Here is a 112756-nt window from a genome sequence, read left to right as displayed (position 1 = left end):
CCGCCGCCATCGCCGCCGCCAAGGCGCTGAACTCCGACCGCACCGCGCTCGTCCACCTCGGGGTCTACCTCTACAACGCCAACGGCGCGCTGACGCTGTACCCGGCCTATGTCGCCGCCGCGATGATCGCCGCCGGCTTCGCCGGGCAGAACCCCGGCCAGGCCATGACCAACCGCGCCCTGAATGTCGAGGGCGTGGAGCGCAAGCTGCGCGTGCCCACCGATACCGACCCGCTCATCCGGGGCGGCGTCATCCCGCTGGAAAACCGCCCCACCGGCTACTTCGTCTGCAAGTCGATCAGCGCCTGGCTCGTCAACGACAACTACGACAAGGTGGAAATCTCGGTCGGCGCGGGCTACGACTTCCTGGCCCGCAACCTGCGCGAAGCCTTGCAGCCCATCATCGGCCGCACCGGGAGCCCGTTCCGCATGGCCGACGCCCGCACACGCTGCGCGGCGGTGCTGGACGAACTCTCGAAGCCCGAGCCGAACGGTATCGGCCTCCTGGTGGGCGATGCGGAAAACCCGCCCTGGAAGAACCTGCGGCTGGACCTTTCCGGCGATGTGCTGGCGATCCAGGTCGATGCGGCGGTCGGCATCCCGATCAACTACATCACCATCGTCGTCCACGCACGGGCCTATAGCGGCACGCTGGCCGCCTGAAGGGGGCAATCATCACCATGGCACAGACCAACCGCATTTTCCGCCACGCCAATACCCACCAGATTTTGCTGGACGGCAAACTCGTGGGCGGCTTCCGCTCCGTCACGCTGGACACCAATTTCGGCGTCGAGGGGCAATACCAGATCGGCGACATCGATCCCGTGGAGAACATCCCGAACCGCGCCGAATACCGGGTCAGCGTCGAGCAGATGGTCCTGCGCCGGACCAGCCTGAAGGACCAGGGGCTGCAACCCGAGAACGGGGCGGCGGCGCTGCAAGGGGTGGTGTTCGACATCGTGGTCTTGGATAAGGAGACCGGGGAACCGTTGCTTGTCCATCGCGGTGCCACTTTCGAATCCGGCAGCGTCGATGTCCGGGCAAGCAGCGTCATATCGAGCCGGGCCAGTTTCCGCTGCCTCACGACCGCGGGCACCGGCCTCTAGCCCATGATGGATATGGAAGGCGTCAACAGCGTCCTGGGCGTCAAGTATGGGGTTGCCATCGCCGCCTTCTTGGGCGCGGCGGTGGCCCTCACGCTATCGCCGTTCCAGGGCCGGTGGGGCTGGGTGCCCAGCATCTCGTCCGGGTATCTCAGCGCCTGCTATTTCACGCCGCTGGTGACGGCCAACCTGGAAAGGCTGGTGGGTACCCATATCGTCGTCCCGCCGCATTCGGACCTGGGCGTGGCCTTCTTGATCGGCTTGGTCGGGCACAACCTCGCCCGGCGCATCGTGGCCGGTTCGGCGGCCTGGAGACCGCCGTCCAAGGCGGAGGGGCACCGTGGGCGCTGATTGGCTGCACATCGCCCTGGCCGAGATCGTCGGCCTGCCGCTGATGCTCCGGGCCTTGGCCCAGCTCAACCGGGCCGATGGGGGAACCAGCCCCATGATCCGCATGGCTGGCCTCTTGATGGCCGTGGGCGCGTTCATCGTGGCCGCCTCGCCCTGTTTCGACGGTTTCGCCCGGATTCCCTGGCACGTCTATCCACTCCTGCTCGGCGCGGTGCTCCACGGCCTCGTGGACCGCCGCCGGGCCAATTCCCACCCTTCACGTCCGTACCCCGCATGGCCCCACAGCACGCGCAACTCTCCGAAAACCAGTTCCTAGTCGCCCTGCCCGGCGTGGGCGACTTCATCTTCCGGCGACCGGGGTGGGGCGATCAGGCCCAGATGGAAACGCTCGTCAACAACCTCGTGGGCTACAGGGTGCCCTCGGTCGGGCATGGCCGCATGGCCCAGGTCGCCGCCTGGATCGAGGTGTGCGCGGTGAAGACGCCGAAGGGCTGGGAGGGCCATGAGCGGTTCCCGCGCCGGGACAGCCGGTTCAACGCCAAGGTGTTGGAACTCTGGGCGTTGATCGAGGCGCAGGAAGCCTTTTTTCCGCCGGAGGCAGGACGCCCAGGCGAAGCGGAAAGCCCTGAAGCTGGCGGGCACGGCTGAGGTTTGGTTCCGGGCGTTCTACCGCATCCCGCCCAACGATCCGCGTTTCCTGGCCCTTACGCCGGAAGAAATCCTCACCGAGTTCTACGCCCACCAATTCACCGGAAGGCTCGATGCCGGGCAGGGCATCGAGATCCATGAGGACGAGGAGTTCGACGCGGATGCGCTGGAAGCGGAATTCGCGGAAATGGACCGCGAGGAAGGGGAAGCCTCCGGCGGGGAAGAGGAAATGCCGGATGATTTCGAGGAGGTTTGAGCGTGGATTGGCCTGTCCGCAGACATCGGATACCCCCGGATCGGCGGTATCCCAGGGAACAAATCCGTATCCTGGGCGCCAGCGCCGGATAGGTGCTTGACGCATGCTGGAACCCCGGCGGTTTGGCATCGCTGGCCCGGTGCGCCAGCGCCCTCGCCGACGCCCGCTATTGGTCGCGCATTGCGGCTATTCCCTACAGTGATATGAGAGCCGCTCTAATCGTGGCGAGAAAAAGCCGAAGTTCTGCGCCCGATGAGGTATAGAACGAAGGGCCAAAATGAAGTGTTGACGACGTCGTGTAGGCTCGCGCTCCACCGCCAATACCCCAGGCTGCTAATGTCGTCGCGCATGTCCAGCACTTCACCGGCACAGGCGATGAACACGACGATCAGAAGAGGGTGGAACGCGCGTGCATGCTTGCCAAGCGCCAGTGTAGTAACCCAATACACCGTCAGGCCGACGTAGATATGGAGCGCGTCTTTCGAGAGCCCGGTTGCGCTAACAATGGCAAGCTTGGCGGCTTGGACGAGGGATGTTTCCATGTGTCTAACGACCGAGTTCAGGGGGGAGCGATAGCGGGGTCCCCTGGAACGGCCCGTGAGGCGAGGCCGATACCCCATGAGGAAAATCCAGGCTCCAGGCCTGCCATCCACCGGCATCCTGTTGATTACCCGATTGGGAAAAAGCATAACGTGAGTAAAAACAATCCAAACCAGAAACCAATCTCATAGGTTTCAAGAGCTGGCTGGATTTGCTTAATGGCTCCATAAATATGGAGTATGACCATTGAAGCCCAGATTGTAAGTAAGAGTTTAAAATAGAACGGCTGCACCAATGGGTTGTTCGCAGCCAAAATGCTAAATAACGCAACGGCGCCTCCCACGCAACCCAAACATCGCCCGAAGTATAGGGCTAAATCGGTTTGATTCGGAATCTCCCATCCCACCACTTTTGCCCACTGAAATGGCCAGAGGGTGATAGGTATGGCAAAAGCCACCATAATCAACCAGCCCACGATTGATAAAAATTGGCCAGAATGGTCTCCAAAAATACCTATCATATTTTTTCCTTTCGGTAATTTTTAATGGGTATTGCTCTTGAGCGTGGATCGAAAAATAACCACAGCCCCTTTGCCAAAGCCATAGCTGGTCGTGATGAGACTGGCAAAGAGGTAGACTTCGAACACCTGCGACCAGATGCCGATCGAAGGCACTTGAGCGGCCATTGTAGGATCAAGTGCGGGGAAAATGGCTTGCAACAGAAACAGGCTGGAATTGGTGAATCCACCTACCACCATGGCCCAGCACACATGCCAGGGCAGTGGCACTTTAGCGGCATAAAACCCCAGAATTAGAGCGCTCATCAGCAGAAAATCGATGTGCGCCTGCAATAGCCTCATGAATTTACCAGCGAATATCACATCAAGGTAGGGTGCTTGGTGATATAGCCCCACCATGCACCACGCCAGCAATAAAGCCATCAATATCCATAATGTAGCGCCCCGGAGTAATACGACATTTCCAGCATGTTTTCCATCCTGCATGTTGATCCCTTCAATGTGAAAACAAGTCTTCAAAACCGCTGACGGGTGGCGAAACCTTGCTCATGACAGGAAAGGCTAAAAAAAACTGAGCCGCCTAGCCTCGCCTCCAATGCCACATAATCAAGCCCGCCAAGCGGTATCGGTGTAATAGCAACGGACCGGCGATAACGACGCACAGGAAAAATGCGTCCCCCATATCGGCCTATGTCCAGTCAGACACTGGCTGGCAAAGTTTCGTCGAATTGCTCCGCTTCCATACGACGACGCCTTTCATCAAGCAATTCGCCATCGAATATCCAATAATCCGAACCACTTGCGGAAGGTGTTTTGTAACCCAGACTATGGAGCGCCTTAAGGGCCGCCGCTGAAAGACTAAGGGTTTCCCCTTGGAAGTCTACTTTTCCGCCATCGACCACCGTGGCAGTAAGCATTTCATCCCGCGAGCAGGTAAGGACATCCCCAGGTTTGATGCCCAAAGCGTCGAGCTTGAGCCGGGGGCGACGCGCCTTTGCCTTTTCAAGGGCGGCTTGTTCTTCCTTATCGAATTCGGCCACTCCGGGGGTGACTTCCGTAAAATCCCCGATGCTTATGGCAAGCACCACTTTTTCCGGGTCGATTTTGAAAAACTCCCTCTTTGGATTGACACGGTTTTCCGAGAAAAGCTGATGGAGGGTTTTTTCCAGTTTGACGCAGTCATTGACTTCAGCGGCGAAATAACACTCAAACGGCAACGGAACACCTGAATGCGAGCTGAGTTGAGCAATTCGTGTTTCCACGCTGTCATTGGTTAACCCAATTTTAACCATATTCGGCATGGCTTCATTGGTAAGTACATAGATTATATTTGGCATGGGTTATGTGATGTGTTCGGAGCAGGGGGCCGGAAGGGAGGCCAGCGCCTCGTTCACCCAGCGCTTGAGGTCTGCGGTTTTCATGGGGGTATGCGGATTCGGTGGATTCTGGCTTGGCGAGGCAATCGTGCGGCGGAATACGCCAGGATACCGGCGATCCCGCTATTTGCACCCTTCAAGTTCGATGCTGGTTTTGCCCATGACGGTAACGCCCTTGCTGCTCGAATTCGAGCCCAGCACCGTCACGCCATCCGTGGCCGATGCGATATGGGCCTTGCAGTGGGCTTTGATGGTTACGCCGCCCATGACGTTCACGTTGGCCCGCAGGCAGTACCAGCCATTCGGGTTCAACAGTTTGATGGTCGATCCTCCCATGATATTAACCCCCGGATCAACCATGATTAATGCCGGGGTTTCGGTGGCTGTGGTATCCTCGGCATCCTGCCCGATACCGAATAATTTGACCGTGGCTCCCAGCGTTCGGTAAGTGGGATTTTTCCCGAATGGATGGGTGCCCCAGGCTTTCAGGCAAGCATTGATGGCGTCGTCGTCCTCATCGGCGACCACCGCCATCGGGGCGATCAAGAGGAAGCCGGCCAAACAGCTATTGGCGATGCACGAGCGCAATTTATTCATACTCTGATCCCGTGTTCAGTGAGCATGGGCGGAACTGGCGGGTCCGATGTCCGGCCCCATATCGATGCGGCTTCTTCAAAGGCCGTCCACCAAGTTTAGCCGGGTAATCCAAGGGCGGAAGAGCGCGGCGCATTCCGCCGGATGGCGGTTTAGCCCGATGGGACATAGTGGGAGCGGGTCGGCTTTATGCCCTTTTCATCGCAGCAAAGTAAGCGCCCAAAACCGATGCCGGGATGATGGTGATAAACCCTATAATGTTGAACCAAAAAGGATAATTTCCAGCGAGCATTAGGCCAAGAATCGCACCGATCGAGCCGTAAATCACCGCGTTTTTATAAGGGGCCGACTTGCCATACTTTGCGACTATATGACCGCCTAAAACAGTTGTTAATAGCCCTATCGCCAGCGAATACAACAGAAAGTCCGTTTGTTCGTCCATAGCCCATAAACCTTCTTCGGTTATAGACTCGGCAAATAGTGGGACACCCACTACTCCTCCAAGCGTATCCAGCGCCAAGGAAACAATAACTGCAATGAAAATCCCCTTCATGGAAATATCTTTCATCTATATATTCTCCGATGGGTTGAATAACTGGATTTAGACGCCACCATGACGTATAACAAAACCCCCGGCAAGCGCGAAGGCATCGTGCGCCGACATGCCTTCCACGATCAGTTGGATGATCCGGTCGCGCTGCGCCCGGATACTGGCGGTTAGCTCCGACTTGTGCGCTTGGTAGTACGCGGCCATCAGTTCCCGCGCTTCCGCTTCGGTGGGCTTGCGCGGCGGGAAGTCGGTGTCGAGGATGGAATAGGAACCGATGAGCGTGCTCTTCCTGGCCGGGACTTGACGCTGGCCGCATTTCCCCAGTTTGTTCCCTATCCAATGGCCGCCCCAGGTATTGGCGACCGCCGTGCCCAAGTCCTGGCGGATGCGCTCGTATTCCTGCCGCCAGGGGGCGTGGGTTTCGATGGCGTGGAACACCTCGTCGATGATGTGTTCGGAGTGGGGGGTCGGAAGGGAGGCCAGCGCCTCGTCCACCAAGCGCTTGAGGTCTGCGGTTTTCATGGGAGGATGAGTGGGTTGGATTATTTAGGGCCGGTGTCAATTTTGAAGCTTGTGGACGGATGTTGGCCGCCTGTGTGGTGGAATAGGCCCATGGTATAATGTATTTCTATATGCGTTCTTAAATATCTTTTGAGTAAACCTTATTTTCACGGATTTCAAATCTCTCTGCCACTTCTGGTCCTATTTGCCCAGGCCTCATGTAGAAAACGATATGATTAATAATATTTCCTAACCGCTCTGCGTCATCTGCAACACTTAATATCTCATCCAGTCCATAGTCTACTGAATCGTATTCAACACCACCTCCATGAGCTCGGATACGAACCAGACTCATTGAGTGCGGGCCAGGATTGCCGCCTACTATTTTGCTCATCCATGCATCATGCATAATTCTATTTCTTGTTTGGATAAGCGCATCTATTTCTTTTCGTAAGCATTTAATTATTTTGGAATCTTCATTTGTAGCTTTTCCTTTCCAATGCTCAAAAAAAACAGAAAAAAATGCAGAGGAGATTGGAGATGCGGTTCTATCCGCGAGAGCGGCTTTGATTAGCATCATACGCTTCCCATCAGGGCCAATTCCAAATAAAAAAATGGTAGATTCCTCAAGCGAGTTAAGCAAATATGAGAAGCAAACAACAAATTTTCCAAGCCCTGTATAGATTTTTTGATTTAATTCAGCTTGTTGTTCAGATAGCATAATTTCAGCCGCTAATAAAATTATAAATTCATAAAAAATCTTCGTTTTTAACAAAAAAAGCATCTTTTAACTTTAAAAAAGCTTTTCTTTGCCCATCAAGACTAAAATTAATGCTAGAGCCAAGCAAAGCAACAATTGAAGCACCAGAGATGCTTCTATTAAATTTATTTTGGTGAGCATCCTCTGGATCGGAGGATATGATTCCAAATGGCTTAATTGGCTCGCCTTCTCTACCAAGTTTAGCAACCGGTCCTCCGCTCATTCCAGGAAAAACTGGTATTGATGTTTCTATGCATGGACCTCTGCATAAAATATGTCCTTCATTGTATATATTTTTTATTATTCCGCATCTAAGAATTAACTGCCTTTTAAACTTAAAATCTATCAAATTTTGATTTGAATATTTTTCAATTTTTATATCCATATCATAATAGCCAAAAAGGCCAACTTCATCCCCAACTTTTGGAATGCAATCATCAAGAAGTAATTCGTTCCGAAAAAAAGATGAATTAGCTTTATCTTGATGATGAAGGGAAAAAATCGCGATGTCTGATTTTTTATTCCATGCTGCCCAACCTATAATACATGCTTCTACCTCTTCCCTATTTGTACAGAAAACCCTTAATGATTTTTTATCGATATTAATTACTTCTAAATTTGGAATAAACTCTGATAATGCGCTTGAGTGGTAGCGTAGTCTTGGATTCTGAATGTTCTTAACTTCCTCAAAGTTATGAGCTGCTGTTATAGCAATCGAGAACCCGCCATAAGCCCCCACTATAAAACCAGTGCCAATTGGTTTTAATATATTTTCTTTAGAAGAAATTATTGAAACCAAGTTATCATTAAGAGGGTGAAATTCTTCAAGTTCTGCTTGATTCCATTTGAATCCATTAAGAGACATATTGTAACCCCCCCTGGTTCGCGTAGCCCCGTTGGCGCAGCATAATCTAAAGGCATGAACCATGCCATTTTGCGCTAATTACATTTATGGTCATAGGCTAAATAAACCCATTCTGGCTTGCTTGATTTAAAAGAGTTCTAACAGCGCGCTTATAGCGAAAAATATCTTCATAACTTAAAGCTACAGGGTCTCCAATTTGAGCAAGGACACCACTATTACATAAATCATTAATTTCATTAAATGCCCCATCATTCCATCGAGCTTCATTATGAACTATACAATTTCTCAAGGCATTTAGTTCAAGTACGCCCTTTTGGGCCCATTTAGTGTCATTGCTGCATGAAACCAATTTAACTTTATCTCTTAAGTATCTATAGTCTTCAGGCAATTTACCATGAATACTAAGAATTTCACACAGCAATTCGTCTGTTAGAGAGGCTAAATCAACAATTAGCAGTTCAAGCAACCTTTTTTTTAAATTTTCAGAAATGCCTTCAACATCGTTGTCATCCATTCTGATTCTTTGATCATTTAGATTTCGCTCTTCAACATTTGAGCTAAATTGCTTCGCATCAGTACACCATTGAAGCGACTCATTGATGCTTTCATTAATACGGTTTATGTTGCCCATATTTATATCTGAACTCAATTTAACAGAATGGATCAATCCATACATAGTTTGAGTCCACTGTCTTAATGTATTTATCCACATATAAGGCAAACCTCTCACTTTGAGCGACTTCTGTATCAGAACCAAAATCAGCGATCTAAGCTGTTACTCAACCCGCCAATCCTTCAACACCTCACAGCCCCCCGTCAATGTAAATATTCACATTGACACCGATCTAAAAATCCGCCTACGCTACCCCCGCCCCACAGTGCTGGGGCCGGGACTTATCACCCCCGGTATGATCAAGGCGCACAGCCCCAATTCTCGCGCCCCTGGGCTTTTTCTTTGCCCGTGGCGTCCCTAACAAGTTATGGCGGGCTGCGTGGGGCCGTCTTCGGACGGGCCGGTTCCTTGACCCGGTGGTGATAACCTCGCGCAACCCGTCTCCAATTTGCTGATTATCACCCAGTTTGGAGACGGTTTCCAACCTCAGTCAAGGAGTCCGTCCCATGAACGCACATGCCCAAGTCGCGCCTAGCGTCCCCGCGACCGTCAATTTTCACGGTCAACCTCTGATCACTTTTCTCTACAACGGCGAACCTTATGCCGCCATGAAGCCTATTGTTGAAGGCATGGGCCTTCAATGGGCGGCACAAGAAAAGCGCATCAAGCGCAATCCGATTCTTTCGACCTGCATGTCCATGATGGACATTCAGATGCCCGGCGACGACCAGCGCCGCGAAGTCATCGCCCTCCCACTCAAGCTCCTGAACGGCTGGCTGTTCGGCGTGGACGTGAACCGCGTCAAGCCGGCATTGCGGGAAACCATCCTCGCCTACCAGTGCGAATGCTACGACGTGCTGTACCGGCACTGGCACCGCGAACCCGCCGCGCCCAGCCCCAAGCCCACCCACCCCGAACAAGTGGAAATCCCATTCTCACTACCCAACACCCGGTTGTTGGTGACTATCGAAAGCGGGCGCGTCGTTCACGTCGAGGTGGTCGGCGAGGGCGCGGTGGTGGTCGATACGGCCAACGAGGATGAAATCACGCGCTTCCTCGACAAGCACGTCGCCCCCGACCTCCTCCCCTTCGCCGCCATCCATTGCATAGCCAGGATGGGGAAGATGATCAACAGAATAGAGGCCGGGAACCAAGCCTGCTGACCAACCCCCGCCGCAAGGACGCGGCCCCGCCCCCACCCTACGTCGGCGTCATCTCCGCCCAATACGGCCCCTTCGCCCACTGCGCCCGCTGGATGAACCCGGTCCCCCGCTCGAAATGCACCGTGGTCATGAAGGGCCGGCCGAAGGCGAATTCGTGCTCCACCCGGGCGGCGTAATACTCGGCCACCATCGAATTCCGGGTCAGGCCGACGAAGTTCCCGGCCTTGATCTTCTCGTTCCCCTTCACCCGCAGATGGCCTTGCTCGAACACCGCGGCGTCCTGCGAGGCGGCCTGCATGACCGCCGCCCTCGTCGCCATCCAATCGGCCATGGTGGGCCATATATCCTTCTGCCGCCCTTGGCTATCGGTATCGCTCGCCCCCCAGCCCGGCGGCCCCAGATAGGTGATTTGCTCCATCATGCGGGTGCCGTAGAGCGCCGGGGCGTTGTTCGGGTAATCGGTCACGGGCGCGGGCTGTTTCCAGAGCCGCATGGACTCGTTCGCCAACCCCGCGAAGGGCGGCGTGTAAACCCAGAACAGGTTCGCCACGCACTCATCCGACCGGGAGGCCGCCAGCGCCACCACATCCGCCGCATCCAACTTGATCGTCGGGATGTCCGGCACGCCGGTCTGGATATAGGTGCCATCCGGGCGCTTCCAGGGCGTGGGGCGCAGGACCAGGGCCACGCCAGCCTCGCGGTCTTCCATGAACATCTCGTTGAAGCCGTTCTGCACATCGCAGGCCAGGGCCAGCAGGTTGTAGATGGGTTGGTTCCCGGGCCAGTTGTTCACTACGGTATGGGCCACGGTCCCTGTGGCGCTCACATCGGGCGCGATGGTGTAGGTGTCGGACAATGGCTTATCCCACCACCGCATCCCCCGCAGAAGGGGCAACAGCACGCCGCCATTCAAATCCGCCACGAACCGGGCCACCGGCATGGGTTTGGTCACATCGATCTGGTATTTGGCGAAGAACTTGAACGCCGTCAGCACGTATTCGCCCAGCGCCGTGTTATTGAGGTAGACGATCTGGAATATCTGCCACAGCTTGCCGAAGTCCTGGCCCTGGACCACCACCGAGCGGTGGACCCGGCCATCGTGCGCCACCTGTTCCGGCCTCGACACCTGGGACACGAAGCCCCGCATGACGATGGGCAACCGCCCGCCGGGATAATCCGAAGGATTCCGGGCCATGCGGATTTCCACGAGGTCCATGGGCTCGATCAGGCCGTAGAGCGATTCGCTCCGGTCGGTGGCCTGGTCGGCGAAGGTCATGGAGAAGCCACCCGCCGGTTCCCGCACGCCCTTGACGGTGCGGACGCCGCCCATATCGCCCAGGTAGGGCGTGAGGTCGATCTCCAGCAGGTTCCGGTAGCGCCCGGCGACGGCGAGGCCGGGCGCGATGGCCGAGCGGTTCACGACCTTGATGAGCTTGACGGAGATTTGGGGGTTGTGGGTGGTGGTCATGATCGTATGCCTATGTCACGATCGGGCGGAACGGCTAGAAAAGCCCCGAAAGCGGCGGACGCCCCGGATTCAAGCGGGGCTTGGCGGTGTAGGTCTGGATTTGCGGCGGCGCGATGGGGACACCGGAAGGGTCGGTATGGGTATGCGTGACCTCGATCCTCATGGGGTCCACACTGATGCGCCCATCCGCGCCGTATTGCGCCGTGCCGGGCGGGAGCGGGGTTCCCGTGATGCGACGTACCTCCTGCGCCCGCTCGTCAATATGCTTGGCATACCCAGGGTCGGCGGCATACCCTCCCTTCTTCAAGGCAGCGCCATATTCGTAGGCCGACTTCGCGCCGACCGCGCCCGGATATTTGCGGCTCAACAGGTCGGCCAAGTCCTCGAAGCTCTCGTCGATGGACCCGTAGACTTTGAAACGCTGGCCGATGCGCTTTCCGGTGGCATCGGTATCGCCGCGCACCACGCTTTGGCCGTGATAGCTGCCGGTGATATTGAATAGGTTGTTGTCGTGGACATGTTTACCCCAGCCGGTCTCTTGGGCGGCGTGCGCCATCAGCACATCGGCGGGAATGTGGTGCTTCTCAGCGGCACGCTCCGCCGCCGGTTGGATCCGGCGGATGAATTCCTGGCGGTCGTAGGATTGTTCCTTGCTGGTGTATCGCTCAAACGCCCCCTTGACGAGCGCCGAATCCCGCTGATGCTCCGCCAGCAACCGATCCAATTCGGTCTTATAACCCTGCAAGGTTTCCGGCGGCACATGCGTTCCATGGGGGCCATTCGGATATTCCCCATGTGCCAACGCATTACGCAGGAAGGCGATACGGTCGCCCCGCTCTTTCATCCGGGTCAACGCGGGGTCCACCACGCTATCCCGATCCGCGACATCCCCCGCCAATGCCCAATCCTTCATAGTCTGGGCATACGTCCCCGGCGAACCGAACATCTTGGCGAGCGCGGCGGCTTTGAGTTCCAGCAGGTTCGAGGATATGGAGGCGATACCCTGTTCGATCCGCTTTTGCGTGTCGAGGCTCGATTCCGCGAGGTCCTTCATCTCGCGGTCCTTGGTCAGGTCGATGACGGTTTGCCGGAGGTCGGCATCCGAGCCGCCCATGGCCTTTTCCAGCCGGTCGCGGTCGGTCCCGGCCACGGCCTCGTAGCCATCGCCCGACATCAAGCGCCGGGCCTGCTTCATCAGGTCTTCGCGGTTGCCGGTGGCGAGTTGGGCCAGGGCCAGCAGGTTGCCCATGGGCACGTTGTCCGTGTCCACCTTCAAGCCCTGCAACCGCTTCAGGATGCCGGTCGCGCCGCCGGGCTGCTTGGCGAGCCCCAGCCAGTCGTACGCTTCCCGTGAACCGATGCCCATGTTCTCGTGGAGCATCTGCGCGGCCATGCGCCGGTTCCCGCCCGCCTCGCGCATGATGCCGGGCATGATGAGGTCCAGGGTGGCGACATCCGCGCCCCCGCCCATCATCGATTTCCAGTGCGCCGCCGTCGCCGCATCAGCGCCTTTGGCGACGCTGTTCCAGCCGCCCCGCAGCGTCCCCAACAAGCCGCCCTCCTTCATGACTTGCAGGTCGAAGGCGTCGAAATTCCGACCCGCCGCGCCCTGATATTGGCCCAGCAGGAAATTGTTCCAGCCCTCGCTGCCCGGCCCCCGGAACCCGGCGTCCATCCTCTGGAACAACGACACCGCGCCCTGGATGTCCCGCTCGTAGGGGCCGCCCCGCGCCGTCAGCGTCCCCAGCAGGTCCACATAGCCGCCCACGTCGGGCGCGGTCCTGCCGGTGCGCGCCGCCTGGGCCGTGAACTCGGCCACGGCCTGCATGAGCTCGTCGGCCTTGGCGAACAGGCCGCCCTTGTTGAGGGCTTCGGCGATGGCGAGGGCCATCCGGCGCGAGCCTTCCTCGTCGCGGGTGACGCCGAACTGGCGTTGGCTGGCGAAGAAGGCGATGGCCGAATCCGGCCCGGTGCCCAGCGAGCGGGCGAACTGCGAAGCGCCGCGGGTCTCGGCCACGAGGTTGCGGGCCTCCTCGGGGCGCGTGCCCGCCATCCCGGCGAAGCGGCGCTCCGCCCCCATGAATTCGGTGGCGGTCATGCCCAGGCCGTCCGACGCCGCCCGCGCCACGGCCCGCAATTGGTCGAATTCCTCCGACAGGCCGCCCAGGTTCTTCCTGAGCGCCGAGGTCTCCAGGGCTTCGGCCAGGGCCTTTTCCATGCCCCGGTCCACCGCGCCGCCCACGGCGGCCCCCACCACGGCCCCGGCGACGCCGCCCACGCCGGGCAACAAGCCGCCCAGGGCGCCCCCGGCCATCCCCATCGCGCCGCCGTCGCCCCCGTTCAGGATGGCGTTGGCCGCGACGCCGGTCGCGCCCTTGGCGAATCTTTCCGCCCACTGGTGGCCGGGCGCTTCCATCCCCGCCGCCCCCATACCGCCGGCGGCGATGCCCTGGGCGATGCGCTTGGCCGCGCCGGGCGTGCCGAATTGTTCCCGCCACCCGTCGGAGCCTACGTCGCCGACCCCGAAGCCGCGCATGAACGGCGCGAACCGGCCCTCGCTGGCGATGTGCTGGCCCAGCCATGTATTCGCCGCCTCGGCCTGCCGCTCGGTGAAGCCTTGTCCCGTGAGCTTCGCCCATTCTTCCGCCGTGCCGCGCACCTCCTCGCGGTATTCGCGCTGCGCCCGCCTGAGCCGGTCGGTGTGGGTGGTCGCCGCCGCCACCCTGCCCGTGAGGGCTTCGGCCATCTGGACCGCCGGGCGGAAGTCGAACGCGCCGCCGCCCGCGCCGGACAGGTTGGCCTGCCACGACGCCATGGGGCCGCCGCCGATGGACTTTTGCCATGCCTCCATGTCCCGCTCGGCCCGGTCCAGTTCGGCTTGGTACGCGCCCTGGGCCTGCCGGGCCTCGGTGGACCGCGCGGCCGCGCCCGCCGTGTCGATGCCGACGGACCGGGCCTGTCCGATCTTGGCGTCCAGTTCGCCCAGCTTGGCGATGAGCGCGTCGATGTCCCGCTGGGCGCGGCCGGTGTCGAGGGTGACTTCGAGGCCGCGCCGCAGGTCGTCCGTCGCCGACCGGACGCGGGCGACGAGTTGTTCGACCGCCTTGGAAATATCGCCCAACTCGGCTTCGACAGGGATTTTGACGCCGGCCATGGACCGTTACCCCCGCCCGGCATACCTGATATGGAAATACGCCGATTTGGCATCGCCATCCGCGCCTATCGTCCATGTGCCGTCATCAACCACCGCCGCGTAGAGCTCGACATAATCCCCGACATTCAGCGCGACCGGCAACCCGCCGAATCCCGCCGTGACATTCGCGTTCGATCCTCCGATTTCCAGCACCCGTTTATAGGGCGCTCCATTTTTCCAGACCGTGAGCAGGCAAGGGGTATTTATGCCGGGGTGATCGAAATATATACCTCCGCCCACTTCATGGATTCCCGCCTGCTTGGCGATAAAGCGGTTGCCACTGGCGTTCCACAGGGCAAAGGCGTCGAAATCTGGACTTGGATTGAATGTTATCTTGGTATCGTTGCCTGCCCCGCCGGGAATATCCTGGGATACCGACTTACCCACCATCGCCACCATGGCGCGGGGCTGGTATAGGCCGAAAGCCAAGCCCGTGGTGCCCACGACGATGGGCGCGGGCGTATTCAATAGCCACAGGGTACCGGCATTGATCGCGCCCTCCGACACCGACACCAAGCACCCCGGCGGGAGGCCGGTATCGCCGTTCGCGTTGGCGAACCGGGTCCACGCCCCGGAGGCCGCCACCCACAGGCCGTTCTGCGCGGCGGTGGTTTGCGCCGTCAACAGGATGATATCGCCCGCGCCCGGGGTCACGCCATCGCGGGTGGACAACCCCGACAGCGCCGACACATTGCCCGTCACGGCCAGGCGGGCGTAGCGGATCGCCAAGCCCGCCGCCGCCGCCGCCACGCTTTGCAGGTAGGTGTCGCGGTTGACCAGGGATTGCAGGGTGCCATTGATCGGCGACGATGCGGGATCGCCCCCGAGGACGCGGTCGGAGATTTCGATCCGGCGGACGGGATCGAACGATGCGGTCCCAGTGAAGTTTGTCATTTGGATAACCCCTATAAAGAGCTAAGCGGGGACGCTATCGAAAGCGATAGCCCCATCGAATGAATACGAGCCATTCCACGCCACGACCCGGCCTATCTGGCGGACGTGGAACCCAGCGCATCGGTTTTCGTCCACGATCCGGCGGATCGTCGCCACCAACATGGCGTCTTGGTCCGGCGTGGAAGGAATGTTCGGGATGATCACATCGAATAGCCCATAGGCCGCTGGATAGCCAGAGAACGGCACATCCCCATCGAAGGATTCCACCCCATCCCAATAGATGCTGCCATCGCCCACATCCACGACATCGCAGCGCATCCCGGTGGCGTTGAGTATCAGGGATTCCAGGGCGACGTTATTGCCGCGCTGCTGCAATACCTCCGCCACGGTGCGGTTGGCATAATCGACCGGCGCCTCGCCGGGAATCCAGGCGATCCCATAATAGGTATTGTGCTCTTGCAGCCAATCCAAATCGGCGGTTTGCAACACCATTTGCGCCAGCGCCGCCGCGATCCGGTCCCGCGCCGCGCCCAACTCGACCGCGTAGGCCGCCAAAAAGGCCCACAGCAGGTTGGTGAAGGCGTAGAGGTGGTCGCCATCGCTGGCCGCCGGGTCGCCCGCGCCGAACAGCGTCAGCGCCGAGAGATGGCCCACGGCGGGGTTTTCATCCAGGACCGTGTAGCCCGCCTGCGCGGCCAGGAAATCGGCCAGGGTGGCGAGGGTATGGCCGCGCAGGTCGATGGCCCCGCCCGCGCCGGTCCCGCCCGCGACGGTCAGCGCCAGCACGCCATCCCGGACGGCCCAAGCCATGGCGTCGCCGTCGTAGCGCAAGCGGAAGGCCAAGACCGGAAGGGGGTCTTTGTTGAAGACCCGGTGCAGGGAGTCCAGCATCCGGGCTTGCATCGTCGACCATGCGCCCGCGCCTTCTAGCGCCATGGAAACCTCCGGTGAAAAGGGGACGGTCAGAACCAATTGATCTGCAACGTGCCGGTCAGGACGGTGGACAACCCGCTGGCGGTCGAGGTGATCGTCAAGAACGTCACCCCGGAATATTGCCCGCTATTGGCGGGCCAGAGGCCGCTGGGCGCGGACGCGGTGGGGTCGTCGAGGGTGAAGGGCGGCGGGAAGCTCCACAGGAACTCCAGCGTCCCGCCGGCGGGATCGTAGGAACCGGTGGCGTCGAGGCGGACCAACACCGAACTCCCGGATATGCCCACGTTGACCACCCAGCCCCCCTCCCCATCCTGGAACACGCTCGACCACGAACTGCCCTCGCCGCCGAAATAAGCGGCGACCTGGAACACCGGGACCGGCGCCCCTTCGCCGCCGCCGCCGCCACCGTGCGGCGCGGTCCCGGTGATGACGCGATGTCCCATCATGGCAAGACGGCCTCCGCCTTGATCGTGCCCCGGACCGAGGTCACGCCCGCATCGGGCGTGGCCGGGGCGGATATCCAAAGCTCGTCGCCCGGCTGGCCGTCCACGTCGCCGTCCAGGGCCAGCGTCGCCGTGCCGTCGGGGTGCAGGGTGGCCGTGCCCGCGACCAGCACCTCCCCGTCGCGGAGGTGCTGGACGGCCAGCGCGTAATCCCCCGCCGCCCCGTCCACCCGGAATATCGACCCGTCCAGGTCGAAGGGCAGCCACACGGGCCGGACCAGGAGGATGGCGGCGAGCCGCGCCCCGGCCCCCGGCGACCCCTCGAAGCAAAACGGCAGGTCGTAGCCCGCCAGCGCCGCGGCCTGGGCGGCGGTGGCGAAGTCGTCGGCGGCGTGGGTGGCGGCGCTGCCCAGGCCGGCAATATCCCCCACGGCCAGGCCGAGCAGGGTTTTCAGCGCCGCCACATTGGCCAACCCGGCCAAGGTCCGCCCGAAGGCGGTGAGGTCGGTGGTGGCGAAGGAATCCACCCCATCGGCATAGACCAGCCTATCCGCCGCCGTCACGAGGGCGGCCAGCGCGGTCAGGGTGGCGTCCAGCGGCTGCTTATCCGCCACCACCGCCGTCAGCGCGGCGACGGCGCTTTCGTCGTTGGCAAGCTGCGTGGCGATTTCGTCGAGGGTGTCGAGCGCTCCCGGCGCTCCCGCCACCAGCGCGTCGATGGCGGCCTTCACGGCGGCCATGGTGGCGACTTGGTTGGTATTGGCGCCAAGCGCCGCCGTGGGCGCGGTCGGGATGCCGGTCAGCGCGGGGGAGGCCAGGGGCGCCTTGGCCGCCACGATGGCGTCGGCATAGGCGCGGTCCCCATGGGGATCGGTAGCCGCGGCATGGGCCGCGACCGCCGCATTCGGGGCGTCCCCCGCCGCCACTTCGCCCGGTCCGGCGCCCACGTCTCGGGTGGCGGCGCTGCCCAGGCCGGACACGTCCGAAGCGGTGATGCCCGCCACCGAAGGCGTGCCGGACGTGAATTTGAGCCATCCCGTCCCGGACAGCCCGGCGAGGGCCGTCAGCAGGCCGGAGGCCGCCTGGAACACCCCGGTACAGGCCGCGACGGCCCGCGCCGCCGTGAAATAGAGGTGGGTCGAACCCTCGGGAAGCTGGTCCGTGTTCGCCGCCCCGGTGCCGCCCGCGCTGGTCAACGCCCACGCATCGTCGCTCACGTCCCACGAATAGATATGCGGTGCCCCGCCCAGCCCTGAATCCACTTGCGCATAGTCGCCCGCCGCGCCCGTGGGGCGGGCGGCTTGTAGCGCCGATAGCGTGGAATAGAGCCCCTTGAAGCGGTCGTTATAGGCCGATGCGTCCAGCTTCAGATCCAGCGCCGTTTTGACGGCCTTCTGGCTCGGAACCCGGCTATCCGAGTTCGCGGCCATGGTCGAATCGGTGTCCAGCGCCGGCGCGGGGATGAAGTCGAACGCGGGCAACCAAGTGGCCAGATCGGCGTCGAGGCGATAGAAAAGTTGGTCCTGGCCGTGCCAGATCAACATCCCGGCGCTGCGGCGGGGCGCGGGGATGGCGTCCCGCGCCGCGTCGTCCGCCACCGCCCGGTAGCCGCCCTGGCCGTAAATATCGACATGGCTGGGGAAGATATCCGCCGTATCGCCCGGCACGATGGGCGCGGCGACGTGGGTGCCCTGGATAGCGCTCATTGGACCACCACCTGCTGGCCGCCGGATTGGAGGAACTGGCTGCGGTACACGTCGAAATCGGCGGTGTAGCCGCTGGGGTTGGTATAGCCCACCGTGGTCTTGACCCAGGCGGTGTTGAGCAGGCCGTTGACCAGGAAGGTCGGCGTGCCGAAGCTCGACGGCCAGGCGAAATAGACGTACTGGCCGGACGGCGAGAACGACCGCGATTGCGCCCGCCCCGCCGCGAATTCGGCCCCGGCCAGGGCGTCGATCAAGGCCGCGTCCGGCACCGCCCGGGCCGACACGCCCCAGCGCCGCCGGTGGCGGAACAGCACCTGGGTCGAGGCGCTGGCGGCGTGGGCGCCGTCGTCCACGGCCAGGGTGAACGTGGTGTCCGCCGTGAGGCGCAGCCCGGACAGGGCCAGCGTCCGCAGGGCCGGGTCGATGGCGCCGGGGCCGGGCGCGGCGATGGACTGGGCGACGACCGCCTTGTTGACGGTCCAGTCCAGCGTGACGGCGGCGACCGTCGAGCCGATCTCGACCGTGCCGACGCTGTTCGTGATGGATGCCTGGGGGGCCACATACAGCAGGGTGTCCAGCGCCTGCTGGACGTTGGCGATCCCAGGGTGCCCGGCATTGGCGTAGGTCACATGGTCGGCGGCGATCGTGTCCAAAGAGAGGTCCGCTACCGCCGCGTCGGTATAGGCGTTCGCCGCCGCCAGGATATCGCCCTGGCCGTCGAGCTTGAGGTCGTTCAACAGGGCCGAGCAAATCGTCGCGATGACATGGGTGCCGGCCGGCCACGCCCGGGCGGTGGGTTCGCAGGCCAGCACATCGCCGTTCCGGGCGGTGAACCTCACCACCTCGTTGGCGTTGTCGGTGCCCAGGCGCACGTAGGAGTGATAGCCCGCCCGAAGCGGGAACCGGGTCCCCATGCCGGGCAGCAGCGCCAGGGCCACGGCCCCGGCGGCGACCTTGCTTTGGAGTTGGGAAACGGCGTTGTCGAGGACTTGAACCTGGGTCATGGGCCTACCGTCAAGGCGATCGTGCCCGGCATGGGCTTCTGGCCGGGGGCGAACCCGATATCCGTGTTGTCGGGGAGGGAGATGATCACGGAGGCCACCCCGGCGACATCGCGCTTGAGGCGGGCGACGAGTTCGGACAGGACGAATGTGCCGCCCTGCGGGATGGACTGGATATAGGCGGTGGCGGCGGCGCTGGCGGCGGCGATGACCGAGGCCGCGGCGTAGCCATCGGCGATAACCAGGGCGCCCGCGACGTTCACGCCTATCTCGGAGGCGGCATAGACATCGACATGCGCCCCCGCGGCCTTCCACCCCATGACCGGCGTGTCGGCGTCGGCCCAATAGCCGTCGAGGGTCCGCTTCACCAAGGCCACCAGCTCGGCGGACGTGGCCCCGGCCCCGTTGTGGATGTACACGTTCACCAGGCCGATGGGATAGGTATCCGGCTCGGCTTCCCACGGCTCATCCACATAGGCATAGGCCACGCGCTCGATCACGGTCCCGGTGTCGTCGGCCAGGGCGCATTGCAGGGCCGCATAGCGGAGGGCGGCCACCTGCCCCTTGCCGAGCGATTGGATGTAGGCTTGGAACCGGGCCTTGCGGGCATCCGGGGTTTCCAAGTCCGCGCCATTGACGAACGCGGCGGGGTTGGTGATGGCGGCGATGCCATCGACCGGCGTGTCGGCCCATTCGGTGATGGTATCGGCCGCCGTGTTGCCCACGCTGCCCGCCGTGTCGCAATAGGCCAGCACCGACACATCGGTGGCGGGCGCGACGATCGTGGCCCCGGTCCGCGTGACGTATTTCACGGTCCCGCCCGACACCTGGACCTGGGTGCCCGCCGGGACGGCGATGGGCGTATCCGGCGCGGTATCGACCGCGAAGCGCACGAAGTTATAGGCCGCCGAGGCCGGAAGCTGGCCGAAACCGAAGCTCTGGTAGACCGAGACCTCGATGGCGTCCACGAGGCCGTGGAACATGGCCTGGTAGAGCATATCCAGCTCGATGGCCGGGGCTTCCAGCAGTGTGCGGGCCTTGCTGCCGACGCCGAAATCCGTCACCCGGTCCTGCATGGACCGGGCGAGGTTGATATGGCTGGCCGCGATGGAAACGGCGTCCTTGATCTGGAAGGTCACAGCGCCGCCCCCGTGGTGATGGTGCGCCCGGCGACGGTCCGCGCGTCCGCCATGATCGCCAGGACATCGCCCGACGCCCCGACCTGGACGTTATCCACCGCCGCGATGCGCGAATCCGACAACAGCGTGCCGCGCACATACTGGCCGCCCAGCAGGGCGATGGTGGGGGCATTGGTCCGGCCTATCAGCCGCCGGATGCGGCATCCATAATCCGGGTGGAGCATGAGTTCGCCGGGATCGGTGACGAGGGCGTGCCGCAAGGCTTGCCGGAGGTTGGGCACCCCCGACAGGATGGCGAGGTCGCCCGCGTCGTCGGCGCGGAGCAGGCCGTCGGCGCCCAGGTCGAAATCGCGGAAGAACACCTCGTCCGGCGCGTCGGAGGCCGACACCTGGGCGGTGGGCGACGGCAACGACAGCTTGTCCCCCGCGATGGCGATGCCCGGCCCGGCGTCGTTGGGATCGTCGCTGGTGTAGGGGGGCTTCAAGCCGTTGAGGTTGGCGATGTCCACCCATCGGCCCATGTCGCCGAGTTCGCGCAGGGCCAGCCGTTGCAGGCTTTCCCCGTGGCGCAGTTCGACGAGGCGGACGCCCGGGATCGGTTGGTCGTAGATCGTGGCGGTCATGCGGCCAGCCCCACGCCGGAGGAAATGGTGTCCAGCACCCGCCGCAGGTTGGCCCCGGTGCGCGGGAAGAGCACCGGGTCGTTCTTCGCCATGTCGTCGATGCCGGCCTGGGCCTCGGGCGATACCGACGCGACCGGCGCGGTGGCGACCGGCGTGGTCAGCGAATAGAAGGGATTCACGCCGCGCAGTGGGCTCAGGGGCGCGGTGCCCGGCACGGTCGAGGAGCAGTTGGACGCGCCGTAGATATCCTGGTAGTTCGGCAGGGTGGCCGGGGCCCTGCGGGCCAGCTTGGTCAGGATGCAATAGGCGTTCTGGAACGCGCCGGCCACTTCCATGTAGCGGGCCTTCACCCGGTCCGGCAGGTTGGCGACGTTCGCCACGGTGCGGAAGATGTTGGTGGCGGCCTGGGTCAATCCCTGGGCCAAGGTCATCGGCACCGAGAACACGGCGTCCACCACCCGGTTGACCGAGTTCACCACCCCCAACACCCGGGCCGTCAGGCCGACGAACGCCTTCATGGGGCCGACGATGTAGGTATCGACGAACCGGGTGATCGCCGTGGCGATGCCGTCGATGTCGTTGATGAGGTCGTCCAGGAACGCGGCGATCGCATCGATGCCGTCGCCCAGCGAGGCCTGGCTCGCGAACCAGCGCTCTTGATCCGTGAAATCCTTGAACTCCTTGACATAGGCGTTCCCGGCCTCGGGTTCCACCACCGTCAGCACGATGTGGTAGGCGATGAGCAGCGGGCGGGATTTCGAACGCTTGATGACGAACTGGGACGGCACCACCACCGAGCAAATCCGGTCCAGGGTATCGACAAAGACCAACTTCACCTCGTCGGGGTCTTTACCCGCGAGGGCGAGGAATTCCCGATGATAATGCCAACCGGCGTAGACCCGCTCCCGCAGTTGCAGGTACTCCTCCAGCCAATCCCGGTGGGTGGGGAATTTCCGCTTCCACCCGGTGTTCCCGGCAAGGGTGATCTGCCCCAGGCCGCGCCCGAAGGAATCCACGAAGGCACCGCCCAGGGTTTGTTGGACCACGGTGCGCGAGGGTTCCGTCCGGGTCAGGTCTTCCGGGCGGATGGCGAGGTTATGGAATTCCACCGGCCCGCCGAACGGGCCGGGGTCCAGGATGAAGCCGATGTTCTTGTCGGCCTGGGATGTGGGGGTGGGGGTCGTGAGCGCCATGCGGGTATGGTGGCGTCACGACCGGGCACGGCGGGATCGGCCGGGTGATGGCGGTGTTGCGGGTCCGGGGGCAGGGCGTGGGGGTCGGCGCGAACGCCTTCGTCCAGGCCGGGGAGGTCAGGGGCGAGGCACCGGCGTTGGGTTCGGTGGTGGTGGTGTTTTGGGTTCCCGGTCCGCTGTGATTGCGGAGGTGGCGGGCAGGCTCTCATGCGGCGGAATACGCCGGAGTATCGGCTATTCCGCCTTACGGCCCTTCTCTCTTTTGATGTGCCGTATCAGACGAACAAGCAATCCCAAATCGATAATCACAAAAACTAATGCAATCGCCGCATAGCTCCAGAATTTGATTTCCAATGATTCGATCTGCGACGCTCGTTCCGGGAATGTTGAAAGCCATGCGAACGTGATTGCTTGCCCGATTGAGAGAAAGGCTCCCAAAAGCAAGCACATCATCAGGAACACAAGTTGCCAAGGAATCAATTTCCACATGGTTACTGAGCCGGTAGTTGTGGACCAGCGCCGTAGGGTGCGGTGACGATAGGAACCGCACCGTTCACGAACGATGCGGTTCCCTCAGTTCACCCCACCCTACGTGCTATTGCGCCTTATACGGGTTACACTGGTTTTGAATTTTGTGAGCCAGAGATGGCGGAACCAACCCAATTAATTCCTCCACAGTCTTTTTTACAAAATCGTAATTCGGAGAAATTTCCGGCGTGCAATTCTCTATGTACCACTTTGCTTGATGATTTATAAACCATATATCATGGTCTGTGAAATCGCTATTAAATATTGATGGCGAAATATTATGAACCAGTTCTGATTCAAAGTATACAGCTTTATCAAAAGCTTTCCTCCACCATGGCAAAGTTTGCCTATTCCTAATAAAAGACAATGATTGGCAGAGCAAGTCCCTTAGCAACTCCTGCTTTCTCGACAACATAAACTTACCATTAAAATTTAAAACCCGAAATGATTCCGTAAATTGTCCCAAAAATTGCGTGAGGGAAGAGGTCTGCTGTCCTGAGGCGGATCGATTCTAGGCGTCCACCGACCATTCGCTATCAATTTATTTAGCGGTCTTGGGTTGCCGGTCTCAAGGTAAATCTCACGAGCAGCACATATTCTATGATGCCCCTCTCCGACGTGATATACCCCTCGGGTATCAACATAACCGCCTATCTGCCCACTTGGGGTTTCGTAATTATAACGCCCATTTAGCATATCTGATTTTATTTGATCGACTGATTCTGGGTTTTTTAAACCAATTTGGGTACCCCTAACCTCTGGTGGCTCTTCTCCAAAAGGGTCTGGCGATGCCGGAGTCGATGTCGCCGGAGCAGAACAATCACAATCGTTGGAATTCCCGGATTTTTTGGTTCCGTTAAGTATCCCTTGAATGGTATAGGCAGTAAATGCGACCCCTACCCAACATACCGGTTGAGCCGGGTCTGCTAAACAAGTATACGTCGCTGCATTCGTCAACCCAAGAGGATCGGTCCAACTGATTGGATTTCCACCAACATAAGCATAAGTATTAACCCCGCCCCGCAACCCAATCGGATCGCTCTCCACATACCTTCCCACCCCCGCATCGTAATCCCGGAAGTGGTTGTAGTACAGCCCCGTCTCCGCGTCGTAGTACTGGCCGGGGAAGCGCGGGTTGTACTCGATGCCGGAAGCGATGACGGCCTGGCCGAACGGCTCGTACCGCGCCGACCACACGACCTGCTGGCCCGCGTCGGTGATGCGCTGGACCGTGCCGAGCCGGTCGGGGTGCGGGTAGTACACCGTGCCGTTGTTCACCAGTGCCAGCGGCGTGCCGTCCACCGCCAAGTGGATGCGGTCGCCGTCCGGGCCGGTTTCCCGCAGCAAGCCCCCGTCCAGCCCATAGTAGAACTGCCGCGCCACGCCGCCCACCGTCTTGGTGATGCGTTGGCCCTGGCCGTCGTAGGCGTAGCGGGCGACCTCCTGGCTCCCGGAGCGCACCCGCCGCAGCCGGTTGTCGGCCCCGAAGTCGAAGGCGAGGCCGCCCTGGGCGGTGGCGTTGCCGTTGGCGTCGTAGCCGTAGGCCTTGACCGTGGTCCCACCCTGGCCGAGGTTCAGCAGGCGCTGGCTGGCCGGGTCGTAGCCATACAGGGTGGCGAGGCCGTCGCGGGTCTCGTTCAGGCGGTTGCCCACCCCGTCGTAGCCATAGGCCAGCGCCCCGAAATCCCCCTGCGCCGTGGTCAGGCGGTCGCCGGTCGCGTCGTAGCCCAGCCCCCAGGCCCCCCCGGCGTGCAGGGCCGGGTCGGACAGGGACGCCACCAGATCGACCCGGTAGGCGTCGTAGCCGTAGTGGCTGTCGATCACGCCCGGCACATCGACATCGGTGATGCGGTCGTCGAGGTTGAAGGTCCGCTTGTAGGTCAGGCCGTTGCCGTAGGTCAGCCCCAGCAGCGGGCCGGACGGCCGGTATTGGAATCCGGTCGCCAAATTCTGGGTGGCGCCGTTCTGGTTCAGCCGGACCCGCGTGACCTGGCCCAGGGCGTTGCGGTCGTAGTAGACCTTGCGCTCGGCGGTGGGCTGGCCGAAATCGACCCGGATGGCTTGGTCCAGGCTGTTGTAGGCGTAGCCGATCCAGTCGTGGGCGGCGTCGTAGCCGGGCCGCTGGGCGGCGATGGCGGTGACGTTGCCGCGCGGGTCGTAGCCGTAGGCGGTGCTGGCCCCGCCCTGCGCCACCGTGCCCAGCCGCCCCAGGCCGCCCGCCGGGTCGTAGGTGTAGGTGATATCCAGGTTGGCGGGATCGCCGAAGCCGATCGAGGTCGGGCGGTCGAGGGCGTCGTAGGTGCGGGTGCTGGTCTTGAGGGCGGTGCCGTTGGCGGCGTTCAGCGCGGCGGTGTTGGCGTCGGTGTGGTTGCCGAGGTTGCCCGCCTCGTCGTAGCCGTAGGTGGTGGTGCCGGTGTTGGGGCTGGTCGCGCTGGTCAGGTTGCCGAGGCCGTCGTAGACATAGCGGGTGGTTTGGTTGTTGGCGTCCGTGACCTGGGTCAGGTGGTCGAGGGCGTCGTAGCCGAACAGGGTGGTTTCCAACTGGCCGCCCGCCGCCACGTCGCGCCGGGTGGGACGGTCCAGGCTGTCGTAGGTCCAGGTGGTGACGCGGTTGTTGACGGCGTCCAGCGGCTCGGCGAGGGTCGCGGTGTTGGCGTTGGCGTCGTAGCCGAATTGCAGGGCGCGTTCCGTCCTGTTGTCGTCGGCGCGGCGGAATTCCTGGAACAAGCGGCCCAGGGGGTCGTATACGCGGCGGTGGGTGGTGGCCAGGGCGTTGTTGGCGTTGTAGATGTCTTCCTGGGCGCGGTTCCCGGCGGCGTCCAGGGTGTAATGGATGCGCTGGTTGAGCGAATCGGTGATATCGGTCAGCCGGTGGGCGGCGTCGTAGGTGTAGCTGTAATAGCCCAGGGTCGGCAGGGTGGTCTTGACGAGGTTGCCCACGCCGTCGTAGCCGTAGAGGGTGGGGTTGCCGCCCACGGTCTTCTGGGTCAAGCGGCCCCGGCGGTCGTAGAGCAGGTCGGTGACGAGGCCGTTGGGATCGACGATCCGGCGCGGGCGGCCATTGGCGTCGTGGTTCTGGTAGGCCGTGGCGTGGCCCAGGGCGTTGGTGGCGGTCTTCAACGCGCCCCGGCAGCCATTGCCGTCGGTGCCCGCCGGGCAGGCGGCGTCCAGCGGGTAATACTCCAGGGTGGTGGTGTCGGCCACATTGATGCGCGGGCCGTCGATCACGGTCGGCTGGCCCAGGCCGTTGTAGGTGTAATGCCAGGCGCGGACCCTGCCTTGCGGGGTGGCGGTGAAGGCCTTGGTGCCGCTGGGATCGTTGGTGCTTTGCCGGGAGGTGTCGCAGAGGACGGGGCCGGTCCCGCCGCAATCGACCGCGACGCCGTTCACGGTGTCGCCCTGGTAGTGGAACAGGGTCAGGAGGCGCGGCCCGGCGCTGCGGACCGGCAGCCGCTCGGTGGGATGCCAGTCGGTGGTGAACTTGCGCTTGGCGCTGTTGGCGGGGATGGTGTAGGCGGCGGGGTCGGCGGGGCAGGCCTCGCCGGGGCCGAAGCCTTCGATGCGGACGGTTTCCAGGTTGCGGTCCGTGCCGTCGTATTTGTAGCAGGTGCCATTGCCTTTGAAATCGCGCCGCTCGGTGACGTTGCCGTTGGCGTCGTACTTGAGGTCGTGGTTGGAACTGTCGCCGCAGGCCGGGCAGAGGACGGCGGGCGTCGCGCCATCGACCACGCCGCCGAAGCGCACGCCGTCCCCGGCCACGGTGTAGCGGTAGGTCTGGGTGCCGCCCAGGGCGTTGGTGAGGGTGGTGGTGCCGTTGGCGTTATAGGTGAAAAGGGTCTTGTCGGCGTCGCCCGCGTGGGTGCCGAGGACCGCCCGGCCCAGGCCGTCGTAGTCCCAGGTGGCGTAGCGCTGGTTGTTCTCGTCGGTGATGCCGGTCAGGTGGTAGGGCAGGGCGGGTTTTTCGTAGAGGTAGGTCCGGCGCGGGTTGTCGTTCGGGTCCGCCGGGGTGTCGTCGGGGTAGACGACGGTGGTGAGGCGGTTGCCGGCGTCGTATTGGTAGCTCACCGTGCCGTCCGGGCCGGTCACGCTTTGCAGCAGTTGCCCGCCGGCGTCGTAGGCGAATTGCAGGACGCGCCCGAAGGGGTCGGTGATATGGTCCAGCTTGCCATCCAGGTAGGCGTAGGCCGTGACCCGCCCGGCCCGGTCGGTGGCGGTTTGGAGATGGCCGTCGCGGTCGTAGGTCTCGACCGTGCCGTCCTCGTCGGTGAAGCGCCAGGTGTTGGCGTCGGGCCGGGCCAGCTTGACCGGGCGGTGGTTCTGTTCGGCCCAGGTGCCATCGGTCCAGGCGACGCCGATGCCGGAAGCGTCGGGATTCCAGCGCCCGCCCTGGTTGCGGAACAAATAGCGCACGCCGTTGGGCCGCTCGACCACGTGCCATTCGTCGTCGGGGTTGGCGTAGCCGGAGCTTTCGGCGGAATAGACCGCGCCCTCGCTGGAATGGATTTCCAGCATGACCGTGACGCCGTTCAGGCTCGCTTGGCAGAGTCCGGCGGTGTAGGTGGCGGTCGCGCCTTGGAAGGCACCGCCGAAGGCTTGGGCTTTGATGTCGTTCCAACCGCTAGTGCAAGCCGTGTCGCGGCCGGCGTACATCGCCGAGGTGGGCGTGCCGGGCGCTTGGGTTGGCGCGGCGTAGAAGCGGTCCAGCCGCTGGGCGAAGCTGTGGGACCAGTTGACGCCCATCCCGGCGGGGTTTTCGCCCAGGCCGTGGGAGGAGTAATAGCGGGTGAAGGCGAGGCCCGACAGCGGCAGGCGGATATCGGTTTCTGCCTGGAATTTCTCGCCGGTGGCGGGGTTGCAGGGGTTGGATTTGTTGAGGTCGCCGCCGCATTGGGGTTTGTGGGGGGCGGTGAGATAGAAGCGGGGGGTATTTGTGTTCTGTTTGTAACAAATATGTCCGTTGAAGTAGGTTCCAAAATTATCGATATCGGAGTCAGCCCTATATCCATCTGGGCAATTCACGACACGGTATCTACCGACTAGCAGTGAGTTATGTGTTATCGAAGGAGGGCTACCAGCCGGTGGATTACATTGCTGTGTCGTGTAGTCAGCGCAAATATATTGGCTGAATTCTAATCCAAGAGACCATTGTACTGAAGGCCCTATTGTTGTTAGGTATGCGCATGGAGATGGAGATATATTTGCATGTCCATAACCTTGATATATGTCATCAGTAAAGCTGCCAAGCGAAAAAGTGGTGGGACAACCTTGAAGCCTTAAGTATTCTTGACCTGCTTGAGCGGCCTCCTCAGGTGAGCTAAACCCTAAAAAATGTGTGTTAGCATAAAAATAACTCCAACTCCCAGAAATCGGTTCTGCGCAAGTCGTCAATGGATCGTTGCAGTCAATATTCGCATAACTTCTGTTTGGGAGTCCAAACAGAACTAAAATTCCTAGCCATAGCCCTACCCAATGCCACGGTATTTGCGTTCCAGCATTGCGGGAAGTGCCTGAATGAGCCAGCAAGGCACGGTTCATCGATTGCGAAAGACGGAACGACATACGCGGATTCCTCGAAAGATGGACAGGGGGCGGGAGTGCGCTGTTAGTGGACGTGGGCAATATTCCCGCTCAATTTGTGACATATAACCTTGCTAGTTTGCAAGGTGAATATTTACGTTGCAATTCCGGCGGACTTCTGCATATTCCTTCTCTAGAAGCTCACAACATCGCGCACGGCGGTTCATGGTGTGGCGGGCTGAGGCGGCAGGGGAGGGGAGGGCAGCGTGAAAGAACGTGAAAGCAGGCGGGCAAAGGGCGGCGGCGGCTGGCACAGTCTGGCAAGGCTTCACGCGGGGCAGGACAGACTATCGCAGGGGAATGACCGCGTGGGGGGTACCGCCTGTACTCTGATTGTGGAATCCTGCCCCCGCTACCAATCCCAGAAACGCCCCGCCAGCCGAACTCAGTAGGCTGGCGGGGCTTTCTTTTATCTGCGCGTAAATTCCTTCCTGGTCGGCTTCCAGCCGAATTTCCTTCAGATACTCCTTCAAAATCATCCTGGCGTTGGTCGGGGATTTGGATAGCGTCGTCCGCAAATCCAGAATCCGGCGGCGGTATTGCGCCATCACATCTTCCACCTTGCCGATATTGGCCGCGCTGAATTTCACGGCGTGCAGGGCTTCGCGTTCGCGTTCGGCCTGGGCCAGTCGGCTTTGCAGGGCGGCGGATAGGCCGACCTGGGCTATCGCGCCGACCAGATTCCCGATTTCCTTTTCCAGTTCGATCAGCCGCGCCTGGGCGGTCGCGCCGTGCGCGTCGGCCTGGCGGCGCTGTTCGTGCAGGGCTTCGCGGACGAGGGTGTGCATTTCGGCCAGGGCGTCGGGGCTGGTGAGGTGTTCGCGGATCAGGCCCAGGAGTTTCTTGTCGAGGATGTCGCGGGGAACATAGATGCCGGGACAGACGGAGCGCCCGCGGTCTTTGCGGGCGGCGCAGCCGTAAAGGCGGTCGTTGATGGCGACCACGGCTCCGCCGCAGTGGCCGCAGGTGAGCAGTCCACCGAAAAGCGTGGTGGGCTTGCCGCCTTTGCCCCGAGTGCCGCCCGCGAGGCGGGGGGTGTCGATGCGTTGGCGGACGGCTGCCCAGGTTTCGGCGTCCACGATGCGGAGGTCGGGGCGGTCTTGGATTTGCCATTCGGCGCGGGGGCGTTCGATGCGTTGGCGGGTTCCGGTCTTGGGGTCTTTGATCCATTGGGAGCGGTTCCAGAGGTAGCGCCCGGTGAAGGTTTCGTTGTTGAGGATGCCGGTGCCTTTGTTGGGGGAGCCGTAGAGGGCGCTGACGGCCCAGGTGGTGCCTCGGGGGGAGGGGACGTGGCGGCGGTTGAGGTCGGCGACGATGCGTTGGCAGCTTTCCCCGGCGGCGTAGCGGCGGTGGATTTCGCGGATGATGGCGGCTTGTTCGGGGTGGATTTCGAGGCGGGAGTTGTCGGCCTCGCGGACGGTGCGGTAGCCATAGGCCAAGCCGCCCGCGTGGTGGCCGCGCTGGACTTGGCCGGAGAGGCCACGGTGGGTTTTGGCGGCGAGGTCGATCAGGTATAGCTCGTTGAGCATTCCGCGTAGGCCGCGCTGTAGGGTGCGGGCGGCGCGGGTGGCTTTGGAGTCGTAGCCATCGGACAGGCCGACGATGCGGACGCCCCGCGCTTCGATGTCGCGGATGATGGTTTCCTGCTCCACCATGTCGCGGCTGAGGCGGTCGAGTCCTTCCAGGAGGAGGATGTCAGCACGGCCCGCGTGGATGCGGAAGATTTCAATGTAGTTGTCGCCTCGCCGTTGTGGGTTCAGGCCGCTTTTGGAGGCGTGGCGTGAACCTCGGATTGGGTCTTGGCTGGCGCGGCTGATCGTTCCGGGTTCAGGTGTACGGCCGGGATCGGCCGCCAATTGCGGAGGCCACCGGTCCATCGTTGCGGATGCCGTGCGCGGGCGGCCTCATAGACGGCTCGGCGCCGCTTCAGGAGGTCGGCGTCCTGGCCGGCATGCCGCTCGGCGGGGGTGACGAAGCGGATCGCGCCGTGGCGGTGCTCGTGGTTGTACCACCGGACCAGGCCTTCGGCCCAACGGCGCGCCGCCGCCAGGTCGTCGAACGGCCGGACCGGATGGTCGGGCCGGTATTTCAGGGTCTTGAACACCGCCTCGGCATAGGGGTTGTCGTTGCTGACGGCGGGCCGGCTGAAGGACGCCGCGACGCCGAGGGATTGCAAGGTCGCGAGCATGGTCGAGCCTTTCATGGGCCCGCCGTTGTCCGAATGTAGGACGACCTGGCCCGGGGCCACGCCCTCGCGCCGACATACGTCGCGCAGGAGTTCGCCGGCCAGGGCGCTGCTTTCCTCGCCGTAGACCTGCCAGCCCACGACCTTGCGGCTGAACAGGTCGAGGAACAGATAGAGGTAGAAGAACTGGCCCCGGATCGCGGCGGGCAAATAGGTGATGTCCCAGCAGTAGACTTGATTGGGAGCCGTGGCGCACAGGGCCCTGGGCTTGCCGCGCGGCTGTCCCGGCCGTTCGGCCCGGCGGTGCGCCAACTGGTTTTCGGCCTTGAGGATGCGGTGGAAGGTCGATTCCGAGGCCAGGTATTCCCCCTTACAAGTGTAGGTTTTTGAAAAAACCGGAGGCGAGACAAAGGGTTAAGGTACATTGGTGAGTAACGACAAACACCCTGTACCGGAGGAACCGCCATGCCTCGCCCTCCAGAACTGTACCAATGGAACCGGGAGATCGCCATCCACTTTCCCGGCCTTTCGAAGCCGATGGTGATGGGCTTGGCCCTGTGGAGCCTGGGCATGGTCGTGGTCGGCGCTTGCAGCCTTTCGGCGCTGACCGACTGGTGGTCGTGTCGGCTGGGGCAGAAGGGCGACGCGGTGCGGGAGCGCCTGCGCGACGTCTACCGTGGGAAGGAGGCCAAGGCCGGGAAGGAGCGCCGCGAACTCGACGTGGAGGCGTGCCGGGCCCCCTGGCTGGGCTGGGTTTTGGAGGGCTGGGATGGAAACCAGTTGGCGGTCGCCTTGGACGCGACGAGCCTGGGGCAGCGGTTCGTGGTCCTGGCGGTCAGCGTACTTTACCGGGGCTGCGCGGTGCCGGTGGCCTGGAAGGTGCTGAGGGCGGAACGGAAGCATCCGTGGAAGCCCGAATGGCTGGCCTTGCTGAGGCATTTTAAGGACGTCGCGCCCGCGTCGTGGACCGTCCTGGTGCTGGCGGACCGGGGGCTGTACGCCAAGTGGCTGTTCGAGGGGATCCAAGCGCTGGGCTGGCACCCGATGCTGCGGGTGAACTCGGGCGGCACCTTCCGCCCCCGGGGATGGCGGCACTGGCGGCCGTTCACCCGCCTGGTGCCGAAGGTGGGCGACCGCTGGCAAGGCCGGGGGACGGCGTTCGGCGGCAAGCGGACCCGCCTGGACTGCACCCTGTTGGCCTATTGGGGGGAAGGCCACAAGGACCCCTGGCTCGTCCTGACGGACCTGCCGCCGGAAGCCGCCAACGCCTGCTGGTACGGATTGCGCGGTTGGATCGAGCAAAGCTTCAAGAAAATCAAGGGCGGCGGCTGGCAATGGCAGAACACCCGCATGGACGATCCCGAGCGGGCGGAGCGCCTCTGGTTGGCGATCGCCATCGCCACCTGGTGGCTGCTCTCGGTGGGCGGGGAGGCCGAGGCCGGAATGGCCGCCGCCACCTTCCCGGCCATTCCGGGCTCTCCCCGCCAACAGGCCCACCGCTGGCGGCTGGTGGGGATTTTCCGCCATGGCCGTTCCCTGATCCTGGCCGCCCTCTTCGAGCGCCGCGCCTTGCCGGTGGGGAAGGCCCGCCCAGAACCCTGGCCATCGGTGCCAATCCCAACCCCAGGGGCAACCGTGGCGATCCTCACGGGGGCGGTATGAATAAACCTACACCTGTAAGAGGTATTCCCCCCGGTCCGCCAGCCGGGGCACGATCTGGCACGGCGGCAAATGGCCGAACTCGGGGGAGTTGGCCACCGCCAGCACCTTGGCCCGCTCGGCCTCGCTCAGCTTGTGGGGTGGAACGTACACCCGCGCGGGCCGCCGGTCGGCCTGGACGCCGTCCCCGGAACGCCAGCGCTGGACGGTGCGGGCGGACAACCCCAGCACCCCGCAGGCCCGCTCCAGGCGCGCGCCGGCGGCGGTGGCCTCGTCGATCAGGGCGGTCACGGTTTCGCGCTCTTGCGGCGGGGTCATTCTTCCCCTCCCCCCAAGAGCGCCCGGTACTTTTTTTGAAGGACCAGCAACGCCGCCGCCTCCGCCAGCGCCTTGTCCTTACGCGCCAATTCCCGTTCGAGGCTCTGGTTGCGCTCCTTGAGGACCCGCAGTTCCCGGGCGTTCGTCGATGCCTCTCCCGTGCCCCCTGGATCCCGGCAAAAGTCCCGCTTCCAACCCGTCCAGCTGGTGGGCGAACAGGCCGCGCTCCCGGCACCAGGCGTTCAGGGCTTCCCCTTCCAAGCCATGGCTCTCCTGCAACGCCGCCAACCGTTCCTCCGGGCGCCAGTCCCCGGGACGCCTCTCCCGCTTCACCGCGCCGCGTACCGCCTCGGGTAATTTCTTTTTCATCCAGCCCTTCAAGGTCAAGTGGTTCATGTTCAGTTCCTCGGCCACCTCTTTTATCGACCGGCGGCCACGCGCAAACACCTTCCGAAGCGCTTGCTCTTTGAACTCTGCGGAATACGTCGTAATCATGGGCAATTGTCCTCTTCTTTCCTCTTTCATTCGGAAAATTAGAGGCGACAACTATTCTGACGCCGGGGGCCCTATGACGAGGATGTGCCGCTATCCTGGCCGACCGGCGGCGGCGGGCCATCGACCGCGGTGCCCGGCCCGGCGCAAGCTCCGGTCGCGGCCCCGGCAGGCCCGGCGGCGCAAAGCCCCGACGCCAAGCTCCCGGCGGATTTGGCGGGGGCGAAACCCCGGTTCGGGTATCGGGGCCAGGGGTTCGGGTTGGATTTCGAGTCCGACCTGGACAAGGCGGCGTATATCACGGCGCAGGCGACGAAATCGAAGCGGGATGCGGATTATCTGCGGTTCGTCCAGGACCATACCGGCTGGGACGGACCCGCTGTCCGGGCGTATGGGGCAAGTATCCGGGAGCGGGTCAAGGCCATGGCGAAGGCGGGCGATCCCGCCGCCGGGGCGTTGCGGATCATCGCTGAAAGGCCCGCAAGCCCTATCGATCAAGCGGCGCATACCGCCGCGACCTCGCCGCGCAATCCGCTACCGGAACCTTCGCAGGCCCAGAAAGAGGCGGGCAATTACCCAAAAGGCCATGTGCGGGCGTTCGGCCTGGATTTGAGCATCGAGAACCCCGAGGGCTCGGAGCGCAAGGGGGTCGATCCGGGGGGCAAGCCCTGGTCGGTGCGGATGCGCGACCATTATGGATATATCAAGGGGACCGTGGGCAAGGACAAGGACCCCATCGACCTGTTCATCAAGCCGGGCACGTCGCCGGACCCTGGGGGGCCGCTGTTCGTGGTCGATCAGATGGACGGGGATGGCCGGTTCGATGAACACAAGGTGATGGCCGGGTATTCCAGCCGCCAGGAGGCCGAACGCGCCTATCTGCGGAATTACGCTCGCGGCTGGAAGGGGCTGGGCGCGATGACCGAGATGTCGCCGGACGGGTTCAAGTCCTGGTTGGCGAGCGGTAAGACCCGGCGTCCGGCGGCGGAATCCGGGCCCGAGGGGGCGCGGCCCGACGATCCGGTGCCGACCGGGGGGAGCGTCGGCGAACCCGGCTCCGGTGAAGGGGCCGGGCCGGGGCGGCGGAGCGATGGGGAAGGCGGGGCTGTGGTTCCGCCTCCGTCCGGGGTTTTGCCGGAGGGGGGCGGTGTGGGCGAAGCCGTCGCGCCCGAGGCCGTGGCCGGGCCGGTACAGGATGCGGCGGGTGGGGCGGGTGGGGCGGTGGCGGCGGAAGCGGCGCCGGTCGCCGGGCCGGACAAAACCCAGGGGCGAACCGATGAACCAGCCACCCCATCCAGCGCCGCCGCCGCAGAGCGGCCCGAAGTGGCGGGCGATGGCGTGGCAAGCGGGGGCACCCCGGCGGAGCTGGGCGGGGGCGCGTCCGGCGCGGGGGCTGGGGATAGGCCCGTTCCATGGGAAGGCCGGGAAACCGCCCTGGCGCGGCTGGACCGGGACATCCGGGCCTTGGAGACGCTGCGGCGGCGGGTGGCGCGGTGCGTGGCGGCTTAGGGTTTGGGCTTGGGTTTCAGGCTCAGCTTTGGTTTTCCGAGCGGGGACGGGGTGGGTTGGGGCGGTTCCGCCGGGGGCTGCGGCTGCGCCGGGGCGCGGGACTTGGCGACCGTGACCACCGGAGCGGGTTTCCCGGAGGTGGCCGGGGCGGGCTTTGGGTCCGGGGCCGGGGCGGGCGTGGCTTGGGGTTTGGGCCGGTTGGGCGGCTTCTTGTCCTTGACCCGGACATGGGCCGAATCGATCCGGGGTTCCTGGGCGTCCAGGTTGATGACGCCTTCGACCACGACCACGGGTTGCCCGGCCTCGCGGAAGGCCGCGACCGCCTTGCGGAAGCTGGCGGGGTTCAGGTGGGCGGTGAATTCGCGCCCGTTGATATCGACGGCGATGGGCACGGTGGCCGCGCCCTCGGTGGCGTGGTCCAGGCATTGCCGGAACGAATCGTTTTGCAGGGTGATGGCGAGCTTGGTTTGGACGGCTTTCATGTGGAGGGTCTCCAGGATGCGGGCGTGGGCCTTCTTGCCGTGGCGCTGGCGGCGGCGGCGGTAGGGCTTGCCGGGGTGTTCGAGGTAGTGAGCGGCTTTTTGGCGTTCGGCGTGCGACACCGGGCCGACCGGCTGGCCGTCGAGGCCGATGCGGGGCTTGGTGCCCTCGGCCAGGGCGCGTTGGTAGGCGGCGCTGCCGGTGTAGTGGGCCAGCGCGGCGCGGACGGCTTCGAGGTCGTGGCCCTCGGCGGCGAGGGCTTCGCGGATGCCGATGGCGAGGGGCATCACGGCGTCCGGGTCGTCGGGGAAGGCTTGGGGGTATTGGCGGCGCAGGGTCGCCAGCAAGGGGGGGGGTGTGGTGGGGTCCATGGGGTTCTCCTGGGGTGGATCGGGCGGGGGCGGCGTGCCCCCGCGAGGCGAAGCACGGGGCGGTTAGACCCCCTGTGCGGTGTTGGATCAGCGGGCTTGGCTCCTGCCGTACCAGGGGCGGCCGGTGCGGGCTTCGAGGGCGTGGACGGCGTCCATCGCCGCCGCGACGCCGATTTCCGCCGTGCGGACCTGGGCGCAGAGGGTGTTCAGTTCTTCTTCGGTCAGCGTGACCCACCCGGCGGTTGCCGGAGGCGCGGCCCGCGCGGTTTGGGCGGCGGCGCGGAGCAGGTAGTAGTCGCGGGGTCCGTCGCGGCCTTCGCGGCAGACGGCCTTCTTGCGGACGAAGCCGAGCCGGTGGAGCAGCTTGCCCATGGGGGCGTGGGCGCGGCGGTGGGGGTCGGTGTCGGGGTCGCCGAGGAACACCCCCGGCGTCAGAATAGTTGTCGCCTCTAATTTTCCGAATGAAAGAGGAAAGAAGAGGACAATTGCCCATGATTACGACGTATTCCGCAGAGTTCAAAGAGCAAGCGCTTCGGAAGGTGTTTGCGCGTGGCCGCCGGTCGATAAAAGAGGTGGCCGAGGAACTGAACATGAACCACTTGACCTTGAAGGGCTGGATGAAAAAGAAATTACCCGAGGCGGTACGCGGCGCGGTGAAGCGGGAGAGGCGTCCCGGGGACTGGCGCCCGGAGGAACGGTTGGCGGCGTTGCAGGAGAGCCATGGCTTGGAAGGGGAAGCCCTGAACGCCTGGTGCCGGGAGCGCGGCCTGTTCGCCCACCAGCTGGACGGTTGGAAGCGGGACTTTTGCCGGGATCCAGGGGGCACGGGAGAGGCATCGACGAACGCCCGGGAACTGCGGGTCCTCAAGGAGCGCAACCAGAGCCTCGAACGGGAATTGGCGCGTAAGGACAAGGCGCTGGCGGAGGCGGCGGCGTTGCTGGTCCTTCAAAAAAAGTACCGGGCGCTCTTGGGGGGAGGGGAAGAATGACCCCGCCGCAAGAGCGCGAAACCGTGACCGCCCTGATCGACGAGGCCACCGCCGCCGGCGCGCGCCTGGAGCGGGCCTGCGGGGTGCTGGGGTTGTCCGCCCGCACCGTCCAGCGCTGGCGATCCGGGGACGGCGTCCAGGCCGACCGGCGGCCCGCGCGGGTGTACGTTCCACCCCACAAGCTGAGCGAGGCCGAGCGGGCCAAGGTGCTGGCGGTGGCCAACTCCCCCGAGTTCGGCCATTTGCCGCCGTGCCAGATCGTGCCCCGGCTGGCGGACCGGGGGGAATACCTGGCCTCGGAATCGACCTTCCACCGCATCCTCAAGGCCGAAAACCAGTTGGCGCACCGCCGGGCCGAACGGCCGGGACAGCCGCGCGGCAAGCCCAGGGCCCTGTGCGCCACGGCTCCCAATCAAGTCTACTGCTGGGACATCACCTATTTGCCCGCCGCGATCCGGGGCCAGTTCTTCTACCTCTATCTGTTCCTCGACCTGTTCAGCCGCAAGGTCGTGGGCTGGCAGGTCTACGGCGAGGAAAGCAGCGCCCTGGCCGGCGAACTCCTGCGCGACGTATGTCGGCGCGAGGGCGTGGCCCCGGGCCAGGTCGTCCTACATTCGGACAACGGCGGGCCCATGAAAGGCTCGACCATGCTCGCGACCTTGCAATCCCTCGGCGTCGCGGCGTCCTTCAGCCGGCCCGCCGTCAGCAACGACAACCCCTATGCCGAGGCGGTGTTCAAGACCCTGAAATACCGGCCCGACCATCCGGTTCGGCCGTTCGACGACCTGGCGGCGGCGCGCCGTTGGGCCGAAGGCCTGGTCCGGTGGTACAACCACGAGCACCGCCACGGCGCGATCCGCTTCGTCACCCCCGCCGAGCGGCATGCCGGCCAGGACGCCGACCTCCTGAAGCGGCGCCGAGCCGTCTATGAGGCCGCCCGCGCACGGCATCCGCAACGATGGACCGGTGGCCTCCGCAATTGGCGGCCGATCCCGGCCGTACACCTGAACCCGGAACGATCAGCCGCGCCAGCCAAGACCCAATCCGAGGTTCACGCCACGCCTCCAAAAGCGGCCTGAACCCACAACGGCGAGGCGACAACTACATTGAAATCTTCCGAACATGGCGATGAGGTCGCGCACCGAGACGTAGGCCAGCCCGGCGACGTGGGCGGCGATGCGGGTTTCCAGGTCGGGCGGGATGTCCACGAAGGGCGCGGGGGCGTCGGGGAGGTATCGCAGGGCGTTGCGCGGTTGGGTCGCCAGCGCGTCGTAGGCACGGATGACCTTGAGGTGGAACGAAGCGCTGATCCACATGGCGTAGGCGTAGACCAGTTCCTTGACGACGAAGGTGCCTTGGACCTTGCCTTTACCTCGCACGGTTTTTGATGCTGGGATTCCAGCATCATCTTTTTCGATTTCGGCAATTAGGCTTTTGGTTTGTTCTAGCATCAGCCAGTTGCCGGGCTTGTGTCGGGCCAAGCCGCCGCTGGCTTTGTGAAGATCGTTGAGGGAGTAACTCCCTTCGGCGTCTTGATGGATGCGGGTGTTCGCGATGATGAGGTTAGCCATGATGGCCTCCGAGTTGGGCGGATTGAGGCCGTCATCTTTCTTTTCGACGAGAAAGGGTGACGGACGGCGCGTGGGGTCGAAAACCGGCAACTCGGAAACCGGCCACCCGTGAGGGTGCCCACGCACCGCCGTCATAACTCGGGCGCACGGGCATGAAAAAAGCCCGATGCGCGAAAATTGGGGGCTGTGCGCCGAGTAATCAACCGGGTTTCGACACCCGACCCCAGCAATGCGGGGCGTGGGTAGGGTAGGCGCGTTTTCTGGCGGTTGTCAATGGTGAATATTTACGTTGCAAGGCATTGTGGGTTGGGTCAGCCTTCAGGTTTCCGCCCATAATGGAAACAAGAGAAACACCGATGAGTCGTATCATAATGCTTGTTTCGTTCTGCATTTTATTAATGGGATGCCAGACCATTAGAACCATACGTGCCGCGCAAAACGCTCAGAACTGTGTCGCCGACATCCGGGCAAACCCTGCTTATCAAGGAATAATGAAACACATCCCGCTTGATGGGAGAATCGATTCCACTCCTGAACAGCTGGCCGATGAGACCATACCCTCCCCCGAGGATATTCAAGCCCTCATCGCCGTTCATAACGACATTGCGCCTTGCCGCGAGCGAGCAATCGAAGACTTCTCCCAAATCATCCCCGCGATGATTCCCGCTGCTGTCGAGGGTTATCAGGTTAGCGACCTGATTCTCGCCGATTTGATACAGAGAAAAATAACCTGGGGTGAAGCGAATAGGCGGCGAATGGTTTTGAGGCGCGAAGCGACAAGTAAGGCGCTCTCGGCGCAAGCCCACGCGGAAGCGCTTGAGCGCCAAGCCGAAGCGGAATCGAGACAGGCCATTGTGTCGAATGTGCAAGGATTCCTTAGTGGCGCTCTTAAAATAGCCCTTGCCTCGCTATCCGCATGGTCGATTCAGCAACGGGCTTCGTTTTATAGTCAACCGACGCCTTACGGCATGAATAGAATGGTAATTACTAATTGCTCGGCCATGGGTGGCGGCTTATCTGGTGCTTCATATATTCATTGCTCAAGTTATTGATCTGGCGCGGCAGGCACGCGACGGCTAAAGGGGAAGGTCGGGCAGGGTGGGCGGTATTTCCGGCCCACCGGGATGCCCGGAGGTGGTGGGCATGGGTACATGCCCACTCTACCCGGCTGTTCGCGGACGATGGAGCAGTGGTGATGACTAGGCTGTGGTCCGCTACCCACCAAGGCGATATTCCCAGCTTTCCTGCCACGGGAAGGAAAATCACCATGTCGGGCGCGACGGTTTATTTTTTCGAGGGCGATAAGCTCGCCGCGTATTGGCAAATCACCGACCGCCTCGGCGTATATCACCAACTCCAAAGCGCCAAGGCCGACGCTTGATTTCCTACCATCCAACCTCGGTGTCCAACCCATGAAGAAACTGATAGCTCCGTTGTTATTGGCCCTGTCTTGCCTGATTGTTCCGGCCCAGGCCACCCCATTGCCCAAAGGCGCACAAAGCGGATTCGCGCAGGTGAACGGCATCCAGATGCATTATGTGAAGATGGGGAAAGGCCCATTGCTTATCCTTTTGCACGGCTGGCCACAAACTTGGTACGAATGGCACCAAGTCATGCCGATGCTCGCCGAAAAATTCACCGTCGTCGCCCCGGATTTGCGCGGCCTGGGGCTCTCGGAGAAAACCCGGTCGGGATACGACAAACATACCATCGCCGACGATATAGCGGCGCTGATCCGGCATTTGGGTGGGGGTCCGGCCTTCGTCGTGGGCCACGATATGGGCGGCAAAGCGGCCTATGTCCTCGGCTTAATCCATCCCGAATTGGTGGCCAAACTGGTCCTGGTGGATTGTATGCCGCCCGGAACCGAGAATATGGATTCGGCCAAGGGTGGAATGTGGCATTATGGATTCCATATGGCGGCGGATTTTCCAGAAATGCTCACCAAGCACCGGGAGCGGGAATATATCTCGGCGCAAATCAAGCAATGGGCGCATCAAAAACAGGCTATTACCCTGCAGGCTATAGACGAATATGCCAAGTATTATGCCCGCCCCGGTGGCATGACCGCCGGGTTCAATTATTACCGCGCCCTGCTGGACGATGCCCAATTCGTCGCGGCCTACGCGGATAAAAAATTCGCCATGCCTATCCTGGCCGTCGCCGGACGCTACGGGGTTGCCGACAAGCTTTCCAAGGCGCTGCAAGCGAAGGCCGATACCATTACGTCAGCCATCGCCGAAGACAGCGGACATTTCGTGCCGGAAGAAGCGCCGGTGTTTTTGGTGGAGCAACTATCAAACTTCCTAGCCCCTGCGCCAATACCGGATATCCCTTGAACCTCTGGGAGGATTCCATGGGCAAGCAATACCAAGTGATATTCGGAGGTGGTGGGCATGGGTACATCCCACTCTGCCCAGATGAATGTGGCCGTTATATTTTTGAATTTCGATGAAAAAGACAATAAATTCCGATAGCAGATCAACAAAGGAATTAATTGAATCTGCGTATATCATCCAAGACGAAGGTGAGTACTGGCATATTATTGCTACGCTCCATGAGCGTGGATCAAAAACAGAATTCGATGCGGCCAAGAAACTCACTGACGATCCCGATCCAATTAACCGGGAAATCGGCGCTGATATGCTCGGCCAGCTTGGGTGGTCTAAGCGTACTTTTCACAAAAAATCTGTAGCCATTTTAAAAAAACTACTCTCGGATTCCGAGCCTGATGTAATCGCATCGGCTGCTTTTGCTTTAGGTCATCGCAATGATCCTTCTGCTATTCCTGAATTATTGAAGCTTACGGGCCATCCAAACCCATGGGTCAGGCACGGAGTAGCCTTTGGTTTAAGCTGCCATGATGACAATTCGGCGGTTAATGGCCTTATTCTTCTTTCCCAAGATGCTGAATTTGACGTAAGAAACTGGGCCACTTTTGGTCTTGGTAGCCAATGTGATATTGATAACGATCAACTAAGAAAAGCTTTAATCGAACGTACAAATGATCCTGAACCGGAAATTAGAGGTGAAGCGCTTATTGGCCTTGCCAAAAGAAAAGATGAGCGCGTGATTGATAAAATCGCGCAAGAATTAACAGGGGAATTCTTTGGTATTTGGGCGGTTGAGGCTGTATCTCTTTTCCCGTCCCAACAATTTGAGCCGCTTTTGGTTGATTTGCTTAATTCGCTTTTTGATGAGAACAAAAAAGCATTTTCAGATGAAATTGTTAAGGCAATAACGAATTGTAAAAATGCAAATTAACATCACAAAACACTGTGATGTTCGGAGGTGGTGGGCATGGGTACATGCCCACCCTACTTCCATATACGGGCCAACTGGCTAACCCTGCCCCCTCTTTGGAGAACCTGAAATGCACATCGAAACCGAACTGGACGACATCCACGCCGCCCGCCTGCTGGAACTGCAAAAACACTCGGATCAACCCTTATCGGAAATCGTCGCCAAACTCCTAACCAAAGCCCTGGACGAAACCCCCCCGCCCCTGGAAACCGAAGGCGGGAAGGTGCTGCGCATCCTGGAACAACACGGGTTGCTCGGCTGCATGGAGGGCGATGGACAACTTGCCGTCGATTACAAGAACCATCTCTGGGGCAAGCCGTGATTATCGCCGATACCGGGTTTTGGGGGGCCTTACTCGACCGGCGCGATTTCAATGCCTACCGCTGGAAGAATCGGCATCCCTTCGTGAATCTTCTGGAAGAAATTTAAGGTTTCAACCCTGCGGCCAGCGCAATGCACGCCGCTTAACACGCCCATCGTTAGCGTTGTTCCCCGCGAGGTATCCCCCCGATGAATTGCCTGGAAAAACACCTGGACACCCTGACCGCACAGGGGCGGATCGACCCGGCGGAGGGGGAGCTTACAGGTGTAGGTTTATTCATACCGCCCCCGTGAGGATCGCCACGGTTGCCCCTGGGATTGGCACCGATGGCCAGGGTTCTGGGCGGGCCTTCCCCACCGGCAAGGCGCGGCGCTCGAAGAGGGCGGCCAGGATCAGGGAACGGCCATGGCGGAAAATCCCCACCAGCCGCCAGCGGTGGGCCTGTTGGCGGGGAGAGCCCGGAATGGCCGGGAAGGTGGCGGCGGCCATTCCGGCCTCGGCCTCCCCGCCCACCGAGAGCAGCCACCAGGTGGCGATGGCGATCGCCAACCAGAGGCGCTCCGCCCGCTCGGGATCGTCCATGCGGGTGTTCTGCCATTGCCAGCCGCCGCCCTTGATTTTCTTGAAGCTTTGCTCGATCCAACCGCGCAATCCGTACCAGCAGGCGTTGGCGGCTTCCGGCGGCAGGTCCGTCAGGACGAGCCAGGGGTCCTTGTGGCCTCAATGTTGTTGAATTATCCCTGTCTTGCACACAATTCCCGCCATTTGGTTGAAAGGGTCTGTGAGCCATGGCGCAAGTTATTAAAATCCCCCGCAGCATGCCGCCGTCCTGGACGCCCTCCTGCAACTCATCCCCGGTTGCCTCTCCTCTCGGGACTTTGTCCTTTCCCCCAAGGCCTTTGTCCGGCGGGGCAAGCTGACCCTTCCCGTCCTCACCGTTTTCCTTCTGTCGCTGGTGGCCAGCGGCAAGAGCCAGGGCGTGGACGGCAAGGCGGGCGCATTCTTCCGCCCGGCCCGCCGGAGCGGGCTATGGCCCGAAGCCGGGGCCGTCCATCGCAGCACCGTGACCAAGGCGCGCGCCCACCTGTCCTGGCGGGCCTTCGAGCAACTGCACCACGACGCGGTGCGGCTGGCCTACGAGGCCTGGCCGCGTGCCGAGGGGGATACCTGGATGGGCTTGTCCGTGTTCGCCATCGACGGCTCCAAGTACCGCCTGCCCGCCTCCGCCGAGTTGAGGGCCGCCTTCGACCCCGACGGCGGGCTGGACCGGCCGGGCCGGGGGCATTATCCGCTCTGCCTGGTTTCGACCGCCCACGACGTGTTCCGCCGGATACCCATCGCCCGGACCGTCCAGCCGATGGCGCGGGCCGACGAGCGGGAGGAGGCCAAGGCCCTGCTCCCCCACATCCCGCCCGGCGGCGTCATCCTGTTCGACCGGGGCTACCCCGGCCACGACCTCATCGACCACCTAACCCGGAACTATCGCGGCTACTGGCTGATGCGCTGCCCGGCTTCCGGCACCTTCGCCGCCGTGGAGGCCTTCGCCCAATCCGGCCGGACCGAGGAACTCCTCACCCTGACGCCGCCCCGGTCCGATCCCGTCGCCGTCCGCGCCATCCGCCTGGTCGGCCCGGACGGCGAACTTTCCGTGCTCATCACCAACCTCGTGGATGGAAACCGCTTCCCCGCCCACGCCGTCACCGGCCTCTACTTCCGCCGCTGGGAACTGGAGGTCCATTACCGTGACGAAAAATCTTCGCTGGACATCGAGACTTTCCATACCCGCACCGAGAACGGCGTCCGCCAGGAACTCTTCGCCATCCTGACCATGGCCGTCATCTCCCGGATATTGATGTCCCTCGCGCCGCACCCGGACCCCGCCATCGACGCCCAGCCACAGTTCAAGAACACCATGATCACACTGCCCGGGGAGGCCTTCGTCCTGTCGCCACGATACCCCGAACTGGCGCTGCTCGTCTTCGGCGAACTCCTCGACGAGATCGCGCGGGTACGCTATTACCGCCCTAGAACCGCCAAGCCCCCGCAGCCACGGGTCTGTAAAAAGCCCGTCAGCAAATGGCAGGTCGATAAGTCCAAACGCATCGCCAGCGGTTAATTCAACAGCATTGACGCTGGACGGGACCTGGGTCTACCTCTGGCTGGACGCGACGTACCTGAAGGTGCGGCTGGGCGGGCGGGTGGTGTCGGTGGCGGCCATAATCGCCACGGGGGTCAACCTGCTCGACTTTGGCCTTTCACGCCGTAGCGGCGAGTTGATTCAGCAGGGCCTCGCAATCGCGGGGCGATAATTCCAACCGCTCGCCGCTGGATGCGGAGTTGACGAAATACTTTTCGGCCCAGATGGAGCGGCGGACGAAGGCCAGCACGTCGGAAAACGTCGCGTCGGTCTTTGGATACCAGGCGGCCTGCCGCACCGGTAGGGTTCCGTTTTCCACCAGGCGCGAAGCCATCAGGCAGACCGGGGGAAACAGCCCCATCAAGGCGGGCGTGGTCCTTGCGATGGCGAGGTCGGACCACTGCCGCTGGGTTTCCACGCCGAGGTGGCGGCGGCTCTCTTCGAAGGTGACCTCCACGCTCCAGCGCAAAACGAACACCTCCACGATCCGCTCGGGCGTCAATTCGGCGTCGGTGGCGAAGAAGGCCTGGGGCCGGGTTTCGCCGGTGGGGTCCGCGACCAGGACCCAGCGCAGGCGGACCGGCTCTTCGCCGGGCGTGTGCCAGAGGGCCACCCCGCTGAGCAGCCGGACCGCCTTGCGCTCGCCCCCGTACCAAGCCAGCCCGGTTTCCCGCCAGGGCTCGTCCGGCCGGTCCAGCAGGGTTTTCAGGCTGGGCAGGCGGATGCCTTTCTTGGGTTTGCGCCCCCGCTTGCCGGGCGGCGGGGTTTCCGGGAAGCCGAACAGGCGCGCGTCCAGCCGCAGGCGGGACACCAGGGTGGCGCGGTTCGCCGAGCAGGCATGGGCCAGGGCCACGCAGGCATAGGCCCCGTCGCCCACCACCGTGAACGCCGTGGCCTCCAGCCACCGCGAAACCTGCTTGACGGCCTGGGCCGTCCAATCCACCGTGGTCTTGTGGCGGCGATTGGCCGCCTCGTCGGCCCGCTCCGAGGGGGCCAGCACCGTCAGGAACGGCAGCGCCCACGGGCGCGGATTCCACGGCAGCGGCACCAGGACCATCAGGCAGATCCATTTCAACCCCAGGCCCTTGACCACCTTGCCCCGCGTCGAGCGCACCGCATCCCGGTAGCGGCCCTTGGCCTTGATCTGTTTGCCTTTCCGCCGCTCCACGGTCTCGTCCACCACGATGATCACCGGGTAGCCCAGATGCGCCGCCAACGCCACCAGCAGCCCCAACAGGATTTGCGCCCCCAGCAAGCCCGACCACCGCGCCCGGCTCAGCACCCGGTGGTACTTGCAGAATCCCTTCTCGTCCGCCAAGCCCAGGGTCCGCAACGCCGCCGCCACCGTGCGCGGGCCACGGCACAGGACCGCCCCCGCCACCAATTCCTGGACATGGCCCCATACCGGCTGCGTGAACATCGGCGCGAACAGGACCAGAACCTTCATCGCCTCATCGGGAAAAATCAACATCGCCTAGCATTTCCAAGCCATCGTTCGGACGGCTATTGTCTACGGCGGCAGCCCCCGCTTTCAGCGGAAGTGAAAATGGCCAAAGTCGAGCTCTTCTTTCCTCTTACATTCGGAAAATTAGAGGCGACAACTATTCTGACGCCGGGGGGCGTGGCGGAGGCGGAAGCCTTCACGGCGAAGCATCCCGACATGGCCATCTCGGGGCGGGATTTGGCGCGGTCGGTGAAGGCGCGGCTGCGGCTGCGGCGGCGGGCGTTGACGGAAAGGGGGCTGTATGTGCCGCCGAAGGAAAGGGCGTTGCGGGATCGGTTCCGGTTCGGGGCGACGGAATAGGGTGGGCATGTGTTCATGCCCACCACCTTCAAAGGTTACGGTGGGCCGGGAATACCGCCCCACCCGGCTCCACATGGAGCCAGTAGGAAGCCAGTCGGCTAAGGTTTCGGGACGGATAAGCTCAACGGGAATGTGCGGAGAGCCTGTCCCGTTGTGTTGCGTCGGCCCCCCGTTTTCAATAATGCGAGACCTAGAGGTAACAGCAGGACCGGGGAGGGTTCGGGCACCGGTGTCGAGGTCGTGGCCGGGGTGAAGCTGACATCGACGTTGCGGAGCTGCAATTGATCGGCATTCAAGTTGCCGCCGGAAAGGAAGCCGACCCGGTCGAAGGTATAGGTCGATACGGTGGTATCGGTACCGGTGAACGAATTGATGACGGAGTTGGAACTCGACATGAATTCGGCGAAGTAATTCAACCCGGCCACCGTGCGGGTCAGGGATAGGTCGAATTTATAGAGGGTCGAGTTCAGGAGTTCCGTGACCGAGTTGGTGGTCGTAACCAGGGTGTTGGCCCCGGTCAAGGAAGAGAAGATGTTGGAATTAGGGTTGATGCGCTCCCTGAACGTGCCGCCGGCCACATTGGACGAGGTGTCGTTGCTGGCGAAATAGCCCAGCCAGTTCGTGAGGTTGGCGCTGCCATTGACATTGTAGAGCCCCCAGCGGAATTGATCGTCCCGGTTTGTCAGGCTGTTCATGCCGAGTAGGGTGACTTGGCCGGAAAGGGTGATCGTATCGCCGTTGTTGGTGAGCGCTATCTGGGAGAAGGGGGCGTATACCGATGTATCGTCCGCGTTGTTGGCGGTGTTGTCGCCCCAGTCGAGATTGCCCGCAGAGGGTTCTGACAGGACAGCGGGGGAGGTTCCGAGAAAGCCGGAAACCGGTGCCGCCGGGGTGTTGGAACTATGAATGCACAAGCTGACATAGCCGGTTAACAGCCACGCCGATATTTTGTTTTCTCGTTGCATATAGATACCCAATTGATTGGTCTGGTTATTTGGATAGGATCAAGCTGGGATAGGTGGGTTACCTCCTGGGGTTAAACGGCCTATAGGAAAGGCCATCGGGTCTCAAAGTAAACCTCATCCGTGGTTATGTCCAGTATTGGATGAGGCTGCTCGGGGGCAGGGTTGAGTGTGGCCGATGCTGGCAAGGGAGGCGGGGCGGGCCAGGGCTGATCTTGCAACCGCCATAGCACCCCTGAAGCGCTCCCCGCCCTCTGGTAATATCGCCCCAATCCAGACACGAGGTGGCGGCATGGTGGGGCGGGAAACGGCGACGACGGCGACCGGTGAACACCCGGAGCAAAAACCCAAGAAAACCCGCAAGCGCAAGGCGGTCGTCAAGCCCAAGGAAGCAATCCCGCAGGTCCAGCCCAAGCTCGGGCGCAGGGTCGCCGCCTTCCTCATGGCCTTGCTGCGGCGCTTCCCTTGGCGTATGACCGGGTTGATCGGCACGGAAATCCTGGCGTTCGCCGGGGTCGGCCTCATCCTCATCATCGCGGTGCTGGGCCGGGCGGCGGATTGGTTCGGCGGCACCGGCCTTGCCGAAAACCTCCTGCCTTTCGCCGGGATGGTGCTGTTGTTGGTGCTGTTGGGGTCGGGCTTGTTGTGGGCGTGGTGGCGGGCGCGGGGCTGGCTATGGCGGTTATCCCGATATTTGCCCGCCGCGCTGGCCCTGGGCTTGGCCTTGGGGGCCGGGTTCCTGGCCGGGCGCGAACCGTTCCGGCGCGAACTCGCCCATCTCCGCGCCCTGGTCGGCGGCAGCGAGGAGGCCGAGCGCGTCACCATCGCCCATCAGGTGTTCGCCGCCTACCGCCGTTCCGACCTCGCCCAGACGCGCCGCATCCTCGACCGCGCCCAGCCCTACCTCCCCGCCATCCGCGCCGCCGCCCTGGCCAACGAGATCGACGGCGAAATCCTGCTGGGCATCGGCGCGGCGGAATCCTCGTTCCTGCCCCGCGACAGCAAGGACGGCGGGCGCGGCCTGTTCCAAATCACCGCGCCCCCCAAAGCCGCCATCGACGCCGCCCGCCGCCAACTCGGCACCGACAAGCCCGACCCGCTCAACCCCACCCATAACGCCCATCTCGCCGCCGCCACCCTGCGCCATTACCTCAGGGAGATGGGGGGCGATTTGTTCCTGGCGCTGTTGGCCTACAACATCGGTCCCAAGAACGGCGGTTTGCGCTCCATCATGAACCAATACGGCGCCCGCGATTTCGTCACCATCCAGCCCTATCTCCAGAATCTGCCCCGCGATTATCCGGTCCGGGTGTTGAGCGCGGCCCTGGCCTACCGGCTGTGGCGCACCGATGGCCGCTTGCCCCGCTACGAGGAGGGCAACAACGCCCAGCACATCCAGGACGTCGGCATTCCGGGCCTGGGCGATGGCGGGGTATGGGGCCATCGCAAGGCCGGGACTCCGCCCGCTTGAGTTCCGGCGGGAACCTGGGTGTCGCGCCGGGTTTCCAAAAAACCAGTGTCGATCCATACCGGCGGAGGAAAACCATCATGCGATTAGCGATGCGATGCGGAATAGGGGCGGTCTGCGCGGGCTTGGCGTGGTCCGTGGCGGCGGAGGTGGACCATACGGCTTCCCTCAGCGTGGTGCAGATACGGGGTTATATGGCGGGGGGCCGGGTGTTTTATGGCTCGGGCGTGGTGGTGGCGCAGGACCGGGTGGCGACCAATTGCCATGTCACCCGCGACGCCGGGCGGATCACTGTCGGCAAGGGGGCGCTGAGCTTCCCGGCCACCGCGCAGCGGGCCGATACCCGGCGCGACCTGTGCGTGCTGGTGGTGCCGGGCCTGCCGTTCCCGGTGGCGCGTTTGGGGCGGGATGGGGAAGTGGGCGTCGGTCAGCCGTTGTATTTCTATGGCTATCCCCATGCCATCGGGATCGCCTACGCCGAGGCCCGTGTGCGGGCTTTGCATCCTTTCGAGGGCGGGTGGGTGATCGAAACCACGGCGGATTTCACCTTCGGTGGCAGCGGCGGGGGCTTGTTCGATGGGCAAGGCCGTTTGGTGGGCTTGGCGACTTTCCTGTCCGCCGCGCAGTCGCGGGGCTACGCGATTCCCAGCGCTTGGATCGCCGCTGTCGAGGCCGGGGAGGCCCGCGAGATCGGGCCGTTGCGGGGTTTGACGTTTTGGGAGGATGCGGCGGCCTTGCCGGCTTTTCTGCGGACGCTGGGGAAATAACCCCGGCGATTGGGTCGCGGGCTCCCAAGCGGGGCTTGGGAACCCGCGGGGGGATCGGGATCAGAAAACGGCGGTGGTGCGGGTTTGCGCCGCGTCCAGGGCCGCTTGCAGCTTGGCTTCGTCCCCGTGCGAGAGCGAGGTCTGGATGATCTTGCCGCCCGCGCCGCTCAGTTCGCCCAAGACCTTGTCCGGCGTGGCCTTGCGGACCAGGATGAACAGGGCGGAAGTGCCGGGCTTGAAGGTGTCGGCCAGGTTCTTCATGAAGTCGTCGTTGATGCCGACATCGCTCAAGGCACCGGAGATGGCCCCGGCCCCCGCGCCCACCGCCGCGCCCAGCAGCGGATTCAGGAACAGCATCCCGACCAGGGCGCCCCAGAAACTCCCGCCAATGGCTCCGGCCTGGGTCAGGTTGAACACCTGGTTCAGCTTGACCTTGCCGTCGGCCTGCTTGACCGCGACCACCGCGTCCTCCAGGTCGATCAGGTAATCGCGCTGCATCTTCAAGAGCTTGAGCCGGACTTCCTCCGCCTGGAACGGGCTGTCATAGCCGATGACGATCAATTCGCTCATGGGAAAACTCCTTGTGTTGGGGTTATTTCGGGAAAAGGCGCAAGTATAGACGGCGGATGTTGCGGAAAATTCAAGGTGCCGGTCCTGCGCGGTTTTCCGAATCCAGGCGGATGGCTCCGGTGGGGGCTAAAAACTCCGCACGGCGCGCACGTGGAACGGGTAGCTCTTGGGGGTCGGGCTTTGGCCGCTGGCACCGAAACCCTGGCCCCAGGCATAGCGGTCGTCGTATTGGTATCCAGAGGAACTCCAATAGAGGGCGCTGGCGAATCCCCCCACATTGGTCAGCGGCGCGGCGGCCCCCGGCCCGATATTGGTGTACATGAGGTTCAGTTCGTCCTTGGAGGGCAAATACCAGTCGGTGTATTTGCCGATCACCAGGTCGTAGCAGAGCCGTGCGGCATAGCCGCCCGCGCCCTGCGCGGCGACGATGGCCTCGGTGTTGGCCTGGCCCATGCCGATAGCGGTGTTGTCCGGGCCGCCCGCGACCGGGAAGTACATGCCATTCCACCAAGTGCTGTCCGTGCCTTGATCGGTCGGCGCGGCGATCAGGCCATGGCTCTTGGCCGCGTTGAGATAGAAGATGATCCCGCCCTGGTAGGTCTTGCCTATCGCCAGGGGGCTGGCATCCTGGAACACCGCCGCCGCCGCGCCCAGCGTCTCGCCGGGGCTGACGGTGCTGGCGTCCACGCTCACGAAACCCGCCTTGGTGAATCTCCAGGCGGTTTCGGGGTCTTTGTTGAGGGTCAGTTGCACCCATCGCTTTTGCCGGGAGGCTTGGTTGACCGGTACTTCGAAGCAGGGCGCGAGCGGGTCGTCCGGCGAACAGGCCGCCCCGCCCGAGGGGTTGCCCTTGGGATAGACCCGGTAGGGCGCCTTGCTGGCCGTGCCCTGGGCCGGTATCTGTACCCATACCTTGTAGATGAGCGGGCCGGGATTGAGCCAAGTGAAGTTGGCATTGCTGCCGCCCTGGGCGTAGCCGCTGGCATAGATCTGGGTGCCTTCGGGTGGAGCCGCCGGAGCGGCGGTGCCCGCTACGGCCAATAGCCCGGCCAAGGCGAGTAGCCTGATGATGGATCGCATGATGTGTCCTCGTGGAACTATGAAAGGAATCCCCCCAACCGGGACACGGATAGCATACGGCGGAGCATGGCGATATGCACGATAAAGGGACACTTTCCGTCAACCGGCGGATCGCGCCAGCGCCGGGACGGCACGATTCCGCGAAGATCAAGCCGCGGGCGCGGCCACCGTTCCAGTTTCCCCGGTCGGCGATTCGGGCTCGATCACCAGGGCCGCACGGGTTTCCCCCGCGCCGATGGTCAGCAAATCCCAGGTCAACAACACCGCCCCGGCGAGGGTCATCAAGCCGAACACCAACCGCCACACCATCGACTGCACGAACCAGGGATGGGTCTGGGCCGCGAAATAGCCGCTCCAGGTCGAGCCTTCCACGGCGCGTTCGATGAAGGATTGCTCGTAGCCCGCGATCAACAAGGCCACGGTCATTCCCAGCACACCGAAATTCAATAGTCCCATGGCCCATTTCCAGCGCCAGCCGTGGGCCAGGTTGCCGCCCATCCACACATTGCCCCGCCATTGCTGCACCGCCAGATAGAAGAAGGCGATGTTGATGGTGGCGTAGGCGCCGAAAAAGGCCAGATGCCCGTGCGAGGCCGACCATTGCGTGCCATGGGTGTAGAGGTTGATCTGGGGCAGGGTATGCATGAAGCCCCACACGCCCGCGCCCAGGAAATTGCCGAAGGTGTGGGCGATGATCCAGGCCAGGGCCGGATGGTTGCTGCTCCTGAAATTATGGGTGCCGGAATCGTAGATGGAATGCACCACCATCGCCACCAGCGGGATCGGTTCCAGCGCCGAGAAGAAGCCGCCTATCGCCAGCCAATAATCCGGGGTGCCGATCCAGAAATAATGATGCCCCAGCCCCAGGATGCCGGAGCCGAACATCAGGGCCACTTCGATATAGAGCCAGGTCTGGACGATGCGGCGGCGCGCGCCCAGCAGTTTCATCAGGCTCCAGGCCATGATGCAGCCCACCAAGACTTCCCAGGTCGCCTCCACCCACAGGTGGATGACCCACCACCACCAGTATTGGTCCACGGTGATATTGGTGGCGTAGAACATGCCCGCCATGTAAAGGCCAGCCAAGGCCACGAGGTCCAGGGTCAACACGCCGGAAATCCCCGACCAGCGGCCCTTGGCGAAAGTCCCGGCCACGTTGTAGAAGAATACCAGCATCACGGCGACGATGCCGATATCGGCCCAGCGCGGGGCTTCGATATATTCGCGGCCCTCGTTGATGAGCCAGCGGGTGGTGTCGTTGCCGGGGCCGGTCTGGACCAGGAGGTAGACCAGCACCACCACGGTCACGGCGGCGGTCAGCACGTAGAAGGCGGTTTCGCCCCATTTCAAGCCGGCGATTTCGGTGCCGCTCTCGTCCTCCAGGAACCAGTACACCGAGCCGATGAAGCCATATAGCATCCACACCACCATGGCGTTGATATGGACCATGCGGTTCACGCTGAAATCGACGAGATCGAACAGGAATCCCGGCCACACGAACTGGATGGCGGCCAATAGCCCGAACAGCAATTGGGCCAGGAACAGGACCATCGCCACCGCGAAATATTTCACGGCGAGTTGTTGCCCGCCGTTGAGGTGGTGGCTGTCGAGGCGGGCGAAAGCCCCGGCGACTTGGCCGGGCAGGGCGGCTGCGCGTCTGATCATGGCTGCTCCTGGGCGTACAAAGTTTTGAAGTTGTGCGGGAAACCGTTGGTATCGATGGCCGACATCCATTTGAGGAAGGCGACGACGCCATGGGCTTCCGCGTCCGTGATGCCGAGTTGCGGCATCCGCCGACCGCTGCCGTAGGTGCGGGGATGGTTGGGCGGGTCTTTCAGGAACTCCAGCATCAGCTGTTCGCGGTTGGCGGCGTCGATCCAGCCGGGGTCCAGCCAGGCTTTGGTGAGATCGGGCGCGTAATAAGCCCCGTTGCCCAGCAGGGTATGGCAGTTGATGCAGTTCTTGGCCTGGGTGGTTTTCTTGCCGAGGGCGACCAAGGCTTCGGCTTCGGTTTCGCTGAACACCTTGCCGAACAAGGGTTCGTCGCCGCCGATCACCGGCAGGTAGCGGTTGGCTTGCGGGTCGAAACGGTAGTCGATCTTTTGGTTGATGACGGCGTAGGCGGGTACGCGCTTGCCGCCCGCCGCGACCTGGGAGAGGGAATCGAAGGTCAGGCCGATCAGCAGCACGAACGAACCGGCGGTCACCCAGACCGCGGTTTTCTTCCAAAAGGCTTCGGAAGCCCAGCGTGGCGGGGAATTCATGGGGATGGCTCCTGTGGTGGGTGGGAGGGGGGAGGGACTGCGTCGTCTTCGGCTGCGTGGGTGTCGGCGCAGAGCCGGAAGATGGCGCGGGGCGCGAGGAAATAGCCGACCAGCATCGCCGCCGCCAAGGTCCGCCAATAGCCATCGAGATGGGCGGTGGCGGTCAATATCCACACCGACACCGCCAGTACGGCATAGGCCGCGTAGGCCCAGCGCAGCAAGCCGGGACGCCGCCCGAGCCTGGCCCAGGCATAGCACAGCGCATAGCTGGCCCCGCCGAGGATAATCGCGGCGGCGGCGAAAAAGGTGAGCAGGAAATCCTGGAGTTCGACCGGCTGGATCATGGGGCTTGGACCACGGGTTGCGGGACGAGGTTGCGGTACATCGCCGCGATCAAATCGGACTGGGTGACGATGCCGACCAGTTTGTCGCGGGCATCGACGACGGGGATTTGGTGGATGCCGCGTCCGCACAGGAGCGGGGCGAGGTCGGCGACCGGGGTGCCCGCCCGCACGCTGACCACCGGCGCGGTCATGATCTGCCCCGCGACCTCGGGCTTGCGCGAGTGGACGCCCGGCGTGGTTTGGAGCAGCCGCCGCAGCTTGCCGCCCATGCCGTCGAGGCGCTCGATTTGGGCGTGGCGGAAGAAATCGGTCAGGGTGATGATGCCGATGACATGGCGGCCGCGGTCGATGACCGGGATCGCCTTGATGTTGTGGCGGCGCATCAAGGCCCAGGTTTCTTCCAGGTCGGTCCCGAATTCGACCGTGACCGGATCGCGCGACATGATGCCGATGCAATCCTGTTCGCCGAATCCGCGCCGGTAGGCGTGGTTGGCGGCGAGTTCGTAGAGTTGGCGCAGTTCGGCTTCGCTCACGTCGACGAAGGCATGGATATCGTGCAGGGCGGCGCGGAGGTCCGCGCCGTTCAGGCCCAGCCGTTCCAAGGGCGGCGGGTGGGCCGGGGTCGGCGCGGGTTTGGCGGGTGGGCGTGGGCGGTGGGCGAGTTTGGCGAGCGCCAGCAGGAGGCCGAGATTGAGCGCCAGTGGTGTCAGCAGGAATTCATAGCCCAGCGCCCGCACGCCGTCCCCGCCCAGGACCGCGTACAAGGCGGTGGCCCCGCCGGGCGGATGCAGGCAGCGGGCGCTGTGCATGGCGAAGATGGACAGTCCCAGCGCCAAACCGGCGGCGCTCCAGGGATCGGCGATCCAGCCGGCGCAGGCCACGCCGACCAGCCCCGACAATAAATGCCCGCCCAGCACCGCCCAGGTTCCGGCCATCGGGCTGTGCGGAACGGCGGACAGGATGACCGCCGACGCGCCCATCGACGCCACCATCGGCAGGGCCGGGCTGGTTGCGCCGCCGACCCAGGCCGTGGCATAGATCGCCAGCCCGGCGGACGCGGCGATCCGCAGCCGGGCCGGGAGGGCGACCGGATTGGCTTCCCTGGGCCGAAGCGCCGGCAGCTTGAAGCGCCCGCGGAATCCCGGCGCGGTGTCGCCGTTCATGCGCCCGGTTCCGTGGCGGGTCCGACCGTGAATTCGTCGGCGTGGATATTCCGTAGCGCGGCACCGGCCAGGAAGGCTTTTTTCTTGCCCAGCTTGACCATCTCCGGGTGGCCGCAGAAGAAGATACGCCAGCCGTCGAGCTTGGGGTTGTCCCGCAAAGCCACCTCGTGGACCCGGCCTTGGGCGTAGCCCTCGGGCGCGTCCGGCCCGGACAGGCAGGGGATGTAATCGAAATGGGCGTGCCGTTGGGCCAGAGCCCGCAGTTCCTCGGCCAGATACAGGCCTTCCGGTGCGCGGCTGCCGTGATACAGCCGGATCGGCCCGCAATGGCCCTGGGCCAGCGCGTCGCGGACGATGCCGTACAACGGGGCCAGCCCGGACCCGGTGCCGATCAAGAGCAGCGGCTGTCCGGGCGTGCCGGACGGGTAGTAGCAATCGCCGGCCGGACCCTGGATCGTCACGGTCTGGCCGGGCCGCAGTTCCCCGTGGACCCAGCCGCTCACCCGGCCCCCGGCCAAGCGCCGCACATGCAGGTGGATATGGTCGTCCAAGCCCGGCACGCTGGCGATGGAATAGCTGCGGACCTGCCCGGTGCCCTGGAACAGGTTGATGAATTGGCCGGGGCGGTAATCCAGCGGCGCGTGGCATTCCAGCGCCACCCGCATGATCCCGCCGCCCAAAAGGTCCAGGCCGCGCACGGTGGCGGTCTGGCGGTCTTCCTCCGCATCGGGCAGGACCACCCGCAGGTCTTGCGTGGGATGGCAGACGCAGGCCAGGAAGTAATTCCGGGCCTTGAGGCTGTCTTTCAGGCCGTGCTGGGCTGCGGTTGGCGGCGTGCCTTCGGTGGAACGCATCAGGCAGGTTTGGCAGACGCCCGCCCGGCACGACGAAGGCACGGGCACGCCCTGGCCGGTTAGGCCATCCAACACCGATTGCCCCGGTTCGAGTTCAAAACGCTGGTCGGCGTAATGGATCGCGGCCATGGCGTAACCTCCGGTCCTAGCGGCCCAGCACGTCGGCGCGGGTGCTTTCGGCGATGGCCGCGACCTGGGCGATGAGGCCCTCGGCGACGCCCAGGTCCCGCAGCGTGCCGCCCAGGTTCTCGATCACGGCATCCACATGGCTATCGTCCAAGCCTTTCGCCACCAGATGGGCATGGCCGCGCCGCATGTCGAGCCCGGTATAGTGGTGCGGTCCGCCGAAGGCCATGGTGAGGAAGGCTTTCTGCTTGGCGGCCTGCTGGTCCATGTCCACGCCTTCGAAGAAATGGCTGATGCGGTCGTCGCCCAGCACCTTGCGGTAGAAGATATCGACGGCGGCATCGACGGCGGCTTGGCCGCCGAGTTGTTCGTACAGGGAGGGGGTATTCTGCGACATGCTTGGCTCCGATGGGGGCTGATAAGGGTTGCGCGGGATGGCCACAAGAGGCCGGTCCTCGGAACGCCGGTGTTAGCAAGCCCGGTGCCAGAGCCTATCCCATTGATAAAAAATGGATTTATATTCTTGTATCGACCCGATGTTGTTAAGATGACAGCCCCGGTCGGGTGGCCTGGGCCGGTCCGGCCAGGGAATGCCCGAGGATTCGCGGCCCTCGCGGGGGAATCGGGCCGTGGTGTCGAAATAACAAGCCCCGTGTCGATTTGACTGCCCTATGAAATCCCGGCCCGCTTCCCATCCGAATATTTCCCAAGCCAACGTCGATGAGGCCATCCGCGCCGCGGTGTTGAACCTGACCGCCGAGGTGTCGATGCGCGAGCGCCATCTCCGCTTCCTGGAAATCTTCGCCCGCGTCACAGGGAACCAAGCCTGCGCCCTGCTGCGCTACCGGGAAGGGGCCTTGGTGCCGGTGGCGACCTTGGGGCTTTCGCCCGAGGTGCTGGGCCGCAAGTTCCTCCCGGCGGAACATCCGCGCTTGGCGGCCATCGTCGAATCGCGCGCGCCGTTGCGCTTCCCCGCCCACGATCCCCGCCCCGATCCCTATGACGGTTGGTTGGCCGGGGATGCCCATGGCAAGTTGCAAGTCCATTCCTGCCTGGGCTGCGGCCTCTACAACGAAAACACCTTGTTCGGGGCGCTGACGGCGGACGCCTTGCAAGCCGGGGTGTTCGACCGCATCGACGACCACGTTTTCCAGACCTTCGCCGCCATCGCCACCGTGGCCCTGCGCTACGAAACCTATATCGGTACCTTGGAAGACCTCGCCCGCCATCGCGGCCAGGTCGCCGCTGAGTTGGTGAACGAGGCGCTGGCGCGGAGCGGCCCGGTGCTGGGCCAAAGCCCGGCCATGCTCAAGCTGGACCGCGAGATCGATATCGTCGCCAAGTCCGACCTGACCGTGCTGCTGCTGGGGGAAACCGGGGTGGGCAAGGAAGTCCTGGCGCGGATCATCCATTCCCGCTCGGCGCGGGCCGGCCAAGCCTTGGTCTATGTGAACTGCGCCGCCCTGCCGGAAGCCCTGGCCGAGAGCGAATTGTTCGGCCATGCCAAGGGCGCGTTCAGCGGGGCGGGGAGCGAGCGGGCCGGGAAGTTCGAACTGGCCGACGGCGGTACGCTGTTCCTGGACGAGGTGGGCGAGCTGCCCCTGGCGATCCAGGCCAAGCTGCTGCGGGCGGTGCAGTTCGGGGAAATCCAACGGCCCGGCTCGGACAAAGCGCACTGGGCCGATGTCAGGATCATCGCCGCCACCAACCGGCTTTTGGAAGAGGAGGTGAGGGCGGGCCGGTTCCGCGCCGATCTTTATCACCGGCTGACGATGTATCCCTTACGGGTGCCGCCGTTGCGCGAACGGGTGGAGGATATCGCGGTGCTGGCCGGACATTTCCTGGATCGGGCGCGGGTCAAGCTGGGCCTGGAACGCTTGGCGATGATGCCCGCCACCATCGAGGCGCTGAACCGGTATGCCTGGCCCGGCAATGTGCGCGAACTCGAACACGCCATGCTCCGCGCCGCCCTCCGGGCCGCGGCCAACCGGGGCGGGGCGGTGGTGCTGGAGCCGGGCGATCTGGATATGGCCGAGGTTCCGGTGCCCGGCGAAGGGATGCCCGCGCGGGAAGATATGCCATTGTCGGTGGCGGTGGACGATTTCCAGCGGCGCGCGATCCTCGCGGCCCTGGCGGCGGCCGGGGGTAACTGGGCCGGGGCGGCGCGGCGCTTGGGCTTGGACCCTGGCAATTTGCACCGGCTGGCGCGGCGCCTGGGTATCAAATAGCCGGGACCGGGGTATGGGTCCGGTGAGGAAAAAGCGTGCCAACGCTTATCTTAGGATGCGCCTTTTATGGTATCTTTCGCGCCCATGCACCATTTCGACGAAACCTTCAGTACTTCCTACCTGGTCGCCCTGCTCATGGGGCTGTTCAGCGCCCTGCATTGCCTGGGGATGTGCGGTTCCATCATCGGTTCCCTCACCCTGAGCCTCAAGCGGGAAATCCGCGAGCAGAAGCATCTCCTGATGCCCTTCGTGTTCAGCTACAACCTCGGGCGGATCGCCAGCTACTCCCTGGGCGGGCTATTGGCCGGGTTGGCCGAGCATATGTTGAGCATGCCCTTGGGCGAGGGCCACGGCCACCGCATCCTACAAATCCTCTCCGCCCTGATCATGGCCGGGGCGGGCTTGCATATCGGCGGCTGGTTCCCGCGCTTCGCCTATATCGAAAAGATCGGCGGCACCATGTGGCGCAGGATCGAGCCTTATGGGCGGCGCTTGATCCCGGTCGAGACCCTGCCGCAGGCCTTCGTGTTCGGCATGGTCTGGGGTTGGCTGCCGTGCGGGCTGGTCTATACCGCCCTGACCTTGGCCGCGACCACGGGGGATGTGGTGCGCAGCACCTTCACCATGTTCGCTTTCGGACTCGGCACTATGCCCGCGGTAATGGGGGTCGGTATAATGACCTCTTGGATGGTGCGTTTATCCAGCATGAAAAAATTCCGCCAGGCGACGGGTATCACCTTGATCGCCCTGGCCCTATTGGCTGCGTTCCCCTGGTTGAATCCCATGGTGCGGCACTCGATAGGTATGTAATCAACGATGGGAGGTTGAGGCTATGTTTCAAAGATTGATCGGCCAGTCGCCGAATTTCGAGGCTTTGCTGCGGAGTGCCAGGATGGTGGCCGCGACCGATGTGACGGTACTGGTGGTCGGCGAAACCGGTACCGGCAAGGAAGTATTGGCCCAGGCGTTGCAGCAGCATAGCCCCCGCGCCGACAAACCGTTCATCACCCTCAATTGCGCCGCCCTGCCGGAATCCCTGGCCGAATCCGAATTGTTCGGCCACAGGAAGGGCGCGTTCACCGGGGCCATCGGCAACCAACTCGGGCGTTTGCAGGCCGCCGACAGCGGCACGGTGTTCCTGGACGAGGTGGATTCCCTGCCCGTGGCCTTGCAGGCCAAGCTGCTGCGCTTCCTGGAAACCGGCGAAATCCAGCCGGTGGGCGAAACCCAGACCTCCAGGGTCAATGTCCGCATCCTGGCCGCCACCAACTCCAACCTCCAAGAAAAGATCGCCAGGGGCGAATTCCGCCGCGACCTCTATTACCGGCTCAATGTCGTCCCCTTGGAAATCCCGCCGCTGCGCGAGCGCATGGGCGATATCCAGGTCTTGTTACAGCATTTCATGCGCCAGTTCGCCGAGGAGCATCGTTTGCCGGAGGCCAGCTTCAGCAAAGTCGCCCTCAACCGCCTGTCGGCCTACCACTGGCCGGGCAATGTCCGCGAGCTGCGCAATGTCTGCGAGCGCCTGTCGATCCTCCTGGCCGGGCGCGTGATCGAGGAAAACAACCTGCCCTCGGAAATCATCAACCGGGTGCCGGTGCAAAAGCCCTTGTTCGACCTGCCCGAACTCGGTATCGACCTGGAGAAGGTGGAGATGGACCTGATCCGCCAGGCCCTCAACCGCACCAACGGCAACCGCAGCCGCTCGGCGCGGCTGTTGGGGATTTCCAGGGATACCTTGTTGTACCGTATGCAGAAATATGGGATCAGCTAAGGGATCGTCCGGCGTCCGCCTGGACCGTGGCCGGTCCGGGCGGACGCCGGGTCGGTCGTCCTACTGCCCCGCCGGTGGCTCCGCACACCGCCCCCCTCCTTCCGCGCCATCCACTTCCTCCGCTTCCTTTCGGCTAATCCGCCACGCCCGCCCTGGTTTGACGGTTCCGGCTCCTTCCCAAGTCCGTGGGATGGATTTCTCCATCCGGCTTCCCCGCCCGCCGGGTTTGTTTGGCGGGGTGTTCGATGATCTACGTATTTAGGCAAGCGTAATGCGTGATATCGCTTTGGTCGTGATTTTTTGCCTGGTCCTGCTCAGGGTCTTCAAGGAGCCCCTTTACGGCGTCCTGTTGTGGAACTGGGTATCCTTCATGAATCCGCATCGCTTGGCCTACGGGTTCGCCTATTCGTTCCCGTTCGCCCTGATCTCCGCGGTCGTGACGATACCCTTGGCCTTCGGCGCCAGGCGGAAGATCAATCCGATGTCCGCCGCCGCGATTGGGATGTGCGTGCTGTGGGCGTGGATGGCGGTCACCTCTGCGTATGCGATGATCCCGGACGAGGCCTGGATCCAGTACAAGAAGGTTTCGAAGATATTTTTCATGGCCATCGTCACCGGGATGCTGCTGGTGGATAAGGCCGCGATCAATAAGATGATCGCGGTGGTCGTGGGTTCGTTCGGATATTACGGGGTGAAAGGGGGGATATTCACCATAATAACCGGGGGGACACAGCGGGTTTGGGGGCCGAGCGGATCCTTCGTGGAAGGGAATAACGAGGTCGCCGTCGCCCTGCTGATGACGGCGCCTTTCTTTTATTATTTGTCGTCGCAGGTGCGGCAGCGGTTTCTGAGGTTGGCCCTGCTGGCCGGCATGGGTTTGACCGTGGTCGCCGCCGCCGGGACGCAATCGCGTGGCGCCCTCTTGGCGGGCTGCGCGATGCTGTTCTACTTCTGGTTCAAGGTCAAGAACAAGTTCAGGATCGCGTTGCTGGGGGGATTGCTGGTCGGGGTGATCCTCGCCATGATGCCGGCCGCATGGTACCAGCGCATGCATACCATCGAAACCTACCAGCAAGATGCGTCCGCGATGAGCCGGCTCCAAGCCTGGACCGTGGCGACAAGGATCGCCCAGGACAGGCTGACCGGGGGGGGCTTCGAACTGTGGTCGGTCAATGCGTATACCTTATATTCGCCCGAGGGTTTCTACAGGAATTCCCAGGGCGGCGCGTTCGACGTGCATAGTATTTATTTCGAGATACTCGGCGAGCATGGTTTCCCAGGGTTGATCGCCTATTTGACCATATGGTGGCTGGTGTTCAGGGATACCCGTTGGATAACCGCGAAAGCCAAGGGCGTCGCGGCCTTGCAATGGGCCGGGGATTTGGCGCGGATGACACAGGTTTCCCTGATCGCCTATGCGACCGGCGGCGCGTTCCTGGGGTTGGCGTATTTCGATTTGCCTTGGTGCCTGCTCTTCATCGTGGGCGCGGTCAAGACCGCCGTCGGCAAGGAAATAGCGGCTTCCGCCGCTGGCGTAGGCGTAGGCGTGGACGCGGCCTCCGGCCACCCCGCCACGCAGGCGGGTTTCGTCAGGACGAGGCAGGGCGGCGCTTGATCTCGTGCACCGCGCTGGCGTGCCGGGTCAAGAGGACGTTTCGAGCCTGGCGGGCCGCAGCAGGCCCATCACTTCGGCCAGTCCCGTACGGTTGAACAGCAGGTTCCCCAGCAGATAAGCCAGCGCGCCGGTGAATACCAGTATTCCCAGCCGGGGCAGGGGCAGCAGGGTTAGGGCGTGAAGTGCTGGCGGCACCGCCAAGGAGGCCAGGCCCTCGCGCATACCCCACACCGCGCCGTACATCAGCAGGCTGGCGAACAGGGGCTTCAAAAACGCCAGGATCACCGCGGACAGGGTCAAGTCGAGGTGCCGGCGGGAGAGGGCCACATTGGCGAGGAAGACCAGCGGGAACGCGGATATCCAGGCCAGCGCCATGCCCGGCAGGCCGGCTTGGCAGCCGACGACGAACGCGGCGCACATCACGATGGCGGTCGAAACCGTGTTGCGGAAGCTCACATCGGCGCGTCCGACCGATTGCAGCCCGGCGTTTATGATCGGGCTCAGCACCCGCAGTGGCATGATGAGGCAGAGCAGCGCGAGCGAGTCGGTCGCTTCCAGCCATTGCCCGCCGAGCAACCCGGCCACGAGTTCCGGGGACACGCACGACATGCCCCACATGACGGGGAAGGATAGCAGGCTGATACCACGCAGGCTTTTCAATAGGTATTGGTTGACATTGCCACCGTCACGCTTGACCTTGGACATGGCGGGAAAAGCCACTTGGTTGAGGATGGCGGAAAAGCGCGATGCGGGCATCGATGCCAGGTTCATCGAGACGGAATATAGTCCGAGGTCGTGGCCCCCCAGCAGTTTTCCGATCACGAACGAATCGGCTTGGGAATAGATATAGAATATGAACTGGGTGGCCGCCACGTCCCGCCCGAACCGGATGATCTGGCCACTGCCGGAAAAACGGAATAAGGGTAGGTGGAAATAGGGGCTGATGCAGTTTAACCCTATCGCCCGGAATGTGGTTTGGAATACCGTGCCCCAAACCAAGGATAAAGCGCCATATCCCTCGCGGGCCAGGAAAAGTATGAGCAAAGCGCCGAGGAAATGGGACGAAAAGTCGATGAACGCCCGTTCCCGGTAGCGCATCGCACGGTCCAGGGTCGCGTTGGGGATGACCGCGAACGCGGCGGGGATGAATTGCAAGCTGATGACTTGCATGACCGCCTCTATGCGTGGCTCCGCGAAAAACCATGACGCGAGCGGCGCGACCCCGAAGGCCAGGAGCGCGGACACGCAAAAATTCGAAGTCAATACGACGGCGAAAACCTGCCGGGTTTGTCGGGTTGAAACCTCTTTCGATTGCACGAGGCTATAGCCCAGCCCGATTTCGGCGATGAAGGCGAATAATCCGCTGAATATGGTGGTCATCGCCACCAGTCCATAATCGTTGGGAGCCAGTAGGCGCATCACGACGATGGTAATGGCCCAAGACACGATCTGCGAGCTTAATCTACCGATTAAAGTCCACTTGAGCGCGGACAATACTTGGGTGCGGAGGTTCACGGGTGGGGTTTCTAGGTGTTTCTTGGGCGGACCCGGCCAAATAATATCGGCATGCTGAAATTCTCGTCTTTGATGCGTTCTATCGAGATCACCTCGAAGTGCCGGACGAGGAATGCCTCGAAAGTGCGGGCGTTGAACTGGACGACATGTTCCGGCTCGTCGATGGGGCCGAGGCAATCGTCTGGGACAAAGAAAAAGGCTTGTCCACCCGGCTTCAAGGCGCGTTTGATTTCGTTGGCGAAAACATCCCGGCGGATAACATGCTCGAGTATCTGGGAAGCGATGATCGCGTCGAAGCCCGCATCGGGCACCGGCAAATAAGGTACTTTTCCTGGGTACATTGTGAAGCCTTCTTCCCGTAGACGACCGACGGCGTACTCGGAAATCTCAATGCCTGAGAGATCGCCATAGCCGCGTGCTTTGAGGTCGCGGAGTATACTGCCGTTGCCGCAGGCGATATCGAGGATGGCCGCATCCAGGGGGGTATACCGTGCGATCAGCGCGTTTTTGGTCGGCCAGGTCCTAAGATGCCAGGTTTCCGCGAGGCGGGCGTCCCAATAACCGGGTGATTGGTGCCTTCCGAAGAGGTTCGCGGCCAAGTGGTATACCAGCGGGAAATGCCGCGAGATCGCGGCCCTGATGCGCCAAGGTATCGGGTTCATCGAATTAGCCTGCCAGGATGAAATTGAAAAACGCGCTGGGATGGTTGATTAAATCAATGTCGCCAGCCCTTTCAAACTGAAATAACCGATAGTATTATCGGCGCTCAACATACCAACACCAATAGTCGAGATCAATGCTAGAGCTATTCCGCCAGAAAATGCCCCTGTCCTGCCTGCTGCACGGCCTACTGGAACGCTGCTTTGCGGCGGAGAGGCTGGACAGGATTTTCCTGGAGAACGCGAAGGAGCAATACACGCGGGAAATCCTATTTTCGACGGTGTGCGACCTCATGCTGAGCGTGGTCCTCAAGGTCCATCCCTCGATCAACGCGGCCTACCAGAAACACCCGGAACCCCTGGGGGTAACGGTATCCGCGCTCTACGAGAAACTCAAGGGCGTTGAATTATCCGTGTCCCAAGCCCTGCTGCGCGATACCTCGGAAGACCTGTCGGATATTCTCGATGCCCTGGGTTTCACCCCCGAACCCTGGTTGCCGGGTTATCCGGTCCGCCTCCTCGACGGCAACTGTCTGGCGGCGAGCGAGAAACGCCTCGCCGTCCACCGCGAGGTCGGCGGTGCCGCGTTGCCGGGCAAGTCGCTGGTGGTGTTCGACCCGGAGCGCCGCCTGATGCGGGACGTGTTCCCTTGCGAGGACGGACATGCCCAGGAGCGCCGCCTGCTCGACGCCGTGGCCGGTATCCCCAAGGCCGGCGAACTGTGGATCGCCGACCGCAACTTCTGCACCGTGGGATTCCTCGACCGGCTCCAGGGCCGGAACGCCCACGCCTTGATGCGCTTGCACCTGAACCTGCCGCTGACCGAGGAAACCCTGTTTTCCCAGGCCGGGGAACAGGGCGGCGGGCGGCTTTTGGAAAAGCGGGTCGGCGTGGCCGGGCGGCCCTATCGCCTCGTCCGCGTCGAACTCGAACAACCCACCCGCGACGGCGATGCCTTCGTCGATATCCTGACCGACCTCCCGGCGGACATACCCGCCGCCACCGTCGCCGACCTCTACCGCAGGCGCTGGACCCTGGAAACCGCGTTCCAACACGTCGAAAAACATTTCAAGTCCGAGATCGAAACCCTGGCCTATCCCAAGGCCGCCCTGTTCGGATTCGCCCTGGCCCTGGTCGCCTATAACCTCTTCTCGGTCATGATCTCGGCGCTGGACTGCGCCCATGGAAAACCCGTGTCCAAGGATATCTCCGGGTATTATCTCTCCCACGAGATCGCCGCCACTTTCCTCGCGCTCATCCAACTCAGCGGGGTCGGCGACTGGCTGTTCGTCTCCGAACAAACCCCGGCGGAATTCGCCGCGTGGCTGCGCGAAACCGCCCGGAACATCCCGTTGCGTACCCTCAAAAAGCATCCGCGCGGCCCGAAAAAGCCCATCGACAAACCGCCCTACGACCCGAAACAGCCACATGTCTCGACATATCAATTACTTAGGAAGAAGAAGCAGTCACTTTGAAAGGGCTGATCAATGTCGCTTAAATCCAAAAACAAGGCTCCGGCGAGGGGAATCCTATCGCCCATAGTTACGGATGGCTGGTGTTTCTGGGCGGAGCCTCTTGGTTGGATGGCGACCTGGCGGGTTGAATACGATGCCTATTCCCATGTCGGAAATTCAACCCCAAATCCGGCCATATATGGTGAAGCGTTCCTGCCGCCAAAGGTTTTCCAGTGTTTGATCCATTAAGGCGGCATCGATTAATGCCAGGACACCGCTGCCGACCTTGGCCTCGCGTATCACTCCTGCCCGTATAAATGCGTTCCTTACCAATTCGCAGTCGCGAATCCTGGAAATGAATGGATCATGCGCCTGGGTAATGACTTTATATCCCTGTCCTTGGGTATCTACGCAGGAAACCTCGAATATCTCATCCGCATAGACCTTCACCGGAAAATCATTTCCCATCCGGTCCTCGGTACGGTGGAAGCTGGTGGTGCTATTCAAGTCCACCCCGATCAGTAGTATCTTGCCTTTCGCTTCCACCAGCCGCGCGAAGGGGGATAGGTCGGCGAAGGGGGTTCGGCATAGGTGGTGTTCCCCCACGAAATACCCGGCGCGTGGTCCGAAAGCCAATATCGAATGGCTAGGATGCAGGCTGCGTTGCCCTCCTGGGGTTCGGAGCGCATATTCGCTCAGCGAGCCCATTTTGCTGGGCGAATTGGCGGCGTCGAATACCGGATGCGAAGCTAGATATCCATACATCAAGGTATTGAAGGGAAATACCGGATATAGCATATGTCCTTCACCGCCGACTTGCTCGGCGATGAGATTGAATACCGCCTGCGGCCCGCCGGTTATTTTGCCGAGATTGCTGATCCCGCTATGGACCATGACGGTATCCCCGGAACCCAAGCCCAGGTCGGTCAAGGCCGTGGCGATGGCCGCTTTATCGACGATAACTCGGGCCGCACGGGATGGCTTGGGGGTATTATCGCCGTTTTCCTGCGTAAACTTGCGCAGACGGCGTTGGATTTTCGCCGATAAGCGGCAGGCGTCGCGCTGGATGGATCTGGCATAGACCGAGAGGGGGTGGCGCATGGGTAGGTTCCAGGGCTGGTTGAAGTCCATAAGGGCGTCGCCTATGGGGGGGCGGACGGTGTCCCCCACCTATTGTTGGCGGCAGCGATAAATCGAAGTCGCCGCCGGCCAAGTCAAGGATTTCCAATATCCAAATTCCGGATTATGGGGCGGCGGCCGGGCAGTCGAGTTCCATCAATTGGGCGTCGACGCAGAATTTGGCAGCCCAGTTGAGATATTCGAAGCGCCCGTAATCGCCATCGACCGGGAACGCGCCCCGGACGCCACCGACGATATCGGGATCGCCGCTGATATGCACCGTGCGGCGGACGTAGCGGTTGGCGCGGCGGGCGGCGTCGAGGTAGGCGGCGTTCCCGGTGATCGCGTGCAGCAGGAACCAGCAGGCCGCGATTTGTACGCTGCCGGTCAGGCACACCCAATCCACCGTGCCCTTCCAATCGCAATCGAGTTGCCCGGCGATGCGCCCGTCGGCCGCCAGGGTCCGCAGCAGCGCGTCCGCCGTCTTCCGCGCCGCCGCCAGCAGGTCGGCCTCGCCCGAGTAGCGGTAGGCTTCGATGACGCCGCGCAGCGCATAGCCGATGGTGTGGGTCAGCGGTTGTTCGGGGGAGGACAGGCAATTGCTGGCGAACCAGCCATTATCGCGCTGTTGGGTCAGCGCCCAGCGGACTTGCCGGAGGCCGGCCTCGCCATAGCCTTGGTCCGGGGCCAGCCGCGCCGCCTCGAACAAGCCCCAGGATACATGGGTTTCGTAGGCTTTTTCGCCGGGCGCGGCGAACGGCGTGGGATGCTTGCGCCAGCAGCCGTCGGCGTCCTGGCTGTCCCTGAGCCAGGCGGCGGCCTTGCGCATGGGTTCTTGGTAGGCCTCGCCGAATTTGCGTACCCCCGCCGCCAGCCCAATCAGGATTTGCCCGGTGTTGAACGTGACCGGCACGCGCGGGTCGGCGTCGATCTTGCCGCCTTGGAAGCCACCTTCGGGGAATTGGATGGACACCAGCCAGTCCAGCATCCGCCGGGCGCGGTCGGCGAGCGCGGGGTCGTGGGTGCGGTCGGCGTAGTCGATCAGCGTGGGGACGATGTAGCCCGAGGTTTCCGGGTAGGCACTGGCCCAGCCCTTGAGCAGGCTGAAGTCGCGCGCGGAGCCGCCGTCGCGGTGGAGGGATTGGTCCTGCGAGCGCTTGAGCCAGGCGATGCCCGCCGCCGCCACGGCCTCGGGTCCGGGATCGAGGTCGGACAGGCCCGCCCGGTCCAGCAGGAGTTGCCGCTGGGCGGGCGCGGGCAGGCGGGGCTCGTCCAGGTAGCGGGTTTTGATCCGGGCGGCGATTTGCTTGAGTCGGGTCGCGGTGGTTTTCATAGGCGATGCGGGGTCGTGGTGGATGCTTGGGCGGGGACGGCGGTTATGCGCTGGCCTTGCGGGCATAAAGCGCGTCGAAATGCTCGGCCAATCGTGCGGTGCGGTTCCGGCGGGAGGCGGCTTGGATGGTCGTGGCGGAAGGCGAGGGAGGCGTCGCCCCCGTGTCCGTGATGCGGGCTAGCAGCGCGGCGATGGCGGCGGTGTCGTCCAGCGGGGCCACGAGTTCCACGCCGGCGGCGGCGAGGGCGCGGGCGGTATCGCCCCTGGGGTCGGTCAGCCCCAGGATGGGCCTCCCGGCGCGCAGGTATTCGTAGAATTTGGCGGGAATCTGGTCGTTGCAGTTGCCGGCCTGCATGATGAGCAACAAGTCGGCCCGCATCATCTCGGCCAGGGCGTCGCGGTAGGGCACGGGCGGGGCGATTTCGATGAAGTCGCGCACGCCTTGCTGCTCGGCTATCGCCAAAAGTGGTGCCTCGTGCGCGGGGGCCCGGAAGCGCACCACGAAGCGTTCGGGCGACAGGGCATGGGTTTCGCGTAGCCGGCGCAGGGCGGCGAAGAAATGGGTGGGGTTGCGTTCCGAGGGGTAGGCGATGCCGCTGTGCAGCAGGGTGAGCTTGCCGGGGTTCAAGGGTTCGCCGCCCGGTGCCAGTCCTTCGAAGCATTCCTCGTCGTAGCCATTCTCGATCAGGTTCAGGCGGTCGGCGCGGTGGGGATAGCGTTCGGAGTAGAGGCGGATGTTGCCGGGCGAGGTGCAGACCGACAGGGCCGCGTGGTTCACGGCGTAGGCCTCGATGCGGCGGTAGCTTTCGCGCACCACGGGGTCGCGGGGATAGTTGGCCTCCACCATCGGGTCGCGGAAGTCCGCCACCCAGGGCAGGCCCGTCAGCCGGTGCAAGGTGCCGCCGATCTTGTGCGCGGTGGCGATGGGATAGGTGGACCAGATCAGGTCGGGGCGGTGCTGGCGGATCATCCAGAGTCCCGGCAGGATCGCGCCCAGCCACCAGGTCGCCCAGCGGTCGGGCAGGGCCAGGCATTGCGGATAGCGTCCTTTGATCGAGAGGTGCCGGGCGGTATTCAGGGCCGGGGCGCGGCTGACGGTGGTGCCCGCCGGAATCTCGCCGAGTTGGTCGGGGGAGGTCTGCTCGTAGGCGATGGGGTGGGCGGTCAGCACCATCGGTGTCCAGCCGAATTCCGGCAGGTACTTGGCGAACCTGAGGGTTCTCTGGATACCGCTGCTGCCCGCCAGCGGCGGGAAATGGTAGGCGATCATCAAGACGCGCTTCATGGGGAGGGTGGACCTGTTCGGCTTTGCTGGCGGTTGATGGGCGGGGGTATTCGAGCGGTCCCTTGGAGGACCCTTTGGAAAACCGCGTTGCTCACATTTCAAGGGTTGGCCTTCGGGCCGCCCGGAGTGTTTTTCTGGGTGTTTTCCGGGGGACTTCCACTCCCGGTATGCTGGGTATCCGGCTTGGGTGTGGTTCCACTGCCGGAGGCCCTTTTGGCCTCCGCGTTCAGCCGGGCCGCGCGCCGGGTCAGGATCGGGGAGTTGGGCGATAGTTGCAGGCCCGTCTGTATTATTTTCTTGGCTATTTCCGGCTGTCCGTCTTTCGCATAGATTTCCGCGAGGTCGGCATAGGCTTTTTCGTATTTCGGATTGAGTTTGATCGCCCGCTGCAAATCCGGTATCGCCTTGACGGTTTCTTTGAGCAATACGTAAGCCTTGGCCCTGGCGACCAGTATTTCGGGTAGGAGGGAAAAATCGGGAGGGGATCTTTCTATGGAGTAGTTGTAATCCTCGATCGCATATTTTAAGAGCGAATTCCTCTCGGTGGGAGGCGTGCCAAAGCTGCTAAAATATCTATTTACGGTGGTCTGCCCCCAACAGAAATGGTGGTAATGATTGAAGCCGGGGCCAAGCATTTTCAGCCATTTATTGTGGTCCTGATTCATTTGCTCCGAGGTTCTGCCGAAAGTGGGTTGGCCATGGCTGGTATTGGATTGGAATTTGCACGCCAGGGGAAGCCTGCGGATTTCTTGTTCGGTGGGAATGGCCGCGTGGATCGGCGGGGCTGAAATCAGACCCAAACCCGAGGATACGAAGTAAAAGAAACGGAGCAGGGGTTTCATGGCGTTTTCCGGTGGGCGGCGGGCGGAATCCGCGCGGGGGTAATGCAAGGGGTTTTCGACGGCCATTGTTATAAATCCAGCGCCACGGATTCGGAATATAGATAATCGATATCGGTATCCGCCAGGGTCGAGCTGAGGTAGAGCTTGGGAATGAACCCCGAGCGCAATTTGCCCGGCCAGGGCCGACCGCTCAAATGGCGGCATTCCACATGCGTCGTCGCCAGGCCATGGCGCAGGAAATAGGACCGGAGCTTACCCAGGTTGCGCTCGAATACGCCGGGATCGCTGAGGTGGATGATCTTGGCGGCGGGCAGCCCCTTGAAGCGGGTCCGTTTATAGACCACGTGGCACCATGCGTCCGCGTCCCCAAGCGCGAGATGTTTGAGCCAGGGGAAGCCGGCGTGGTCGCGGTAGGCCGCCCCGTCTTCCGGGCCGAGCTTGGCCTTAAGCTCATCCTCCCGGTCCAGCACTTTCCCGCCGCAAAATCCCGGTACATTGAAAACCACCGCCTGCCGGTCGTCCAGCGGCTTGAACTTGAGGAAGCGCAGCGTCCCGGCGACCACCTGGGTCGGCGAGAAATCGGTGAAATGGAAACCCGGTTGCGCAACCACCGCCATCGCCAGCTTCATGCTCTGCTTGCGGTGGGCGTCCAGCACGCACCAACTGGTGATGTTGCAGAAACGTTCGGGCCGGCCCCGGATCACGCGGTCGGCGTAGAGCGCGCCGATGCCGCCGACGATCCGGTCCCCGTCGCGCAGCAGGAAACCGTAATTGGGCGGTTCCGGGGTCCATTGCCCGCGGAAAAAGGCTTCCCATTGATCGGCCCGGAAGGCGGGATTCAGGTTTTCATGCAGGAAGGCCGAGAATCCCGGCAGGCTGTCCGTGGTGATGGGTTCGATGACGGGGGGCATGGGCTTCACCAGGACGCCAGCCAGGCGATGGCCCAATCGGCCACTTGGGCGCGCTGGGCTTCGGAGGAGAAGGTGTGGTCGCCATCGAGGGTGTCGTGGCGGCAGCAGCGTTTGGCGCGGAGTTCGGGCTCCCAGCGCTGGGGATCGGCCTGGATGGCTTCGTCGAATTCGCGGGCGATGAGGTCCCTGCCGCTCATCACTAGCATGACGGGACCGCCTTGGAAGCGCGAGAAGCCCGCCAGGAAGGCTTCCGGTAGGGGCAGGTCGCGGGACAACGGGGCTTCGGTCCCGGTGCCCGCCTGGGCCGCGCCAGGGGATGCCGGGCCCGCTTGCCGGGCGAGCCGGGCGAGCCGGACCAAGGACCGTAGCGAAGCGACCGGGTCGAATTGGAAGGAGAACACCTTCTTCCAGAAATCCGGGTTCTTGAGGCGGTCGAGGTAATAGTGCCGCATGAGGGTCCGGGCTTGGCCCTCGGCGGTGCGGGTCCAGGGATTGAGCAGCACCATCCCGCGTACCCGCGGGTCGCGGTAGGCGTAGAACACGATGGCCGTCGCCGCGTTGCATTCGCCCCACAGGACGATTTCGGTGAGTCCCGGCGTTTCCTCGCAGAAACGGTCGATGGCGGCGCGGATGTCTTCGTCTATCCATTTGTAGCCGCGGAATTCGCCGTGGCTGTCGCCCGTGCCGCGATAATCGAAGCGGAACACGGGATAGCCTTCGGCGGCGAGGCGCCGCGCCCAGAGCGTGAGCTGGCGGTGGCCGCCGACGCGGTACTGGGGACCGCCCGCCAGCACCATCAGCACGCCACGGCGGGCGGGCCGGTCCGGGTGGTGGCAGATGCCGACCAAGGGCGAACCTTGGCAGTCGAAGGTGAAGGTGGTTTCTTTCATGCGGGAATCCATTGGTCGCGCAGCCAGCCGGTGGTGAGTTCCAGTGCCTTGGGCGCGATGGCCCGTTCATGGGCCTGCCAGAACGGCGGGTCTTGGTAGACGGCCACGTCCGGGTTCAAGCCGGCGGCGGACCAGGTTTCCAAGAGCTTGAGGCTGGCGCTGGTCGGTTCGGGAGTGTCGGCGGCGAGGACTTGTTCCAGCCAGAAGACCGGGGTGCCCGCGGGCGGCGCGAGCCGGGCCAGATGGGCGGCGTCGATGGCCGCGGCCAATTCCGGGTGGATTTCATAGCCGGCCACCTCGACGCAGTGGCCCGCGGCGAACTGTTGGCGCAGGAAGCCGGTGGTTTCCTTGGCCAGATCGGGGCGGTCCAGTTGCGCGGCCAGGCGCAGGCGCAGGAATTGGGTGAAATGTTGCTTGCCATCGATCACCGGCTGCCAAGCCAGCAGCGCGGTGGCGGGATCGTTGCGGCGGCGCAGGCTTTCCGCCGCCAGCAAAACGCCCATGCGGACGCCGAGCAGCGCCCGGCGGGCACCGCGCTGACCATCCAGCCAGGCCAGCGCGGCTTGAAGATTGTCCAGCCAGATTTCCCAGCGCCCGTCGCGGTATCCGCCCTCGCTGTCGCCGGTGCCGAACAAATCCAGCACCAAGGTGCCGATGCCATGGGCGGCCAACGCCCGCGCTTGCAGGGTGAGTATGGCCCGGCAGCGGTTCATCTCCTCGTTGAAGGGCGGGACGACCAGGACGTGGCCGTGGCAGGGGGCGTCCGGCCCTGGGCGGTGATGCACGGCGAACAACCGTCCCCCGCGGCTATCGAGGAAGCCGGGAGCGACTTCCACGCTCGCAGCCTGGGGTTTTAAAGTCCCGGCCACTACAGCGAGCCCTTTTTCTTGAGCGCGAACCCGGCCATGGTCGCGATGGTGCCGAGGTTATCGACGGTGATTTCGTCCTGGGCCAGGGGAATCTGGAAACGATGCTCGTACCAGGCCAGCAATTGCAGCAGTCCCGCCGAGTCGATCAAGCCCGTCGCCGGGATCAACTCGTCGTGGGTCAATGCGCGGGCGTCTTCGCCCAACTGGTCGGCGATTTCGACGATCTTGGCCTTGATGGCCTGTTCAATAGCGTTGCGGTCGGGGGCCATGATGGGGGTTCCGGGGGTCAGGGGGTGTCCGAAGGCGGTTTGCCCAGCTTGCGTAGGGCCGAGACGACTTGGAAACCGTTCAGCACGCGGTGGTCGTAGGTCGCGCCCAGCACGGCGCGGCCTTGGGCGTCGGCGGTGTGGGCCACCATCAAGGACGCGAGCGGGGGCAGCACGGGGATATGCTGGCTGACTTTCCAGCGCTCCATGCTGGAAAACCCCAGGGTCGCGCCCCTGGTTTCATCGGCGGCGAGTTTATGCACCGCGGCGCGCCGCTGCAAATCCAGCAGGGCGTTGACGAATTCCAGCGCATCGCGCTGTTCCGCGTCCCGCAGCACGCACAGGTAGAGGGTTTCATCCACCTGCGCGGTGAAGCCCAGGTTCACGGCGGCGTATTCGTAGCGGCGTTCGCCGACCAGGGCGCTGTTGAGCTTGGGCATGGCGGCGGCCAGCCGGGTCAGGCGCCATGCCATCAGCGAGAGCAAGGGGTTGAGCATCAGCTTGTGGCGTTCCGCGAAAGTCCGGGCATACTCGGCCCAGGGCCGGGGATCGTATTCCAGTTCGATATAACCGGGCACGGCGTGGTCGCGATGCCAAGTCACCGTGGCCAGCATGCCTTTCTCGTCGCCCTGGAGTTCGCGCCATTGGCCCGGAACGCCGGGCGTGGGTTCCGGGGCGCGGGCGGTGGAGCGGGGCGGTGGCGGACCGGCCAGCGGGGCGAGTCCTTGGGATGCGGCGTAGCTCGACACCGCCGCGGCGGTCAAGCGCGGGCCTTGGGCGGGAACCTGGGCGGCGGTCAGCCCGTAGCGCTGTAACAGTTGCCGCGCCTTGGCGGTGGGCGTGGCGATGGCACCCTCCGGCGGCGGGGTGTCCAGGTCCGTCGCCGCCTGGGGTACCGCTTCGTCGGGCGTGGCGCCCAGCCAGATCAAGACGCTCCCCACGGCGATCTGGCTGTCGAGGGGGGCGGCGATGTCCAGTACGTAGCCCTCGGCGGGCGCTTCGATCTCCATGATCGCCTTGTCGGTCTCGATCTGCGCGACGGCTTGTCCACGGGACACCCGGTCGCCGACCGCGACTTCCAGCCCGACGAGGCGGACTTCATCGTCATTGTTATTGACTCTCGGCGTATGTACCGGGATGGCCATGGCGTGCTGCTCTATCGGTTTATGAAAATAATTCCACGATCTCGGCGATGATCGTGTCCGCGTCGGGCAGGAGTTCCCGCTCGATGCCGCGGGCGGCGGCGATGGGCCGGGCGGCCGCGCCGATGCGGGCCAGCCGGCCCTGGTGGCCCGATTCCGCCAAGCACGCGAGGATTTCGGCGCTGACGCCGAACTCGTGGTGCGATTCCTCGATGACGGCGACGATGGGGCGGTCCGCCAAGGCCGCCAGCAGGCCGGCGCGGGGCAGGGGGGCCAATAGCGACGGGGCGATGATTTCCACCGCGAGTTCTTCCTCCTCCGCCAGCCGCCGGGCGGCGTGTTCGACGATGGGCAGCATCCCGCCGAAGGCGATCAAGCTAATATCCGGTTCGGCGGCGCCCCGCCGCAGCGTGGGGAACAGGCCGCTCCCCAGGTCGGCCGGGTCGGCGGGCAATTCGGTGTAATCCTGGGGGTTTTGGGCTTCCCCATACAGAAGCTTGTGTTCGAGGAACAGGGTCGGATTGGGCCAGCGGGTGGCCGCGTCCGCCAATAGCTGGCCGGCGTTGTGCCGGTGGCTGGGATAGACCACGGTCAGGCCGGGTACCGAGACGAACAGGTTTTCCGGGCTTTGGCTGTGGGTGGGACCGTAGCCGCGCCGACCGCCGCAAGGCGTGCGGAGTATCAAGGGCACGTCCACGCTTGGGAACATGCCGGGGAATTTCACGGCGTGGTTGTAGATTTGATCCAGGCACAGGCTGAGGAAGTCCGCGAACATGATTTCCACGATGGGCCTCAGCCCCGCCAGCGCCAACCCGATGCCCGCGCCGGTGATGCCGGCCTCGCTGATCGGGGTCGAGATCACCCGGTCCGGGAAGTCGGTGGAGAGTCCCGCCGTGACCTTGAAGGCGCCGCCGTAGGGATCGTGCAAATCCTCGCCCAGCAGGAGGATATCTCCGTGCGCCGCGAGCAGTTGGCGCAAGGCTTGGTTGAGCGAGGCGCGCACATTGGGGGCCGTGGCGGGCAGGACGGGGGCGGAAACCGCCGGGATGGGCCGGAAGACAGGGCTGGACTCCGGTTGGAAGCGGGCTTCGGGAGAGTCCAGGGCCGCGGCTTCGACTTCCCGCAGGAACGCCGCATTGCGGGCTTCGATGGCGGCGCGTTCCGCCGCGGCCAGCCGGCGGCCCAGATGTTGCAAGGGATCACGTTCGGCGATGTGGCGTTTTTCCGCGTCGCTGCGCAAGTCGTCGCCCTTGCTGTGCGGTCCCAGCCGCCGGGTTTCGATGACGAGCAGGGCCGGATGCCGCAGCCCGCGCAGTTCGGCGATGATTGCGTCGGCCTGCCGCATGAAGTCGGGCGCGGCATCGTCGAGTTCGTAGGTCTTCAAACCGAACGCCGCGCCGCGTGCTGTGATGTCGCCGCCGAGCGTGTGCGCGGTGGGGGTGGTTTGGGCGATGCGGTTGTTCTCAACCACGAACAGCGCCGGAGCCTTCCAAATGGAAGCGAGGTTGAAGCTTTCGTAGAGGAGCCCTTCGCCCAAGGTGCCGTCGCCGATCATAATGGCGACGAGGCCCGGGCTGTCCCGCCGTTGGCGCGCGAACGCGAGCCCCGTGCCGATGCCCGTCATCCCGGCCTGTACGCCGTTGCTATGGAAATGACGATAGGCGATGTGTTGGCTGCCGCCATAGCCGCCGCAGACGCCGTCCCGCCGCCCCATGATCTCGGCGATCAGCCCCAGCGCGTCCCCGGAATAGCTGAGGAAATGGCCATGGTTGCGGTGATTCGAAAGCACCGCGTCTTGGGGGTGGTTGAGCGCCCGCACCACGGACATCTGGCACAGTTCTTGGCCGATACAGGTGTGCGTGGTCCCGGACAGCAGGCCACGTCCGAACAGGTCGAGGATGAGCCGCTCCGTGCCGCGGATGAGATCGCCGTAGGCATACAGGCTGGCGTCGTCCATGCCGATCACGGGTTTGCCATGGCGGTCTAGGGAAAAGCCGGGAATACTGATCCGCATAATGGGGGAATAAGGTTTTTAATACTCAATCGGGCGGGGAGGGCGAGCGGTAGGGTTTAAGGATTCAAGTGAGTTTTGATTCCACGAAGGCAACCAATGAGCCGACCGTTTCGAAAATCGAGGCGCTGATTTCGTCGTCGTCCACGGAGATTCCAAATTCTTCTTCGATGGCGGTCAGCACGGAGACCACGGCCATCGAATCGAACTCCGGCACATTACATAATAACAATGTGGAATTATTGAAATTTATACCGCGATCACCAAGCTGCAATACATGATCAAGTATTCTAATGATTTTCTGTTCGAGCACGGGAGGGATTCCGTTATTATGGAGGGTAACTGTGGTTGGTTGACGGGGTAGGAGGGTGATGGGTATTGAACACCCTCGCGTAGGGGGCGGTGACACTGCCATGGCGTGGCTGGCGCGCTATGCTAATATGCTAGCATACAACAAATCGCATAGACGAGGGAGGTTGGAAAGAGAAGGTGGCTTTAGTTGCGGACAATCGTTTTTGCGGAGGAGGTCGTTGCGGTAGAAAGCGTGCAAGCGTTGATTGTTGATGAGGGTGACGCGGGGGGCAAGGGGAATCGCTAGCGATTAAAAAAGCGCCCTTTCGTTATGTCCACTCAAGTTGATTAGTGATGAGTAGCCAATGACAAATTTAATCCATGATTTGGCGAGCGCCGCGGCGCTCGCGAACCCCGGAGCGGTGGCGCTCCGGGATGGCGGACGAGAGTGCAGCTTTGCGGATTTACGTAAAGAAATCGAGGTTTCCGCCAACTTGATGCTTGGATTGGGGTTGGAGCGTACCGATAGGGTGGCGATCTACCTCGAAAAACGTCTTGAAACCGTGGTCGCCATGTTCGGCGCGGCGGCGGCGGGCGGTGTTTTCGTCCCGGTGAATCCGCTGCTGAAGCCCGAGCAGGTCGGCCATATCCTGTCGGATTGCTGCGCCAGGATCCTGGTGACCTCGCCCGAAAGATGGGATTTGATCGCGGACACTGTATCCAAATGCCGCGACTTGCGTGCCGTCGTTCTGACAGGGGATCGGCCCCTGCCCGAGGTCGTGGGGCTGCGCATGGCGAGCTGGTCCGAGCGGCTGGGTGCCGTGGCGCGTCCGGCCCACCGGGTGATCGACCAGGACATGGCCGCGATCCTCTACACCTCGGGCAGTACCGGCAGGCCCAAGGGCGTGGTGCTGTCGCACCGCAATCTGGTCGCCGGGGCCGACAGCGTCGCCGAGTATCTCGGAAATACGGCGGAGGACCGCATCTTGGCGGTTTTGCCGCTCTCGTTCGATTATGGGCTGTCGCAGCTGACCACGGCCTTCCGCGTCGGTGCTTGCGCCGTGCTGATGAACTACCTGCTGCCGCGCGATGTGATACGTATGGTTGCCCGCGAGCGCATCACGGGCTTGGCGGCGGTGCCGCCCCTGTGGGTGCAATTGGCGCAATTGGATTGGCCGGAAGGCACCGACCAACACCTGCGCTATATCACGAACTCCGGCGGGCATATGCCCAAGCCGACCCTGGACGCGCTCAGGGGCAAACTGCCGAAGACCAAGCCCTATCTGATGTACGGCTTGACCGAAGCCTTCCGCTCCACCTACCTGCCGCCCGAGGAGGTGGACCGGCGTCCCGATTCCATGGGCAAGGCGATTCCCAACGCCGAAATCATGGTGGTGCGGGAGGACGGCACGCCTTGTATGCCCGGCGAGCCTGGCGAATTGGTGCACCGTGGCATCCATGTGGCCCTGGGCTATTGGAACGATCCCGAGAAGACCGCCGAGCGCTACAAACCCGCGCCGGGGCAACTGCCGGGCCTCCCCTTGCCGGAAATGGCGGTCTGGTCCGGCGATACGGTGCGCAAGGACGAAGAAGGCTTTCTCTATTTCATCGGTCGCCGCGACGAGATGATCAAGACCTCGGGCTACCGCATCAGCCCGACCGAGATCGAGGAGGTCGCCTATTCCGCCGGGGCGGTGACGGAAACCGCCGCGGTGGGTGTCGCCCATCCCGTGCTGGGGCAGGCCGTCGTGCTGGTGACTTTCGCCGTGGATAATGGCGAAGCGGCGAGCGGCAGGGTGTTGGAGGCGTGCAAGCGCCAACTGCCCGCCTTCATGGTGCCGGCCAGGATCGTCGCCAGGACGGAACCCTTGCCGCGCAATCCCAACGGGAAGATCGACCGCAAGCGCCTCGCCACCGAACTGGGCGCTATGTTCGAGGAGGCGGGGCCATGAACGAAGCGATCCGGTATACCCATCCCATTTTGTTCCCAGTACGGGACAATTGCTTGACCCTCGGCGGAACCCCCTTGTCCCGCTTGGTCGAGCGCGTCGGCTATACGCCCTTCTACGCCTACGACCGGGGGTTGATCACCCAGCGGGTGGGCGAGCTACGGGCCGCCTTGCCCGCCGATATCCATCTGCACTACGCCATCAAGGCCAATCCCATGCCCGCCGTGGTCCAGCACCTGGCCGGTTTGATCGACGGTTTCGACGTGGCCTCGGCGGGCGAAATGAAGACCGCGCTGGATACGCCGATGGCCCCGGATAAAATCAGTTTCGCCGGTCCCGGCAAGACCGAGCGCGAACTGTGGCAGGCCACCGCCGCCGGCATCGTCATCAACCTGGAATCCGGGCGCGAACTGGATATCCTGGCGCATGCGGGGCGGGAGTTGGGCCTGCGCCCCAAGGTCGCGGTGCGGGTGAATCCCGATTTCGAGCTGAAATCCTCCGGCATGAAAATGGGCGGCGGTCCCAAACCATTCGGCGTGGACGCCGAGCGGGTGCCGGAACTGCTGGCCCGTATGGCCGGGCTTCCGGTCGATTTCTATGGGTTCCATATTTTCTCGGGCTCGCAGAATCTCAAGGCCGAATCGATCATGGAGGCCCAGCGCAACACCCTCGAATTGGCGCGGCGGCTCGCGGCCAGCGCTCCCGGCCCGGTCCGCTTGTTGAACCTGGGCGGCGGTTTCGGGATTCCCTATTTCCCAGGGGAGAAACCGCTGGACTTGGGGGCGGTGGGCGGATATCTGGCCAGCCTGATGCCTGCGGCCCGCCGCGATTTCCCGAAGGCCGAGTTCGTGATCGAACTGGGCCGCTATCTGGTGGGCGAGGCCGGGGTGTATGTCGCGCGGGTGTTGGACCGCAAGGAATCGCGGGGCCAGGTGTTCCTGGTGGTCGATGGCGGTTTGCATCACCACCTGTCGGCCTCCGGCAATTTCGGCCAGGTGATCCGCAAGAACTATCCGGTCCTGGTCGGCAACCGGGTCGCCGCCGTGGCTGCGGGGTCGGCCTCGGTGGTCGGGCCGCTTTGCACCCCGCTGGACCTGTTGGCGGATAGGATGCCGCTGGGCCATGCCAATGTCGGCGACCTGGTGGTCATCCTCCAATCCGGGGCCTATGGCTTCACTTCCAGTCCCATGGCGTTCCTGGGCCATCCTCCGGCCCTCGAAGTCTTGGTCTAGTCCTTTTTTCCACTTCAATATGAACGATAACGATCTTTTCGTGGCCGCCCGGACCCACATCCCAGGCGGCGTCAATTCCCCCGTCCGCGCCTTCAAGAGCGTCGGCGGCACCCCGGTTTTCGTCGAACGGGCCGAGGGGCCTTATCTCCATGGCGCGGATGGGCGGCGCTATATCGACTATGTCGGTTCCTGGGGACCGATGGTATTGGGCCATGCCCACCCGGAAGTCCTCGCGGCGGTCCACGCGGCGGTGGACCGGGGCTTGAGCTACGGTGCGCCCACGGCCATCGAGACCGAGATGGCGGAAACCCTGTGCGGCTTCGTGCCTTCCATGGATTTGGTGCGGATGGTGAGTTCCGGCACCGAGGCCACCATGAGCGCCATCCGTTTGGCGCGGGGTTTCACCGGGCGCGACCAGATCGTCAAGTTCGAGGGTTGCTACCACGGGCATTCGGATTCGCTGCTGGTCAAGGCCGGTTCCGGTGCCTTGACCCTGGGCGTGCCGAGTTCGCCGGGCGTGCCCGCCGCCCTGGCCGAACATACCCTGACCCTGGCCTATAACGACGCCGGGGCCGTGCGGGAGGCATTCGCCCGCCGCGGGGATGACATCGCCTGCGTCATCGTCGAGCCGGTGGCCGGCAACATGAATTGCGTGCCGCCGCTGCCGGGCTTCCTGGAAACCCTGCGCGAGGTGTGCGACGCCCACGGCGCGGTGTTGATCTTCGACGAGGTGATGACCGGCTTCCGGGTGGCCTTGGGCGGGGCGCAGGCGCTGTACGGCGTCCGCCCCGACCTGACCACGCTGGGCAAGGTGATCGGTGGCGGGATGCCGGTCGGTGCCTTCGGCGGGCGGCGCGATATCATGGAACATCTGGCCCCCTTGGGTCCGGTCTATCAGGCGGGCACCTTGTCCGGCAACCCGGTGGCGATGGCGGCGGGGCTCGCCACCTTGCGCTTGCTGGCGCGGCCCGGCTTTTTCGAGGATTTGGCCGCCAGCACCCGGAGCCTGACCGATGGCTTGCGGGCGCGGGCGGAGCGGGCGGGCGTCCCCTTCGCCACCCAGGCGGTCGGCGGCATGTTCGGCCTGTTCTTCACCGGGGCGGGCAGCGTGCCCAGCTTCGCCGGGGTGATGGCCTGCGACCAGCCGCGCTTCAACCGCTTCTTCCATGCCATGTTGGAGCGGGGCGTCTACCTCGCGCCTTCCGCCTTCGAGGCCGGTTTCGTGTCCGCCGCCCACGACGACGCCGTCATCCAGGCCACCCTCGACGCCGCCGAACAGGTGTTCGCCACGCTTTGAACCTCCCCGAACTCTACGGCTGGATCGCCCAGCATCCCCAACTCGCCGGGTTCGCGGTCTTTCTGACCGCGCTGGCCGAGTCGCTGGCGGTGGTCGGGTTGTTGGTGCCGGGCGTGGCGATGATGTTCACGGCGGGTGCCTTGGTCGGGGCGGGGGCCCTGGAGTTCGCGCCGGTCTGCGCCTATGCGGTGGCCGGGGCCATCGTCGGCGATGGGCTGAGCTTCTGGCTGGGGCGGCATTACCGCGATAGGTTGCTGTGGGTCTGGCCGTTCTCGCGCCATCCCGGCATGGTCGAGCGCGGTATGGCGTTCTTCCGCCGCCATGGCGGCGGCAGCGTGCTGTTCGGGCGCTTCGTGGGACCGGTCCGGGCGGTGATCCCCCTGGTGGCGGGCATGATGGACATGCCGGGGCGGCGTTTCCTGGCCGTCAATATCGCCTCGGCCCTGCTGTGGGCACCGGCCTATCTGCTGCCGGGGATGGCCTTCGGGGCGTCCATGGAATTGGCGGCGCGGATCACCGAGCGCCTCGTCGCCCTGGCCCTCGCCCTGTTGGCGGCGCTATGGTCCACGGCTTGGTTGGCCAAACGCCTGTACGGTTATTGCCAGCCCCGCGCCCATGGGCTGGTCCTCGCCTTGTTCGATTCCGGCCGTGGCCATCCTTGGCTGGGCCGCTTGACCATTCCCCTCGTCGATCCCAGCCGCCGCGATTATCCGGGGCTGGCGCTGTGGGCGGTCCTGCTCGGCGGGGTCGCCCTTGCGCTGTGCGGGTGGGTGCCGCCCGGTTCGTTGCCGGTGTTCCTGCGGGCTTGGCGCAATCCCTGGGCCGATTATGCCTTGACCGTCTGCGCCGGCTTGGGCGGCGCGCCCGCCTTGTCGGCCTTGGGATTGGGCGTGGGCGCGATCTTATGGTTCGCGGGGTGCCGTTCCGCCGCCGGGCATTGGCTGGCTGGATTGGGGTTCGCGGTCGGCTTGGGTTGGGTTTGCCGTGCCCTGTTCGCAGCGCCGGCGCTGGACGCGGAGACCCTGGGTGCCGTGGTGGCGTATGGCTTCCTGGCGGTCCTGTTGGCGGAACGGGCCGGGTCCGGCTGGCGCTGGCCGGTCTATCCGGCGGCGGCTTTGTTGATCGTCGCGGTGGCGTTCGCCCGGCTCTATGCCGGGACCGGGGACGCGCTGGCGGTGGGGTTCGGGTTGGCGTTGGGCGCGGTTTGGCTGGCGGTGTTGGGGGTGGCCTATCGGCGGCATCGCGGCCCGGTGCCGCCGCCCGCCGGGTTTTCCTGGCGGGTGGCCTTGGTCCTGGCCGCGATCTTGGCGGGCTTGTGGCATGGCCATTCCCTCGCCGAATTCACCCGGCCCGCGGCCTGGACGGCGGTGGACGCCGCCGAGTGGCTGGCATGGCGTTGGCGGGATTTGCCGTCCCACCGGGCGCGGATTTTCGGGCGTCCCGACCAGCCCCTGGCTGTGCAATGGGCCGCGCCCTTGGCGGATATCCGCGCCGAACTGGTCCGGGACGGCTGGCGCGGGGCGCGGTCCTGGGCGCCGGGCACGGCCTTGGGGGTATTGAATCCCGACGCCGATATCGCCGCCCTGCCGGTCCTGCCGCATTTCAACCAGGCCGAGGTGGATGCCTTGCGGATGGTCAAGCCGGTTTCCGGGGGGCGTTGGCTGATCGTGCGGTTCTGGCCCAGTGGCCGGGACGCGCGGGGCGTGCCGATCTGGCTGGGGGGGGTGGCTTTCCTGGAGGCGCGGGCTTGGTTCGGGCTGTTGCGGTTCGCGGAGGAGCGGCCCGGTGGGAACGACGCGCCGGCCTTGTTCGAGGCCGGATTGCGTATCCGCCCTGGGGGCGCGGTCCGGGTGGAGGCGGCGGGGCGGAGCGTCGTCCTGGTCCCGCCTTGAAGCCCCGCTCAGGATTCGGCGGGTTCGGCCCCGTCCTCGAACCCGGCCTGGACCCAGCCGCTCAGGAAGAACGCCCGGCAAAGCCCGATATAGGGTTCTTCGGGCCAGCGGCGGCGGGCTTCGGCCTGGGCGTCTTGCAGGTCCGAAGCCGGGTTCGCCTGGCGGTAGGCCTGGCCTTCTTGGAGGCTGAGGTAGAGGATGTCGGCAATCATGGTTTTCCTCGCCGCCCACGTGGGTGGGCTTGCTATCCGGATTCCAATCGCCAGTCTATGCCGGGAATCCATGGCCCGAACGTGAATATTACCCATTTTTCCGGTGATTTTTACCCACGGGGAAGCCTCCGCGGGTGGATGCCACCGCCGGTCCTGGAACCCCGGCCCGGCTTGGTAGAATAGCCGTCCGAATCCCGCCCATCTCCCGTAGCCCGCCGATCCATAGCCATGGCGTCCAAAACCCCTAGAAAACCGCCCGCGCCCGAGGGGGCCGGCGCGTCGCCGCCCGCCGCCGCCAACCCGCCGCCCAAGCTGAGATTGGGCTGCGCGCCCTTGATCGTCGGGGTGGGCCTGGTCGCGATCCTGGGCAAGTTCCTGCCCCACGAGGCCCGGCGGACCCCGGCGGCGCCGCCCGCCGCCGCGCCCCGCGAATCCCGGGCCGAGGCCAAGCCCGCCCGTCCCGAGCCGCGCCTGCAGAAGCCGGTCCCGCCGAAAACCGCCGAAGCGCCGCGCAAGCCCGACGCCTCGCCCAAGCCTGGTTCCGCCCCCGCCAAGACCCAGCCCGCCGCCCCGGAACACCCCGTGGTGGTGAACAGCCCGTGGAACGGGTCGGTGCGGCAGGTCGAGCGCTACCTCAAGAACAGCCTGTACGACGCGGCCTCGTTCGAGGCCATCGAATGGAGCCCGGTGGTCGAGACCAAGAAGGGCTACCAGGTGCGGTGCAAGTACCGCTCCAAGAACGTGCTGGGCGTCTATGTCACCCAGAGCAAGACCTTCTTCCTGGACCGGGGCGGGGAGGTCTACGCCGTCAAGGAATGAACGCCGGGAATGGGCCTCAGGGCGCCCTGGACAGGTATTTGATGGCGATCTGGTAGGTGAAGGGCTTGATGATGTAGCGGTTGTTGACCAGTTGGGTGACCCGCCCCTTGATCGTCGCGTTGGCCTTGGCCGGTTGGGTCAGGTTGGCCTTGAGCCGGATCGGCTTGTAGGAGAAGCGCAGGAATTCATAGCCCACGTTCTCGGCGGCGAGTTGCCGGCCTTTTTTCAGGTTCCTGGCGATCAGCCACTGGGTCATGTTGGCCTTGGTTTGATCCAGGCCTTGCGTGTCCAGCGACCAGCCCAGCTTGTCGCGCCGCACCAGGGCGCTGAGGTTGCCGCTGTAGGTCTGGCCGGCGGCGGTGTCGAAGCCCGCGCAGGCGAAGCCCGCGTTCAGGTTGTCCACCAGGGTCAGGACGCAGTTGCCGTCCCCCTTCGCCTTGTGGCCGCCGTAGCCCTTGATGGTGAAATGGGTTTTCAGGCTGGCGCTCCAGGTGCCGGTGACGCCGTTGAGTTGCGCGGCCCGCGCCGGCCAGGCGCAGAAGAACAGGGCGAGCGCTAGGATGGCGATGGCCGTGGGCCTCGCCGGGGTCGGGACGGTCATGGGGTTTTTCTCCTAGGGGGTCCGAAAATCTCGTGGCGGGCGCTACAAATCCCCGTCTTCCAGATAGTAATCCCGCAGGGTCATATAGCGGCCTTCCCGCACGTCCAGCAGGGTCAGTCCGTAGTTCTCCTTGGGCGTGTCTTGGCGGTGGAGCAGGAAAGCCCCGGTATCCAGGCAAACATGGGACAGCGCCGTACGCACCCCGAGCCCCACGGTATGGCCGCAGAAGGTCTGGGACAACTCGGGCACCTTGGCCGGGAAGCCGTGGTGGCGGCGGTTCGCGCCCATGAACTGGCGCGACCAGCGCAGGGCCGGGTAATCCGCCTGGACCGGGCTGTAGTCGGGCAGGGCGTCGATATCGGCGTCGGACCAGACTTCCGGTTTCTGCTCGCGGCTGCGGGGGGCGACCAGTTCGGCGTGGACCACGTTGTAGCGGTTGCCGCCCTCGCCCACCACCAGGATTTGCGGCAGGGCGATCACCAGTTCCAACAACTCGCGCAGGGGCTGCACCGGACGCCAGCGCGAATCGCATTCGTGCAGCGCCCAATTGCCGCCGTTGACCAGGAAGCTCAGGCCGGTGTCGTCGTAGGGATCGGCGGACGAGCCGTCCTTCAGCCAGGGCGCGAAGAAATTCAACATCAATTGCTCGTGGTTGCCCATGACCGCGTGGAACCAGGGCGCTTTCAGCAGCGACAGGCAATCCAGCGAATAGGGGCCGCGGTCCACCAAATCGCCCACCGAGATGAGGCGGTCCACGCCGCGGTCGAATTTCACCAGCAACAGCAGGCGGTCCAGTTCCTTGCGGCAGCCGTGCAGGTCGCCGACCACGAAATCCCGCCCGGCCCGGTTGGCGGGCAGCCGCTTGACCAGCCGGATGCCGTTGTTCCTGCGAAATGTGGCCTCTTCCAGGTTCATGGCGGTGTTGCTCGTGGTCCTTGGGCGCTGTCCGGGGTGGGGGCGGAAGGTGGGTGGGATGGACTTTCCCCCGCAAGTGTATTGCATGGCCGGGGTAGGGCCAATAGCCAAGTTGTGAGACGGGGCGGCGGTCAGACAGCGGGGCTGCCCTGTCCGTTCCATATGGGCCGGGGTATTTTTTGGGGCGTGGCGGCTATAATGCCCAGCCCGCCCCGGAACGGCGGTTTTCCCTGGCAAGTTAGGAGTGGAATACGCGGGCATGACGGACAAAGTGGGCGTCCCGCCGATCAAGTCGCAAGGCATCAAAACCAAGCTGGTGCCCTGGATCAAGGCCGTGGTGCCCGCCGTCGGCGCGGGCACCTGGATCGAGCCTTTCCTGGGCACGGGGGCGGTGGCTTTCAATATCGCCCCGCGCCGGGCGCTGCTCTGCGATAGCAATCCCCATCTCATCCGCTTCTACGCCGGTATCGCCCAGGGCGGGATCACCCCGGAACGGGTCGGGGCGTATCTGGCGCGGGAAGGGGCGTTATTGGCGGCGCGGGGCGAGGAACATTATTATCGGGTCCGCGATAGGTTCAATACGGGGTTTTCGCCCCTGGATTTCCTATTCCTCAACCGGGCCGGCTTCAACGGCATGGTCCGCTTCAATCGCAAAGGGGGTTATAACACCCCGTTCTGCCGGAAACCCCAACGTTTCGCCCCGGCCTATATCACCAAGATCGTCAACCAAGTGGCCTGGGTTTCCCGGATCATCCAGGCCAACCAATACCAATTCCGCTGCCAGGATTTCACCGCCACCCTGGCCCAGGCCGGTTCCGGGGATATCGTCTATTGCGACCCGCCCTATATCGATAGGCATGGCGATTATTACAACGGTTGGGATGCGGCCTTGGAATACCGGCTATTCGAGCGGTTGGCGGATTATGGTGGCCGGTTCATCCTGTCCACGTGGCAGCGCAACGATTACCGCGAGAATGGGTATATGGCAACCCTTTGGTCGCGCTACCGGGTGTTGACCCGCCGCCATTTCTACCATGTGGGCGGGAGGCAAGAAAACCGCAATCCGGTGACGGAAGCCCTGGTGCTGAATTTCGCGCCGGATAACCAAGTGATCGCCCTGCCGGAGCCGGAGCGGATTTTCCGGGAGGGCGGTTCAAAGCCGTTGCTTCCGCCCGATCCTTCCATCCCGCTGCACGAGGATTAAAACCATGCCGCCGTCGCAACCCCAGGTTTCCGCGCCGATTTCCGTGCTGATGTACCATCAGGTCGGACGGTTCGCCAATCCCAAGCAACATCGCTCTTGTTACTGCGAGGTCGATAGTTTCCGGCGGCAGATGGCTCTGCTCAGTTTGCTGGGCTACCGGGTGATTAGCCTCGAACAAGCCCGCGCCGCCGTGTTCGATCAGCAGCCCCGATCCCGCCCTGCCGTGGTGCTGACTTTCGACGATGGCTACCGGAATTTCGCCGAATACGCCTATCCCATCCTGCGGGAATATGGGCATCCCGCCACCTTGTTCGCGGTGTCGGGATTATTGGGCCAACCGGCCCGCTGGCTCGCCAATGGCGGCGTGGACGCGCCTTTGCTGTCGGGGGCGGAACTGCGGGAACTCCGGGCCGGTGGTATCGAGATCGGCTCGCACAGCGTCAGCCATCCGCGCCTGGGCCGGCTCGACCCCGCCGCCTATCGCGCCGAAATCGCCGATAGCAAGGCCGCGCTGGAAGACCTCCTGGGCACGGCGGTCGAGTCCTTCGCCTACCCCTACGGCGACTACACCCCGGAAGTCCGCGATGCCGTGGCCGGGGCGGGCTACCGGGTGGCGGTGACGTGCAGCCGGGGCGCGGCCCGGACCGCTCCCCATCCTTTGGAAATCCCCCGTAAAGCCATCGCCTGGGGCGATGATTTGCTGGGCTTTTTCTGGAAACTACGCTTCAAAAACCGGCGCAAGGAGCGCTATGCCTGAAAAATATTGTTCCCTGCATGTGTTGGGGAGCCGCCAATTCGGCGGCGCGGATCAATTCTATGTGCGGTTGGTGAACGCCCTGGCCGGGGCCGGACAGCCGGTGGTGGCGGTCAACCGCCGCGATAGCCCGGTGGCCTTGGAACTGGCGCAAGGGCCGGTCGAGCAAATCCATCTGCCGCTGGCCAATCAATGGGATGTGTGGTCGGTCTGGCGCATCCGGTGCTTGGCCGAAGCCCGGCGGCCCTGCGTGGTGCAGACCTATATGGGCCGGGCCACGCGCCTGACCCGGTTGCCCAGGCACGCGCCCGCCGTGCATATCGCCCGCTTGGGTGGCTATTACAAGCTCGATGGCTACTACCACCACGCCCATGCCTGGGTCGGCAATACCCAGGGTGTGTGCGACCATCTGGTCCGGGGCGGGATGCCCGCCGACCGGGTCTATCGAATCGGCAATTTCGTGCCCGAACCGGTGGTGTTGGCCCCCGCCGAGCGGGAGGCGCTGCGGCGCGGCCATGGCGTGCCCGAAGGGGCGTGGGCCTTGTTGGCCGTGGGGCGCTTCATCGATATCAAGGGCTTCGACGATTTGCTCAAGGCCGTGGCGCGGCTGCCGGGGGAAATCGCGGGGCGGCCCTGGGTCTTGCTGCTGGTGGGCGATGGGCCGTTGGCCGCGGATTTGCGCCAGCTGGCGGAGGATTTGGGCGTGGCGGGGCGGGTGCTATGGCTGGGTTGGCGCAATCCGGTGGCGGTGTTCTATGCGCTGGCCGATGTGTTCGTGTGCCCGTCGCGGCATGAAGCCTTGGGCAATGTCATCCTGGAGGCTTGGAGCCATGGCCTGCCGGTGGTCAGCACCCATACGCCCGCCGCCTTGGAATTGATCGAACCGGGCCGGAACGGGCTGTCCTGCCCCTGCGCCGATCCCGAAGCCCTGGCCGGGCAAATCCGGGACGTGCTGGCGGCCCCGGACGGGGACCGGCAAGGATTGGGCGAGGCGGGGAGGGAAGTAGTGGCGCGGCGCTTCAGCCGCGAGGCGGTGCTGGGGGCGTATCTGGAATTGTATGGCCGCTTGTTGGCGGAACGCGGCATCGCGGGCTGATGCACCGCCCGCTTGGGGTCCGAAGCTTGCTTTGGAACGCCCGTTTCCTGCCGCGTCGATATCACAATGAACACAGGGGGCAACGATGGGGGCGATCCTCGGACTCAAAGGCTTTACCCGCGGCGATTTGGACGGTTTTTTCGGGCTGTTCATCGACAACCTACTGCAACTCATGCTGATCGCGGTGCTGTGCCGGGGGGTGTGCGGTTTCCCGGATGAATTGCTGGTCGGGCGCATCCTGCCGGGCGCGGGGCTTTCCATCCTGTTCGGCAATTTGTTCTATGCCTGGCAGGCCCGGCGGCTCATGGCGCGGACGGGCCGCGACGATGTGACCGCCTTGCCCTATGGCATTAACACGGTCAGCCTGTTCGCCTTCGTGTTCCTGGTGATGGGGCCGGTGTACCGGGAAACCGGCGATGCCCAACTGGCGTGGCGGGTGGGCTTATTCGCCTGTTTGTTCAACGCCCTGATGGAAATCGCCGGGGCGTTCTGCGGCGATTGGCTGCGCCGCCACACGCCCCGCGCCGCCTTGCTCTCGACCCTGGCCGGGATCGCCCTGGGCTTCATCGCCATGGGTTTCGTGTTCCAGTTGTTCGCCGCGCCCGCGCTGGGGCTGGTGCCGATGATGCTGATCCTGACCAGCTATGGTTCCGGGCTGCGGCCACCGTCCGGGTTGCCGGGCGGCTTGGCGGCGATGGTGCTGGGCAGCGGGCTGGCCTGGGCCGGGCGCTGGCTGGGTTGGCTGGATTTCCAGCCCATGGCCGATACGCCCGCCCTGGGTTTTTATCCGCCGCTGCCGGTGCCGGGCGAGGCCCTGGCCTTATTGGCGAGTCCCAAGGCTTGGTCCTATCTGGCGGTGATCGTGCCCATGGGTTTGTTCAACCTGATCGGCTCCCTGCAAAACCTGGAAAGCGCCGAGGCGGCGGGCGACCGCTACGAAACCCGGCCTTCTTTGCTGGCGAATGGCTTGGGGAGCTTGGTCGCGGCGCTGTTCGGCAGCGCCTTCCCCACCACGATTTACATTGGCCATCCGGGTTGGAAAGCCATGGGGGCGCGGGCGGCTTATTCGGCCTTGAACGGCTGGGTCATCGCCTTGCTGTGCATGGTCGGGGCTTATGCTTGGCTGCTCAAGCTCGTGCCCTTGGAAGCGGCCCTGGGCATCTTGCTGTGGATCGGCATCGTCATCACCGCGCAGGCGTTCCAGGCCGTGCCGCCCGCCCATGCCTTGGCGGTGAGCCTGGGCTTGGTGCCGGCGCTGGCGGCCTGGGGTTTGTTGTTGGTCGAGACGGCCTTGCGGGCGGGGGGGTCGAGCCTGTACGCCGCCGCGCCCAGGTTCGGCCAGGATTTATACATCCATGGCCTGATCGCCCTGAGCCAGGGGTTCATGCTGACCTCGATGGTGCTGGCCGCCGTGCTGGCGCATCTCGCCGAACGCGATTTCCTCAAGGCGGCGGTGTGGACCTTCGCGGCGGCGGGTTTGGCCTGGTTCGGTTTGATCCACGCCTACACCTTGACGCCCTCGGGAGTGGCGAACCATTTCGGTTTCGGGGCCGCGCCGGCCTTCGCCTATGGCTATGCGCTGAGCGGGGGGGTGTTGCTGGGGTTCCATTGGCGGTATCGGGAGCGGGCTGGGTAGGGCGCTTTTGGGCGGGGCGTTAGTCTCGTCCTGGGGGCGGGGTGTTGTTTCCTGTCTATTTTTGGCACAGAATCGCCCCATTTCGGCAATGTGGGCGCTTGCCATGTTGGATTTTTCCATCTTCATTGCGGTATATCGCCCAACTCGAAACGCCCGGCACCAAACCGCAACGGCGCGGCGGGCGATAAGCCCACCTTCCCACCCCAACGCGAAACAATCCATGCTTCCCACCCCCCGCTTGTGATTGGATGGGGCACAAGGTATAAAAACCCCAAGCCCCCCATGGAACCCCCGACATGGCCCCAGAGTCCGAATCCCCACCCACCGACGGCGACCCCGTCCCGGACCGGGCCGCCGCCCGGCCCCCGGAACCCGCGCCACGGCCAACACAGCCCGCGCCCCCTCCCGACCCCACCCGCTACGGCGATTGGCAAGTCGGGGGCCGTTGCATCGACTTCTAGCGCGGCGACTGTTTCCTAGCGGTGTTTACTGCGTAACCTTGATAAGAAAGCCACAATGAGCGAACGTCCCCTCTCGCCGCACCTCCAAGTCTATCGCCTGCCCCTCACGGCGCTGCTCTCCATCAGCCACAGGATCACCGGGGTGGTGTTGAGCCTCGGCTTGGTGTTGTGGGTCGTGTTCCTGATGGCGGTGGCGCAGGGCGGTTCCCATTACGCCCTGGCCCAGGCGCTGCTGGATTCCTTCCTGGGGCGGCTGCTGTTGTGGGGCTGGATTTACGCGCTGTTCTTCCATCTCTGCCATGGTGTCCGCCATCTGGTCTGGGACACCGTGCATGGCCTGGAGCGCGACACCCTGCAATTTTATGGCTATGTGGAACTGGCGGCCTCGGCGCTGCTGACCCTGGGCGCGATGCTCGCCGCCTGGATCGGCGGCTAGGTCCGGATTCCCGCTTGGATACGCAACTTCGAGGCTGCCTATGAATTATCAAACACCGCTCGCCAAGGCCCGCGGCCTGGGTTCGGCGGGCGTGGGTTCCCATGAATGGTGGCGCCAGCGCGTCACCGCCATCGCCCTGGTGCCCTTGACCTTCTGGTTCGCGCTCTCGGTCGCGGCCCTGCCCGGCCTGGACCACGCCGCCGTGCTGGCTTGGGTTAAAAACCCCTGGAACAGCCTGCTGCTGCTGTCCTTCATCATCGCCACCGCCCACCATGCCGTGTTGGGGCTGCAAGTCATCATCGAAGACTACGTCCATACCGATTGGGTCAAAATCTTCGCCCTGCTCGCTGTCAAACTGGTGTTTTATTTCCTCGGGCTGGCGGCGATTTACGCCACCTTCCGCATCCTTTTCGTGAATTGATATGGCCAAGGCTTACGAAATCATCCGCCACACCTACGACGCCGTCGTGGTGGGCGCAGGCGGGGCCGGACTCCGCGCCGCGCTCGGCCTGGCCGAGAAGGGCTTGAAAACCGCCTGCCTGACCAAGGTGTTCCCGACCCGCAGCCACACGGTGGCGGCCCAGGGCGGCATCAGCGCCGCGCTCGGCAACATGGGCGAGGACGATTGGCGCTGGCATATGTACGACACCGTCAAGGGTTCGGACTGGCTGGGCGACCAGGACGCCATCGAATACATGTGCCGCGAGGCCATCCCCGCCGTGATCGAACTGGAGCATTACGGCGTGCCGTTCTCCCGCACCGAGAACGGCAAGATTTACCAGCGGCCCTTCGGCGGCATGACCACCCGCTTCGGCGAAGGCACCGCCCAGCGCACCTGCGCCGCCGCCGACAAGACCGGCCACGCCATCCTGCATACCCTCTATCAGCAATCGCTCAAGCACGAGGTCGAATTCTTCGTCGAATACATCACCCTCGACCTGGTCATGGACGAAGGCGTGTGCCGGGGCGTGTTGGCTTGGCGTTTGGAAGACGGCAGCCTGCACCTGTTCCGCTCGCATATGGTGATCCTGGCGACCGGCGGTTATGGCCGCACCTATTTCTCCTGCACCGCCGCCCATACCACCACGGGCGATGGCAACGGCATGGTGCTTAGGGCGGGTTTGCCCTTGCAGGATATGGAGTTCGTGCAATTCCATCCCACCGGCATCTATGGCGCGGGTTGCCTCATCAGCGAAGGCGTGCGCGGGGAGGGCGGTTATCTCACCAATTCCGAGGGCGAGCGCTTCATGGAGCGCTACGCCCCCCATGCCAAGGATTTGGCTTCCCGCGACGTGGTGAGCCGGGCCATCACCATGGAAATCCGCGCGGGCCGGGGCTGTGGGCCGGACAAGGACTACATCCATCTGAATATCCAGCATGTGGACCCGGCCATCATCGACGAGCGCCTGCCCGGCATCGCCGAGACCGCCAAGATTTTCGCCGGGGTCGATTGCCGCAAGGAACCGATGCCGGTGCTGCCGACCGTCCACTACAACATGGGCGGCATCCCCACCAATTACCGTTGCGAAGTGGTCACGCTCAAGGACGGCAACCCGGAAACCGTGGTACCGGGATTGATGGCGATCGGCGAGGCGGCTTGCGTCTCGGTGCATGGGGCCAACCGCCTGGGCTCCAATTCGCTGCTGGACTTGGTGGTGTTCGGACGCGCCGCCGGTATCCGTTGCGCCGAACTGATCAGATCCGGCCAACCGCACAAGCCGCTGGCGGAGAGCGCCTGGGAGGCGCAACTGGGCCGTTTCGACCGCCTGCGCCACGCCAATGGCTCGCTCAAGACTTCCGAAATCCGCCTCGCGATGCAGAAGACCATGCAGAACCACGCCAGCGTGTTCCGTACCGGCGAGGTGCTGCGCGAAGGAGTGGAACAACTGGCCCAGGTGATGGCCACTTTCCCGGATGTGAAGGTCGAGGACCATTCCCTGGTGTGGAATACCGATCTGGCCGAAACCCTGGAACTCGACAACCTCCTGGGCCAGGCCATGGTGACCATCGCCGGCGCCCTGAACCGCGAGGAAAGCCGCGGCGGCCATGCGCGGGAGGATTTCCCCGAGCGCGACGACGAAAACTGGCTCAAGCATTCGCTGTTGTGGCTGGATGCGGACAACAAGGTCGCCATCGGCTACCGCCCGGTCCACATGTACACCCTGACCGACGAGGTCGCGGTGATACCGCCCAAGAAGCGGGTGTATTGAGCGCGGCCCTCCCCGGCTTTTCCCAGCGAGCGAATCCAAGACCATGGTCCAACTCACCCTCCCCAAGCATTCCCAAGTCCAGTCCGGCAAGGTCTATCCCGCCCCGCAGGGCGCGACCCGCGTCCGCCGCATCGAGGTCTACCGCTACGATCCCGAGACCGGCGGCAACCCGCGCCTGGATGTGTTCCATATCGACCTCGACCGCTGCGGGCCGATGGTGTTGGACGCCGTCCTCAAGATCAAGAACGAGATCGACAGCACCCTGGCGTTCCGGCGTTCCTGCCGGGAGGGCGTCTGTGGTTCCTGCGCCATGAACATCGACGGGCGCAACACCCTGGCCTGCACCAAGGCGCTCGAAGATTGCGCCGACACCGTGAAAATCTACCCGCTGCCGCATTTGCCGGTGGTGAAGGATTTGGTGCCGGACATGACCCATTTCTTCGCCCAATACGCCTCGGTCAAGCCCTGGATCCAAACCCAGACCCCGCCGCCCGCCGACCGCGAGCGTCCGCAAAGCCGCGAGGAACGGGCCAAGCTCGACGGGTTGTACGACTGCATCCTGTGCGCCTGTTGCTCGACCAGTTGCCCTAGCTATTGGTGGAACAGCGAGCGCTATCTCGGTCCCGCCACCTTGCTCCAAGCCCAGCGCTGGATCCAGGATAGCCGCGACGAATTCACCGGCGAGCGTTTGGACGCCCTGGAAGACCCGTTCAAGCTCTACCGCTGCCATACCATCATGAACTGCACCGACACCTGCCCCAAATCCTTGAACCCGGCCAAGGCCATCGCCGAGATCAAGAAACTGCTGGTCGAACGCCAGCGCTAGCCCATGCTCTCGGCGAGGCAGCGCTGGCTGTGTCGGCGCGGGATGCGCGAACTCGATCTCCTGATCGGGCGCTATCTGGCCCAAAGCTACGCGGCCGCCCCGCCCGCCGAGCAGCGGGCGTTCCAGCGCTTGCTGGAACTCCAGGACGACGAGCTTTGGCATTATCTCGGCGGCGGTCCCTTGCCCGAGGAGGCCGAGCTTGCCGTCCTCATCCGCAAACTCCAGAACCTCCCTTCCTCTCCGGCTTGAACCGTCCCGGCGGTTGCTGGGCCTCCTCGCGGCCCTGCATCTCCTGGCCGGGGGGTGCGCCGTGGCGAACGGCCTGCCGTGGTGGGCCAAACCGCCGCTGCTATCCGCCGTCGCTTTGAGTTATCGCGCCGTGCGCCGGGATTACGGAGTGATGCCGCGGGTGCGGGAAATCGTATTGGACGGGGAGGGGACGGTCGTGGTTTCGGGCCGCGCCGGGCCGGTCGGGGGGACGCTGGCCGGGGGTTGCGTGGTCACGGCCTGGATTGTGATCCTGCGCCTGCGGACCCTGGACGGGCGCTTGCTGGCGATTCCCATAGTCCGCGACGCCGTGGACGCGGAAGCGTTCCGGCGTTTGCGGGTGGGTTTGCGTTGCGGGAACTGGCGTCGGCCCGACGGGGCGGGCGGCTGAAAATATACTGTTTCCGCGTCCCCGGCCAAGTTGGACCAAAATCCGCCCAAGATCAGGCAATTCCGCCCTTGGGTCCGTGCTGGCCGGATCATGGGGCTTGATTTCCGGGCGCTCCGGCTTTTCCCGTACTATCGGCCCGGTTTCCGTCCGGGGCCCCGTTCCCGGAATCCCATCGTTCCGCCGGGCTAGCCTAGCCTGGCGGGTTGTCGTTACACTCCGGCGAAGCTCAATCCCGGCAAGAGAGGTCAATCAGCCATGTCACAAATAGCGAAAATCGAACTGGAAGGCCAAATCGTCGAAGCGCCCATCATCGTCGGCACCGAGCAGGAAAAGGGCATCGATATCAGCAAGCTGTTTTCCTCCACCGGCTACGTCACCCTGGACCCCAGCTATGGCAACACCGGCTCCTGCAAATCCGCCATCACCTATATCGATGGCGACCAGGGTATCCTGCGCTACCGGGGTTACGACATCGCCGAACTGTGCGAGAAGTCCACCTTCATGGAGGTGAGCTATCTCCTGATCTACGGCGAACTGCCCACCCCCGAGCAATTCACCCGGTTCAAGGACAAGGTGCAACACCATTCCCTGATCCACGAGGACATGAAGAGCTTCTTCACCGCCTATCCCGGCCATGCCCACCCGATGGCGATCCTCTCGGCCATGGTCTGCTCGTTGTCGGTCTATCACCCGGAATTGCTCAAGTCCGATCCCACCCCCAAGGAAATGAGCCAGACCATCACCCGCCTGTTGTCCAAGGTGCGGGTGCTGGCGGCTTTCGCCTATAAGCGCTCGGTGGGCGAGGCCTTCGTCTATACCAAGCCCAAGCTGGATTATGTCGCCAACTTCCTGCATATGATGTTCACCAACCCGGTGGAAGACTACGAAGTGGACGAGGTGATCCGCAAGGCTTTGGACGTGTTGTTCATCATCCACGCCGACCACGAGCAGAATTGCTCGACCTCGACCGTGCGCATGGTGGGTTCGTCCAAGGCCAATCTGTTCGCGGCGATTTCGGCGGGCATCTGCGCCCTGTGGGGGCCGCTGCATGGCGGGGCCAACCAGATGGTGATCGAGATGCTGGAGGACATCGCCAAGGACGGTTGCAATTACAAGAAATACATCGACAAGGCCAAGGACAAGAACGATCCCTTCCGCCTGATGGGCTTCGGCCATCGGGTCTACAAGAACTACGACCCCAGGGCGCAGATCATCAAGAAACACTGCGACGAACTCTTGGACCAACTCGGCATCAACGATCCCATCCTGGAAATCGCCAAGGGCTTGGAAGAAGCCGCCCTCACCGATCCCTATTTCATCGAGCGCAAGCTGTATCCGAACGTGGATTTCTATTCCGGCATCGTCTACCGCGCCATGGGCATCCCCACCAATATGTTCACGGTGATGTTCGCGCTCGGCCGCCTGCCGGGCTGGATCGCCCATTGGAAGGAGATGATCGAGGAACCCGGCACCAGGATCGCCCGGCCCCGGCAAATCTACGTGGGTTCGCCGCAACGCGCCTACGTGCCGATCAACCGCCGCCGCCCGCCCGCCAGCCCCGAATAGGGCCGGGCGCTGGGTTTTCCCCCTGGAAACACGGCCCGCGGGCCGTGTTTTCGTTTGTGCCGCTTGCGCGATTTCGCCATCACCGACCATGTCGCCTGTTACACTAGCGGCTTGTGTATAGGTCCATGTTTCTTGTACGGTTCCCGCGTAACGGCAATTCCTTCTGCGATATAGTGGACGTCCGCCCCGGAGCGGCGCGGGAATGGGCCGGTCACGGAACCCATCCACTCCCTCAACGACGACGACCCCAGGCATGTTGTTCGGATTCGATTTTTTCTTGAAGCAGAAGCCGGATACCGGGAAGCTCGTCGCCCCCTTGGCGGCGCCCCCGCCGTTCCGCTTCAAGCTCGACCGTTTCAACAAGGGCATCGATAACGTCCATATCGATGTGATGCTGAGTCCGAAATTCGCCGACGCCGCCGTCCGCCTGGTCCGCCAGTCCATAGAACACGACGCCAACGAAAACCTGGGCTGGAAATCCAAATGGATCGCCCCGCCCACCCCCAAAACCGTCGATGCCTTCTTGAGGCACTATGCCGAGTTGATGGATGCGGCCCTGGGCGTGGCCCGCAAGGCCAGCCAGCGCGAGCCGATACAACTCGCCCAGTTCGCCCTGTTCAAATTCCTGTTGGTGCTGGTCGGGGCGGAATTGCGGAATTTCCGCGACGGGCTCCACCAGGAGCGCGGCTACCAGGAATGCGGCGGCGGCAAGGCCATGCGCATCTACGACCAATTGGCGGCCCTGTCCCGCGAGATGCCGCAAATCCACCACCGGGTGGCGCAGAACCTGTTCGGGCAGGTGTTGAAGGTCGAAGCGGGGGTGCTGGCCAAGCGCCGCAAATCCTTGCTCGGGCGTTCCTGGCCGGTGCCGCGTGAAATTTTGTTCAATCCCATCCTGCTGTTGCCGAGTCCCTGGCAGGACGAGCAATTGGTCAAGCACTATCCGCCGGTCGGCGGGCGGCGCGACAACCTGGGCGAATTCGCCGAGATCAACCAGGTCATCACCGGCTTGTTCGCCGATTACCTGCCGGAATGGACCCAGCCCCCGCTGCCCACGGACGCCTTGCCGGAAGCGGCGGCCAGCGCCAGGTTCGGCTCGCGCCTCAGGCTGGACCAGGGCAACCTGCCCGGCTTCCTGGATGTGGATTTGCTGCTGGACCGGGCCTTGCGCGAGGAGGAATACGCCCAGGGCCGCACCAGTTGGCTGGACGACCCCGGCAATTTCAAGCGCCTCCTCTCCATCGAGGGCGAGGAGCCCGAAGCCCTGGACCGCGCCGATGAAAGCAGCCTGTTGCTGGACCCGCCTTCGCCCCAACCCCAATACCACATGGCTTTCCGGCTCCAACTGGCGCGGGAGGCCCAGTTGCGCTTCCGCTCCATCGGCTTGTTGGAGCGGGTCTACGCCTTGTACGAAGCCCCGGCGGTGTTCGAGCAACTGGGCGGACAGGTGCCGGTGCGGATGATCATCGAGTACCTGGAAGGCGATATCACCCGCGTGGCGATGGGCAAGCGTTTGGCCCATATCAAGGGCATCGCCGATGTCGATGCCGCCATCAAGCGGCTGGAACACAGCAAAACCGGCCTGCGCCGCCGCGGCCAGCCCGAGCGCGAGAAATGCGTGGCCGATTTCATGGTGCGCTTCGCCCGCTTGCGGCGCGACCTCAAGCTGGCCCATCGCGCCTTCTGGATCATGGACCAGATCAACCTGTTGGAGCAGCCGTCGCATATCGAGCTATCGCGCAGCAACCGCAGCCTGCACGAATTCGTGCTGCCCGAGGAGCGGGTCAAGGACCCCAACGATATTTGCGGCCATACCATCCTCAAGGCCGATTTGCGCGGTTCCAGCCGCATCACCAAGGAATTGCGCAAGCGTAACCTCAATCCCGCCACCCATTTCACCCTCAATTTCTTTACCCCCATCAACGACCTGTTGGAGAAGTTCGGGGCCAAGAAGGTGTTCGTGGAGGGCGACGCGGTCATCCTCAGCCTCTACGAATACGAGAGCGCCCCGCAGGATTGGCTGTCGGTGTGTCGTGCCGCCGGCTTGGCCCGCAAAATCCTGGACGTGGTGGACCTACAGAACGCCCAGAACCGCAAGCATGATTTGCCGCCATTGGAGCTGGGCCTGGGGATTTGCTATCTCGACGAAGCCCCGGCCTTCCTCTACGACGGCGACCACGAGATCATGATCTCCGCCGCCATCAACCGCGCCGACCGGCTGTCGTCCTGCGCGGCGTCCTTGCGCCAGACCCGCATCGGGGCGCGGTTGCCGCGCGGGGTCGAGGTGGCCGAGCCGGTCAACCAGGGCATCATGCAGAAGGACAGCGGCGACAGCCTGCTGCGCTACAACGTCAACGGCATCGAATTGGACGCGGCGGCCTTTCCCAAGCTATGCAAGGAACTGGCTTTGCAGCGGATCGAGGCGCGGTTTCCTCAATACAGCCCCAATAGCCTGTTCTATGTCGGGCGCTATCCCGACAAGATCGGGGCCATGCATTGGCTGGTGATCCGCGAAGCCCCGGTGCGGCTGTGGATCGGCAACGACGCCGATGTCGAGGAAACCGGCGGGCGCTTGTTCTACGAAGTCGTCACCGACCCGCAGGTCACCAAGGAACTGATGGTGCGGCTGGTCGCCGCCGGGCTGGTGTCCCAGCGCGAGACCGCCGCCGGTCCGCACCAGTGAAGCCGGGGCCGGGGATGTTAAAATCCCCGTCCTTTAAGCCTTGGGCCGGGATTCCCCGTTCCCGCCCACTTCATCCGATATTACCCATGACCCTGATTTCCCTACGCAATGTGCATCTCGGCTACGGCCATCCGCTGTTGGACGGCATCGATTTCTCCGTGGAGAAAGGCGAGCGGGTGGCCTTGGTGGGCCGCAACGGCACCGGCAAATCCACCTTCCTCAAGTTGCTGTCCCGCGACATCGGCCCGGACGACGGCGATATCGCCTATGCCGACGGGGCCAGGGTGGCGCGGCTGGACCAGGAGGTGCCGCTGGACACCTCGGGCAGCGTGTTCGATGTGGTGGTGGGGGGCCTGGGCGGCATCGGCGCGACCCTGCGCCGCTTCCACAAACTCTCGCACCGCATCGGGGCCGAACCGGACCCCGCCGACCTGGCCGAGTTGGAAGCCTGCCAGCACGCCATCGAGGCCGCCGGGGCCTGGGATATCGAACAGCGCATACAGAACCTCCTGACCCGGCTGGGCCTGCCCAGCGACGACGATATCGCCTCTTTGTCGGGCGGCTTGAAGCGGCGGGTGTTGTTGGCGCGGGCCTTGGCCACCCAGCCCGATGTGCTGCTGCTGGACGAACCCACCAACCATCTCGACCTCGACGCCATCCTCTGGCTGGAGGAATTCCTGCTGGGTTGGCCCGGCACCTTGATCTTCATCACCCACGACCGGGTGTTCCTGCAAAAGCTCGCCACCCGCATCATCGAACTGGACCGGGGTCGGCTCACCGATTTCCCAGGGGATTACCCGACCTATCTGCGCCGCAAGGAGGAACTGTTGGAGGCCGAGGCCAAGCAGGAGGCCGAGTTCGACAAGAAACTGGCCCAGGAGGAGGTGTGGATCCGCACCGGGATCAAGGCCCGCCGTACCCGCGACATGGGCCGGGTCAAGCGCTTGGTGGAGATGCGGAAAGAGCGCGGCGAGCGGCGGACCAGGGTGGGGCAGGTCAATATGCTGGTGCAGCAGGCCGAGCGTTCCGGCAAGTTGGTGGCCGAGGCCGAGAACGTGGGTTTCGGCTACGCGGACCGTACCATCGTGCGCGATTTCTCGGCCACCCTCCTGCGCGGCGATAAGATCGGCATCATCGGTCCCAACGGCTGTGGCAAGACCACCTTGCTGCGCCTGATCCTGGGTCAATTACAACCCACCAGTGGCAAGATCAAGCTGGGTACGAACCTGGAAATCGCCTATTTCGACCAATACCGCGCCCAGTTGGACGAGGAGGCTTCGGTGATCGACAACGTGGCCCAGGGCAGCGACCGGGTCACTATCAATGGCCGCAACACCCACGCCATCGGCTATCTCAGGGATTTCCTGTTCAGCCCCGACCGCGCCCGCCAGCCGGTGAAATCTCTGTCGGGCGGCGAGCGCAACCGGCTGCTCCTGGCCCGCTTGTTCACCCAGCCGGCCAATCTGCTGGTGCTGGACGAACCCACCAACGACCTCGACGCCGACACCCTGGACTTGCTGGAAGAGCTTTTGACCGAGTTCAACGGCACGGTGTTGGTGGTCAGCCACGACCGCGCCTTCCTCAACAATCTGGTGACCAGCGTCTTGGTGTTCGAGGGCGATGGCAAGGTCAACGAGTATGTGGGGGGCTACGACGATTGGTTGCGGCAAAGGCCCGCGTCGGTGGCGGCCCCATCCCCGGCCAAGCCCGCTCCCGAAAAAACCGCCGCGCCCGCCAAATCCAAGAAAATGAGCTTCAAGGAGCAAAAGGAATTGGAAGGCTTGCCCGGGAAAATCGAGGATTTGGAAACCGAAATCGCCGCGTTGAACCAGCGCATGGCCGATCCCGGTTTCTACCAGCAAAGCCGGGACGCCATCACCCAGGCCCAGGCGCGGATGGCCGAGTTGGAGCAAGGCTTGGCCCTGGCCTACGAGCGCTGGGAAGCCTTGGAGGCTTTGCGGGAAGCGGCGGGATAGGCCGTGCGGATAGCGAGCGATTTCCTCTCCCGCCACGCCTACACCCTGACCTGCTGGCTGGTCTGGCTGGCGTTCATCCTGGCCCCCAGCCTGGACCCGCACCGAATCGGCCTGGGCTGGACGGCGGCCATCGCGCTCGGGGTGTTCGCCGCCATGTTGGGCTGCGTGTTCACCGTGGTGCGCCATGCCGACCATCTGGCCGATATCTTGGGCGAACCCCTGGGCACCCTGGTCCTGACCCTCTCGGCCACCGCCATCGAGGTCAGCCTGATGCTGATGATCATGTTGACCGGCCAGCAGAACCCCACTTTGTTGCGCGATACCGTGTTCGCGACCCTGATGGTCCTGCTCAATGGGCTGGTGGGTTTGTCTTTGGCGGCGGGCGGTTGGCGGCATCTGGAGCAGGAGTTCAACCTGCGGGGGGCGCTGTCGTTCCTGCATTTGATCGCGCCCCTGTCCCTGGTGCTGCTGGTCATGCCGAACTACAGCCGGTCCTCGGCGGGCCACACCCTCGCCCCGCAACAGGAGGGCTTCCTGGGGGCGCTGTGCGTTCTGGTCTACGCCGGTTTCCTGTTGTTGCAAACCGGCAGGCACCGCTCGCTGTTCGACCATCCGTTCAATACCCAGCAAAACGGCTTCGACGACAACCTGGGCGAGAAACCCGTGCATAAACTGCCCGCCGGGCCCGGCGATATCGCCCGGTCGGCGGCGGGGTTGCTGTTGTCGGTGGTGCCCATCGTGTTGCTGGCCGAGCATCTGGGCGGCTTCATCGATTTCGGCATCGAAACCTTGCATGCGCCGGGAGCCTTGGGCGGCTTGGTGGTGTCGGGCCTGGTGTTGGCCCCGGAGGGCTTGGGAGCGTTGCGGGCCGCGCTGGCCAACCGGATGCAGCGGGCGGTGAACATCTGCCTGGGTTCGGCCCTCAGCACCATCGCCCTGACCGTGCCCACCGTCTTGATCGCCGCCAGCCTGTCCAACCACACCCTGGAACTGGGGCTGGAAGGCATCGATCCCACCTTGCTCTACGCCAGCCTCTTGGTGCTGCTCATCACCCTGGTCAGCGGACGCGCCACCATCTTGCAGGGGCAGGCGCACCTGATGCTGTTCGTCGCCTACCTGTTCTTCATTTTCTATCCCTGAAGGCTTGTTGGAGTCCAAGGCTTGCCGTGGCGATGACGGGGTTTGTCCAAAGTCGGCTTTGGATTCCAGAACCACCGTTATGGGTTTGCTTCGTGCTCCGCAAGGGCATACCCTGTGTCACGCCTGCTCGACCTATCCCCAGGCACATCATCCCAAAAACACATTATGAGGAGGATATCCATGCGTAATCTCATGTTGAAACTGATCGACAAACTGGCCGGTTTTGGTTTGGACAAACTGGAACGCGCCCTCTTGTTCGGGGCCGGGCTGTGCGCGGTGCTGGCGCTCGCCACCGGCAGCGTGCGGCTGGACCTGAACTGGACCGCCTTCCTGTTCCGCTGGCTGCATGTCATTTCGGGGGTGATGTGGATCGGCCTGCTCTGGTATTTCAATTTCGTGCAAATCCCCTCCATGCCCAAGATTCCCGACGAACAGAAACCGGCCATCGGCAAGGTCATCGCCCCGACCGCGCTGTTCTGGTTCCGTTACGCGGCGCTGGCCACCGTGGTCACCGGTGTCGTGCTGGCCCTGCTCAACAGCTACCTGCTGGATGCCTTGCTGCTGGGCAAGTTCCAAGGGGGCCGGACCACCTATATCGGTCTCGGCATGTGGTTGGCGCTGTTCATGGCCTATAACGTCTGGAACATCATCTGGCCCAACCAGCAAAAGGCGCTGGGCCTGGTCCCGGCCACCGACGACGAGAAGAAGGCCGCGGCCCGCACCGCGATGTTGACCAGCCGGTTCAACACCATGTTCTCGATCCCGATGCTGTATTTCATGGTCGCGGCGCAGAATATCGCCTGACCGGTCCGTAGGGGCGGGCGCGGGGCTATGGTTCCGCGCCTTTTTTATGGGCGGGATGTCCGCCATCCTGGCCCGGATTGTGAGGAGCGTCACGTTTTCTGGGTGTGCTTGCCGTGCTGACTGGGGGTGGGGTGTCGCTATATTTTACGTTTTTACAGAATCGTTGGGGTAGGTGTATCAATCGTAACTGCCTTTGATTACAATGGGTTGGTGGCTTCCTCTGTGGGATCGCTTTGAGCGGTTGCGGGCCGTGGGAATATCCCGGTCCCCGAAAAACCACACAACCCTTGCTTCCCAATCCTTATCAAAGAACGGCAACCATGAAAAATTTGCTCACTAGCCTGATAGCGGCGGGCTTGTTGCTATCGACCCAGGCGGCCCATGCCACCCCCTTCCTCGAAAGCACCGGCGGCGATGCGGGGCCGCTGGCTTCCGGTTCCCCCAGAAACATCACACCGCCCAATATCGAAGTCGACGGCCAACTCGGCCCCGGCGATTATCTCGATGCCTATCGGTTCCATTTCGGTGGCGGTAGCTTGACGGTCAGTGTCGGCGGCGATGGTTTCTACGCGGACGCCTATATATTCGACGACGGTACCGGGGCGTTGGAGGCGGGGGGGTATATCGTCGGGTCGAATAGTACCTCCTCCCTGGGTTCGGGCAGCTTAACCCTGGGGGCGGGCGACTATCTGATCGCGATTGATTTTTCCGGCGCGAACCTTGACAACAGCCCCGCCGATCTCAATGCCCTTGTGTCCGACATCGTGGCCAACGCCGCTGGCTTTAGCGACCCCGAGTTGTTCGAGTCCCAAACCGGTTATTTATCCCCCAGGGATTATGTCGTCCTCTTCAGCGATCCGGTCGGTTACGCCGGCAGTGGCGGCGGCAGCGGTTCGGAAGTCCCGGTACCCGCCACCCTCTACCTGATGGGCTTGGGGTTGGCCGGCTTGGGGTTCAACAAGCGGCGCGGCTTGGGCCTCGCCCTGGCCTGATTCCGAAAAGCCACGCACTGGCGTTCCACTTGGCCCCTGGACGGCGGCGCGGGATTCCGCGCCGCCGTCCAGGGGTTTTCCGTCGTGGCCGGAAAGCCACCCGCGCCCCCGATGCGCTGGGCTGGATACCACGCCCATTCTTGATGCCGCTTCCGCCCACCCGCCCAATCTGGAACAATAGCGCCCCCGTCCCCCCGCTGTTTTCCCCATGCGTCTCGCCCTAGGCATCGAATACGACGGCTCGGCTTTCGCCGGCTGGCAATGGCAACCCGATAAACGCACCGTGCAGACCGCGCTCGACACCGCCCTGGGCCGGGTCGCCGACCGCGAGATCCGGGCGGTCTGCGCGGGCCGTACCGACGCCGGGGTCCACGCCTTGGAACAGGTGGTACATTTCGATACCGAAGTCCGGCGCAAGCCCTATTCCTGGCTGATGGGCACCAACACCCACCTGCCGGACGACGTGCGCGTCTTGTGGGTGCGCGAGGTGGTGGAGGATTTCCATGCCCGCTACAGCGCCATCGCCCGCTATTACCGCTACGTCATCCTCAACCGCCCCATGAAATCCGCCCTGCACCGGCGGCAACTGACTTGGCATTCCGCATCCCTGGATGCCGGGGCCATGCAGGCGGCGGCCCATTATCTGATTGGGGATCATGATTTCTCCTCGTTCCGTGCCCAGGGCTGCCAATCCAAGAGTCCCCGCCGCTATATGCATTTCATCCATGTGCGGCGCGAGGACGGCGATAGGGTGGTGGTCGAACTCTGCGCCAACGCCTTCCTGCATCATATGGTGCGGAACATCGCCGGGGTGTTGATCGAGATCGGTGCCGGCAAGCGCCCGCCGGAATGGGCGGCGGAGGTGTTGGCCGCCCGCGACCGCGCCCAGGGCGGTGTGACGGCCCCGGCCGATGGCTTATACTTGGGCGGCATTTGCTACCCCGAGCCGTTCGGCATCGCCCGCCATCCCATTTTCCAGCACCTTCCCGCCCATGCCCGCCGCTATACCCCGGACCGCGAGTGAACAAAATCCCGTACCCCTTCCACCGAACTCGCGTTAAAATCTGCGGCTTCACCCGACCCCAAGATGCCCTGGCCGCCGTGCGTTTGGGTGCGGATGCCCTGGGTTTGGTGTTCTATCCGCCCAGCCCGCGCCATGTGGATATTGAGCGGGCCCAGGCCATCGTGGCGGAACTCCCGCCTTTCATCACCGTGGTCGGTTTGTTCGTGGACGCGGCGGCGGCGCGGGTGGCGGAAGTCCTCGGGGCGGTGCGGATCGATTTGCTCCAGTTCCATGGCGACGAGGACGCCGGCTACTGCGGGGCGTTCGCCAAGCCTTACATCAAGGCCATCCGCATGAAGCCGGGTTTGGACCTCGTGTCCACGGTGGCGAAGTATCGGGCGGCTTCCGGCATCCTGTTGGACGCTTGGCACCCGGACGCCCAGGGCGGCACCGGCGACCGCTTCGACTGGGGCTTGATCCCGGCGGAGTTCGCCGCGACCCTGACGCTGGCGGGCGGCTTGACCCCCGGCAATGTGGCGGAAGCCTTGCGGACGGTGCGGCCCTATGCGCTCGATGTATCGAGCGGAGTGGAAGCGGGGAAGGGAATCAAGGACGCCGCCAAGATGGCGGCGTTCATCCAAGAAGTACACCTATTCGATAGTAAACAATATGCCGACGGAAGCTTATAACCTACCCGACGAACGCGGCCATTTCGGTCCCTACGGCGGCGTGTTCGTGGCCGAGACCCTCATGTACCCCATCGATGAGCTGAACCGGGCTTATCACCGCTACATGCAGGACCCGGAATTCCTGGCCGAGCTCGACTACGACCTCAAGCATTATGTCGGCAGACCTTCGCCCATCTACCATGCCGAGCGGCTGAGCCGCCATCTGGGCGGGGCGCAGATTTTCCTCAAGCGCGAAGACCTCAACCACACCGGGGCGCACAAGGTCAACAACACCGTCGGCCAAGCCCTGCTCGCCAAGCGCATGGGCAAAACCCGCATCATCGCCGAGACCGGCGCGGGCCAGCACGGCGTCGCGACCGCCACCGTGGCGGCGCGCTTGGGCCTCGAATGCGTGGTCTACATGGGCTCGGTGGACGTGGCCCGGCAAGCGCCCAACGTCCTCAGGATGAAGCTCCTGGGCGCGACCGTGGTGCCGGTCGAATCCGGCTCCAAGACCTTGAAGGACGCGCTCAACGAAGCGCTGCGCGACTGGGTCACCAATGTCGATAACACCTTCTACATCATCGGCACGGTCGCAGGGCCGCACCCCTATCCCGCCATGGTGCGCGATTTCCAGGCCGTGATTGGCCGCGAAGCCCGCCAGCAAATGCAGGAAATGACCGGACGCCAAGCCGATGCCTTGGTCGCCTGCGTCGGCGGTGGTTCTAATGCCATCGGCTTGTTCTATCCCTTCATCGACGACAAGGACATCGCGATGTACGGCGTCGAGGCGGCGGGCGACGGCATCGAAACCGGCCGCCATTCCGCGCCCTTGAGCGCGGGGCGTCCCGGCGTGCTGCACGGCAACCGTACCTATCTGATGGAAGACGAGGACGGCGAAATCATCGAAACCCACTCGATTTCGGCGGGGTTGGATTATCCCGGTGTCGGCCCGGAACACGCCTGGCTCAAGGATTCAGGGAGAGCCAATTACGTCAGCATCACCGATAGCGAAGCGATGGTGGGGTTCCACACCCTGACCCGGATGGAAGGCATCATCCCGGCCTTGGAATCCAGCCACGCCGTCGCCTACGCCATGAAACTCGCGCCCACCATGGCTAAGGACCAGCAAATCCTGGTGAACCTCTCCGGGCGCGGCGACAAAGACATCAACACCATAGCCCAACGCGAGGGAATCAGCCTGTGAGCCGCCTGACCGCCAAATTCGAGGCATTGCGACAAGCCCAGCGCAAGGCGCTCATCCCGTTCATCACGGCGGGCGATCCCACCCCGGAATTCACCGTCCCGGCGCTCCATGCCATGGTCGAGGCCGGGGCCGATATCATCGAACTGGGCGTGCCGTTCTCCGACCCCATGGCCGACGGCCCGGTGATCCAGAAGGCCAGCGAACGCGCCCTGGTCCACAAGATGGGCCTGCGCCGGGTGTTGGGCCTGGTCCGTGAATTCCGCGCCCAGGACGCCGAAACCCCCGTGGTGCTGATGGGTTATCTCAACCCCATCGAGGCCATGGGCTATGCCGCCTTCGTGGAACAAGCCAAGGAAGCCGGGGTCGATGGCGTCCTCACCGTCGATCTGCCGCCCGAGGAATCCTCCGAATTGCTGCCCTTGTTGCACGAGGCGGGCATCGATCCCATCTATCTCCTGGCCCCGAATAGCACCGAAGAGCGCATCCGCAAGATGGGCCAATTGGGCCGCGGCTATCTCTATTATGTTTCGCTGAAAGGCGTGACCGGCGCTTCCCATATGGACTTGGGCGAGGTCGAGCGCAAGCTGGCCGAAATCAAGGCGCTGACCCAGCTGCCGGTCGGCGTGGGCTTCGGCGTGAAGGATGCCCAAATCGCCGCCGCCATCGCCGCCTTCGCCGATGCCGTGGTCGTGGGTAGCGCCCTGGTCGGCAAGATCGAAGCCGCCGGAAACCAAACCGACCGTGCCCTGGCCGAGATCGTCGCCTTGCTGCAATCCATGCGCTCTGCGATGGACGCCGCCTCTTCCTAAACCCACACGAGAGTCAACCCCTTGAGCTGGTTTCACAAACTTGTTCCTTCGAAAATCCGCACGGAAGCCTCTACCAAAAGCACGGTGCCGGAAGGATTGTGGAGCAAATGCCCGAGTTGCAATGCCATCCTCTATCGCTCGGAGGTGGAGCGGAACCTCGAAGTCTGCCCCAAGTGCAGCCATCACATGCGGATCGGTAGCAAGAAGCGCCTGCACCTGTTCCTCGACCCAGGGAACCGCTTGGAACTCGGCGAGAACCTCGCCCCGCTCGATCCTTTGAAGTTCCGCGATAGCAAGAAATACAAGGACCGCCTGTCCCAGGCCCAGAAAGCCACAGGCGAAAAGGATGCGTTGAGCGTGGTCGCCGGGCAGTTGGAAGGGCGTCCCGTGGTCGCCGCCGCCTTCAATTTCGATTTCATGGCCGGGTCCATGGGGTCGGTGGTGGGCGAGCGCTTCGTGCGCGGGGTCAATCATTGTCTGGCCCACGGGATGCCTTTGGTGGTGTTCAGCGCCAGTGGCGGGGCGCGGATGCAGGAATCCTTGCTGTCCTTGTTCCAGATGGCGAAGACCAGCGCCGCCTTGGCCAAACTCGCCGCCGCCGGTTTGCCGTTCATTTCGGTGCTGACCGATCCCACCATGGGCGGGGTGTCGGCCAGCTTGGCGATGCTGGGCGATATCAATATCGGCGAGCCGGGTGCCTTGATCGGTTTCGCGGGGCCCAGGGTGATCGAGCAGACCGTGCGCGAGAAACTGCCGGAAGGCTTCCAGCGTAGCGAATTCCTGCTGGAACACGGGGCCCTGGACATGATCGTGGACCGCCGCGAAATGCGCGGCAAGATCGCGGCCTTACTCGACCTCTTGATGACCGGCAGGCCGTCCGTGGCGCAAAAGCCGCCCGTGGTCGAAGAACCCAAGCCCGAAATAGTCGCCACCGATGCGCCGCTGCCCAGTGGCGAACCCCAAGGCGACGTTTAAACCCATGCGTTTCACAACGCTGGCTGATTGGCTGGCTTGGCAGGAAACCCTGCATCCCCGCGCCATCGACATGGGGCTGGGCCGGGTGAGCCGGGTATTCGAGGCGATGGGCGGAAACCGCCGGGTTCCGTTCACCATCACCGTGGGCGGCACCAATGGCAAGGGTTCCTGTGTCGCCCTGTTGGACGCGATCCTCAGGGCGCAAGGCTACCGGGTGGGCACCTATACCTCGCCGCATATCCTCAAATACAACGAGCGCATCCGCATCGATGGCCGGATGGTGGGCGACGCGCCCATCTGCGAAGCCTTCGCCCGCATCGATGCCGCCCGTGGCGCAACCTCCCTCAGTTTTTTCGAGTTCGGCACGCTGGCGGCCCTGGATATCTTCGCCGACGCCGGTTTGGACGTGCAGATATTGGAGGTGGGCCTGGGGGGCAGGCTGGACGCGGTGAATATCATCGACACCGATGCCGCCTTGCTCGCCAGCATCGATATCGACCATCAGGAATGGCTGGGCCATACCCGCGAGGCGATAGGCTTGGAAAAGGCCGGGATTTTCCGTGCCGGGCGGCCCGCCGTGATCGGCGATCCGGCGGTGCCGGATTCGGTGCTAGGCTATGCCGAACAACAGGGCGTGCCCTTGCGCTGCCAGGGCCGGGATTTCGGCTACGAGGTTACCGGGCGGGGTTGGACCTGGCGGAGCGGAACCGCCCGTCTCGACGATCTGCCCCGGCCCGCGATCCCCGGCGAGCATCAACTCATGAACGCCGCGGCGGTGTTGGAAACCCTGCACCGGATCGCGGACCGGCGGCCGGTTTCGGTGGACGCCATCCGTGGCGGTCTCGCCGGGGTCAGCCTGATGGGCCGGTTCCAGTTTTTTCCGGGCGAGGTTCCCGTGCTGTTGGATGTGGCCCATAATCCGCAGGCGGTCGGGATGCTGGCCGGGCACCTCCGCCGGGAGTTCGCGGGCCGTAGAATCCATGCGGTGTTCGCGGTGATGCGGGATAAGGATATCGTCGGCATCGTCGAACATATCCGCGCCGTGATCGACCATTGGTATCTGGCCCCGCTCGCCATGCCCAGGGCCGCCACCGCCGGGGAATTGCTGGAAATATTCCGCGATTTGGGCGTTTCCGCCGTCGAACAGGGGTTCGGCGATGTGGGCGCGGCGCTGGCGAAGGCCCGTGCCGGTGCCCGGAGCGGCGATCTCATCCTGGTGTTCGGTTCGTTTTTCCTGGTGTCCGAGTATCTGGCTCATACCGCCTGACCCGAGGTTGTTGTCGAATGGATGAGCAATTGAAGCAGCGCCTGCTGGGCGCGACGATTATCGTGGGCTTGGTGGTGATCTTCGTGCCGATGCTGTTCGAGGACCCCGACCATCCCAAGGACAAGGCGGCGGCCGAGCTATCCGCCCCGCCCGAACCTATCGAACAGAAAACCATCGAACTGCCCAAGTCGGCGGCGGATATCGCCCAAGCCGAGAAGCCCGAGAACAAGAAGGCGCAAAAATCCGCGGCCGAAACCGGCTACCGGGTGATTCCCCTGGAGGACGCGCCGCCACCGAAACCGGCCAAGGCCGAACCGCCGCCCGCGCCCGCCGAGGAAGCCGCCGCTTCCGCCGAGGAGCCGGTGGAGGAGGTCACCGAAGCCCCCGCCGAGGAAGAGGATTTCACGGGCACGGACGAAGGTGGCGAGCCCCCCGCCCTGGGCAAGCCCGGTGCCAAGCCGACGCCCACCCCCAAGGCCGCCTTGGCCGAACCGGCCAAGCCCGGCGGCAAATCCGCCAAGCTTCCGCCCGCTCCGCCCAAGAAGCACGCCGAGATCGCCGAGGAGGAGGCCGGGCAAACCTCCAAGGCCAAGCTTGCGGAATCCTCCGCGAAAAAGCAGGACAAGCCGAAAGCCCCGCAGCCGCCCAAGCCCGCCGAGCCGGTCGCGGCCAAGCCGAAGCCCACCGCCGCGCCGCCCGTGGCCGAATCCCCGGCACCACGGCCCGCCGCGCCCGTGTCGAAAACCCCGCCACCCGAAACCCTGGCCAAGTTCACCCCGCCCAAGCCGCCCGAGCCCAAGCATCCCGCCGTGCCGACGGAAACACCCTCCGCCTGGGTGGTCCAGGCCGGTAGTTTCGCGAGCGAGAGCAATGCCCGTGGTTTGGCGGATCGGTTGCGCAAACAGAGCATCGCGGCCTATGTCGAAACCATCCATGGGGGTTCCGGCGTGACCTACCGGGTGCGGGTCGGGCCGGAATTGAACCGGGGCCGGGCGGAACAGGTGCAAAAACAAATCGAGGGCGCGGTGGGGATCAAGAGCTTGATCTTGCCGCGCAAATAAGCGCCGGTGGGGGCGATGCCGCCCTTGACCGGGGTGGATTATGGCATCGTCGGGATCGTCGGCCTGTCCGGCGTGGTCGGCTTGGTCCGGGGCTTGGTGCGGGAGGTGTTTTCCCTGCTGGCCTGGGCCGCGGCGGTCTGGGTGGGGCTGCGTTATGGCGGCGAAGTGTCGGCCCACCTGTCGACCGCGATCAATCCGCCTTCGGTCCGTTTCGCCGCCGCGTTCGCCCTGCTGCTGGCCGCCACCCTGGTCGTGGTGGGCGTGCTGGCGTTCCTGCTCAACAAACTGGTGCAGGGCGCCGGCCTGGCCGGGACCGACCGCCTGGCCGGGATGGTGTTCGGCCTCGCCCGCGGCGCCCTGTTGGTGGCGGTGTTGGTCCTCGGGGCGGGGGCCACGCCCTTGACGGGCGATCCTTGGTGGAAGTCGTCTAAACTGATTCCACCCTTCCAAGCCCTGGCCTTCTGGCTGCGCGGCCAAATCGACCGCGGCGGTCCCTTCAAGTCTTCGACAGCTTCCCATCGATAGGTGAGTGACATGTGTGGTATTGCCGGCCTCGTTTCCAGCGAAGAGGTCAATCAAGAGCTTTACGAAGCCTTGACCGTCCTCCAACACCGCGGCCAGGACGCCGCCGGTATCGTGACCTGCGAAGGGGATCGCATGCACCTACGCAAGGAAAGCGGTTTGGTGCGGGATGTGTTCCACACCCGCCATATGGTGAACCTCAGGGGCGGCATGGGGATCGCCCATGTGCGCTATCCGACCGCCGGTTGCACCAGTTCCGCCGAGGCCCAGCCGTTCTATGTGAACTCGCCCTACGGCATCACCCTGGCCCATAACGGCAACCTGACCAACGCCGAGGTGTTGAAGCGCGAATTGTTCGTGCAGGACCAGCGCCATATCAACACCGATTCCGATTCCGAAGTCCTCCTCAACGTGTTCGCCCACGAATTGATGGAACTCGGGAAGCTCCGGGTCGGGCCGGAGGATGTGTTCCAGGCGGTGGCCGGGGTGCATCGGCGCTGCCGGGGGGCTTATACGGTGGTGGCGATGATCACCGGCTTCGGCATCATCGCCTTCCGCGACCCCAACGGCATCCGTCCCCTGGTGTTCGGCGAGCGCAGGACCCCGAACGGCACCGATTATATGATCGCCTCCGAGAGCGTCGCCCTCGATGTGCTGGGTTTCGACCTGATCCGCGACGTGCAGCCGGGCGAGGCCATCGTCATCGAGAAGGATGGCAAGCTGCATACCCGTTTGTGCGCCGAGCAGACCCGCCATACGCCGTGCATCTTCGAGTATGTCTATTTCGCCCGGCCCGATTCGATCATCGACGATATTTCGGTCTACAAGGCCCGGTTGCGGATGGGCGACCATCTGGCCGACAAAATCCTGCGGCTGCGCCCGGACTATGATATCGACGTGGTGATTCCCATCCCCGATACCAGCCGCACCTCGGCCCTGCAACTCGCCAACCGCCTGGGCGTGAAATACCGCGAAGGTTTCATCAAGAACCGTTATATCGGGCGCACCTTCATCATGCCCGGCCAGAATCTCCGCAAGAAATCGGTGCGGCAGAAACTCAACGCCATCGACCTGGAATTCAAGGGTAAGAACGTGCTGTTGGTGGACGATTCCATCGTGCGCGGCACCACCTCGACCCAGATTATCCAAATGGCGCGGGATGCCGGGGCCAATAAGGTTTATTTCGCCTCGGCCTCGCCGCCGGTGCGTTATCCCAATGTCTACGGGATCGATATGCCCGCCGCCCATGAATTGGTGGCCTATGGCCGCACCGATATGGAAGTGCAGCGGGAATTGGGCTGCGATTGGTTGGTCTACCAGGATTTGGAGGATTTGATCGATTCGGTGCGGCGCGGCAATCCCAAAATCGAGGCGTTCGATACCTCCTGTTTCAACGGTGAATATGTGACCGGCGATATTAGCCAGGATTATCTGGACCGCTTATCCTGCCATCGCAACGACGGGGCCAAGGCTAGGCGCGATTCGGGGAGTTCGGTGATGGAATTACATAATGCGGGGTAGGATCGCGCTGGTCTTTCAAATGGAATACGGCCCGTGCGCCGTTGGATAATCAACGAGGACAAACCCACCGTGACCGATATCGACTGGAACGACTACGCCCTGGAAACCCAGGCCATCCGCGCCGGACAGCGCCGCACCGCCGAGTGCGAACATTCCGACCCCATCTTCGCCACCTCCAGCTTCGTGTTCGGCAGCGCCGCCGAGGCGGCGGCGCGGTTTTCCGGGGCGCGGCCGGGCAATATCTATTCCCGCTTCACCAACCCCACCGTGCGGACCTTCGAGGAGCGGCTGGCCGCGCTGGAGGGCGGGGAGCGCTGCATCGCCACGGCCTCCGGCATGGCGGCCATCGCCAGCGCCGCCTTCGGCCTGCTCAAGGCGGGCGACCATGTGGTGTGTTCGCGGGGGGTGTTCGGCAATACCACCTTGTTGTTCCAGAACATCCTGGGCAAGTTCGCCGTCTCGACGACCTTCGTCGATCTCACCGACTATGCCGCCTGGGAAGCCGCCCTCCGCCCGGAAACCCGGCTGCTGTTCCTGGAAACCCCGTCCAACCCCCTGACCGAGGTGGCCGATATTCACAGGCTCGCAACCTTGGCCCACGATCATGGAGCTTTATTGGCGGTGGACAATTGCTTTTGCACCCCGGTTTTGCAGAAACCCTTGGCCCTGGGCGCGGATATCGTGATCCATTCCGCCACCAAATATCTGGACGGGCAGGGGCGCTGCCTGGGCGGGGCCATCGTCGGGGCCGACGACTTGCTGGAAAAGCAGATTTATCCGTTCACCCGCACCGGCGGACCGGCCATGAGCCCGTTCAATGCCTGGGTGTTCCTCAAGGGTTTGGAAACCCTGGCGCTGAGGATGAAGGCGCATAGCGAGAACGCCCTG

General features: G+C 63.6%; 110 protein-coding genes and 3 pseudogenes (2 of these 113 cut by a window edge). 57 read left to right on the top strand and 56 right to left on the bottom strand.

Annotated elements, in window-relative coordinates; translation table 11 throughout:
- The 5 genes in view from K5658_RS12640 to K5658_RS12620 are tightly spaced (at most 17 nt apart) and all read left to right on the top strand, a layout consistent with a single transcriptional unit that may run on beyond the window.
- Positions 1-662: the end of a hypothetical protein gene (locus K5658_RS12640; protein WP_221063490.1), read on the top strand. 1330 nt of this gene lie to the left of the window's left edge; only the last 662 of its 1992 coding nucleotides appear in the window; its start codon lies off the left edge, out of view; it ends in the stop codon at positions 660-662.
- A 17-nt stretch (positions 663-679) separates the two neighbouring features.
- Positions 680-1105 (top strand): hypothetical protein, encoded by a 426-nt coding sequence (locus tag K5658_RS12635; RefSeq protein WP_085210882.1) that lies wholly within the window; start codon positions 680-682, stop codon positions 1103-1105.
- 3 nt (positions 1106-1108) lie between these two features.
- Positions 1109-1453 (top strand): hypothetical protein, encoded by a 345-nt coding sequence (locus K5658_RS12630; RefSeq protein WP_221063489.1) that lies wholly within the window; start codon positions 1109-1111, stop codon positions 1451-1453.
- Entirely contained in the window at positions 1443-1769 is a 327-nt protein-coding gene (locus K5658_RS12625) for a hypothetical protein (protein WP_221063488.1), read from the top strand. Before K5658_RS12630 ends, K5658_RS12625 begins: the two co-directional genes overlap by 11 nt.
- Positions 1727-2101, top strand: coding sequence for a hypothetical protein (locus K5658_RS12620; protein ID WP_221063487.1), 375 nt, complete (start codon positions 1727-1729; stop codon positions 2099-2101). Before K5658_RS12625 ends, K5658_RS12620 begins: the two co-directional genes overlap by 43 nt.
- Before the next feature lie 471 nt (positions 2102-2572).
- On the opposite strand, the gene K5658_RS12615 is transcribed toward K5658_RS12620, so the two are convergent.
- The 10 genes from K5658_RS12615 to K5658_RS12570 all read right to left on the bottom strand — a co-directional run bounded on the left by K5658_RS12615 (position 2573) and on the right by K5658_RS12570 (position 8736).
- Positions 2573-2899: a hypothetical protein gene (locus tag K5658_RS12615; protein ID WP_221063486.1), complete on the bottom strand. Its 327-nt coding sequence runs from the start codon at positions 2897-2899 to the stop codon at positions 2573-2575.
- Positions 2900-3024: 125 nt separating this feature from the next.
- A complete protein-coding gene (locus K5658_RS12610; protein WP_221063485.1) occupies positions 3025-3417 on the bottom strand; it encodes a hypothetical protein in 393 nt (130 codons plus the stop codon).
- A gap of 21 nt (positions 3418-3438) precedes the next feature.
- Positions 3439-3837 carry a hypothetical protein gene (locus K5658_RS12605; protein WP_246628438.1) on the bottom strand — a complete coding sequence of 133 codons (399 nt, stop codon included), beginning with the start codon at positions 3835-3837 and terminating at the stop codon, positions 3439-3441.
- A gap of 275 nt (positions 3838-4112) precedes the next feature.
- Positions 4113-4751 (bottom strand): GIY-YIG nuclease family protein, encoded by a 639-nt coding sequence (locus K5658_RS12600; RefSeq protein WP_221063483.1) that lies wholly within the window; start codon positions 4749-4751, stop codon positions 4113-4115.
- A gap of 162 nt (positions 4752-4913) precedes the next feature.
- A complete protein-coding gene (locus tag K5658_RS12595) occupies positions 4914-5387 on the bottom strand; it encodes a hypothetical protein (protein ID WP_221063482.1) in 474 nt (157 codons plus the stop codon).
- Positions 5388-5571: 184 nt separating this feature from the next.
- Positions 5572-5952, bottom strand: coding sequence for a hypothetical protein (locus K5658_RS12590; protein ID WP_221063481.1), 381 nt, complete (start codon positions 5950-5952; stop codon positions 5572-5574).
- A 33-nt stretch (positions 5953-5985) separates the two neighbouring features.
- On the bottom strand, positions 5986-6456 hold the full coding sequence (locus tag K5658_RS12585; protein WP_221063480.1) for a hypothetical protein: 471 nt from the start codon (positions 6454-6456) through the stop codon (positions 5986-5988).
- Between the two features lie 118 nt (positions 6457-6574).
- A complete protein-coding gene (locus tag K5658_RS12580) occupies positions 6575-7210 on the bottom strand; it encodes a hypothetical protein (protein ID WP_221063479.1) in 636 nt (211 codons plus the stop codon).
- Positions 7185-8060 (bottom strand): trypsin-like peptidase domain-containing protein, encoded by an 876-nt coding sequence (locus K5658_RS12575; protein WP_221063478.1) that lies wholly within the window; start codon positions 8058-8060, stop codon positions 7185-7187. The genes K5658_RS12580 and K5658_RS12575 overlap by 26 nt, the downstream gene beginning before the upstream one ends.
- Before the next feature lie 97 nt (positions 8061-8157).
- On the bottom strand, positions 8158-8736 hold the full coding sequence (locus tag K5658_RS12570; protein WP_221063477.1) for a hypothetical protein: 579 nt from the start codon (positions 8734-8736) through the stop codon (positions 8158-8160).
- A gap of 443 nt (positions 8737-9179) precedes the next feature.
- On the opposite strand from K5658_RS12570, the gene K5658_RS12565 reads away from it, so the two are divergent.
- The gene (locus K5658_RS12565; protein WP_221063476.1) at positions 9180-9836 is read left to right on the top strand and encodes a phage antirepressor N-terminal domain-containing protein; all 657 of its coding nucleotides are present in this window, start codon (positions 9180-9182) and stop codon (positions 9834-9836) included.
- Between the two features lie 37 nt (positions 9837-9873).
- Here K5658_RS12565 and K5658_RS12560 read toward each other — a convergent pair whose 3' ends face one another.
- From K5658_RS12560 to K5658_RS12515, 10 genes are read right to left on the bottom strand one after another with little or no spacing between them, the layout of a single operon-like run.
- On the bottom strand, positions 9874-11304 hold the full coding sequence (locus K5658_RS12560; protein WP_221063475.1) for a hypothetical protein: 1431 nt from the start codon (positions 11302-11304) through the stop codon (positions 9874-9876).
- Between the two features lie 34 nt (positions 11305-11338).
- Positions 11339-14458, bottom strand: coding sequence for a glycoside hydrolase family 73 protein (locus K5658_RS12555; protein ID WP_221063474.1), 3120 nt, complete (start codon positions 14456-14458; stop codon positions 11339-11341).
- A 6-nt stretch (positions 14459-14464) separates the two neighbouring features.
- A complete protein-coding gene (locus tag K5658_RS12550) occupies positions 14465-15391 on the bottom strand; it encodes a hypothetical protein (protein ID WP_221063473.1) in 927 nt (308 codons plus the stop codon).
- A 21-nt stretch (positions 15392-15412) separates the two neighbouring features.
- The gene (locus K5658_RS12545; RefSeq protein WP_221063472.1) at positions 15413-16327 is read right to left on the bottom strand and encodes a hypothetical protein; all 915 of its coding nucleotides are present in this window, start codon (positions 16325-16327) and stop codon (positions 15413-15415) included.
- Positions 16328-16353: 26 nt separating this feature from the next.
- Complete coding sequence (locus K5658_RS12540) at positions 16354-16770, bottom strand: hypothetical protein (RefSeq protein ID WP_221063471.1); 417 nt, start codon at positions 16768-16770, stop codon at positions 16354-16356.
- Positions 16767-18473, bottom strand: coding sequence for a hypothetical protein (locus tag K5658_RS12535; protein WP_221063470.1), 1707 nt, complete (start codon positions 18471-18473; stop codon positions 16767-16769). Before K5658_RS12535 ends, K5658_RS12540 begins: the two co-directional genes overlap by 4 nt.
- Entirely contained in the window at positions 18470-19477 is a 1008-nt protein-coding gene (locus K5658_RS12530; RefSeq protein WP_221063469.1) for a hypothetical protein, read from the bottom strand. Before K5658_RS12530 ends, K5658_RS12535 begins: the two co-directional genes overlap by 4 nt.
- Entirely contained in the window at positions 19474-20613 is a 1140-nt protein-coding gene (locus K5658_RS12525; protein WP_221063468.1) for a baseplate J/gp47 family protein, read from the bottom strand. The genes K5658_RS12530 and K5658_RS12525 overlap by 4 nt, the downstream gene beginning before the upstream one ends.
- Positions 20610-21236, bottom strand: a complete 627-nt coding sequence (locus K5658_RS12520; RefSeq protein ID WP_221063467.1) for a DUF2634 domain-containing protein — start codon at positions 21234-21236, stop codon at positions 20610-20612. Before K5658_RS12520 ends, K5658_RS12525 begins: the two co-directional genes overlap by 4 nt.
- Positions 21233-22429, bottom strand: a complete 1197-nt coding sequence (locus tag K5658_RS12515) for a hypothetical protein (RefSeq protein ID WP_221063466.1) — start codon at positions 22427-22429, stop codon at positions 21233-21235. Before K5658_RS12515 ends, K5658_RS12520 begins: the two co-directional genes overlap by 4 nt.
- Before the next feature lie 47 nt (positions 22430-22476).
- Between K5658_RS12515 and K5658_RS23970 the strand changes: the two genes are divergently transcribed.
- Positions 22477-22611, top strand: coding sequence for a hypothetical protein (locus K5658_RS23970; RefSeq protein ID WP_281425888.1), 135 nt, complete (start codon positions 22477-22479; stop codon positions 22609-22611).
- Positions 22612-22663: 52 nt separating this feature from the next.
- Here the strand turns inward: K5658_RS23970 and K5658_RS12510 are convergent, their stop codons facing one another.
- From K5658_RS12510 to K5658_RS12495, 4 genes and pseudogenes are all read right to left on the bottom strand, one after another.
- Entirely contained in the window at positions 22664-22918 is a 255-nt protein-coding gene (locus tag K5658_RS12510) for a hypothetical protein (RefSeq protein ID WP_221063465.1), read from the bottom strand.
- Between the two features lie 471 nt (positions 22919-23389).
- A complete protein-coding gene (locus K5658_RS12505; protein ID WP_221063464.1) occupies positions 23390-27976 on the bottom strand; it encodes an RHS repeat-associated core domain-containing protein in 4587 nt (1528 codons plus the stop codon).
- A gap of 845 nt (positions 27977-28821) precedes the next feature.
- Complete coding sequence (locus K5658_RS12500) at positions 28822-30390, bottom strand: recombinase family protein (RefSeq protein WP_221063463.1); 1569 nt, start codon at positions 30388-30390, stop codon at positions 28822-28824.
- Positions 30291-31091, bottom strand: a pseudogene (locus tag K5658_RS12495) (transposase); the annotation flags it as partial. The pseudogene K5658_RS12495 and the gene K5658_RS12500, both read right to left, overlap by 100 nt.
- A gap of 93 nt (positions 31092-31184) precedes the next feature.
- Here K5658_RS12495 and K5658_RS12490 point away from each other — a divergent pair.
- On the top strand, positions 31185-32381 hold the full coding sequence (locus tag K5658_RS12490; protein WP_221063461.1) for a transposase: 1197 nt from the start codon (positions 31185-31187) through the stop codon (positions 32379-32381).
- Positions 32382-32387: 6 nt separating this feature from the next.
- Here K5658_RS12490 and K5658_RS12485 read toward each other — a convergent pair whose 3' ends face one another.
- Positions 32388-32696, bottom strand: coding sequence for a hypothetical protein (locus K5658_RS12485; protein ID WP_221063460.1), 309 nt, complete (start codon positions 32694-32696; stop codon positions 32388-32390).
- 78 nt (positions 32697-32774) lie between these two features.
- The gene (locus K5658_RS12480; protein WP_246628437.1) at positions 32775-33191 is read right to left on the bottom strand and encodes a transposase; all 417 of its coding nucleotides are present in this window, start codon (positions 33189-33191) and stop codon (positions 32775-32777) included.
- An 84-nt stretch (positions 33192-33275) separates the two neighbouring features.
- On the opposite strand from K5658_RS12480, the gene K5658_RS12475 reads away from it, so the two are divergent.
- Positions 33276-34697 carry a hypothetical protein gene (locus tag K5658_RS12475; RefSeq protein WP_221063459.1) on the top strand — a complete coding sequence of 474 codons (1422 nt, stop codon included), beginning with the start codon at positions 33276-33278 and terminating at the stop codon, positions 34695-34697.
- Here K5658_RS12475 and K5658_RS12470 read toward each other — a convergent pair.
- Both K5658_RS12470 and K5658_RS12465 read right to left on the bottom strand, forming a co-directional pair.
- A complete protein-coding gene (locus tag K5658_RS12470; protein ID WP_221063458.1) occupies positions 34694-35548 on the bottom strand; it encodes a ProQ/FinO family protein in 855 nt (284 codons plus the stop codon). The genes K5658_RS12475 and K5658_RS12470 overlap by 4 nt on opposite strands.
- A gap of 87 nt (positions 35549-35635) precedes the next feature.
- Positions 35636-35971 (bottom strand): hypothetical protein, encoded by a 336-nt coding sequence (locus tag K5658_RS12465; protein ID WP_221063457.1) that lies wholly within the window; start codon positions 35969-35971, stop codon positions 35636-35638.
- Positions 35972-36039: 68 nt separating this feature from the next.
- Between K5658_RS12465 and K5658_RS12460 the strand changes: the two are divergent.
- A pseudogene (locus tag K5658_RS12460) lies at positions 36040-37616 on the top strand (IS3 family transposase).
- Here the strand turns inward: K5658_RS12460 and K5658_RS12455 are convergent.
- The gene (locus K5658_RS12455) at positions 37557-38198 is read right to left on the bottom strand and encodes a KilA-N domain-containing protein (protein ID WP_221063456.1); all 642 of its coding nucleotides are present in this window, start codon (positions 38196-38198) and stop codon (positions 37557-37559) included. The pseudogene K5658_RS12460 and the gene K5658_RS12455 sit on opposite strands and share 60 nt — an antisense overlap.
- 266 nt (positions 38199-38464) lie before the next feature.
- Here K5658_RS12455 and K5658_RS12450 point away from each other — a divergent pair, with 266 nt between their 5' ends.
- The 5 genes from K5658_RS12450 to K5658_RS12430 all read left to right on the top strand — a co-directional run bounded on the left by K5658_RS12450 (position 38465) and on the right by K5658_RS12430 (position 41733).
- The gene (locus tag K5658_RS12450; protein ID WP_221063455.1) at positions 38465-39160 is read left to right on the top strand and encodes a hypothetical protein; all 696 of its coding nucleotides are present in this window, start codon (positions 38465-38467) and stop codon (positions 39158-39160) included.
- Complete coding sequence (locus K5658_RS23965) at positions 39100-39489, top strand: ester cyclase (RefSeq protein WP_343223245.1); 390 nt, start codon at positions 39100-39102, stop codon at positions 39487-39489. The genes K5658_RS12450 and K5658_RS23965 overlap by 61 nt, the downstream gene beginning before the upstream one ends.
- Before the next feature lie 31 nt (positions 39490-39520).
- Positions 39521-40447 carry an alpha/beta fold hydrolase gene (locus K5658_RS12440; protein WP_221063453.1) on the top strand — a complete coding sequence of 309 codons (927 nt, stop codon included), beginning with the start codon at positions 39521-39523 and terminating at the stop codon, positions 40445-40447.
- Positions 40448-40559: 112 nt separating this feature from the next.
- Positions 40560-41372, top strand: coding sequence for a HEAT repeat domain-containing protein (locus K5658_RS12435; RefSeq protein WP_221063452.1), 813 nt, complete (start codon positions 40560-40562; stop codon positions 41370-41372).
- Between the two features lie 109 nt (positions 41373-41481).
- The gene (locus K5658_RS12430) at positions 41482-41733 is read left to right on the top strand and encodes a hypothetical protein (protein WP_221063451.1); all 252 of its coding nucleotides are present in this window, start codon (positions 41482-41484) and stop codon (positions 41731-41733) included.
- A 276-nt stretch (positions 41734-42009) separates the two neighbouring features.
- On the opposite strand, the gene K5658_RS12425 is transcribed toward K5658_RS12430, so the two are convergent.
- Positions 42010-42384, bottom strand: a complete 375-nt coding sequence (locus tag K5658_RS12425) for a hypothetical protein (protein ID WP_221063450.1) — start codon at positions 42382-42384, stop codon at positions 42010-42012.
- Positions 42385-42688: 304 nt separating this feature from the next.
- On the opposite strand from K5658_RS12425, the gene K5658_RS12420 reads away from it, so the two are divergent.
- Together K5658_RS12420 and K5658_RS12415 are read left to right on the top strand one after the other, a co-directional pair.
- Positions 42689-43849, top strand: a complete 1161-nt coding sequence (locus K5658_RS12420) for an IS4 family transposase (RefSeq protein ID WP_221063449.1) — start codon at positions 42689-42691, stop codon at positions 43847-43849.
- 16 nt (positions 43850-43865) lie between these two features.
- Positions 43866-43970, top strand: a pseudogene (locus K5658_RS12415) (transposase); the annotation flags it as partial.
- Positions 43971-43988: 18 nt separating this feature from the next.
- Here K5658_RS12415 and K5658_RS12410 read toward each other — a convergent pair.
- Positions 43989-45317 carry an IS701 family transposase gene (locus K5658_RS12410; RefSeq protein ID WP_221063448.1) on the bottom strand — a complete coding sequence of 443 codons (1329 nt, stop codon included), beginning with the start codon at positions 45315-45317 and terminating at the stop codon, positions 43989-43991.
- Between the two features lie 99 nt (positions 45318-45416).
- Between K5658_RS12410 and K5658_RS12405 the strand changes: the two genes are divergently transcribed.
- Positions 45417-45674, top strand: coding sequence for a hypothetical protein (locus K5658_RS12405; protein ID WP_221063447.1), 258 nt, complete (start codon positions 45417-45419; stop codon positions 45672-45674).
- A 98-nt stretch (positions 45675-45772) separates the two neighbouring features.
- Here K5658_RS12405 and K5658_RS12400 read toward each other — a convergent pair whose 3' ends face one another.
- A complete protein-coding gene (locus K5658_RS12400; RefSeq protein WP_221063446.1) occupies positions 45773-46639 on the bottom strand; it encodes a hypothetical protein in 867 nt (288 codons plus the stop codon).
- A 289-nt stretch (positions 46640-46928) separates the two neighbouring features.
- On the opposite strand from K5658_RS12400, the gene K5658_RS12395 reads away from it, so the two are divergent.
- Together K5658_RS12395 and K5658_RS12390 are read left to right on the top strand one after the other, a co-directional pair.
- On the top strand, positions 46929-48107 hold the full coding sequence (locus K5658_RS12395) for a lytic transglycosylase domain-containing protein (RefSeq protein ID WP_221063445.1): 1179 nt from the start codon (positions 46929-46931) through the stop codon (positions 48105-48107).
- Between the two features lie 77 nt (positions 48108-48184).
- Positions 48185-48871, top strand: coding sequence for a S1 family peptidase (locus tag K5658_RS12390; protein WP_221063444.1), 687 nt, complete (start codon positions 48185-48187; stop codon positions 48869-48871).
- A 60-nt stretch (positions 48872-48931) separates the two neighbouring features.
- Here the strand turns inward: K5658_RS12390 and K5658_RS12385 are convergent, their stop codons facing one another.
- The 8 genes from K5658_RS12385 to K5658_RS12350 form a co-directional block, all read right to left on the bottom strand.
- Positions 48932-49441 carry a DUF1269 domain-containing protein gene (locus K5658_RS12385; RefSeq protein WP_221063443.1) on the bottom strand — a complete coding sequence of 170 codons (510 nt, stop codon included), beginning with the start codon at positions 49439-49441 and terminating at the stop codon, positions 48932-48934.
- 126 nt (positions 49442-49567) lie between these two features.
- Positions 49568-50521: an Lcl C-terminal domain-containing protein gene (locus K5658_RS12380; RefSeq protein WP_221063442.1), complete on the bottom strand. Its 954-nt coding sequence runs from the start codon at positions 50519-50521 to the stop codon at positions 49568-49570.
- Positions 50522-50668: 147 nt separating this feature from the next.
- Positions 50669-52186, bottom strand: a complete 1518-nt coding sequence (locus K5658_RS12375) for a cbb3-type cytochrome c oxidase subunit I (RefSeq protein ID WP_221063441.1) — start codon at positions 52184-52186, stop codon at positions 50669-50671.
- Positions 52183-52785 (bottom strand): cytochrome c, encoded by a 603-nt coding sequence (locus K5658_RS12370; RefSeq protein WP_221063440.1) that lies wholly within the window; start codon positions 52783-52785, stop codon positions 52183-52185. The genes K5658_RS12375 and K5658_RS12370 overlap by 4 nt, the downstream gene beginning before the upstream one ends.
- A complete protein-coding gene (locus tag K5658_RS12365; protein WP_221063439.1) occupies positions 52782-53129 on the bottom strand; it encodes a hypothetical protein in 348 nt (115 codons plus the stop codon). The genes K5658_RS12370 and K5658_RS12365 overlap by 4 nt, the downstream gene beginning before the upstream one ends.
- Positions 53126-54292, bottom strand: a complete 1167-nt coding sequence (locus tag K5658_RS12360) for an HPP family protein (RefSeq protein WP_221063438.1) — start codon at positions 54290-54292, stop codon at positions 53126-53128. The genes K5658_RS12365 and K5658_RS12360 overlap by 4 nt, the downstream gene beginning before the upstream one ends.
- Entirely contained in the window at positions 54289-55275 is a 987-nt protein-coding gene (locus K5658_RS12355; RefSeq protein WP_221063437.1) for a 2Fe-2S iron-sulfur cluster-binding protein, read from the bottom strand. Before K5658_RS12355 ends, K5658_RS12360 begins: the two co-directional genes overlap by 4 nt.
- Positions 55276-55291: 16 nt before the next feature.
- Positions 55292-55669 (bottom strand): group I truncated hemoglobin, encoded by a 378-nt coding sequence (locus K5658_RS12350; RefSeq protein ID WP_221063436.1) that lies wholly within the window; start codon positions 55667-55669, stop codon positions 55292-55294.
- Between the two features lie 274 nt (positions 55670-55943).
- On the opposite strand from K5658_RS12350, the gene norR reads away from it, so the two are divergent.
- From norR to K5658_RS12330, 4 genes are all read left to right on the top strand, one after another.
- Positions 55944-57500, top strand: a complete 1557-nt coding sequence (gene norR, locus K5658_RS12345; protein WP_221063435.1) for a nitric oxide reductase transcriptional regulator NorR — start codon at positions 55944-55946, stop codon at positions 57498-57500.
- A 66-nt stretch (positions 57501-57566) separates the two neighbouring features.
- Positions 57567-58310: a sulfite exporter TauE/SafE family protein gene (locus tag K5658_RS12340; RefSeq protein ID WP_425515849.1), complete on the top strand. Its 744-nt coding sequence runs from the start codon at positions 57567-57569 to the stop codon at positions 58308-58310.
- A gap of 22 nt (positions 58311-58332) precedes the next feature.
- A complete protein-coding gene (locus K5658_RS12335) occupies positions 58333-59274 on the top strand; it encodes a sigma-54 interaction domain-containing protein (protein WP_221063434.1) in 942 nt (313 codons plus the stop codon).
- A gap of 271 nt (positions 59275-59545) precedes the next feature.
- Positions 59546-60889, top strand: a complete 1344-nt coding sequence (locus K5658_RS12330) for a putative O-glycosylation ligase, exosortase A system-associated (protein WP_221063433.1) — start codon at positions 59546-59548, stop codon at positions 60887-60889.
- 27 nt (positions 60890-60916) lie between these two features.
- On the opposite strand, the gene K5658_RS12325 is transcribed toward K5658_RS12330, so the two are convergent.
- Positions 60917-62404, bottom strand: coding sequence for a lipopolysaccharide biosynthesis protein (locus K5658_RS12325; protein WP_281425887.1), 1488 nt, complete (start codon positions 62402-62404; stop codon positions 60917-60919).
- Positions 62405-62415: 11 nt separating this feature from the next.
- A complete protein-coding gene (locus K5658_RS12320) occupies positions 62416-63066 on the bottom strand; it encodes a class I SAM-dependent methyltransferase (RefSeq protein WP_221063431.1) in 651 nt (216 codons plus the stop codon).
- 134 nt (positions 63067-63200) lie between these two features.
- Here K5658_RS12320 and K5658_RS12315 point away from each other — a divergent pair, with 134 nt between their 5' ends.
- Complete coding sequence (locus K5658_RS12315) at positions 63201-64538, top strand: transposase (RefSeq protein ID WP_221063430.1); 1338 nt, start codon at positions 63201-63203, stop codon at positions 64536-64538.
- Between the two features lie 156 nt (positions 64539-64694).
- Here K5658_RS12315 and K5658_RS12310 read toward each other — a convergent pair whose 3' ends face one another.
- The 11 genes from K5658_RS12310 to K5658_RS12260 all read right to left on the bottom strand — a co-directional run bounded on the left by K5658_RS12310 (position 64695) and on the right by K5658_RS12260 (position 75498).
- Positions 64695-65648 carry an AAC(3) family N-acetyltransferase gene (locus K5658_RS12310; RefSeq protein ID WP_221063429.1) on the bottom strand — a complete coding sequence of 318 codons (954 nt, stop codon included), beginning with the start codon at positions 65646-65648 and terminating at the stop codon, positions 64695-64697.
- Between the two features lie 112 nt (positions 65649-65760).
- Complete coding sequence (locus tag K5658_RS12305) at positions 65761-66969, bottom strand: hypothetical protein (RefSeq protein ID WP_221063428.1); 1209 nt, start codon at positions 66967-66969, stop codon at positions 65761-65763.
- Positions 66970-67012: 43 nt separating this feature from the next.
- Complete coding sequence (locus tag K5658_RS12300) at positions 67013-68254, bottom strand: glycosyltransferase family protein (protein WP_221063427.1); 1242 nt, start codon at positions 68252-68254, stop codon at positions 67013-67015.
- A gap of 98 nt (positions 68255-68352) precedes the next feature.
- The gene (locus K5658_RS12295) at positions 68353-69096 is read right to left on the bottom strand and encodes a tetratricopeptide repeat protein (RefSeq protein WP_221063426.1); all 744 of its coding nucleotides are present in this window, start codon (positions 69094-69096) and stop codon (positions 68353-68355) included.
- A 68-nt stretch (positions 69097-69164) separates the two neighbouring features.
- A complete protein-coding gene (locus K5658_RS12290; RefSeq protein ID WP_221063425.1) occupies positions 69165-70007 on the bottom strand; it encodes a hypothetical protein in 843 nt (280 codons plus the stop codon).
- Between the two features lie 5 nt (positions 70008-70012).
- Positions 70013-70897, bottom strand: coding sequence for a hydrolase 1, exosortase A system-associated (locus K5658_RS12285; RefSeq protein ID WP_221063424.1), 885 nt, complete (start codon positions 70895-70897; stop codon positions 70013-70015).
- Positions 70894-71733: a hydrolase 2, exosortase A system-associated gene (locus tag K5658_RS12280; RefSeq protein WP_221063423.1), complete on the bottom strand. Its 840-nt coding sequence runs from the start codon at positions 71731-71733 to the stop codon at positions 70894-70896. Before K5658_RS12280 ends, K5658_RS12285 begins: the two co-directional genes overlap by 4 nt.
- Positions 71734-71765: 32 nt before the next feature.
- Complete coding sequence (locus tag K5658_RS12275; RefSeq protein WP_221063422.1) at positions 71766-72035, bottom strand: acyl carrier protein; 270 nt, start codon at positions 72033-72035, stop codon at positions 71766-71768.
- Between the two features lie 17 nt (positions 72036-72052).
- Positions 72053-73177, bottom strand: a complete 1125-nt coding sequence (locus K5658_RS12270; protein WP_221063421.1) for a biotin/lipoyl-containing protein — start codon at positions 73175-73177, stop codon at positions 72053-72055.
- Positions 73178-73196: 19 nt separating this feature from the next.
- The gene (locus tag K5658_RS12265; protein ID WP_221063420.1) at positions 73197-75188 is read right to left on the bottom strand and encodes a dehydrogenase E1 component subunit alpha/beta; all 1992 of its coding nucleotides are present in this window, start codon (positions 75186-75188) and stop codon (positions 73197-73199) included.
- Positions 75189-75252: 64 nt separating this feature from the next.
- Entirely contained in the window at positions 75253-75498 is a 246-nt protein-coding gene (locus K5658_RS12260) for an acyl carrier protein (RefSeq protein ID WP_246628435.1), read from the bottom strand.
- 343 nt (positions 75499-75841) lie between these two features.
- Here K5658_RS12260 and K5658_RS12255 point away from each other — a divergent pair, with 343 nt between their 5' ends.
- From K5658_RS12255 to K5658_RS12240, 4 genes are read left to right on the top strand one after another with little or no spacing between them, the layout of a single operon-like run.
- Positions 75842-77428 (top strand): acyl-CoA ligase (AMP-forming), exosortase A system-associated, encoded by a 1587-nt coding sequence (locus K5658_RS12255; RefSeq protein ID WP_221063418.1) that lies wholly within the window; start codon positions 75842-75844, stop codon positions 77426-77428.
- Positions 77425-78657 carry a pyridoxal-dependent decarboxylase, exosortase A system-associated gene (locus K5658_RS12250; protein ID WP_221063417.1) on the top strand — a complete coding sequence of 411 codons (1233 nt, stop codon included), beginning with the start codon at positions 77425-77427 and terminating at the stop codon, positions 78655-78657. The genes K5658_RS12255 and K5658_RS12250 overlap by 4 nt, the downstream gene beginning before the upstream one ends.
- 19 nt (positions 78658-78676) lie before the next feature.
- Positions 78677-79954 carry a glutamate-1-semialdehyde 2,1-aminomutase gene (gene hemL, locus K5658_RS12245; RefSeq protein ID WP_221063416.1) on the top strand — a complete coding sequence of 426 codons (1278 nt, stop codon included), beginning with the start codon at positions 78677-78679 and terminating at the stop codon, positions 79952-79954.
- Positions 79951-81846 carry a VTT domain-containing protein gene (locus K5658_RS12240; RefSeq protein WP_221063415.1) on the top strand — a complete coding sequence of 632 codons (1896 nt, stop codon included), beginning with the start codon at positions 79951-79953 and terminating at the stop codon, positions 81844-81846. Before hemL ends, K5658_RS12240 begins: the two co-directional genes overlap by 4 nt.
- Positions 81847-81854: 8 nt before the next feature.
- On the opposite strand, the gene K5658_RS12235 is transcribed toward K5658_RS12240, so the two are convergent.
- Positions 81855-82058, bottom strand: a complete 204-nt coding sequence (locus K5658_RS12235; RefSeq protein ID WP_221063414.1) for a hypothetical protein — start codon at positions 82056-82058, stop codon at positions 81855-81857.
- 228 nt (positions 82059-82286) lie between these two features.
- Here K5658_RS12235 and K5658_RS12230 point away from each other — a divergent pair, with 228 nt between their 5' ends.
- Positions 82287-82877 carry a hypothetical protein gene (locus tag K5658_RS12230; RefSeq protein ID WP_221063413.1) on the top strand — a complete coding sequence of 197 codons (591 nt, stop codon included), beginning with the start codon at positions 82287-82289 and terminating at the stop codon, positions 82875-82877.
- Positions 82878-82893: 16 nt separating this feature from the next.
- Here K5658_RS12230 and K5658_RS12225 read toward each other — a convergent pair whose 3' ends face one another.
- Entirely contained in the window at positions 82894-83478 is a 585-nt protein-coding gene (locus tag K5658_RS12225) for a hypothetical protein (protein WP_221063412.1), read from the bottom strand.
- Positions 83479-83520: 42 nt separating this feature from the next.
- Entirely contained in the window at positions 83521-84393 is an 873-nt protein-coding gene (locus K5658_RS12220; RefSeq protein ID WP_221063411.1) for a metallophosphoesterase, read from the bottom strand.
- 259 nt (positions 84394-84652) lie between these two features.
- Between K5658_RS12220 and K5658_RS12215 the strand changes: the two genes are divergently transcribed.
- The 27 genes from K5658_RS12215 to K5658_RS12085 form a co-directional block, all read left to right on the top strand.
- Positions 84653-85597, top strand: a complete 945-nt coding sequence (locus K5658_RS12215; protein ID WP_221063410.1) for a DNA adenine methylase — start codon at positions 84653-84655, stop codon at positions 85595-85597.
- Positions 85598-85601: 4 nt separating this feature from the next.
- On the top strand, positions 85602-86354 hold the full coding sequence (locus tag K5658_RS12210; RefSeq protein WP_221063409.1) for a polysaccharide deacetylase family protein: 753 nt from the start codon (positions 85602-85604) through the stop codon (positions 86352-86354).
- A complete protein-coding gene (locus tag K5658_RS12205; protein ID WP_221063408.1) occupies positions 86347-87447 on the top strand; it encodes a glycosyltransferase in 1101 nt (366 codons plus the stop codon). Before K5658_RS12210 ends, K5658_RS12205 begins: the two co-directional genes overlap by 8 nt.
- A gap of 85 nt (positions 87448-87532) precedes the next feature.
- Positions 87533-89083, top strand: coding sequence for an NCS2 family permease (locus K5658_RS12200; protein ID WP_221063407.1), 1551 nt, complete (start codon positions 87533-87535; stop codon positions 89081-89083).
- Positions 89084-89379: 296 nt separating this feature from the next.
- Positions 89380-89544, top strand: coding sequence for a DUF1674 domain-containing protein (locus K5658_RS12195; RefSeq protein WP_221063406.1), 165 nt, complete (start codon positions 89380-89382; stop codon positions 89542-89544).
- Between the two features lie 55 nt (positions 89545-89599).
- A complete protein-coding gene (gene sdhC / locus K5658_RS12190; RefSeq protein ID WP_221063405.1) occupies positions 89600-89980 on the top strand; it encodes a succinate dehydrogenase, cytochrome b556 subunit in 381 nt (126 codons plus the stop codon).
- A 40-nt stretch (positions 89981-90020) separates the two neighbouring features.
- Entirely contained in the window at positions 90021-90401 is a 381-nt protein-coding gene (gene sdhD / locus K5658_RS12185; protein WP_221063404.1) for a succinate dehydrogenase, hydrophobic membrane anchor protein, read from the top strand.
- A 1-nt stretch (position 90402) separates the two neighbouring features.
- Positions 90403-92190 (top strand): succinate dehydrogenase flavoprotein subunit, encoded by a 1788-nt coding sequence (gene sdhA / locus K5658_RS12180; RefSeq protein ID WP_221063403.1) that lies wholly within the window; start codon positions 90403-90405, stop codon positions 92188-92190.
- A gap of 43 nt (positions 92191-92233) precedes the next feature.
- Positions 92234-93016, top strand: a complete 783-nt coding sequence (locus K5658_RS12175) for a succinate dehydrogenase iron-sulfur subunit (RefSeq protein WP_221063402.1) — start codon at positions 92234-92236, stop codon at positions 93014-93016.
- 3 nt (positions 93017-93019) lie between these two features.
- Positions 93020-93265, top strand: coding sequence for an FAD assembly factor SdhE (locus K5658_RS12170; protein WP_221063401.1), 246 nt, complete (start codon positions 93020-93022; stop codon positions 93263-93265).
- 13 nt (positions 93266-93278) lie between these two features.
- Positions 93279-93674: a protein YgfX gene (locus tag K5658_RS12165; RefSeq protein ID WP_221063400.1), complete on the top strand. Its 396-nt coding sequence runs from the start codon at positions 93279-93281 to the stop codon at positions 93672-93674.
- Between the two features lie 255 nt (positions 93675-93929).
- Positions 93930-95240: a citrate synthase gene (locus K5658_RS12160; RefSeq protein ID WP_221063399.1), complete on the top strand. Its 1311-nt coding sequence runs from the start codon at positions 93930-93932 to the stop codon at positions 95238-95240.
- Between the two features lie 253 nt (positions 95241-95493).
- Complete coding sequence (locus tag K5658_RS12155; protein WP_221063398.1) at positions 95494-97923, top strand: nucleotidyl cyclase domain-containing protein; 2430 nt, start codon at positions 95494-95496, stop codon at positions 97921-97923.
- A gap of 86 nt (positions 97924-98009) precedes the next feature.
- Positions 98010-99899: an ATP-binding cassette domain-containing protein gene (locus tag K5658_RS12150; RefSeq protein ID WP_221063397.1), complete on the top strand. Its 1890-nt coding sequence runs from the start codon at positions 98010-98012 to the stop codon at positions 99897-99899.
- Positions 99900-99902: 3 nt separating this feature from the next.
- Entirely contained in the window at positions 99903-101039 is a 1137-nt protein-coding gene (locus K5658_RS12145; protein WP_246628434.1) for a calcium:cation antiporter, read from the top strand.
- A gap of 180 nt (positions 101040-101219) precedes the next feature.
- Complete coding sequence (locus K5658_RS12140; RefSeq protein ID WP_221063396.1) at positions 101220-101843, top strand: urate hydroxylase PuuD; 624 nt, start codon at positions 101220-101222, stop codon at positions 101841-101843.
- A 320-nt stretch (positions 101844-102163) separates the two neighbouring features.
- Entirely contained in the window at positions 102164-102835 is a 672-nt protein-coding gene (locus tag K5658_RS12135; RefSeq protein ID WP_221063395.1) for a PEP-CTERM sorting domain-containing protein, read from the top strand.
- A gap of 208 nt (positions 102836-103043) precedes the next feature.
- On the top strand, positions 103044-103859 hold the full coding sequence (gene truA / locus K5658_RS12130) for a tRNA pseudouridine(38-40) synthase TruA (RefSeq protein ID WP_221063394.1): 816 nt from the start codon (positions 103044-103046) through the stop codon (positions 103857-103859).
- 5 nt (positions 103860-103864) lie between these two features.
- Positions 103865-104527: a phosphoribosylanthranilate isomerase gene (locus K5658_RS12125; RefSeq protein ID WP_221066975.1), complete on the top strand. Its 663-nt coding sequence runs from the start codon at positions 103865-103867 to the stop codon at positions 104525-104527.
- Positions 104508-105713, top strand: a complete 1206-nt coding sequence (gene trpB, locus K5658_RS12120; RefSeq protein WP_221063393.1) for a tryptophan synthase subunit beta — start codon at positions 104508-104510, stop codon at positions 105711-105713. The genes K5658_RS12125 and trpB overlap by 20 nt, the downstream gene beginning before the upstream one ends.
- Positions 105710-106522, top strand: a complete 813-nt coding sequence (trpA, locus tag K5658_RS12115; protein ID WP_221063392.1) for a tryptophan synthase subunit alpha — start codon at positions 105710-105712, stop codon at positions 106520-106522. Before trpB ends, trpA begins: the two co-directional genes overlap by 4 nt.
- Positions 106523-106543: 21 nt before the next feature.
- Positions 106544-107497 carry an acetyl-CoA carboxylase, carboxyltransferase subunit beta gene (gene accD, locus K5658_RS12110; RefSeq protein ID WP_221063391.1) on the top strand — a complete coding sequence of 318 codons (954 nt, stop codon included), beginning with the start codon at positions 106544-106546 and terminating at the stop codon, positions 107495-107497.
- 4 nt (positions 107498-107501) lie between these two features.
- Positions 107502-108764, top strand: a complete 1263-nt coding sequence (folC, locus tag K5658_RS12105) for a bifunctional tetrahydrofolate synthase/dihydrofolate synthase (RefSeq protein WP_221063390.1) — start codon at positions 107502-107504, stop codon at positions 108762-108764.
- A 17-nt stretch (positions 108765-108781) separates the two neighbouring features.
- Positions 108782-109825, top strand: a complete 1044-nt coding sequence (locus K5658_RS23960; RefSeq protein ID WP_221063389.1) for an SPOR domain-containing protein — start codon at positions 108782-108784, stop codon at positions 109823-109825.
- 15 nt (positions 109826-109840) lie between these two features.
- Entirely contained in the window at positions 109841-110350 is a 510-nt protein-coding gene (locus K5658_RS12095; protein WP_221063388.1) for a CvpA family protein, read from the top strand.
- Between the two features lie 9 nt (positions 110351-110359).
- Positions 110360-111868 carry an amidophosphoribosyltransferase gene (purF, locus tag K5658_RS12090; RefSeq protein ID WP_221063387.1) on the top strand — a complete coding sequence of 503 codons (1509 nt, stop codon included), beginning with the start codon at positions 110360-110362 and terminating at the stop codon, positions 111866-111868.
- A gap of 69 nt (positions 111869-111937) precedes the next feature.
- A protein-coding gene (locus K5658_RS12085; protein ID WP_221066974.1) for an O-succinylhomoserine sulfhydrylase crosses the window boundary here: on the top strand, positions 111938-112756 show its 5' portion. 369 nt of this gene lie beyond the right edge of the window; 819 of the gene's 1188 nt are visible here — the first part of the coding sequence; the start codon lies at positions 111938-111940; its stop codon lies beyond the right edge, outside the window.

The organism is Methylomagnum ishizawai, assembly GCF_019670005.1.
Taxonomy (GTDB): Bacteria; Pseudomonadota; Gammaproteobacteria; order Methylococcales; family Methylococcaceae; genus Methylomagnum; species Methylomagnum ishizawai.
This window is presented reverse-complemented; position numbering and strand designations above follow the sequence as displayed.

What these genes read in the sequence shown, in the direction of transcription:
- purF (WP_221063387.1), top strand. Translation starts at nt 110,360, where the DNA reads ATGTGTGGTATTGCCGGCCTCGTTTCCAGCGAAGAGGTCAATCAAGAG.
- K5658_RS12250 (WP_221063417.1), top strand. Translation starts at nt 77,425, where the DNA reads ATGAACGAAGCGATCCGGTATACCCATCCCATTTTGTTCCCAGTACGG.
- K5658_RS12490 (WP_221063461.1), top strand. Translation starts at nt 31,185, where the DNA reads ATGCCTCGCCCTCCAGAACTGTACCAATGGAACCGGGAGATCGCCATC.
- K5658_RS12595 (WP_221063482.1), bottom strand. Translation starts at nt 5,387, where the DNA reads ATGAATAAATTGCGCTCGTGCATCGCCAATAGCTGTTTGGCCGGCTTC.
- K5658_RS12360 (WP_221063438.1), bottom strand. Translation starts at nt 54,292, where the DNA reads ATGAACGGCGACACCGCGCCGGGATTCCGCGGGCGCTTCAAGCTGCCG.
- K5658_RS12300 (WP_221063427.1), bottom strand. Translation starts at nt 68,254, where the DNA reads ATGAAGCGCGTCTTGATGATCGCCTACCATTTCCCGCCGCTGGCGGGC.
- K5658_RS12555 (WP_221063474.1), bottom strand. Translation starts at nt 14,458, where the DNA reads ATGGCCGGCGTCAAAATCCCTGTCGAAGCCGAGTTGGGCGATATTTCC.
- K5658_RS12335 (WP_221063434.1), top strand. Translation starts at nt 58,333, where the DNA reads ATGTTTCAAAGATTGATCGGCCAGTCGCCGAATTTCGAGGCTTTGCTG.
- K5658_RS23960 (WP_221063389.1), top strand. Translation starts at nt 108,782, where the DNA reads ATGGATGAGCAATTGAAGCAGCGCCTGCTGGGCGCGACGATTATCGTG.
- K5658_RS12095 (WP_221063388.1), top strand. Translation starts at nt 109,841, where the DNA reads ATGCCGCCCTTGACCGGGGTGGATTATGGCATCGTCGGGATCGTCGGC.
- K5658_RS12430 (WP_221063451.1), top strand. Translation starts at nt 41,482, where the DNA reads ATGCACATCGAAACCGAACTGGACGACATCCACGCCGCCCGCCTGCTG.
- K5658_RS12170 (WP_221063401.1), top strand. Translation starts at nt 93,020, where the DNA reads ATGCTCTCGGCGAGGCAGCGCTGGCTGTGTCGGCGCGGGATGCGCGAA.
- K5658_RS12635 (WP_085210882.1), top strand. Translation starts at nt 680, where the DNA reads ATGGCACAGACCAACCGCATTTTCCGCCACGCCAATACCCACCAGATT.
- K5658_RS12275 (WP_221063422.1), bottom strand. Translation starts at nt 72,035, where the DNA reads ATGGCCCCCGACCGCAACGCTATTGAACAGGCCATCAAGGCCAAGATC.
- K5658_RS12390 (WP_221063444.1), top strand. Translation starts at nt 48,185, where the DNA reads ATGCGATTAGCGATGCGATGCGGAATAGGGGCGGTCTGCGCGGGCTTG.
- K5658_RS12510 (WP_221063465.1), bottom strand. Translation starts at nt 22,918, where the DNA reads ATGTGGAAATTGATTCCTTGGCAACTTGTGTTCCTGATGATGTGCTTG.
- K5658_RS12615 (WP_221063486.1), bottom strand. Translation starts at nt 2,899, where the DNA reads ATGGAAACATCCCTCGTCCAAGCCGCCAAGCTTGCCATTGTTAGCGCA.
- K5658_RS23970 (WP_281425888.1), top strand. Translation starts at nt 22,477, where the DNA reads ATGGCGGTGTTGCGGGTCCGGGGGCAGGGCGTGGGGGTCGGCGCGAAC.
- K5658_RS12530 (WP_221063469.1), bottom strand. Translation starts at nt 19,477, where the DNA reads ATGACCCAGGTTCAAGTCCTCGACAACGCCGTTTCCCAACTCCAAAGC.
- K5658_RS12370 (WP_221063440.1), bottom strand. Translation starts at nt 52,785, where the DNA reads ATGAATTCCCCGCCACGCTGGGCTTCCGAAGCCTTTTGGAAGAAAACC.
- K5658_RS12270 (WP_221063421.1), bottom strand. Translation starts at nt 73,177, where the DNA reads ATGGCCATCCCGGTACATACGCCGAGAGTCAATAACAATGACGATGAA.
- K5658_RS12585 (WP_221063480.1), bottom strand. Translation starts at nt 6,456, where the DNA reads ATGAAAACCGCAGACCTCAAGCGCTTGGTGGACGAGGCGCTGGCCTCC.
- K5658_RS12340 (WP_425515849.1), top strand. Translation starts at nt 57,567, where the DNA reads ATGGTATCTTTCGCGCCCATGCACCATTTCGACGAAACCTTCAGTACT.
- K5658_RS12355 (WP_221063437.1), bottom strand. Translation starts at nt 55,275, where the DNA reads ATGGCCGCGATCCATTACGCCGACCAGCGTTTTGAACTCGAACCGGGG.
- K5658_RS12320 (WP_221063431.1), bottom strand. Translation starts at nt 63,066, where the DNA reads ATGAACCCGATACCTTGGCGCATCAGGGCCGCGATCTCGCGGCATTTC.
- K5658_RS12400 (WP_221063446.1), bottom strand. Translation starts at nt 46,639, where the DNA reads ATGCAACGAGAAAACAAAATATCGGCGTGGCTGTTAACCGGCTATGTC.
- K5658_RS12305 (WP_221063428.1), bottom strand. Translation starts at nt 66,969, where the DNA reads ATGAAAACCACCGCGACCCGACTCAAGCAAATCGCCGCCCGGATCAAA.
- truA (WP_221063394.1), top strand. Translation starts at nt 103,044, where the DNA reads ATGCGTCTCGCCCTAGGCATCGAATACGACGGCTCGGCTTTCGCCGGC.
- K5658_RS12235 (WP_221063414.1), bottom strand. Translation starts at nt 82,058, where the DNA reads ATGATTGCCGACATCCTCTACCTCAGCCTCCAAGAAGGCCAGGCCTAC.
- K5658_RS12550 (WP_221063473.1), bottom strand. Translation starts at nt 15,391, where the DNA reads ATGACAAACTTCACTGGGACCGCATCGTTCGATCCCGTCCGCCGGATC.
- K5658_RS12385 (WP_221063443.1), bottom strand. Translation starts at nt 49,441, where the DNA reads ATGAGCGAATTGATCGTCATCGGCTATGACAGCCCGTTCCAGGCGGAG.
- sdhC (WP_221063405.1), top strand. Translation starts at nt 89,600, where the DNA reads ATGAGCGAACGTCCCCTCTCGCCGCACCTCCAAGTCTATCGCCTGCCC.
- K5658_RS12440 (WP_221063453.1), top strand. Translation starts at nt 39,521, where the DNA reads ATGAAGAAACTGATAGCTCCGTTGTTATTGGCCCTGTCTTGCCTGATT.
- K5658_RS12135 (WP_221063395.1), top strand. Translation starts at nt 102,164, where the DNA reads ATGAAAAATTTGCTCACTAGCCTGATAGCGGCGGGCTTGTTGCTATCG.
- K5658_RS12155 (WP_221063398.1), top strand. Translation starts at nt 95,494, where the DNA reads ATGTTGTTCGGATTCGATTTTTTCTTGAAGCAGAAGCCGGATACCGGG.
- K5658_RS12620 (WP_221063487.1), top strand. Translation starts at nt 1,727, where the DNA reads ATGGCCCCACAGCACGCGCAACTCTCCGAAAACCAGTTCCTAGTCGCC.
- K5658_RS12610 (WP_221063485.1), bottom strand. Translation starts at nt 3,417, where the DNA reads ATGATAGGTATTTTTGGAGACCATTCTGGCCAATTTTTATCAATCGTG.
- K5658_RS12405 (WP_221063447.1), top strand. Translation starts at nt 45,417, where the DNA reads ATGGCCAAAGTCGAGCTCTTCTTTCCTCTTACATTCGGAAAATTAGAG.
- K5658_RS12150 (WP_221063397.1), top strand. Translation starts at nt 98,010, where the DNA reads ATGACCCTGATTTCCCTACGCAATGTGCATCTCGGCTACGGCCATCCG.
- K5658_RS12560 (WP_221063475.1), bottom strand. Translation starts at nt 11,304, where the DNA reads ATGACCACCACCCACAACCCCCAAATCTCCGTCAAGCTCATCAAGGTC.
- sdhD (WP_221063404.1), top strand. Translation starts at nt 90,021, where the DNA reads ATGAATTATCAAACACCGCTCGCCAAGGCCCGCGGCCTGGGTTCGGCG.
- K5658_RS12295 (WP_221063426.1), bottom strand. Translation starts at nt 69,096, where the DNA reads ATGAAACCCCTGCTCCGTTTCTTTTACTTCGTATCCTCGGGTTTGGGT.
- K5658_RS12470 (WP_221063458.1), bottom strand. Translation starts at nt 35,548, where the DNA reads ATGGACCCCACCACACCCCCCCCCTTGCTGGCGACCCTGCGCCGCCAA.
- K5658_RS12285 (WP_221063424.1), bottom strand. Translation starts at nt 70,897, where the DNA reads ATGAAAGAAACCACCTTCACCTTCGACTGCCAAGGTTCGCCCTTGGTC.
- K5658_RS12410 (WP_221063448.1), bottom strand. Translation starts at nt 45,317, where the DNA reads ATGAAGGTTCTGGTCCTGTTCGCGCCGATGTTCACGCAGCCGGTATGG.
- K5658_RS12220 (WP_221063411.1), bottom strand. Translation starts at nt 84,393, where the DNA reads ATGAACCTGGAAGAGGCCACATTTCGCAGGAACAACGGCATCCGGCTG.
- K5658_RS12380 (WP_221063442.1), bottom strand. Translation starts at nt 50,521, where the DNA reads ATGCGATCCATCATCAGGCTACTCGCCTTGGCCGGGCTATTGGCCGTA.
- K5658_RS12265 (WP_221063420.1), bottom strand. Translation starts at nt 75,188, where the DNA reads ATGCGGATCAGTATTCCCGGCTTTTCCCTAGACCGCCATGGCAAACCC.
- hemL (WP_221063416.1), top strand. Translation starts at nt 78,677, where the DNA reads ATGAACGATAACGATCTTTTCGTGGCCGCCCGGACCCACATCCCAGGC.
- sdhA (WP_221063403.1), top strand. Translation starts at nt 90,403, where the DNA reads ATGGCCAAGGCTTACGAAATCATCCGCCACACCTACGACGCCGTCGTG.
- trpB (WP_221063393.1), top strand. Translation starts at nt 104,508, where the DNA reads ATGCCGACGGAAGCTTATAACCTACCCGACGAACGCGGCCATTTCGGT.
- K5658_RS12565 (WP_221063476.1), top strand. Translation starts at nt 9,180, where the DNA reads ATGAACGCACATGCCCAAGTCGCGCCTAGCGTCCCCGCGACCGTCAAT.
- K5658_RS12225 (WP_221063412.1), bottom strand. Translation starts at nt 83,478, where the DNA reads ATGACCGTCCCGACCCCGGCGAGGCCCACGGCCATCGCCATCCTAGCG.
- K5658_RS12570 (WP_221063477.1), bottom strand. Translation starts at nt 8,736, where the DNA reads ATGTATGGATTGATCCATTCTGTTAAATTGAGTTCAGATATAAATATG.
- K5658_RS12480 (WP_246628437.1), bottom strand. Translation starts at nt 33,191, where the DNA reads ATGATTACGACGTATTCCGCAGAGTTCAAAGAGCAAGCGCTTCGGAAG.
- K5658_RS12315 (WP_221063430.1), top strand. Translation starts at nt 63,201, where the DNA reads ATGCTAGAGCTATTCCGCCAGAAAATGCCCCTGTCCTGCCTGCTGCAC.
- K5658_RS12290 (WP_221063425.1), bottom strand. Translation starts at nt 70,007, where the DNA reads ATGCCCCCCGTCATCGAACCCATCACCACGGACAGCCTGCCGGGATTC.
- K5658_RS12200 (WP_221063407.1), top strand. Translation starts at nt 87,533, where the DNA reads ATGGGGGCGATCCTCGGACTCAAAGGCTTTACCCGCGGCGATTTGGAC.
- K5658_RS12600 (WP_221063483.1), bottom strand. Translation starts at nt 4,751, where the DNA reads ATGCCAAATATAATCTATGTACTTACCAATGAAGCCATGCCGAATATG.
- K5658_RS12375 (WP_221063441.1), bottom strand. Translation starts at nt 52,186, where the DNA reads ATGATCAGACGCGCAGCCGCCCTGCCCGGCCAAGTCGCCGGGGCTTTC.
- K5658_RS12330 (WP_221063433.1), top strand. Translation starts at nt 59,546, where the DNA reads ATGCGTGATATCGCTTTGGTCGTGATTTTTTGCCTGGTCCTGCTCAGG.
- K5658_RS12630 (WP_221063489.1), top strand. Translation starts at nt 1,109, where the DNA reads ATGATGGATATGGAAGGCGTCAACAGCGTCCTGGGCGTCAAGTATGGG.
- K5658_RS12520 (WP_221063467.1), bottom strand. Translation starts at nt 21,236, where the DNA reads ATGACCGCCACGATCTACGACCAACCGATCCCGGGCGTCCGCCTCGTC.
- K5658_RS12195 (WP_221063406.1), top strand. Translation starts at nt 89,380, where the DNA reads ATGGCCCCAGAGTCCGAATCCCCACCCACCGACGGCGACCCCGTCCCG.
- K5658_RS12230 (WP_221063413.1), top strand. Translation starts at nt 82,287, where the DNA reads ATGGCGTCCAAAACCCCTAGAAAACCGCCCGCGCCCGAGGGGGCCGGC.
- K5658_RS12395 (WP_221063445.1), top strand. Translation starts at nt 46,929, where the DNA reads ATGGTGGGGCGGGAAACGGCGACGACGGCGACCGGTGAACACCCGGAG.
- K5658_RS12515 (WP_221063466.1), bottom strand. Translation starts at nt 22,429, where the DNA reads ATGGCGCTCACGACCCCCACCCCCACATCCCAGGCCGACAAGAACATC.
- K5658_RS12160 (WP_221063399.1), top strand. Translation starts at nt 93,930, where the DNA reads ATGTCACAAATAGCGAAAATCGAACTGGAAGGCCAAATCGTCGAAGCG.
- K5658_RS12210 (WP_221063409.1), top strand. Translation starts at nt 85,602, where the DNA reads ATGCCGCCGTCGCAACCCCAGGTTTCCGCGCCGATTTCCGTGCTGATG.
- K5658_RS12350 (WP_221063436.1), bottom strand. Translation starts at nt 55,669, where the DNA reads ATGTCGCAGAATACCCCCTCCCTGTACGAACAACTCGGCGGCCAAGCC.
- K5658_RS12140 (WP_221063396.1), top strand. Translation starts at nt 101,220, where the DNA reads ATGCGTAATCTCATGTTGAAACTGATCGACAAACTGGCCGGTTTTGGT.
- K5658_RS12605 (WP_246628438.1), bottom strand. Translation starts at nt 3,837, where the DNA reads ATGGCTTTATTGCTGGCGTGGTGCATGGTGGGGCTATATCACCAAGCA.
- K5658_RS12255 (WP_221063418.1), top strand. Translation starts at nt 75,842, where the DNA reads ATGACAAATTTAATCCATGATTTGGCGAGCGCCGCGGCGCTCGCGAAC.
- K5658_RS12485 (WP_221063460.1), bottom strand. Translation starts at nt 32,696, where the DNA reads ATGACCCCGCCGCAAGAGCGCGAAACCGTGACCGCCCTGATCGACGAG.
- K5658_RS12450 (WP_221063455.1), top strand. Translation starts at nt 38,465, where the DNA reads ATGAGTCGTATCATAATGCTTGTTTCGTTCTGCATTTTATTAATGGGA.
- K5658_RS12545 (WP_221063472.1), bottom strand. Translation starts at nt 16,327, where the DNA reads ATGGCGCTAGAAGGCGCGGGCGCATGGTCGACGATGCAAGCCCGGATG.
- norR (WP_221063435.1), top strand. Translation starts at nt 55,944, where the DNA reads ATGAAATCCCGGCCCGCTTCCCATCCGAATATTTCCCAAGCCAACGTC.
- K5658_RS12435 (WP_221063452.1), top strand. Translation starts at nt 40,560, where the DNA reads ATGAAAAAGACAATAAATTCCGATAGCAGATCAACAAAGGAATTAATT.
- K5658_RS12540 (WP_221063471.1), bottom strand. Translation starts at nt 16,770, where the DNA reads ATGATGGGACATCGCGTCATCACCGGGACCGCGCCGCACGGTGGCGGC.
- K5658_RS12175 (WP_221063402.1), top strand. Translation starts at nt 92,234, where the DNA reads ATGGTCCAACTCACCCTCCCCAAGCATTCCCAAGTCCAGTCCGGCAAG.
- K5658_RS12535 (WP_221063470.1), bottom strand. Translation starts at nt 18,473, where the DNA reads ATGAGCGCTATCCAGGGCACCCACGTCGCCGCGCCCATCGTGCCGGGC.
- K5658_RS12215 (WP_221063410.1), top strand. Translation starts at nt 84,653, where the DNA reads ATGACGGACAAAGTGGGCGTCCCGCCGATCAAGTCGCAAGGCATCAAA.
- K5658_RS12310 (WP_221063429.1), bottom strand. Translation starts at nt 65,648, where the DNA reads ATGGACTTCAACCAGCCCTGGAACCTACCCATGCGCCACCCCCTCTCG.
- folC (WP_221063390.1), top strand. Translation starts at nt 107,502, where the DNA reads ATGCGTTTCACAACGCTGGCTGATTGGCTGGCTTGGCAGGAAACCCTG.
- K5658_RS12575 (WP_221063478.1), bottom strand. Translation starts at nt 8,060, where the DNA reads ATGTCTCTTAATGGATTCAAATGGAATCAAGCAGAACTTGAAGAATTT.
- K5658_RS12365 (WP_221063439.1), bottom strand. Translation starts at nt 53,129, where the DNA reads ATGATCCAGCCGGTCGAACTCCAGGATTTCCTGCTCACCTTTTTCGCC.
- K5658_RS12590 (WP_221063481.1), bottom strand. Translation starts at nt 5,952, where the DNA reads ATGAAAGATATTTCCATGAAGGGGATTTTCATTGCAGTTATTGTTTCC.
- K5658_RS12205 (WP_221063408.1), top strand. Translation starts at nt 86,347, where the DNA reads ATGCCTGAAAAATATTGTTCCCTGCATGTGTTGGGGAGCCGCCAATTC.